Source organism: Psychrobacter sp. JCM 18902, assembly GCF_904846615.1.
Taxonomy (GTDB): domain Bacteria; phylum Pseudomonadota; class Gammaproteobacteria; order Pseudomonadales; family Moraxellaceae; genus Psychrobacter.
Window position 1 is genome coordinate 1,903,158 of the sequence record NZ_CAJHBK010000001.1, and the last position, 115,343, is coordinate 2,018,500.

A 115,343-nucleotide genomic window follows, 5' to 3' on the forward strand; every position below is an offset into this window, starting at 1 on the left:
TCCCCCTGGGGACGCCACTATTTGGCGTCACTTATTAGCAATTTTGCTGCAAAGCATCTGATAAGACTAATAAGCGTACCACCAAAAAGCCCAATCACATAATATTGTGATTGGGCTTTTTTTATGCTTGTTTTTTATATCATGAGGCTCTTGATACCTTAGCACTCAGTTCGTCATCGCCGATTTACTTAATAAATGAAGCATAATTAATTTTATAGATAAGATTCGGTACTAAGTTCGCTCAAGATATTAAGGTATATTTACTAAGTGTCGCTATCCATGGTTTCTATGCCTAACTTGATATTCTGTTTATTTATTGAACTCTTCATTATAAATTTAAGCAAAAAAATCCAGCATTGAATACTGGATTTTTAAATCAAACAATCTATTTTTACAAAAACTACCAAATCTTATCTGATAGCATTAGCCACAACAATGTCATCACAATCATGATACCGAGTACTGTTTGAATCAAGAAGAATGCTTGATGCTGACCAACAACCTTACTTAACGTCACCCCTAACGTGCTGTATTTGATAGGAGGCGTGTCAATATTGCCAGTTCTTGCTTGTTCCTCATAATACCCTTGTAAGATATCTAAAAATTCGCGCCATGCGTTAGAGCCCCAATCATAGGGTTTAAATGGCATGAGTTTTTTCAGCTCAGGCTCTTTGGTCATCCAACGTTCAAGTGTAATGGAGCGTAGAGACCAGTTCGAAAAACGGCGTTCGGTAATTTCTGAAAAATCTAAGATTTTTAATTCTTTATGTCGATCGTCTAATAATAAGCGATTCTTTAGATTGGTTAAATCTTGTTCTGACCCTTCTGCACATTGAAAAAAGTAGCCATTGCCATAGCAAAGAATACCCGTAACATTATCGGCTTGGTTACGCTCAATCGCGACCTCTGAGATGTCGTTAAGCGTGCTGGGGCTTGAAAGACCAGTCGAAGTAATTTGGCTTATATATATAAGCTGGCAGAGATCTGTCGTCACTGGATTTGTCGAATCGTTGATTGTTGACAATCAGCTTCTCCCTATTTTTAGGTAAATGTAGCTAAGACAACCATACTAAATTTAGAAAAAACATAGAAACAAGATCTTTGAAAATATCAAATAGGCTTGGTATATTATTGATTTTATAAATGTTTATATTAATTGTATTAAGTTGGTTACATCATAGGCTAGTTTAGTCATCAAAGCAATATATGTTTATCTTATATCATTAACCAACAAAACTAAACAATAATTCACAATTATTTCTACTGAGAACTTGCACTGTGGTTTTTGGGAAGCAATAGCATAAATAGGTAATATGAGAGGGGAAAGTGATGATAAAAACCGTCACCAATGAGCGATAAGACCACCGGCTCATTAATGAGATTGATACAAACTGGTGTCTATTATGAGTGTTTAATTATTTTTAGTCTGCTCAGAACTGGGCATTCATAATCGCTGCGAGCAAGATAGCATCATCAGGATAGGTGAGCTTGATATTCTGGCGACTGCCAGTCACGAGGCGAATGGGTAGTTCTAAACATTCAAATGCACTGGCTTCATCAGTAATGGTGAGCTCGTGTTCAGCGACATAAGTTAATACTTTTTGCAGCTGACCTAAGCGAAACACTTGCGGCGTTTGTGCTTGCCACATATGACGACGATCGATAGTACATTTAGCGTAAGAATGTGGGCTGCTACTCACTGTCAGGTTAACTACAGGCGTCTCACCTACAAGCTCAGATTGAGCGGTAGACTGGGGATAAGACTCCTTTAAAGTGTCAGCCACCGGTGTCGCTAAGATAGCGCCATAGGGCTCTAGCATCGCCGCTTCGATGACCTCTTCAATATCATGACTGGGGACCGCAGGACGCGCAGCATCATGAATAACAACCAAATCTGAGTCGTCGGCTCCCGCCTCAATAATCGCCTTTACCCCTGCCTGTACGGACTGCCAGCGCTCAGCGCCGCCCATGGCATAATGTATGGGTAGCGCAAAATTAAGCGTCTGTGCTGTACTGTCATCTGCTGCGACGACTAATAAACATCTATCAATATAAGTACTACTAGCAAGCCGTGCCACACTATGCTGTAGCAAGGTTTGCCCTTGCAACATCGTATATTGCTTGGCGATAGAGGCACCAAAACGACTACCGCGACCCGCAGCGACGATCATGGCATGTACATTAGGTGTGATATTCATAAGGCAATATTCATAAAGTAGTATTCATGGTTAGAGCCCATGACAGTATTGCTAGGGATAGACGAGGAATAAGAGAAGTAACGAATTTCAGGTGAATAAGATTTCTATTATAGACAATAGAAGATCATAATTTTAGACAGTTAAGAGCAATTAATAACGGCTATGCGTCGTGGGTGCCGTAGATACTTGTACAAAGGTCTCGTTAGGCTTAATCAAACCCAAGTCTAAACGAGCGTGCTCTTCCACTGCCTCAAGACCAGTTTTTAAGTCATGCACATCAGTACGCAATAAGTTATTTGCTGCCACTTGGTTTTCGTTTAAGCGTTGTTGTTCTTCGATTTGAGTCAGCAATTTATTATGCTCAAAGCGACCATTTTCGCCCAGCCAATACTGATATTGCAATCCCAAAAGGACGGCAACGGCTAGAGCAAGTAGCATAAACTGGCTAAAGTATTTCATAAGATAATAACGCCGAACAACATAGAGACAATAATAAAAATAAAAAACCAGCTAAGCTTGCTAAGCGATATATCACCATATTAATGATGACATATCGCCTAGCTGTAGCAAGAAATCTGGCTTGTTAACCACGTAGACCGATGAACTCTTCACGACCACGATAGCTTGCACGTACTTGTTGCTCGATACGTAGCAGCTGATTGTATTTTGCCACACGGTCTGAACGGCATAGAGAACCAGTTTTAATCTGACCAGCAGCAGTACCAACTGCTAAATCTGCAATGGTGCTGTCTTCAGTTTCACCTGAACGATGTGAGATAATAGTTGCATAGCCATTTTTCTTCGCTAGATAGATCGCATCTAGCGTTTCTGATAAAGTACCGATTTGGTTAAACTTAATCAAAATTGCATTAGCAATATGCTTATCAATACCCTCTTGCAAGATAGCAGGATTGGTCACAAATAAATCATCACCAACCAACTGAACTTTATCACCAATCTGCTCAGTCAAATATTTCCAACCATCCCAATCTGACTCGTCAAGACCGTCTTCGATAGAGATAATAGGATATTGACGCGCCAAGCCGACTAGATAGTCTGAGAATCCTTGGCTATCAAAGGCTTTGTTGCCCTCGCCTGCCAAGATATATTGACCATCTTTATAAAACTCACTAGCCGCACAGTCTAACGCCAAATGAATGTCTTCGCCCGCTTTATAGCCGACTTGCTCAATCGCTTGCATAATAACGGTGATGGCTTCTTCATTGCTACGCAGGTTTGGCGCAAAACCACCTTCATCACCAACCGCAGTATTTAAACCTTGTGATTTCAACACAGATTTCAAGCTGTGGAAAATTTCTGTACCAGCACGCAATGCTTCTGAGAAGCTGGTGAAACCAACCGGCTCAATCATAAATTCTTGGATATCAACCGTGTTATCCGCATGCTCACCACCGTTTAAGATATTCATCATCGGTACAGGCATCGTCAGCGACGTCTGATTGCGCAAGTTTGCAATATATTGATGTAATGGCAAACTTTGTGACTTGGCAGCGGCTTTTGCAGTGGCAAGAGACACCGCTAGCATGGCATTAGCCCCAAGGCTATCTTTGTTTTCTGTGCCATCTAGCGCAATCATTGCATCATCAATGCCTTGCTGTTCGGTGACGTCTTTATCCATCAACGCGCTGCGAATTTGGCTATTGACGTTAGCAACGGCTTTCTTAACGCCTTTACCCATATAGCGACTTTGGTCACCATCACGTAGCTCAAGCGCTTCGCGTGAACCAGTTGATGCACCACTTGGGGCAGCAGCACGGCCGATAGTGCCATCAGCTAAGATTACATCAGCTTCGATGGTTGGGTTACCACGCGAGTCTAAAATCTCACGGGCGCGAATGTCTTTAATTGCGGTGACGTTGGTGGTTTCTTCAGCGTACATAATGTCTGTTAATTCCTTTGGTCATGCCAAGTTTGTGGGATAAATAACGGCAACTAGAATACAAAAAAGATAAAGCAAAATATCGTATAGTGCTATGCTCAAACCAGCTTTGCTTATCTATATAGTCAGCAAGTTTTGAGCAAGATTAAAGGTGGTTTTAATACTTTAATCGTCAGCTATAGTGCTTGGCATCATAGCATAAATTTTGCTAAACTTCCCTTATCTTGCACCGACTAGCGCTGATAAAATCACACTTAGATAAACAAATTACCAATTATGGATTTGTCTCAGCACCTATAATATTAAAAGCCATATCACTCTTATGCTTTTGTTAGACGTTCTGTTTTAGCGTGGGAGCCAGATACTGTGTTATCCAACTCAACCTTTGTTTTAAATTGGGTCAAACGTAAGGCATTCATTAATACAGAAATAGAGCTAAGCGCCATCGCAGCGGCGGCAATCATAGGGTTTAAGAAACCAAAAGCGGCCAGCGGAATACCCAGACAGTTATAAATAAAAGCAAAAAACAGATTTTGCTTGATGTTGCGCACTGTTGCATTAGCGATTTTTTGCGCGGCATCAATATGCATCAGTGACTCACCCATTAGACGTGCAGACGCACTATGCTGGGCGACATCTGTGCCTTCAAACATGGCAAAGCTTGCATCGGCAGTTGCCATCGCTGGCGCATCGTTGACACCATCACCTGCCATTGCAACTTTATGACCAGCCGTTTGCAACAAGGCAATTTGACTGGCCTTATCGCGTGGGCTCATTTTACCATAAGCTTGCTCAATACCCAGCTGCCCTGCCACATGATCGACCACAGACTGCTTATCACCACTCATCAAAATGACATTGATACCTGCATCTTGCAGCGCAGTAATAGCCTTTGGAGTATCTACTTTTAAGTCGTCAGCTAATGCAAAAGCACCCAAAGCTTCATCATTAATACTAACGGCAACGGTACTGGCAATTTGCCATACCTTTGGCATCAGCTTAGGCAGTGTTAAATTAGCAAACTCTGCGGTACCGACTTTTACCACACCCAAACCTTCAATATTGGCTTGTATGCCAGCGCCTTTAATGACACTAATATCAGTCACATTCATCAACGGCAAATTTCGCTCAGTAGCCGCGTTAACCAATGCTGTTGCTAGCGGATGACTGGCATGTGCTTCAACGCTTGCGGCAATTTGTAACACATCATCGACTGCGATCGATTTATCCACCATCACATGGTCTACGATAGTCGGCTTACCAATGGTCAAAGTACCTGTTTTATCGAGCACTACTGTATCGATGTTACCTGCCGCTTCAAGGCTTTGTGCGTCTTTGAACCAGACACCATGACGAGCAGCAACACCCATACCAGCCATGATAGCGGCTGGCGTTGCCAAACCTAAAGCACAAGGACATGCAATGACCAACACCGAGACGGCATGCATCAAGGCAGTATCCATCATGCCAGTCAGCCACCACGTCACTCCAAAGGTGATAAGCGCAATGGCAACGACGACTGGGACGAATACTGCCGTCACTCTATCAGCGAGACGGGCTAAATTAGCTTTTGAGCCTTGGGCATCGCTGAGGGCTTGTACCATATCACCAAGCTTTGTATCACTACCTTTAGCACTGACGCGGTATAACAAGCTGCCATTTTCAACCAACGCCCCTGCCAACAACTTATCTCCCATTTCTTTTTTAAGCGGTACCGACTCACCCGTTAAATGACTCTCGACACACCAGCCAGCACCATCGATAACCACCCCATCGGTTGCAACTCGGCTGCCTTGCTTGGCACGCAAAATATCACCAACTTGCACGTCTTTAAGAGCAACATTATGAAAATCACCATTAGGCTGCTGCTGTTCGACTTCATCGGGCGTTAAGGACAATAATAAATCGATACTATTGAGGCTGTGTTTCTTAGTGCGCTCTTCTAGATACTTACCCGTACGTACAAAAGCAATGACCATGACGCCTGCTTCAAAATACACTGCAGGACTGCCATCCGCACCGTGACCACCAGCATGACCACTTTGCAGCAAACTGTTTAAAGTACCATCGCCATGGGTCAGCCACAGATACGTTGAATACGCCCAAATAGTCACGGTACCGATGACGACTAGCACATCCATATTGGCAAGACCACCTTTAATAGATGCCCAAGCACTTTTGTAAAATGGCAAGGCAAATCCAAACTGTACAATGGTCGCTAATATAAACTGAATCCAAATCGGCGGCATCCACGCCATACCCTGCCCAACGAGCATGCCTGCCATACCAACTAAAAATGGCACCAAACAAACCCATAACCCAATCAAGCGCCATGGGTACTGAGTCGCGGTATCTTCGTCTGTTTTTGCAAACAAACTATCGGCCGCCTGCAAATTGGCAACGAAGCCTGTTTTATTTACCCATTCTGTCACTTGTTCAGGCGTGGTCTGCGTTGGGTCATAATCAACATTCGCAGTCTCGCCAGCGAAGTTTACACTCACCTCGTATACCGACGGCTTTTTGTTGAGCACCTTCTCAATTCGCGAGGCGCAGGCTTGACACGTCATCCCCTCAATTGCTAGCTGCAAGTGTGCACGCTGCGGCGCGAGCGGCGTATTGGATTGAATGTCAGTTTTTACATCGTAGGCGTCATGATTGTCGGTTTGGGTAGTATCATTCATAAATAAAACTCGGTATGGCGTTTATGCGTTATGGCGTTATAAAGTCGTCTGAGCTAGGACAGCAACTCAGTGGATGGAATATCTAAGTCAAACAAATAGCACACTTTTAAATTTAATATTGGTATGGTCACACTGAATAATGAGTACGCTACTATCAATAATTTTTAACCATTAAAAAACCAGCCTTGATAGCCGGTTTTTTAATACAAATGAAGCAGGTTAAGCATTAGCAACAGTGGCATCAAAGCCTGCATCGTCGATAGCAGCAGCAATTGTCTCTACACTGGTTTTGCTATCATCAAAAGTAACCGTCGCTTGATTATCTGCCAGCTCAATACTGATATCGTCTAAGCCATCGATATCGGCAGTGGCGTTATGAACACTGGCCACACAGCCACCGCAAGTCATGCCATCAATTTTGATAATACGTGTTTGGTTTGCCATGAGAGGCTCCTTATTTTTGTAATTGAGTTTTTATAGGTAAATACTTTTATTAAAGAACTGCTTTTATAACTGTTTTTTTAAGACAGCTATCTTTTAAGACCTTATAAAAATAGCGCTTAACCAGCTTAAGCCCTATCACGGTTAACAACAAGGCTCTTTGATTATCACTTTATTAATAGAACCGTAAATAATGGAACTGTAAATAATAGAACCGTGAATTTATGCCTAAGTGACAGACAATAGCGCTTATTTTAGAATAACGTCTAATCATCATGACGTGGGTTTTGCGGTGCATCAAGAGGAAACGGCTGGGTCACATAATCGACCGTACTGATTGCCGCCTTAAATGCATGAATACTAGTGTCTGTATCTTCATAACGTATAATGGCAACATTATTATCAGGATCAAGCTCGATGGCCGTCACTCCTGTGATATTTTTCAGCGCTGTCATCACACTCTTTAATCCTTCATCATCATCGATATTTTCGATACTGACTGTTGCTGTTTGCATCGCCATAATCTCAGCCTCTTATTGTCTGTGAATACATTAATGGGTATCTAACACCTCAAAGCCTTTAACCAAATCATCAATTTGCTTTAGCTGACGCAAAAACGGCTCTAATTGGCTCATACGTAGCGCACACGGACCATCGCATTTTGCAGTCTCTGGACTTGGATGCGCTTCTAAAAATAACCCTGCCAATCCTGTCGCCATCCCTGCTCGTGCCAATGTTGTGATTTGTTCACGGCGTCCACCCGCACTATCGCTACGGCCGCCTGGCTGCTGTAAACTATGCGTCACATCAAAAAATACGGGGATATCCATCTGCTTCATGGTATCAAAACCAAGCATATCAACGACCAAATTATTGTAACCAAAGGCACTGCCACGCTCACAAAGGATCAACTTATTGTTGCCACCTTCAAGGCATTTGTTAACGATATGACGCATCTCATGCGGCGCTAAAAACTGCGCTTTTTTGATATTGATAATCGCATCCGTCTTCGCCATCGCATGTACTAAATCTGTCTGACGTGATAAGAATGCAGGTAGTTGAATGATATCTGCGACTTCAGCGACGGGTGCCGCTTGATAAGGTTCGTGGACATCCGTGATAATAGGCACTTGGAATTTTTCTTTGATTTGCCCCAACCAATCAATACCCTGCTCTAATCCAGGGCCTCGATATGAGTGCAGGCTTGAACGGTTGGCTTTATCAAAACTGGCTTTGAATACATAGCCAATGCCCAAACGCTGACATATTTCGACATATTGCTCTGCAATCTCGAAGGCCAATTCCTTTGATTCTAAAACATTCATACCACCAAATAACACAAATGGTTGGTCGTTACCGATATTAAGAGTATTGCCATTTGGCGTAGTAAGTTTGATATGTGATTGCGCCGTTGATAAATGTTCCATGAAGTCGTTACCCTCTTTATTGTTATTAATATTTCTATCCCATATTGTAACCGATAGACTCAGTAAAAAAAGGGGTTAAGCGTAATTGCTGACCAACCATTAGAAAAATTGTCATTTTTATTGTTTAAAAACAATCTCATTCATAGCCACAGTCATAAAATTAAACGCAAAAAAAGACCAATCCGAAGATCAGTCTTTTTTATACATGTAAGTTTTTATACGTTAACGATTATTTGCTTTCGTTATAGTTCTTGGCCGCTTTTACAAAGCTGTTGAACAGTGGATGACCACCGCGTGGCGAGCTGGTAAATTCAGGATGGAACTGTACGGCGACAAACCAAGGATGATCAGCAATCTCGACCGATTCTACTAGATGCTGCTTGGCAGAATAACCAGATATGGTCATGCCTGCTTGCTCTAATGGTTCGATATAGCGATTGTTCATCTCATAACGATGGCGATGACGTTCAGTGATATTTTTGGCGCCATAGATTTGGCTAAGCTTGCTACCAGCAACCAATTCGGCTTGCTGCGCGCCTAGACGCATGGTGCCGCCAAGGTCCGAGTCATCACTACGAATCTGTAATTCGCCGCGCTCATCTAACCACTCAGTGATGAGACCAATGATAGGCTCTGCCGTTTTGCGATCAAACTCAGAAGAGTTGGCATCGATTTTGAGTACATTACGCGCGTACTCAATCACTGCTAGCTGCATACCAAGGCAAATACCTAAATATGGCACGTTGTTTTCACGAGCATAAGTGATGGCTTTTATCTTACCATTGGTACCACGCTCACCAAAACCACCCGGTACTAGGATGGCATCGGCATTGTGTAGCTGCGCCAATAGGCTGTCATCGTCTTCTAGACGCTCAGCATCAACATAGTCAATTTTGACATCGGCTTTATGAGTGATGCCAGCATGCAGCAGTGCTTCGTTGATCGATTTATAAGCATCAGGTAACTCGACGTATTTACCAACCATCGCTACCGTAAGACTCATTTCAGGATTAAGCTGCGCTTCAACCACTTTGTCCCAATCACTTAAATCTGCTTCTGGTACATCTAAACCAAAACGCTCACAGATCAAATCATCAAGATCCTGCTCATGAAGCGTGCGTGGAATCTGATAAATACTTTGCGCATCTTCACACATAATAACCGCACGCTCTTCCACATTGGTGAACAGCGCTATTTTGCGACGGTTGTCTTGCGAGATGTGGTGATCAGAGCGGCAAATCAATATATCAGGCTGCAAACCGATAGAACGTAGCTCTTTTACTGAATGCTGCGTTGGCTTGGTTTTGGTTTCGCCTGCACTAGCAATATAAGGTACGAGCGTCAAATGCATCAGCATGGCTCTATTGCGACCAAGCTCTACTTGCATTTGGCGGACGGCTTCCATAAATGGTAACGATTCGATGTCACCAACGGTACCGCCAATCTCAATAATGGCGATATCATAACCTTCACCACTGGCTAAGATTTTACTCTTAATTTCATCAGTGATATGTGGAATAACTTGTACTGTACCACCAAGATATTCACCACGGCGCTCTTTATTTAGAACGTTTTGATAGATACGACCACTAGTAAAGTTATTACTCTTACTCATTTTTGAATGGCGTAAGAAGCGCTCATAGTAACCCAAATCTAAATCAGTCTCTGCACCATCTTCGGTGACGAATACTTCGCCATGCTGGAATGGGCTCATCGTACCTGGATCGACGTTGATGTACGGATCCATCTTGGTCATCGTGACGGTCACGCCACGGGCTTCTAAGACCGCTGCAAGAGAGGCTGCGGTGATACCTTTTCCTAGTGAGGACACTACCCCACCGGTCACAAATATAAACTTGGTCATAGTACTCTGTCGGTAATTGGTAAAGAAGGATTTTACTAAAAATACGTCAAAAAATATAGGGCAAAAGCATAAACTCTTTGAAACATTCAATTTTTAGTACTTAGCTATTATAACGCACTACCCACTCAAAAAGGATATAACAAAAAAAACTCACCCCGAAGGATGAGTTTTTATAATCAGATTCTAATGCTTAGATTAGAATTTGTATTCTAGACCAGTACCAACTACCAATACTTCTGCATCGCCTCTTGCGTCAGCCATGATATCATCGTTATAAATATCTTTAATATTAGTGTTATATCTATAGTTAACATTATCAGCTTTATTTAAGCCTGCATAGGCATGAGCAATGATATTGTCTTTATAGAAGTATTTACCACCAACAACGATTTGATCTGAATCAGAGTTGTCAAAACCATTTAAGTTAGTAGTATTGTTGTACTGTGCGTATACAGACGCTGGACGGGCAAAGTTAGTTAACCCCATCTCGCCACTAATAACGAAACCTTTCTCTTTATCAGAAGAACCATTATAGTCAGCTACTTGATATAGCGCGCCTAGCATTACAGGTGCTGCCATAAACTTGGCTAGATCTACAGTAGCAGTACCACGGATGATATCACCATTGATGTTTTGGTCTTTGTCATAAGCCACACCAGCAGTGAAGCCAGTACCTTGGTCAAACATCATTGCAACGCCGAAACCTGCATCATCAGAGTTATCGCCATCTACATCATTAGAGCTGTACATTGCAGACAGTTGTAACGGTAGACCATTGTACTTAGGTGCAGTCCAAATGATTGAGCTTGCAAGACGATTACTGTCAGCCATATTTAATGCTGCAACTGTTTCACTTTCGTTTTCAGTTTGACCTAGGTTATCCCAGTAACCTTGGTTAACAACAACGTTATCAATACGAGCTAGCGTTGATTGGTTTTTACCAGCACGGAACTCACCGAACTGCTTGTTGTTTAAACCAAGGAATGTATCACGGTTAGTAAAAGTAGCGTTATCACCAGTGACACTTGTGCCGTACTCTAACTGATAGATAACATCAGTATTGGCAGTCATGGCTTCAGAGCCCTTAAAACCTAGACGTGAAGCATGAGAATTAATCTCTACTTGATCTTCACCATAATTAACCTTGCTGTTGTCAGCAACAGCACGACCATCAAAATCAACATCGATATAATCAGCAGCTACAAAAGCTTTACCATAGATAGTCGGTGCTGCATTGGCTGCAGATACAGATAAGGCAGCAACTGCTGTAGCTAAAAGTAGTTTTTTCATGGGGTATCTCCACTTTACAATTTTAGTAATAAGCTAGCTATGATTAGCTGGTGCTCATAATGGTATCGTCACAAATCCTCAAAGATATAATGTGTAACTGGCTACCGAGATTAGTCAGAAACAAGTGTGGCGAAGTTCTATTACAGTAAGATGAAAAAAACAATGACTTACATAACTGCGATTAAAAAGTAACTGCCATGTAATCTTAGGTCTTTATCGCTCCGTTGCGTAACATCCGTTACCAAACTCATACTTCGAATACAAGCATAACAACTTTGACATAATTTGCAACATTTTTTTTAGATTTTTAAACCCAGTATTTGTTGAATGCCATATCTACTATAGAATGTAGGTCATTGTAAAAAAATCCCTATCCGCTCAAATAGATAAAGATACTATTGATTAATATAATTACCAAGAACTTGAAACTAGCGTAATGAATACCCTTTCATTAACAAAAATAAAGCCGTACTTGTTCATTAACAAGTACGGCTAATAAAAAATAATAAATGTGGTTTATGACATACTGTCAGTCACAATTGAGATCGGAAAATTGCTACAAGAACAGTAAAAAAGGTATTTTTACTGCTCTTGTTTCCAGACTACAACCTTAGTCAATGGCTATTACAGACTCCTTATTAAGTATAAAAACCAAGAAGAAGCTTAGTCAGTCATGACAGTATTATAATAGAATGTCAAGTATGCCATATTCTAATATTAACCTGCGCAATATTAGCAGCCTGCTTTTAGATCAAGACGTGCCTGATGCAATAATGGCTCAGTATAACCACTCGGCTGCTCACGACCTTTAAACACTAAGTCACAGGCCGCTTTAAAGGCATAAGAGTGGTCAAAGCTATCTGCCATCGTCTGATAGTCGCTATCGCCTGCATTTTGCTCATCAACTACTTTTGCCATACGCTTCATCGTATGCATCACTTGCTGCTCGCTCACGACATCGTGATGCAACCAGTTGGCAATATGTTGACTTGAGATACGTAAAGTCGCACGGTCTTCCATCAGACCCACATCATTGATATCCGGTACTTTAGAACAACCAACGCCTTGGTTGACCCAACGCACAACATATCCTAAGATGCCCTGAGCATTATTGTCTAGCTCTTGCTGTTTCTCTTCATCTGTCCAATTGGTATTTTTTGCTAATGGAATGGTCAAAATGTCGTCTAAGCTGGCACGCTCACGTGATTTTAGGCTGTCTTGTACCTCAGCAACACTCACTTGATGATAGTGCATGCTGTGCAAGGTTGCCCCTGTTGGTGATGGTACCCATGCGGTACTGGCTCCAGACTTAGGATGTGCAGCTTTGGTGTCCATCATCTCTTTCATCTCGTCAGGCTTCGCCCACATGCCTTTACCAATCTGAGCAACACCCTGTAAACCAGTCTCTAAACCAATATCAACGTTCCACTGCTCATAAGCTGGCTGCCATACTTGTGACTTCATCTCACCCTTAGGTACAAATGGACCTGCATTCATGCTGGTATGCATCTCATCACCAGTACGATCTAAGAAACCTGTGTTGATGAAAATGACACGCTCTTTCGCTTGGCGGATGGCTTCTTTCAAGTTGACCGTCATGCGGCGCTCTTCATCCATGATACCGATTTTAATGGTATTACGCTCTAAGCCTAATAAGTCTTCTACTGCGTTGAATAAATCGTTGGCCATTTTTACTTCTTCAGGACCATGCATTTTTGGTTTAACGATATACATTGAACCTTTACGTGAATTCGATAGCGCATTTTTACCTTTAAGGTCATTGAGCGTTAATAGTGGTGTAATCAAGCCATCCATTAAGCCTTCAAATATTTGTTCTTGACCATCACCCAAGTCGACCAATATTGCAGGGTTTTGCATGAGGTGACCGACGTTACGAATCAGCAATAACGAACGACCTGGCAGGATAAGCTTACCACCATCTGGGGTGGTGTATTCACGATCTGGGTTTTGCTGACGTGTGCGGGTTTTGCCACCTTTTTCAAAGGTTTCTATCAAATCACCATTCATGAGACCAAGCCAATTGCGATACACTTCCACTTTTTCTTCTGCATCGACGGCAGCGATTGAGTCTTCACAGTCTTGAATTGCCGTAATAGCTGACTCAAGCAGCACATCTTTGATATGTGCAGGGTCGTCTTTACCGACTGGATGATTGGCATCTATTTGAATCTCTGCATGCAAACCGTTGTTTTTTAATAAAATACCCGTTGGGCTTTCTGCATCACCGACGAAACCAACGAATTTTTCGGCATCTTTTAGCTCAGTACTGCTATCACCTTGGACAATTTTAAGCTTACCATCGACCACTTTAAAGCCGGTCGCATCGTTATATGAACCTGACACCAAGGCAAAGTTTTCATCTAGGAATTGTTTGGCATAAGCAACGACAGCAGCACCGCGAGTTGGGTTGTAGCCACCTTTTGCTTCTTGACCATTTTCGTCACTGATAACGTCAGTACCATATAAAGCATCATACAAGCTGCCCCAACGAGCGTTGGTTGCGTTCAATGCGTAGCGCGCATTACGTACTGGTACGACCAGCTGCGGGCCTGCAATATGAGCAATCTCGTCATCGACATTTTCTGTGCTAACTTTAAAATCATCGCCTTCTGGCAACAGATAGCCAATCTCTTGTAAGAATGCTTTGTAAGCAGGATAATCAATATTGCCGTCTTTGGCAGGATGTTGCAGGTGCCACTGGTCAATCTGCGCTTGAATCTTGTCACGAGTTGCAAGCAATGCTTTATTGCGCGGCGTAAACTCTTTAATGACTTTTTCAAAACCTGACCAATAACTGTCTGAATCAACACCGACTTTCGGCAGCACTTCGTTTTCAATAAAGTCATACAATTGCTGGTCGATGGCAAGAATGCCTTTTTGAATACGATTGGCGTTAGAAGACTGGCTCATGTTGTTATCCTTATCTGTTCGTGAGGGGTGTGAATACGAAGTTGCTACCGCAATGATTACACATTGTCGGTCTTAGGCATCTATTCCAAATTTAGATGAAATACTAAGCAAACCTACTGATATATCATACAAGCTTGTGGTGATTAGCGAATTAACTATTTATGCTATGCTATTAACCTATATTTTGCCGCTTTAGCCATTAGCATGGTCAAAGCATTTATAACGGATGATGGTATCAACCTTGCTTAATGTGCTCAGTGTACGATTTGAGCTCGGTTGCCTTGTGCCCACTGTAAACGGCTTCAACTGCATAACATTGGCAAGCATCATCACTGCGACAACACAATATGGCAACACATCAATAGTAAGACAAAATAGCGCTTAAGCAAAATATCATCCTACTATCAAATAAAGAAATAAACAAGAAAACATCATTCACTAGATAAATACTGGGGTTGTATTATAATGATAATCTATATGAGACAGGCGCTAAGAGGTTTTATTAGTGCTTATCTATCAATACTTGATATCGCATAGACAAACTGTCAGTAATCATTACCTCACGGATTTATGCTTAACTGTTATCTATTTAATATTAGAAAAAGACCTTTTAAACGTTCGATTATGGCAAAAACTATGAATAAAGAAGATATAAGAACCAAGAACAGTAACGACAAAGTTATGAAAGACAGCAATATAGAAGAACCTAGTATAGTAAAAGACGAGATAGATGAGGACGATGTTGATATCACAAAGCTACGCACCCCGATCAAGGTTGACCTATCTGCTGTTTATGATTTTTTGGGGGCTCGCACAACGCAAGCTTGGGTTGATGCGGCGATTGCGAATGTATCGCTGATCATTCAAGATCATGCCAATTGCGAAAAAAAAGCCGCTGGCACTGCCATGAATCTCATATTTCGCTATGAGTTTTCTTATGATTTGCAGCGTAAATTGGCGCAATTGATACGTGAAGAAATGCTTCATTATGAGCAGGTTTTAGGTATTATGAATGACCGTGGTCAGGCGTGGAAATATCTGAGTGCTGGACGTTATGCCAAAGGCATGCTAAAACACAAACGTACTTATGAGCCAGCAGCGATGGTTGATGTGTTGATAATTGGCGCATTTATCGAAGCACGCTCTTGTGAACGTTTTGCCGCCCTTGCTGAGGTCATCGACGACGAACGTTTGGCAAAGTATTATCGCTACTTACTTAAGTCGGAGAGTCGTCACTTTGAGGATTATTTAGCCTTGGCTCAATCACTGTCTGAGGATGATATTGACGAGCGTGTCGCATTTTTCAAAGAAGTAGAAGCAGAACTGATTTCTAGCCCAGATCATGAGCTACGCTTTCATAGCGGCACACCTGCTTAAATACATAATATTAGGTATCATTTTCGATTAGATACTCTCTTATACAATAAAAATTATACAGACAATAAGTGAAGTAACTAACCAAGCTTCATCCTCTGGTCTGCTACTTCACTTATTAGCCTTTTATTTGAACTTTGTTATAGCAGAATGAATGGTTATTTATCATCTTTCATTAATGAGCTGTCGTACTGTTTGCTATCCTTCGCAACATGATGAGGATCGTGATCATCGGTTGCTCTTTCTGCCGCTGCTGGATTGACTTTTTGTAGCGCATCATAAGGTACGATACCATGGTTATCGTTCGCATCTCTTAACTCATGGACTTGGTTGACAGCCTTGTCATCTGGCGTATTCATCATTACTCCTTATTATTATCATCATAATCATTCTATAAAGATAAAAAATTTGTATTCATTCGATTTTTCATAAAAAGCTATTAATCCTTTTCATCAGGATTTAACACTCGTGTTTGGGCATTGTCGATATTTGCATAACGATTCATGTTATTAATACTTTCGCTTTTGGATGTCTCGCTAACCATCGTATGCTCATTCACGCCATCATCAAAGGCGTTACCTTCTTGGTCTCGACGATCAGGCTGACGTGCGGGGTTGTCATTATCATTAACATGCTCTGAGTGGACGACGCCTTCTTTGAAAGTATCCGTTCCTTTATTTTCAGTGATGTTCTTTTCAATGCCACTATCAGTATCACTATGCTCATTAGAAGTAGGACTACTAGAGAAACTATTAGCAGAATCATGACTATTGATTGAGTCATCATTTTCACTGATGCGTGTCTTAGTGAGTGCTGGATCATTGGTTTGCATGGCTATATCCTTATTATTGTTATTCGTGTTTTGGCAATTGCTTAATGTACTTAGAGTTTTGATGGCGGTTTAGCAAATGGTGAGCCTGATTTAATACCCAACTCAACCTAGCTAGCAATTCATACTATTCATTGCCTTCTTGGCTTAGTTCATAGGCATTCAAATCTGCGACATTCTTGCCGCCAGCGGGTAAATTCTCTTCTTTACGAGGGTCAACATATATCTCGTCGGTTTCTTGCGACTCTTGTTGTGGACCATCGATATTAGGTTCATGCTTACGACCTTCATAACTGTCTTGTGCATTGTCTGGGTGTAAAGCGGCTGGATCACGAACTGGTACCGCTTCTTCGTGATTTGGATGAGTATTATTTGGCATTGCAGATCCCTCGCATCAATATGTCATTAATAGATAAAATAAGTTAATCCGAATGTTGATATCACAGCTTATTTATCATTTATCCGTACGCAAATCATCTTCAATAAAAGAGGTTTGCTCGTCTTTACTTAATGCTTCAGGCGCATCGACCTCTTTATTATCTTGAAGGTTTTGCGCAATTTGTTGACTGTCTGCTTGCTCAGCAGCTTTTTTGATATCTGATGTGTCATTATCGGTATTGCTCATAAGGTGTTTCCTATTTTTATAATTCGTTGATTTAGGCAGTCCCTACTCTTTTTCGTAATACGATCAATGATAGTAATACGAGCAATTTTGCATGAATTACTAGAGTGCTAATTGTTTATTAAACCATCAAATCCGTTTAATAATAGCGTGAGGGCTGACCTTGATTATAAGGATGAGATAACGGCCTGCACCAGTGTGCTGCCGTATCAATATGTGAATAAATGTGAGGTTACAAGACAGTTTGTAACTTAGACAAATCGGTTACCAAAAAAAACCAAGCATAGAGAATACTCTACACTTGGTTTTTTGCTTGGTATTTATTGATCGTAAAGACGTCTTTACCGCTTTGAAGATGTCGTTGAAATATTAAGCTAGCTTGATGCATCAACGCCATTAATCACTTTTAATAAATACTCTTGAGCGGTATGCGGCGTTTCACCTGCGGCTGGTTGCAGCTGCTGCCAAGCACCATCACCGCTAAGTATCCACGCTTGGGTATTGTCTTTCAGATAGTTAAGTAAACCGTCTTGATATACTTGTTTAAACAGTTTTTTGTCTTCGATTGGAAACGCCACTTCGACGCGATGGAATAAATTACGATCCATCCAGTCTGCACTACCACAATATAAGCGTTCGTCGCCATTATTATAGAAATAATAAACACGCGTATGCTCTAAAAAACGCCCAATAACAGAGCGTACAGTAATGTTTTCTGACAGACCTTTTACTTGCGGACGCAAACAACACATGGAGCGTAAAATGAGCTCGATTTTGACGCCTGCTTGCGAGGCATCATATAACTTGCTAATCAATCGACGTTCGGTTAAAGCGTTAACCTTAACGATAATATGAGCGCGCTTGCCGGCTTTCGCATGAGCAATTTCATCATCGATAAAGCTTATCAACTTATCATGCAAGGTAAAAGGCGCATGCAGCAGCTTTTTGAGATTGGCAGGCTTACCCATTCCCGTCAGCTCTTGAAATATATTATGTACATCCTCTGAAATATCAGGATCTGCACTAAATAAACCATAATCGGTATAAACTTTGGCATTGGCGGCATGATAGTTACCCGTCCCTAAGTGCACATAGCGGCGGATTCGATCATCCTCACGGCGCACAATGAGCATCAGCTTGGCATGGGTTTTATAGCCGACAATCCCGTAAACAACGACCGCACCCGCTTCTTGCAAATAATTGGCGACGGCAATATTAGAGGCTTCATCGAAACGCGCACGCAGCTCGATGACGGCAGTGACTTCTTTGCCATTACGAGCAGCAGCAGCCAATGCTTTAACGATTTCTGAATTGGTGCCTGAGCGGTACAATGTCTGCTTAATCGCTAACACCTTTGGATCGCTCGCCGCTTGCCAAAGCAGATTGATAATCGGTGAAAATGCATGAAAAGGATGATGCACTAGCACATCGCTTTTACGCATGGCGGCAAACATACTGGTTGCTTTGTCCAGTTTATCCATCTCACGGCGGAACTCTTTTGGCACTACATGGGTAAAGGGCTGATAACGCAGCGCTGGAATATTGAAATCAAACAATAAGCGCGTTAGGTTGACAGGACCATTGACGCGGTACAGCTGATTGTCATGCAGCTCAAACTCATTAAGCAAATAATCACTGATAGGCGTTGGACAATCGGTGGTGACTTCTAGCCGCACTTTATCACCGAAGCGGCGGTTTTCTAGCTCGCCCTCCAGAGCCTTAGCAATATCTTCAACATCATCAGCCAAATCTAAATCGGCATTGCGCGTCAGTCTAAACTGATGGCAGCCCGTCACACTCATCCCAGGGAACAGCTCACCGATATGCTCATGAATAATAGCTGAGAGCATGACGTGGTGTTCTTTGCCACCTGTCAGCTCATCAGGCAGGCGAATCACGCGCGGCAAACTGCGCGGTGCGGGCACAATCGCTAGATTGATATCACGACCAAAGGCATCTTTACCTTCTAAAGTAGCGATGAAGTTTAAGCTCTTATTGACCAAACGCGGAAACGGATGCGCCGGATCGATGCTAATCGGTGTCAACACTGGCGATACTTGCTCAGTGAAATAGCGCTTCATCCATGCCGACTGCTCAGCATTTAGCTCGTCGCGTTTTAGATAACGGATATCCTCAAGCGCCAGTGCTGGTAAAATATCTTCATTGAGAATACGATACTGCTCAGCGATGGCATCGTGCATTACGGTAGATATCTCATTCAGCACTTCACTGGGACGCATGCCATGAACACTGGTCGAGACATCGCCCATATTTAGCTTTTGCATAATACCTGCGACACGAATCTCAAAAAACTCATCGATATTCGATGAGAAAATAATCAAGAAAAACAAGCGCTCAAGTAGTGGATGACGAGGACTTGCCGCCTGCGCTAAGACACGTAAATGAAACTGTAATAAAGACAAGTCGCGATTGATATAACTGCTGGGTGAATAGCTGCCGTCTTCTGAACGCTGCCATGCAACCTCAGTTAAATGGTCATTGTGACTCTCTGTATGGCTTTTATTATCAACTGCTATCACCGTATTATTGCTATCAGTGTCCTGCTTATTATTCACATCCATCACGTCACTACTCCTTTGCGTTATCGATACGCCATCATCTTCAATACCAATTGTCTTTTATAATCGCTTTTTCACTAAGAAATTTATCAGGGTTCTTTCTTCATTCATTACTACTCGAAACTATCACTTAAAACTATCACTTAAAATTATCACTTAAAACTATCGCTTAAAACTATCATTCAAAAACACGGCGCTATTTGTTAAATAGTATTAGGTACAATCCATTAAGCTGATTGTGGTAACACCGCATTGCTCATACGCTTTTTGATAATACGTTGTTTATTGCGTAAACGTCTATCACCCTGATTGTCTTCGTAGTATTTTGGATTGGTCAACATAGCGATAAGTAAGGCTGATTCATCACGGTTCAGCTTGGCCGCAGATTTATCAAAGTAATGCTGAGCTGCTGCTTCGATACCATAAATACCATTGCCAAACTCTGCCACATTGAGATAAGCGGTCAAGATACGCTGCTTATCCCATAATGTTTCAATCATGACAGTGATAATCGCTTCCTCAATTTTACGAACATACGAGCGATGCGAGGTCAAAAATAAGTTTTTTGCTAGCTGCTGGGTAATCGTCGAGCCACCAGCGGACATCTTACCCGTCTCTTCATTTTTCTTACGTGCCGCCTCAATGCCTTTGAAATCAAAACCATTGTGCTGACTAAATGTCGAATCCTCACTCACTATCGCGGCTTGTTTGGCAGATTTTGCGATGGCATCGTATTCAGCCCAAGTTTGGGTGACAGTACCGCCCGTCAAACGATGAGTCAGCATAAACATGCTGTTATTAATCGGCTGCGTTTTCCAAATTAATAGTAGCCCAGCGACTAATACATGAAATGCGACGACCAATAGCATGATTGCCATCAATAATCGTTTGAAAAATTTGCCAAAACTTGCCATGCGCGATATCCAAGTGATTGAAAAGGTAATAAGATAAGATGAGCTGAAGAGCCAGTAATTAAAAACAGCAGGTCATCTTACCTAATCTCACAATCGCTGTCATTACTTACCCCACTTCTTTATCATGCCATAGAGTCTACGTAAAAAAGATCAGGCAGTGTTTATACTGGCAATCGAAGTCCTAAAAACCGAAACTTTGTGACAAGTATTAAGACAAGAGAATAAATATGTACGATGATAATAATATAAAAACCTTACGAGAACGTATGGTTGCCGCAAATCCCAATCTAGGGGATGCTGAAAATAGCGATAAATGGTGGCTACTTGGAACGTCTGGCTGTCATTTGTGCGACATCGCGAAGCAAGTGCTGATTCAATTTCAAGCCGTACAGCCGATTGCCTATCAACAGGTCGATATCGCTCATTTCGATGAACCATTGATGATGGAATTTGCCACCACTATTCCGGTGATTTTGACACCATCAACACGATTAAACTATCCATTTTCAGTCATAGATTTACAGCAACTTTTCATGCAATCATAGCAAGCCGACAATAAAAAACGATGTAGTGAGAACATAATGAAAAATTTGAGCAAAATTACTGAAATTGAAGACCTGCGCCGCGTTGCCGAACGTAAAGTACCGCGTATGTTTTATGATTATGTCGATTCAGGCTCATGGACTGAGACGACTTATCGTAGCAATGAAACCGACTTTGACCGTATCAAGTTACGCCAGCGGGTATTGGTAGATATGGACAATCGCAGTCTGGCAACCCAGATGATTGGTGAAGAAGTAAAAATGCCCGTCGCCATCGCGCCCACTGGCTTTACCGGTATGATGTGGGCGGATGGCGAGATTCATGCAGCGCGGGCAGCAGAAAAATTCGGCGTGCCGTTTTCGCTATCGACCATGAGTATCTGCTCTATCGAAGATATCGCCACCCATACTAGCAAGCCGTTTTGGTTTCAGCTATATGTGATGCGTGACCACGAATACGTTGCCAATTTGATTCAGCGGGCGAAAGATGCCAATTGTTCGGCGTTGATTCTTACCGCGGATTTACAAGTGCTGGGACAGCGCCATAAGGACATCAAAAATGGCTTGTCTGCACCGCCTAGACCCACACTTGCCAATATCGTCAACCTGATGACCAAGCCGCAGTGGTGTATGAATATGCTGGGCACCAAACGTCATAGCTTTGGCAATATCGTCGGTCATGCAAAAGGAGTGGACGACTTATCTTCTCTCACCGCTTGGACGGAAGAGCAATTTGATCCGCGCTTGAGCTGGGATGACGTGGCGCGCATCAAAGATATGTGGGGTGGCAAATTAATTATTAAAGGTATCATGGAACCTGAAGATGCCATTATGGCTGCTCGTAGCGGCGCCGATGCACTGGTCGTCTCAAACCACGGTGGTCGTCAATTAGATGGCGCCCTTTCTTCCATTTCTGCCCTATCCGATATCGTACAAGCGGTGCATGCTGAAAATAGCGATATCGAGGTGTGGTTAGACAGCGGCATTCGCTCGGGTCAGGATGTACTAAAAGCGCGCGCATTGGGTGCAAAAGGCACGATGATTGGTCGCTCCTTTCTGTATGGATTGGGCGCTTATGGCGAAGATGGCGTGCGCCGTGCGCTGGAAATCATTCATAAAGAATGCGATCTATCGATGGCATTCTGTGGTCATACTGATATCAATAAGGTTACCACTGATATATTGGTAAAGGGCACTTATGAGAACCTCAAAGTTGCTAATCGTTAAACATGTCATTAAAACGGTCGTTAAAACGATCCACTATTAAGGGCACTAATCCTTTAAGAGTGCTAATCGTTTAAGAGTACTACTCATCAAATCATAATGTCATGCAGATGTATGACATTATTTGACCATACCCTTTATACTCTATTTACAACATTCTAATGATATCTCACCTTTATGACCATTCAACAATTATTAAAAACAGCCCCTGTCACCACGCTGTTACTAGCCAGCTTTATTGGGTTATTCATCATGCAAGTACTGACAGGCGTCGATGCCAATAATCCATCGACTGAGGCGCTCTTAAAATGGGGTGCCAATGCATTGCCATTTACCATGGGTGATGAGCCGTGGCGCTTGGTCAGCAGTGCCTTTTTACACATCGGCTTAATGCATTTATTGTTTAATGGATTTGCTATGTATTTCTTTGGGCAGATTGCCGAGCCGATGTTTGGCTCAGCCAAGTTTTTGGCATTGTTTTTACTGGCGGCGATCGGGGGCAACTTACTGAATAACTATGTCACGTGGCACAGTATTGTAGAAGGAACTGGTCAATCGGGTCTATCGGCTGGGGCGTCAGGTGGCATCATGGGTATCGGCGCAGCACTATTAATAGCCGCACTGTTTAAAATATCGGTCAATGGTATGGTGCTCAATCTTAAGAGCTTGATATTTATCATGGGCATCAACCTTGTTTATGGTTTTGCCGTACCGGGTATTGATAATGCGGGGCATATTGGCGGCGCGTTGACTGGCTTAGTGATTGCACTGGCATTCGCAATCGCCTACCGTCAGCGTATGACAATAGCCTTACAGAATATGCATAATTCAGCTGCTTATGAAGACCGTTATCGAACGACTTATATCAATTTTCCAGCAAGCAGCGATACTGATTCTTCTGCTAATAACGAGCACTTTAATAATGCTGATTTTGACAATAACAGCAGTTTCCACCCCGACTCTGCTGTAAACTCACACTTAAATACTCATGCTAATCACAGCCACCTTAGTGAACAAGAAACACCGACCAAATCTATCCTTATTTGGCAATTACTACCATGGCTAATGATGCTACTGATTAGCATTGGCTTTATTTGGTGGTGGCAAGATATTCATGATCAAATATTACAAGTATTAAAAACCATTGAGTAAACCTTCATAGTTATTTATCATTGCTAAATAGTTCATGATAACAGCTTACTGGTTAGGTTTTTCTTACTCGCTTCTTGCTATAAGTCACAGCACTTTTAAACCGCTACGGTGTTACCCGCCCTAGATGTACTCAGTTTACTATCTGCGGTCGGTCACCTTGTAGCGATTCTAAAATTCCTTGACTATACACAATTGCCCCCAATTATTTCATCCATTCACGAGACTTTATTATGTTTAAACCTGTAGCGCTACCTCATATTTCTACGCGCGTCATGCTTAGCGCATTAACGGCTACCGCGTTATTTAGTTTCGCCAGTATGTCCAATGCTGCACTTTTTAAGGACAACTTACCTACTGACCAAGACGCTGTATTAAGCGTGGGTGTCAACGTCATAGCCGTCAACTCAGCCTACGATATGGAAGAAAGCCTCGATGTACGTGTGTTGCCGGGCGCGTTTTATGACAACAATAGATTCTATGTGCGCGGCGCTCAAGCGGGTGCTTATATTATTAATGATGGCAAAAATCAGCTGTCGGCTTATGCTCAGCTCGCTGGCAACGATTTCGATCCTGATGATGCTAGAGGCGCATTACAAGGTCTTGATGAGCGTGAAGCATCAGTCGCTGCTGGTCTAACTTATTTGCGCCGCACGCCCGTCGGTGGTTTCCGTGCTCAAATCGCGACTGATGTTTTAGACCGTAGCGGTGGTAATACTGCCCGCTTGACCTATCTTGCTAGAATTACAAAAGACAAGCTAACAGTCTATCCAAGCATTGGTTTTGAATACAACGATGCTGACTATAATGAATACTATTATGGCGTCAGTGAAAAAGAGTCAGCGGAAACAGGCGTCGCCGCTTATAAGTCTAATTCGAGCTTGAATCCTTACGTTAATATTAGTGCCAACTATGATTTCAATGAACGCTGGGCATTGTTTGCCAATCAAAGCTTAAGCTATCTGCCAAATGAGCAATACGATAGCCCAATGGTTGACTCGCGTACTGAGTCAACCTCGACGCTTGGTTTGCTTTATAAATTTTAATCAAGCTTAGAGTTTTGATATAAAAAAGACTTTGCCGCGTAATGTGGCAAGGTCTTTTTAATTTCTCTAAATCTATAAGTCTACTAGAAACTAGCCTTTAAGCTTTTTGATAGAAGCAACATTACAACCTTTATAAAGGATTTCACTCTTAGCGTTTTGTATATTAGCCGATGATTTATGATAGTTATTTAAACGCAATGCGCCCGTCATGATACTAAAGTTGTCTTCATCACCAAACACGGTACCAACATTGTCAGAACGACCTAAGTTAATCGGTAAAAATCTTTTTTTGCCGTTCAGATTGGCTTCTGCAAAGGTCGGTAAATACTCTTTATTAAAGCCATAAGTCACGCTTACTTTCTTGTTGCTTTGGCAAGTATAGTTGACTTGTCTAATTTTAACAGCGGTGTCATAGCTTTCGCTTGGTTCCATTACTTGGTCCGAGTAAGCCATGGTAGAACCAGAACCTAACATTGCCATCAAAATACCAGCTGATGATAGAGCGGTCGTTAACTTTTTCATAAATTACCTCAATGATATAATTAGAATGGTCATAGATAAGAGAATACAAACAGGGACGTTAGCGGCGAACTATTTTTAGTTAGTCTAATCGTTCGCTCTTATTGTGCATGTGTTGATTTACTATGATGATTTAAAAATTATTTTTCGTCATCACTTACCTATGTGCCTATTCTAACCAAAGTTTTAGTTTCACTCGTTATAAATATTAGTTGGCTTGTTGTTTGAGAGTAAGACATTGTTTCGCTCGATGTAGGTACTTCAATTAATAGACAAAAAAAGACCCTGAACATCCGTTTACAAAGGATGACAAGGTCTTTTTTTACTAAATTCGCAGTGGAACAAATATGATACTGCTACCAGAAAGACTAGTGCAAATTGTACTTGTCGTACATTAAGCGAGTCTGACGCCGTAGCAGGTCATTATTTGGTCTACTGCTTACTTAGGATTTACCATATCAGCAGGGATAACCCACTCATCAAACTGCGCTTCAGTTAACAGCTCTAGCTCAACCGCAACTTGCTTCAACGTTTTGTTTTCTTTATACGCAGTTTTAGCGATTTTCGCAGCATTCTCATAACCAACATGACGGTTCAATGCAGTCACTAGCATCAATGAGTTGTGTAAGAAATCATCAATTTTGTCTTTTACTGGCTCAATACCAACGGCACAATTTTCATTGAAGCTGTTACAGCCATCACCCAATAGTTTGATAGATTGCAATAGGTTAAACGCGATCACTGGCTTATACACGTTTAGCTCAAAGTTACCTGATGCGCCAGCCATGCTGATCGTCACATCGTTACCCATGACTTGAGCAACAACCATCGTCAATGCTTCTGACTGAGTTGGGTTTACTTTACCCGGCATGATAGAAGAGCCTGGCTCGTTCTCAGGAATCGTCAATTCGCCCAGACCACAACGAGGACCAGATGCCAACCAGCGTACGTCGTTAGCGATTTTGTTTAAGCTAGCGGCTAGCGTTTTTAGTGCGCCTGACGCAAATACTTCGGCATCACGAGCGGCTAATGCTTCAAATTTATTCGGTGACGTGACAAACGGTAGACCAGTCAATGTTGATAATTGCTCAGCTGATTTTACCGCATAATCAGGATGAGCATTTAAACCCGTACCAACTGCCGTACCACCTAATGGCAATTCATATAGACCTTGTAAAGCGTTATCAATACGCACCAGTGAATGATCCAGTTGGCTTACATAGCCGCTAAATTCTTGACCTAATGTCAAAGGCGTTGCGTCTTGCAAATGCGTACGACCAATTTTAACAATGCTATCAAATTCTTTCGCTTTAGCAGCCAAGGTATCACGTAGTACTTTTACCGCTGGGATAAGCAGGCTGTTGATTTCACGAGCAGCGGCAACACGAATCGCCGTTGGGAAGCTGTCGTTGGTAGATTGAGCATGATTGACATGGTCATTTGGGTGAATCGGCGTGTAGCTGCCGCGCTCAGAACCAGCAATTTCGTTGGCACGGTTGGCCAACACTTCGTTCATGTTCATGTTTGACTGCGTACCAGAACCCGTCTGCCATACAACCAATGGGAACTGATCGATTAGGCCACCATTGATGATTTCGTCAGCTGCTTGTACGATTAGGTCGCGCTTATCGCCTTCAATACGCTCAAGGCTCGCATTAGTAATTGCAGCGGCTTTTTTGACCAGTGCCATTGCTTCAATCATTGGACGCGGCAAAGTCTCGCCACCGATTTTGAAGTTTTCACGGCTACGCTGGGTTTGCGCACCCCAATAAGCGTCAGCTGGGACTTCCACGTTGCCCATGGTATCTTTTTCGGTACGAGTTGCCTGATTCTGTGTCGACATAACTACCCTCTTTGATGGTTTGTTGTATAGCTGCTTCGAAAAAAGTGCAACACACGCTGCACATAAAGGAAAATACGCGGTAAAGTGGCGTTATGATAGCATGACTAGACCGTGTTGAATATTCACAAATAGCCATTGCAGCTCTCTAAAAGCAACAGCCATCATCAATTTAATACATTATGAGATAGTCCATCTATGCATCCTGAGTTAAAACATTCTGAGTTTCAGACATCTACCGTTAGCAATCCGCCGAGACGGCAATTTACCCGCCAGCGTCGTCAATTAACATATGGCGAGCGCAGACAATACGCTCGCATGGCAAGTTTGCATTTAGTTAAGTTGCAACAGCGCTTAGCACCGCGTGCGCGTATTGGTTTGTATTACGATGGCTTTGGCGAGCTACCTACTCAGCCAATTTTAGATTGGTGTCAACGCTTAGGCTATTTGCCTTACTTACCTGTCGTCGGTTCGCTTGGTCATGCCATCAATGGCAACGATGATAAACATTTACGCTTCGTACCCATTTATCATTCGAAGCTACTCAACATACCGACACGTATACATCGGTTAGGCATGAAACAAAACCATCATCGCCGTCTACTTTGGGCGCGAGAATTGGATGTTATTATCTGTCCGCTCGTAGCAGTAGATCTCAACGGCAATCGTATGGGCATGGGTGGCGGCTTTTATGATACGACGCTTGGTAACAGCTATCGATCAGGGGCAAAAAAACCGTTAAAGATAGGCTGGTGTTATGATTTCCAAGTGGTCGAACAATTACAGCGGCAACCGTGGGATGTGCCACTAGATGGCTTAATTACCCCAAGCGGCATAAGGTGGTTTTGATGAAAGATGATAAGCAAGCGATGGATACTAACTCTAGCGCTGATAATGTAGATGAGTATTTGCAAACGTTAGGTAACGAGGACGCTAGAGAGTTGCGTTACTATAGTCAAGAGCAACCTTTTAGCTCTGAGGAGATGACACGGCTAGTCAATGAAGAGCGTCTGAATAAACTGCTGGCGCAAAGCGATGAGTTTTTGAATAGTCTGAATGGTGAGATTAAAGATTTTGAAAATGACAATAAAGACCCATAGAGGATTTGCAAAGACAACAATGAGCTACTTTCGCTCAAAACCACTAAGGGTAGTTTTTGCTATCTTGTGGATCATTTTCGTCGGTCTTATTATCACTTTAGGTTTTAGCACAGACCCCTATTTACTTCACGTTCAGAATATTCCTCTTCCGCATCCCTATCCTATAGAATTAGTCGTTATATTAATAATAGGAATGCTGTTTCATTTAAGCTTACTGGTGACTATGGATGTATATATGGATAGTCGCTGGAAGTTTTTCACTATGCTGGGGACTAGCATTTTATTTTTATTTGGTTCCGGTATGATGGCGATGCATGCACCGCCGTCATTAGGTGGGATGATTTTTTGGACGTTTTTTTCCTCTTTACTATTTTTATTGCTTTGCTTTTGGCAGGTCTGTTTATTTGTTTTAAGGCGATTTTTTCGTATAGAATCAGTTTAATAACAAGGTAATTGATATTTTAAAGCTGGGTTAAAAACCCAGCCTACACCAATCTCTACTTAACTTTGATAGCCTACAACACCATCGCTGCAATCCAACCAAATACCAATAATGGAATGTTGTAATGCAAGAATGTCGGCACTACACTGTCCTTGATATGGTCATGCTGACCGTCGATGTTTAGACCAGAAGTGGGTCCGAGAGTCGAATCTGATGCTGGAGAACCTGCATCGCCCAACGCGCCAGCCGTACCAATAATCGCCACGGTTGCCAATGGAGAAAACCCTAACGAGATACATAGCGGCACATAAATCGCGGCCAAAATAGGAATGGTTGAGAATGACGAACCAATACCCATGGTCACAATTAAACCAATTAACAGCATAATAAATGCAGCTATCGCTTTATTACCTGCGAATAAAGACGCAGCACCATCAACCAATGGTTGAATTTGTTCGGTTGCTTTCATGACTTCGGCAAAGCCTTGCGCGGTAATCATAATAAAGCCAATCATCGCCATCAATTTGATACCGTCATTAAAGACCGTATCGGCTTCACTCCATTTAACGACGCCCGTTGCCATAAAGACGCCAAAGCCAAACATTGAACCAAGCAAAAGTGAGTCGGTATACATCTGCACCACAAATGCCGTCACAATCGCGGCAAGCGCCACCAACGTTTTCATCTTGCTTTGTGTTTGCGCACTAGCTGCGGTTTTGCTTAACGCGTCACCCTCTAATACCTCATCATGCGCAGCTTTATCAAGTGCTAGCTGCTGATACTGGCGCGGTTTACGGTAGCTGATAAATACGGCGACGAGCAAGCCTACGAACATACCCAAAGCTGGAATTGCCATGGCTTTGGTGACTGAGATGTTACTGATATCGACACCTGCTTCACCGACGTTTTTCAGCATGATTTGATTGAGATAAATATCGCCAAAGCCATACGGAATAAACATGTAAGTAGTCACAAGACCAAAAGTCAGTAGACAAGCAATTAAACGTCTATCGATGTGCATGCGATTGAAGGCGAGTAATAATGGCGGTACTAGCAATGGAATAAAGGCAATATGAATAGGGATTAAGTTTTGGCTAAAGCAGCTCATGGTGATTAAGCCTGCAAACAGCATGTATTTAATCATTCCACTCGTACCACCCGCATCAATGCGTTTGATCACCGCCCCTGCCAGTGACTGTGGCAATCCTGAATGCGCAATCGCCACTGCAAAAGCCCCAAGCAGCGCATAGGACAGTGCAATTTGTGCGCCATTTCGGATACCTTCTTGAAAGGCATTCAAAGTATCGGTCATACCCAAACCAGCGATGAGTCCACCTGCCAGCGCACCGATTAATAAGCTGAGTACCACGTGTACACGCGCCAAAGACAGCCCTAGCATGATGACGACTGCCAGCAGTACCGCATTGATGGTCATATATTGCCTCTTATTCTGTCTGATTAAGACCTATTAATATCTCATGGATGATGGATATCACCCTCGCCTCTAAACCGCTTGACGCTAAAACCACCGTTTAAGACGCGCGTCAGTTTACCTTATTTTGCACACAAATCCTACGCACAGAACCCAATAGGTGTTAGCTACGCACTTCTTATCCATGCTCTGTATATATTAAATTTCAGCTAATATTTAAAATTATAAATAACAATATGACTCGCAGTCTTTAGATAGATATAACTATTTTGCGCAGATAAGCGTGTGACTTTGCCCACAAGCCTTGCAATTTTATCGGTGAGCACCATTTATCTAAACATGAACCACGAACTTGACTTTACAAGTCTGGTGAACGAGGAAGAATATATGAGTGAACATAAAATTGCCCAAGACAATATCGACATCGATGTCGACGTTTCATCTACTATTGCTGATGATCAAGAGCGAGACAACGCGCCTGACGATACGACAGGTGATGTAGCTGTAACAGCTGATCGCGTTGAAGATGGTGATAGCAAAAATAGTGATGACAAGGACAACACTATTGAAGACGATGACGCAAAAGACGATAGTATAAAAGGTGACGGTACAGAAAACTATTTACCACTACTGGCATTGCGCGATGTTGTCGTTTATCCGCACATGCAGATTGCCTTGTTCGTCGGTCGTGAGCCATCGGTAAAGGCCGTTGAGTTGGCACAGGCTGAGTATGGCAATAAAGTCTTGGTCGTGGCACAAAAAGACTCACTGACTGAAGACATCGATCAAGATAACTTGTATCAATACGGTACGGTTTGCCGCATCGTCAGTACCATGCCGCATGACAGTGATGAGAACTGCATCAAAGTATTGATCGAAGGTCAATATCGTGCGCACGTTGATACTATAGAAAATCACGACACATTATTGATGGCAAGCTTTGAGCGTGCTGACCTTGATGTCAGTATGGATGAGAGCCAGCAGAAAAACACGATTCAAGCATTAACCACATTGTTTGAAAGCTATGCCGATGCGCGTCTGCGTAATGCTCGCGAACTGACTCGTGTGGCAAAACGTATCGATGACTTGCTTGAGCTGGTTTATTTCATCTCGACCCGTGTGTCGATGGATTTAGATATTAAGCAATCATTCTTAGAAAATGATGACCTTAAAACCCATATCAATACCTTAACCGAATATTTGGTTAAGCAGAGTGCTGAACAAAATATCGAGCAAGATATCCAAGAAGCCGTCCGTCAGCAAATGGAAGACAATCAACGCGAATACTTCTTAAACGAGAAGATGAAAGCCATTAAAAATGAGCTGTCAGATATGAATGACGGTGCGTTCGATGGCGAAGATGATGTGGCTGAGCTAGAGCAGCGTCTAGAATATGCTGACTTGCCAGAAGATGTGCGTAAAAAAGCGGATCAAGAGCTGAAAAAGCTCAAAATGATGCCACCTGCCTCGAGTGAGTCGTCAGTCGTACGCAACTATATTGAATGGATTTTGGATACGCCGTGGAATGCGACGACCAAAGTTTCGATTAATTTAGACAAAGCAAAAACGGTATTGGACGAAGATCATTACGGCTTGCAAGATGTGAAAGATCGCATCTTAGAATACCTCGCCGTACAGTCACGAGTGAAAAAACTCCGTGGTCCGATTCTTTGTTTAGTCGGTCCTCCAGGTGTTGGTAAAACCTCATTAGGCGAGTCGATTGCTCGGGCGACCGGCCGTAAATTTGTACGTATGGCGCTTGGCGGCGTGCGTGATGAAGCGGAAATCCGTGGTCATCGCCGTACTTATATCGGCGCGATGCCGGGTAAAATTGTCCAATCACTGGCTAAAGTCGAAGTTAAAAACCCGCTATTCTTATTAGATGAAATCGATAAAATGGCGCAAGACTTCCGCGGTGATCCAGCATCAGCGTTGCTTGAAGTGTTAGATCCCTCACAGAACGACACGTTTAACGACCATTATTTAGACATGGACTTAGATTTGTCGCAAGTGATGTTTATCTGTACTGCGAACAGTATGGATATTCCGCCTGCCCTGCTTGACCGTATGGAAGTCATTCGTCTACCGGGTTATACCGAAGAAGAAAAGGTCAACATCGCGCAGAAATATCTCGTGCCAAAAGCGATTAAAAACAACGGTCTCAAAGAAGGTGAAATTGAGATTGTTGAGGCGGCATTGCATAGCATCGTGCGTAGCTATACCCGTGAAGCCGGTGTGCGTAACCTTGAGCGTGAAGTCAATAAAATCTGCCGTAAAGTCGTTCGCGGTTCGGTTGAAACCCATGGCGCACGTGCTCCGAAAAAAGCGGAACGTCAGCTAATTGTGGTCGATGATAAAAACATCGATGATTATCTTGGTGTCCATCAGTATGACTACGGTCTGGCTGAAGAAGAGCCTGAGATTGGTCGTATCACTGGTCTTGCATGGACACAGGTCGGTGGTGAGTTATTGACCATCGAAGCGGTGGCGATGAAAGGTAAAGGTGAGCTTAGCTTTACAGGTTCACTCGGCGACGTGATGAAAGAGTCGATTCGCGCTGCCATGAGCGTGGTACGTGCTCGCGGTGATAGCTTAGGCATTGATTACGAGACCTTTAAAACCACTGATGTCCACGTCCATATGCCAGAAGGTGCGACCCCGAAAGATGGCCCATCGGCTGGTGGGGCGCTAACCACAGCGCTGGTTTCTGCCTTAACGGGTATTGCCATTCGCCCAGATATTGCGATGACAGGTGAGATTACACTGCGCGGTAAAATCCTGCGTATCGGTGGTCTAAAAGAGAAGCTATTGGCCGCCCATCGCGGTGGTATCAAGCATGTGTTGATTCCAGCGACTAATGAGCGTGACTTAGCTGATATCCCTGATAACGTCAAAGCCGGTCTGACTATTCAGCCAGTGGCAACGATTGATGAGATATTGAAGGTTGCCTTGGTCAGTATGCCAGTTCCGCTTAAGCCTGCGAAAGTAATGGTCGATAAAACTGCAGGGAAAGCGCTGCATAATTAATCTGAGTAGTTATTAATCCAGTCTTATAAATCAAAAAGCCGCTCATCATAACGATGGGCGGCTTTTTTTGGCCATAATAAAGAAAGCTCTTAATAATACCTTATGCTATATTTTAGACAAATGTTTATTTATTAGGAAAGTACAATGTTAAATCATTTAAGGATACCTCTAATTGTAATAAGCACATTACTACCCCTCGCTTTGTTAGGCTGCCAAAGCAACAGTCTTAATCATTCAGCACAAACTAGGATCGTTATCGACGATAAAAACTGGTCAGCGACCACGCTCGAATCCAGACTGTTTCAAACCACCACAAAATATGAGTGGCAATTAACCCATGTTAGCGATGATAAGGGTCGAATCAAGGCTTTTAACCAAAAGCTGCCTTTGATAATGGAGGTACATCCAAGCCTTTTAACATTTACAGAAGGCTGTCAGCGTCACCAACTTTCTTTTGATATGTGGTTACCATTACCTTACCCTTACGGGCAAATCAATATCAGCGAACCATCTGATAACTGCACCACAGTAAATCATTCAATTATCGAAAATTTGAGTAATAAAAACACAATCAAAACAGGAAATGTCGTAAATAGTGTTTTTATACCCTATTCAGATACAGCTTTCAGATTTGATCCAGTACTAGCAAACTCTGCACAGAGTTCTAACAAGACCTTAAAACAGCTGGCTCTAAAAACCAATAAAGGAAAAACACTGATTTTTTCGGGTACGCCCAAGCCTGAATATCCTGTGGCGGGCATACCGCTTATCAATGAATTATTAGAGCGATACCAATGGCGTCTTATTAGTGCAACTGACGATACCAATAAAACTATTAATAAATTTAATCGTCCAGATGTACCTATTACTGCAAACTACAGACTTGGTTCACATGATTATAGCAATCCTCAGCAAAGTAGTTTTAGCCAAGGTGTTGGGTTTTCTGTCGGATGCAATGGGGCTGGTGGGTCTTATGCTTTATCTACTAATCAAACGTTGCTAATTGGTGGCAACCCTTCAACGATGGTAGGGTGTGGTGATGACATTGATGATATTGAATCAAGTCTTAGCCGCCTAATGCTTTATAGTTCTAGTCAGTTAACACTGATCAATCTTGATACGCAGAGAGTATCTAATCCTTCCGATAATTCTGAATCCAGCTGTCTCCTTACTCAAAAGTTAGAATCAGGCGAAACTTTAGTATGGCAAAACGAAGTAAAGAAAATACCGTAAACAATTTTCAAACCCATACGATACTTACATTTATTAACCGATTGTTGCGCATTTGATGAATAACTATATCTAATCCTTAGCTATACTGATGACGACATTAACGAATGTTTATAGAAATCAAAAGGTATTTATCTATAAACCTTTAAGAGTTAGCTTTTTATCAAAAATAACTAAGTATCAAAAATAATTGGAGATAATAATGAATAAGACAATGCTTGCAAGTGCCCTATTATGTGGTTCAGCGTTAGTAATGACGGGCTGCCAAACGGTCGAAGGTCAAATGCAAACTGGCAATCCACTTAGCCAACCTGCCTTAAAATCTACTATCAATGCAGTCGCTGGTAATAAAAATGAAGTGGGGCAAGTATTCCTACGTCCAGTTGATGGCGGCGTACAAGTCTACGGTAAGCTGATGAATTTGCAGCCGGGCAAGACAGTCTCACTACATATCCATGAAACGGGTAGCTGTGCTGATATGGGTAAAGCGGCAGGTGGTCACTTTAATCCAGACAATAAGCCTCATTCTAATCCTGATGATATGAATGGTCATGCTGGCGACTTGCCTAACCTGACTGCCAATGCAGATGGCGTGGCTACTATTAACTATGTGAATAAAAAAATCTCTGTCGCTGATGCTGGTAAATATAGCGTTAATCGTTTAGCCTTTATCGTGCATAGCGGTGCTGATGACTATACTAGCCAACCAGCTGGTAATGCAGGCGACCGCGTTGCTTGCGGTATCATCGAAAAGAACTAATAGCATCTGAACTTAGCTGTTATTGATATCACATATATGAATAGCACAAAAAAACCTCTTAGAATCTAAGAGGTTTTTTATTGTTTAAAAATTTATAGCTGAAAACAATATTGATGATACAAAAGCTCATATATTAACAATCAATCACCAAGGTAAAAAGTAAAGGAGACTTATTCCTCTACCCACTTGCCATTACGCCAATACACACCCCAACGTGTGGCCTTACCGTTTTTCTCAGAGCCGATATATTGCTCTTTCTTTTTACGTGACCAGCGTAAGATGGTTGGATTACCATCTGGATCTTCATCTGGACCTTCAAACAAATACTGGAATTTATCTTCCATTTTATCTTTGATTTCGCGTAGCTCAGCCAGCTTTGGTGCGCGTGTCTCGCGTACTTTCGGGAATTTAGACGCTGCCAAGAACATCCCAGCTGCCCCTTCACGCAAGATAAAGTAATCATCGTGCTTGGTTGATTTCAGCTCTGGCAGATGAATGGGATCCATACGCGGCGGTGCGGCTTCGCCTGTTTTTAACACTTTACGGGTGTTATCACATTGCTGACAAGCGAAGTAAGGACCAAAACGTCCCGTCTTTAGCTCCATTTGTCCATCGCACTTATTACAGTCAATGGTTGGAGAATCAGAGCCAGGCACTTCGAATTTGCCTTCTTCTAAGACATAACCATCACAATCAGGATTGTTACCACACACATGCAGTTTCAGACCGCCATCGACGATATAACCATTCATTGCCGTGCTACATTTCGGGCAACGCTTTTTCTCCATCAAATCGCGAACTTCTGCCGCTTCATCATCACCTTCTGCCTCATCAAGATTGGCAAAAGCTTCGACGGGCATTAAGTTCTTAGTGCCTTTACAGCGCTCTTTTGGCGGTAAATTATAGCCAGTACACCCTAAGAATACACCCGTTGAGCCAGTACGTAATTGCATTGGACGATCGCAAAGATCGCAATGCACGTCTGGTACGTCAGTTGGATCATTTGGACGCATGCCGTCTTTTTCTTTGGCACGATCTAGGGTCTTTTTGAAGTCGCCATAGAAATTATCAAGGACATCTTTCCAATCTGTATCACCTTCTGCCACATGGTCAAGCTTGTCCTCTAGCGCGGCGGTAAAGGTATAATCCATCAAATCTGGGAAGCTTGCGGTTAGTCTGTCGGTAACGATATCACCCATTTTTTCAGCAAACAGGCGCTTGTTCTCAAGCTTCACATAGCCGCGATCTTGAATGGTCGAGATGATAGACGCATAAGTTGATGGACGACCGATGCCCTTTTTCTCAAGTTCTTTCACCAAACTTGCCTCGGTATAGCGCGGTGGCGGCTTGGTGAAATGCTGACTCGGATCGAGCTTATCTAGTATTAATTTATCGCCTTTTTTCACATCTGGTAATAAGGTATCGTCAGTCTTCGCTGGTGGCATAACCTTGGTATAACCATCAAATACTAACGTACGACCACGTGCTTTTAACTCGACATCATTGGCAGCGACGAATAGATTCACTGACAAGTATTTTGCTGGCAGCATCTGACAAGCGACAAACTGCCGCCAAATCAGCTCGTACAGGCGGATGGCATCACGCTCAACCCCTTTAAGCTGCGTTGACTTCATATTGACGTTAGAGGGACGAATCGCCTCATGCGCCTCTTGTGCGCCTTGTTTGTTGCCGTAGAAATTTGGCTTTTCGGGTACGTATTTTGCGCCATAGCTGTCTTCGATATAGCCACGTACCGCAGCAAGTGCATCACCAGATAAGAAAGTCGAGTCGGTACGCATATAAGTAATATGACCCGATTCGTATAAGCGCTGCGCCAAAATCATGGTCTTTTTAACTGAAAAGCCCAATCGTGTGCTGGCTGCTTGCTGCAATGTCGAGGTGATAAACGGCGCACTCGGACGCGATTGCGTTGGCTTCTCTTCACGCTCTTTGACGATAAAGTCGCTTGAGTTAAGCACTGCTAAGACTTTATCAGTCTGCTCTTTATTGACAAGCTTAAGCGTTTTGCCGCCTTGCTTGGTCGCCTCTAAGCGAATCGCAATTTGCTCAGCGTCCTTTTTGCTACTGGCAACGTGAGTATCGGCATGAATTTGCCAATACTCTTCTGGTATAAAGGCGCGAATTTCATGTTCTCTTTCTACGACCAGACGCATAGCAACGGACTGAACGCGACCTGCAGAGAGACCGCGAGCAACCTTTTGCCACAGCAGCGGCGATACCATAAAGCCAACGACACGGTCTAAAAAGCGACGCGCTTGTTGGGCATTGACACGATCGATATCAAGTTTGGAGGGCTGCTTAAAGGCATTTTGAATGGCTGATTTGGTAATCTCGTTAAAAACCACACGCTCATACTTACTATCAGCGCCGCCGATGACTTCTTTAAGATGCCACGCAATCGCTTCCCCTTCTCTATCCATATCCGTTGCCAGATAGATTTTGTCAGCGTCTTTAGCTAAAGCTTTCAGCTCTTTGATAACCTTAGTTTTATTTGGTAATACTTCATAAACTGCTGCCCAGTCATGTTCTGGATCGACGCCCATGCGCCGTACCAAGGCTTGCTGGGTTTTTTCTTCTTTGCTTAGACTGTCATCTTTTTTGGTCGTTGTTGGTTTTTTTGCACTTTTGCTTGCGCCAACTGGTAGATCACGGACATGACCGATACTTGAGCGTACGATAAAGTCATCGCCAAGGTATTTATTGATTGTTTTTGCCTTGGCAGGTGATTCTACAATCACCAAAGACTTGCCCTTTGGACTGCCTTTGGGATTACCAGCAGCGGGCGCTGGACTTTTTTTGGTTGCGGTTTTTGCCATATGTGACGACACCATTATTATATGAGTAAATTAAAAGTAAGAATAAATACAGCAGCATGGCAATTTATAATTGTGAGTTATAGTAGCGCGGTGAATCATTATAGTAACAGCTGCTTAAAAAAACGTTTATAAAACAAACAATAACCATAAGATAAAGAGTCAGTTATAAAGACGTTACACTGCTAAGCATTACACTGTCAACTGTAAATGACTGAGAGTTTGCCAAAAGTGCTTGCATATTGCTTATAAATGGAGATTAAAAAATGATTTTCTACCTTGTAGCCGTTTTATAGGCGCTTTTGCATCTCTGACGCCCATTGTTCAAGCTGTTTTTTGAGCACCAACAAATCTGCTTCAATCAATTTTTGCTGATAAGCGGAATTGGATGAAGGACGCACATAAGCGATATCTTCCCAATAAATTACGATACTATTTGCCTTAGTCAGTAAACCTTTAACAAACGGCTCAATACTGACTGGCAAGTCTAGCGGTGCTTTATCCAAGCTAAAATTGGTTTTCTTGATAATCGTATTATTAGTGCTGTTATTAGCACGAATCGCACTTGGAATCGTGAGCTTAACATCATCTTTGGTTGTATCGACAAAACTACTATCTGGTCGCCATTGCCCATCAATCACTTGATAGCGCGTGTGCGGCAGCTGCACATCATCTAACACTAAACAGTATTGACCTAACATTCCACGCCCATATTCGTTGTCTTTACCTTTGATCCAATCAGGACAACTCACCAGCTTTGGATTCAATTGTAAACGACGCGCGGTCATGCGCAGCTTATCCAAACGCTGATCGATACCGTTAGGTTTGAGCGCCATCATACTCCCTAATACAAATAGTACAATGATAACGCCAATGAATGTTCCCATGATGGTCCGGCCTTTTGGATAAATGAAAATGCTACTAAAAAATAAAACTGCCACTATTTATACAACACGCTACTATAAAGATAGCGATTACCTAGTTAACTATAAAAAAGCAATCATTGATTGTTTGAACCGTAACTTTTAACCAGTAATTTTCTAACCAGTAGCATCCTGACAAGCGACTGTTTAATAAATGATTATCTGAATACTGGCTACTATATAGATGCTTATAATGAGCACGAACCGTTAAAAATCAAGCATAATGAGTTGATAACCATCAACCACTCGCGTTTTCTAATCTCGATGGCTTGGCTATATGTGCTAATAGATCAAATACTTAACTCGAATAAAAAACAGCATAATAACGAGATACAAAAAGTTGTCAGCATCAAAAAGTGCTATGATAAACCATAATTTTAAACGCGCGCAGGTTTATTATGAATTATCTTCTTAAGCGAAACTCATCGACCGCTTCACTAGCGAGCAAATGTGTCCATAAACTCATGAGTAAAACTGGACTTACCCTCTCGCTAGTAGGCGCTGCCTTATTTACCCTATCAGGCTGTGCAACGACACAAAATCTTACCCCGCAGCAATGTCAGGAAAGCAACTGGCAAGAAGTCGGCTATGCTGATGGCTTACAAGGGCGTTCAGGTGCTTATTTCGGTCATTACGCTGATAGCTGCGCAAAGGTAGGTGGTCCTATGCCCAACCGCATACAATGGGAGCAAGGGCGACAGCAAGGGCTCAAAAGCTACTGCACCGAGCTCAATGCTTATAAACTTGGTCGCGAAGGCTACGACTGGCAGCCCGTTTGTCCGCTCGAAGGCATCGAAAAGCTAGAAGAAGCTTACGCGCAAGGACGTTACTACTATATCCGTCAACGTGATCTCGATTACCTACGTTCGCCTTATCCGTTTGGCTACGGGCCTGGGCGCTTCGGTTACGGCTATCATCCCTTTGGCTATGGCTGGTAAAAAGAAAACCCCAATGAGTACTTAATTTGAGGTTTAAGTACTCATTGAGGCTGGAGAAAAGTTTATTATTTTTTTTTATTATTATATTAGCTACCTTTTTGATGGTTGGCTATCTAGCAAACATCATATGATAATCACGTCTTTTATAGACTCGCCTTATTCATTGACAAAGGCTATCTTTGTAAGTCCTGCTTGACTGGCAGCGGCTAGCACTTGAGCGACCGTGTCATACTTACTGTCTTTGTCAGCACGCAATTGTACAGAAGGGTCTTTACCTCCAGCACTTTGCTGTTGTAACCGTGCCTCTAACTCCTCCATGCTAATCGCATCGCTGTCCCAAAATATCCCTGCGTCTTTATCGATGCTAATTTGAATAGCCTCTGGTGGCGCCTCATTTAACGCAGCACTGGTCTTCGGCAACTCTAGTGGCACTGTCGGATTCAGTACGGTCGCCGTCAATAGAAATATAATCATCAATACCAGCATGATGTCGATAAGCGGAATGAGGTTCATCTCACTCATACTTTGACTGTCATCATCACCCAATTGAAATGCCATAATTACTCTCAATACATTTGGTTATTCGCAATATAGCTCGCTTGGCTATCGCCTAACGGACTGTCCCATCAATGGATAATCGTTAAGGCTGCGACGCGGCTGAACTATGATAATGAGTCACTTGCTGAGCATCTGCTGCGTTTGAGTGCATACCCTTTGCTAACGAATCTTGGGTAACAGTCGATTTTCTGTCTGTTAACGACTGCTGGGTAACGACCATTTCGGCAGAACGTGCTAATAAGTCATGCGCTCTATCGTTGGCGTGATACATCACACGGCGATTGATACGCACTGCAAGGTTATAAAACACCACGGCTGGAATCGCCACGGCGATCCCCAAACCTGTCATGATAAGTGCCTCACCGACTGGCCCTGCCACTTGTCCCAAACCCGCTTGCCCACTCATGCCAATGTTATGTAGCGCATGAAAAATTCCCCATACCGTCCCAAACAAACCGATAAATGGCGCAATTGCGGCTGTCGTCCCAAGAATAGGTAAGCCGCGCTCACTGGCAAAACGGTAACGACCAATATGCTTGAGCAAGACCTGCTCAGTAACCAAACGGCGAGTAGTGGCATCTGCTGCTATCATCTCAGCCTGTTTTACTTGAATCTGCTGACTCAAATCATCTGCAACATTGGCGGCCAATTTGCGGCTTTGTAGCACACGAATAATGCCAGTCACCCAAGAAAGAATAGATAAAGCAAGCAACAAAAAGAACAAAGTTTTTGTCACCATGTCGCTGATTTGCCAGTATTGCATAAAGTCCATGTCAGACTCCTTTGTATTTTATTACCATTGTTCGATTATTTGCGATTGCGCCGATGCTTGGTACTAATAACCATGTATTTATGGCACATTATAAGTAACAGGTAATGTCACATTACCGACGACTGGCACGCCATTTTTAGTAAAAGGTCTGAATTTTCCAGAGCTTACTTGACGCTGCGCCTCTTTATCTACTATTGAATTGCCTGAAGATTGGGCAACGCGAGCACTATCAATACCGCCCTGCTTATTCACTCTTAATATCAATACCACCTTGAATGTATCACCCGAAGATGCTCTACGAGCGGCTCGAGTAGGAAAGCTAAAGTTTGGCGCTGATGCCCAGTCTGCAGCACTAGCAGTAAAGCTCACAGGTTCATTACTTGCAGCGGCTGCTGCTTTTTGCGCGGCATCTTCAGCCGCTTTGTCTTCTGCTGCTTTTCTAGCATTCGCTTCGGTTTGAGCCTCTCGGGCAGCCTTGGCATCGGCTATTTTCTTAGCGTCTTGCACTGCTCTATCATGGGCTTCTTGAGCGGCCTTTTGTGATTCTGCTGCTAGAATTTTACGTCGTTCTTCAGCTTCACGTTGACTATCAGCCATTGAGGTATCGACTTTCGATTCTACTATTGGCTTTTTCGACACCTCTTTTTTAATAATATCAAGCTTCTTTTTTTCTACTTTTACGACAGGTGCTATATCAGCCTTTTTGGCTTTTACCACTGGCTTTTCTGGTGCATTTTGCTTAGCCTTCACTACTGGAGCTACTTTAGGTTTTGACGGTGCCGGTTTTTTAGGTTCAGGTTTTGACTCTGTTTTAGGCGCTGCTTTTTTGGGCGTTACTTCCTGAACTTTTTCTACTTCAGGGACGGCTGTTTTGACAGGTAACGTCACCATCTCTATCTCGATAGGTGGTGTGTCTTTTTTTGGTTCAACTTTTATCTCAGGCGTCTTGATCGCCACCAATGCGACTGCCGTCAGCACGTGCAAGCCCACCACTATAATAATAGCTGCGAGTATCAATTTAAGTGGTGGCGCGTCTAAATCCGTTGAACTCATAACACCCTAATATTCATTAACCGAGGTAGAATGGCGTAGATAATAATGCAAACGATAATTATTATCAATAATAAATTTATAATAATTTTGCTTATTAAGTAAATAATCGGCTAATCATTTAGCGTTATTAATAAGCAAAACCTACTTAATCATTCGACCACCCTTTCTCAAATATCGCTATGCATGCTTATTGTGCCAAGGCAGTCAAACCCCATGTAATAAAGTGACGTAATAAAAACCATTATCATTTGTATTGATAATGAGTCTCAATTAATTTATCATAGCCCCTAATCGACTGCGCATCTTTAAGATTACAAAATCTCAAGATATTAAGGCATGTTGAACATCTCAATAGCTAAGCGTAAAAAAAACCCATAAAAAATCATAACGTCAAAAGTAATACCGTCGAGCATTCTATAGTGTGAAGCATTACATCGATGAAGTTCTTTTTACTTTTATATGACCGATTATTTGATACATCCTTTGTCCAACCAGCTTATATACCGAGTTATTTATGTCTATTATTTTATTGCCTAACCGCTCTACTCCTTTTTTCAAACGCCCTTTACTGACTGCTATGGTGACCGCTCTAGTTGCTACGATCAGTGTGACAGGTTGTAGCTCACCTGAGTCTAACGACTCCGAGCCGGCGGACGCTAAGACTGAAAATCAAACAGCAGATCATGCCTCGAATGTCGCTAATAACGATGCGGTCTCTGTTGAAAAGATCACGGTCGACACGGTAAAAGGTAATGTCGACTTGGCAATGAATCCATCGCCGTTGGTGGTCTATGATATGACGTTGATGCAGGATTTGGCCGCGCTTGATGTTGCTGTCGATGGCATGCCAAGCGGTCTAAAATTAAACAATTTACAGTCTAAGACACAGCCTGAACCAAAAACTGTCGGCACCGTATTTGAGCCAGATCTTGAGGCGTTGAACGCGATGCAGCCGCAAGCTATCTTGGTCGGCTCGCGCATGGCAGAAAAATATGATGCGCTGTCTAGTATTGCGCCAACGCTCGACATGACGATTGATACCGCAAATATCTATGAATCGAGCAAGCAGCGTTTGCATGATTTGGGTGCATTGTTCGGTAAGAGCGCTCAGGCAGCGAAACTGCAAGGCAATATCGACGGGCTCATTGATGAGACTAAAACATTAACCAAAGATAAAGGTAAAGGCTTAGTGGTCATGGTCAATGGCAATAAGCTATCTGCCTACGGCGACAAATCCCGCTACGGTTTTATCCATACCGTACTTGATATTCCAATGGCAGATGACCAAATCGCCGATGCGCGCCACGGCCAGCCAATCTCGTTTGAATACATACAAAAAACCAATCCAGACTGGTTATTCGTCGTCGATCGCAGTGCCGCCATTGGTGAAGATGGTGCTGGTGCCAAAGCCGTATTGGACAATCCACTGGTCGCGCAAACCAACGCATGGAGTAACAATCAAGTGGTCTATCTTAGCCCAGACTCATATCTTGCCTTTGGCGGTTATTATCAATGGATGCAGGATTTGACGACCATTAAAGAGGCTTTTGCTAACGCTAAATAAAGAATGCGTTAAATAAGCAATATGCTACACAAGCAACATGTTAAATAAGCGTCATTCGTTTTTAGGCAACTGTCATCACTGTCAGTTGCCAACCCTAACTTTAAGCCAGTAGCTGATATGCCATTATTTTCCTCTCGTGCGCAGACCAGCGTTAAAGCCCGCCCTACTTTACCAGCCGCATCAACGAGTTGGCAAAAAAGCGCAAGCCGTGGTCTAAGCTCTAAAAATCGCCGTGCTTCTATACCGCCGTGGGTCATCAACACGGGCAGCCTCATTATTATGGGGCTTTTGGTGTTATTAAGCTTATCAATTGGGGTGGCTGATTTTTCGTGGTCAGGTATATTTCACAGCCTTATCAACCATAGTGCCAACTCCGACAGCTCACTGCTACTGGTCAGCCGCCTACCGCGTACCATCGCTATTATCTTGACCGGTGTTTCCATGGCAGTTGCTGGGATGATTATTCAAGTGGTGCTCAAAAACCGCTTCGTTGAGCCATCAATGGTCGGTGCAACTCAAAGCGCCGCACTGGGATTATTGGTGGTTAGCCTGCTATTTCCAGCCAGTGCGCTCATTGTTAAAATGGGTGTGGCTACCATCGCAGCGGTATTTGGTATGATGCTGTTTATGCTACTGATCCACCGCATTCCGCCAACGGATTTTTTGATGATCCCGCTAATTGGTATCGTCTTTGGAGGTATCATTGAGGCAGTGACGACCTTTATCGCCTATCAAACAGAATCGTTACAGATGCTCAGCGTTTGGCAATTTGGTGATTTCTCTGGCGTCTTAGCAGGTCGTTACGAGCTGCTATGGCTGACGGGCGGATTGTGCGTGCTGGCGTATATCATTGCTGACAAGCTGACCATCGTCGGTTTGGGTGACAATATCGCGCTCAATTTAGGCATCAGCAAACGACAAGTGACATGGGTTGGCGTTGGCATGGTGGCGATGATGAGTGCGGTTGTCGTTGTCACCGTTGGCATGATTCCTTTTATTGGTTTGGTCGTGCCTAATATCGTCAGCCGATTGATGGGGGATAAATTGCGCCGTAGCTTACCAGCGGTGGCATTATTGGGCGCTTCGGCAGTGCTATTGTGCGATATTATTGGACGCTCGATTCGCTATCCATTTGAAGTGCCTGTGGCGACGGTTTTTGGGGTGGTCGGTACGGTACTGTTTTTATGGCTATTATTACGTGCGCCTGCTGAACAATAAAATAACTCGCTATAAAGTTTTTTATTCATAATGACTGATTAAACCTCTTTGCCTCTTCTCTTTCTTTTATCGTTGTTTTGTCTGATTAGATAAGCCTAGCACTATAGGATTTACGCATGTTTTCACCGTCTAAGCCTAGCGCCGCAGCCAATAACACTCTAGATGACAGTGCTTCAGAAAATAACGACAAAACTACTTTTGGACAAAGTTGTCTTGCGCGACTCTGGACATTTATAGTCAGTCACCCAAAATCCATAGCCGCTATCATATTGCTGATCTCAACCATCCTATTTTTGACAGTCAATGTCAACGGCCATTGGGACTTTGCGCTACCACTTCGAGGTAAGAAATTACTGGCGTTAATGGTCGTCGGTTATGCGATTGGCGTATCGACCTTATTGTTTCAAACCTTGACCCACAACCCTATCCTGACGCCATCACTGTTGGGTTTTGACTCGCTATACGTTTTATTACAAAGCCTGTTGGTTTTCTTTTTGGGTGCAATAAGTTTTACCAGTATCAATCCTCTTGCCAAATTCACCCTTGAAATTGTTTTAATGTTTGGCGCGTCATTATTATTATTTAAGCTGCTGTTTTCAAAAAGCAGTCAAGATTTGACACGACTAATATTGGTCGGCGTTATCTTTGGGGTATTGTTTCGTAGCTTATCAGCCCTGATTGCCAGATTGATCAATCCTGATGATTTCGTCGTCGTGCAATCTGCCAGTTACGCGCAATTTAATACGGTCAATCCGCAGCTGCTTGGTATCAGCATTGTTATCTGTGCCATTAGCGCACTGTTTATCTGGCGCTGGCGTTATCAATGTGACGTATTGATGCTTGGCAAATCACAAGCCATTAACCTCGGGATCAACTATCAACGCTTAGCATTTGGACTGTTAACCGTCATTGCGGTATTGGTCGCCACGGCAACCTCATTGATCGGTCCAGTGACCTTTTTTGGTCTGTTAGTTTGTGCGCTAACCAATCGTATCGCTCGGCATATGTATCACAGCGAGCGTCTGATATTGGTCAGTTTGGTGGCGATGATTTGCTTGGTACTCGGTCAGACGATATTTGAGCAACTATTGGGCATGGCAGGGGTACTATCGGTCGTCATTGAATTGGCGGGTGGCTTGGTATTCTTAATATTGATTTTTGTGACTCAGCGTCGTTAATACCACGCTTATCTAATAATCACTGACCTAGTCGCCAATCATCTAAAAACCATTGATATAGTAATGAAAAATTAGATCTCTTTTGAAAATAAGAACCACTATGATTAAACTCAATAACATCTCGCACCATATTGGCAAACAGCAAATTCTTCATAACATTACGTTGTCGTTACCAAGCGCACAGGTGATTGCCCTGATTGGTCCCAATGGCGCAGGTAAATCTACCTTGTTTTCAGTCATGGCGCGCTTGCAACCGCTACAGTCGGGACAAGTCAGTTTCGCTGTAGATAATGAGGAACGTGATATTGTTAGCTGTCATGCGCGAACCTTGTCCAAAACTGTGGCGATGCTTGGACAAGACAACCAAGTACAAGGCCGACTGCGCGTACATGAGCTGCTGATGTTTGGGCGCTATCCTTATCACCAAGGGCAACCGACGGCGGACGATCAGCAAAAAGTGCAAGAAATTATCGAACGTTTTGAGCTTGCGCCATTAGCCGAGCGTTTTTTATCGACACTATCAGGTGGTCAGCGTCAGCGGGTATTAATTGCGATGATTGTTTGCCAAGATACGCCGTATTTGTTGCTCGATGAGCCGCTGAATAATTTGGATATGTACCATGCTGGTCGCCTGATGCGTGAGCTGCGCGAATTGAGTCATAGCCAGCAAAAAACCGTGGTCATCGTGCTGCACGATATCAATCAAGCTGCGCAGTTCGCCGATACCGTGGTCACTATGAAAGAGGGTCAGGTAATGGCTGTCGGTCAACCTGCAGAGGTCATCACCCAAGCAACTATGAAGGATCTGTATAACGTCGATGTTAGCGTGCTCAGTCATCAAGGTCGCCCAGTGATTGTCGATGCGGTTTAAGTACAGAGCTTTGCAAACAATAAAAGGAATTGTTGATGCATAAAATCTTATTGAATCATCGATGGATAAATTACAGAAACTTATCCCTATTAATTTTAACCATTAGCTTTTGCCTATGCCTTTATTACGCTGTGAATAAAGAGATAGCAGATACCCTATTTTGGTTAGGCATGACTTTGTATGTGCTAAGATTGGTGGTTATTCCGATGGATTTTACTCAAAATATTGCTGCAGTAGATTATACAAAAAACTTTGACGAAAATAATAGCTGGCATAGAAATGTCATGCTAGGTGAGCTATTTGCCTCCTTGCTCCTTACCGTTGGGATAGCCTACAGTATATTTTTGCAATTAAAGCTTTAGTTAGCGATCTTAATAAATACTATCAAAGATAGCCGTACTCTGTAATATTGACATTACCACTTTTACCTCTGAAGGTTGCATAATCATCATTATGGATATGGTTTAAGTACAGCATATCTTATAGTTGCTCTTTAATGGCTGGTTTCGCGTAATCGCTTCAAAGAGTTGTCTTTAACCGTCAATTTTTGCCTTTGCTTTAACCGACTTTGACGCCCTTTGACCCACAGATAAACACCTGTGCCAGACAATACCGCCACGGCTAACCCCGTCAATGCTAAAAATATTTGATACAACAAATGACCTACGCCATGGCTGATATGACCCATGTGTAGCGTTGCCATCCATTGATCAGCTTTATTACCAAATGAGCTTTGATAGCCAAAATGAACACGCTCGACATTGCCTGTTGCGGCGTCAACCGTGATAGATGACGCACCGCCTTTTTTACCGATATCTTTATTGGTTTTAAAGCGCATTTGCCATTGATTGTCCTCTTCTACCCAACGCACTCCCAATAGCTGCTGGACGTCGACGCCATTTTTTTGCGCGGCGATCTCTGCCTGCCTGCTTAAATAAGCAATACTATGAGCCTTGTCTACCTTATTAGTACTGTTCATATTAGTGCCAATAATAGTCGCCTCATTACTACTAGATTCAGTATTTATCGCAGGCTTATTTTGTTTATCTCCTTTGCCTTCATCTCTACCTTCAAGCCCTACCAGCGCTTGCATTACGGGCTGATATATCGGTTTTAAATTAAAACCAACACTCGACCACGCAATGACAAACAACATGAGCCAGAGCCATAAGCCAAACGCATGATGTAAGTCATAATTGAGCTTAAAAGTATTGGTTTTTCGGCGAATTTTCCAAGTAGGTAGCCAGCGCTTAAAAAATGAAGCGCGGGGTTTGCCAGATGGTTTCCTCAATGCGGCTTGTTGAGGTTTATTGGCGCTAACTGCTCTTGGAAAGGTTAAATAGAATCCGATGAAACAATTAATCGTCCAGATTAAAGACACAATACCCAGTATTAATTTGCCGATATCACCCATCAATAAATCGCGGTGCAACCAAAATACCTTGTACATCGTATTGCGCCATGCCCATTCATCCTTATCACGCGTACCGATAATCTCACCGTTAAAGGGGTTAACATACACTTCTTGAAAAAGGGCTTTAGGCTGAGATTTTGCTTGAGGACCACGCATTCTATCTACCGAAAATATCGCCGCTCTATCAGGTGCTATCGAGGTTGGCATGCTCGAAAATCTCTGTTTTGGATAAGTAGCAATCACCTTGTCATGCAGTACGGCAATCGACAATGGCGGCGTTTGCTGCACCTCAATACTTGCCAGCTTGTGATTAAACACATCATCCAGCTCATCATGAAACGCCAATAGCGTGCCCGTAATACCAGCAATGATCAAAAAGGCGGCCATCGCAAGCCCAGTATAACGATGAATCCATAAACAGCTCTGACGCAACGTAGGGGGAAATGAAGTCATTAGTATTGGTTTTTTATTCATCGTTTCTTTATTCATTGGTTATTTTGATTGGTATTTAAAAAAAGTTGTAATTGCTATCACATGCTTCATCATTTACTGACCATAAAAAAGCCAGCTATCCTATACAGACAGCTGGCCCTTTCATCTATCATCAAGTGACAATAAGATTAGAACTGATACGTCAATGACGCTTTGATATTACGACCTTTCTCAAAATCAGTAGCAACATCATCAATCGGATTTAGACGAGATGAGTGACTCGCATAAGCTTCATCAAAAAGATTATAAACGCCAAGCGTGGCTTTTAATCCATCAACTTGTTTTGGCGAATAGTTCATAAAGATATCATGAACATTATAGCTTGGTTTTTCAATCTCATTTTCAGACGTATTCGGCATCACTGAAGCAACATACGTACTGCGCCAGCCGATATCTGTGGTCTCTGTTGGGGCATAAGCCAGATTGACCATATATTTATCGCCTGATTCTGAGCTGCTTCCAGTCACTGAAGGAATGCTGTAGCCCGTTTTTTCACCTTTGCTGCGTGCGCGTGAATAGCTCAAACCCATACTAAAGTTATTCATTTTATAGTCGGCAGCGAGCTCAACCCCTTTAATTTTAAAATCTTCATCTTTATTGATGACGCCTTGACATTCACCACCTAATTGTCCAGTGACACAGTCTAAGCCAACGCGAGTTCCGCCGGAACGAACAAATTCGATGTAGTTTTCGATATCAGTTTCAAAGTACTTACCGCTTAGTTGTAGTGCATCACCGGCTACCGTTAGATCGCGTAACGTTGTAACGATACCTACTTCAGCGTTAGACCCTTCTTCTGCTTTTAAGTCATTATTAACGTAAGTTTTGTCACCATTTGAATTAAAAATGGTTTGGCTTAAGTCAGGACCATTAAATAACTGCGTGTAGCTGGCAAATACTTGCGTCAATGGTGCAATCTCATAGCTTGCGGCAAGTGCACCAACGACATTATCATAGGTTTTGCCACCAGAGATAAACTCAGGAGATTTGTAGCGGTCATAACGCACACCAGGTGTTAAAGTGAGCTTACCATTTTTCCATTGGTCTTCTAGATATACTGATGTATTGGTTGCCTCGTCTGACCCTGCTTTGACGAAGTCGCGCTCCATCTCCGATTCTTTTTTGTAGTGCTCAATCCCAGAGATAAGCTTGTGTGTGCCAACATTCGTAGCAATGTCACTGGTGTTTTGGATTTTTGCGCCTGTGGTTTGAACTTCAGCGTTAAAATCAAAACCCGGATCATTGATATAATCAGAATCGCGCAAAATGCGGGTTTTGGTTTGATACACGTTGGTATCTACATCAATCAGTGGGTTGCTAGGATTAAAGCTATAATCAATACCATAAGTATCGCGCTTCACCTGTTGCGGAATTGGAGGCTCAGAGCGGCTAGGGAAGTCTGGACGGAATGGGAAAATACCTTTCTTTTCAGTTTGGCTGAAATTTGCGCCAATATGATGGTCATTCGCAATATAAGCACCCGCCTTTAATAAGATGCTTTCAGTTTTACTGTCTTCAAACAGCTCACGACCGTTACCATCTTCGCCAGAATCGCTATCGCGCTTGCCATAGTAAGCCAGTAAGTCAACATTGTCCGTTGGTGCGGCATATACAGTCGTTGACGTTAGTAGCTCGTCATTATTACTAGCATAGCCTGCGTGAACTTTAGCCCCTATTCTTTGACCCGGTTTCAGCAAATCCACTGCATCAACGGTTTTAAAGGCCACCGCCCCGCCAATGGCATCATTTCCTAGCGTCACTGAGTTATTACCGACTGAGACATCAGCTTGCTTAAGCAAGTCAGGGTCAATAGTAATGTCACCCATATGATAAAAAAGTTTGCCTTCTTGACGCGCCCCATCGATAGTGACTTTTAGGTTGCTGTCTTCAAGACCACGAATACGAATACGCTGATTGACCGCTGAGGTACCACCTACCGTAACCCCAGGAACGACATTCAAAAAATCGCTTAAATGGCTGGCTTGCTGCGCTGGCGTATAGTCTTCTATATAAACAGAATCGGTTTGCACTTTATCACGTACTGAGCTATTGGCTGTCACCGTAATGGTCTGCAACGTGGTGCTTGGCATGTCTTCTGCAGGTGCTGCACTGACTGCTTGTGACCATAATACCGCTGCCACGCCCATGGACAATACCGTCATTTGACTAGATAGTTTTGATAACTTTACTTCACGCATAACACACTCACCTTATTGACTATCACAAATTAGAATTTTTAAGAGCTATTTACTGTTGAGCACAGCTTGTGGCAGTTGCACCGCTTATTGTTGAAAACCATTTTTTAGACGATTGGAGTCTTGACAAAGCCAAAGTCTTTCATACGAATAACAATGTTAATGATAATTATTAGCATTTTAATAGTGAGAGGCATAATAACGAAGTACTAACAATTTGGCAATAATTAATGCGAGAAATTTAATATTAAAAAATAGCGCTAAATCTGGCTGACTTATTCCGTTTTGTTGCTTACTGTTTTTAGACGAGTAGAAATAGCGAGCAAACCAAATCTGCTGCGCTATGTTCGTCTAATAGACTGTTATTATTTAAGAAATAAAGCCATCAACATGAAAAAAAACGTTGCAATAGCCAACCCTTTCACTATACCCTTATATAGTTGACCAATTAGTCAGGTTTAAACCTACGACTATTAGTCATATTGATAAATAATAGCTAGCTGCTGATATTTATTAGCACAAGGATAAGTGCGACTCTTTGTGAGACAACTAAGCAATATGAAGATAAACGGTGTGTCGATATCCATCTCTAAATTCATCACAGTGCTTAGCTCTCTCCACAGAGCTTGGACTAAAAGTCACTTTAGGAGGAAGCCAAGATGAGCGAACACATTCAAGGGAACCCCGATTTACTATACGGATTGCATGACCGCCCTACCCCTACAAAAGCCTTTTTGGGCGCAGTACAACACGTACTTGCCAGCTTTGTCGGTATCATCACCCCCTCATTAATCATAGGCGGCGTCTTGGGTTTGGGGGAACATATCCCTTATCTCATCAGCATGTCATTGATGGTATCAGGGGTCGCTACCTTTATTCAGACGCATAAAGTTGGACCAGTAGGTTCAGGTCTAATGGCGTTACAAGGAACCAGTTTTGGCTTCTTGGCAGCGGTATTGGCGGCAGGTTTTGTGGTAAAAAACAAAGGCGGGAGTCCGGAGGAGATTCTCTCTGTTATCTTTGGCGTCTCCTTTCTTGGTGCCTTCGTTGAGATTTTCTTAAGCCAATTCATCACCAAACTCAAATCTCTGATGAGCCCTATCGTGACGGGTTGTGTGATTGTGACCATCGGTCTGTCATTAACCAAGGTTGGTCTGACGGATTTGGCAGGCGGCGTGGGCGCTGAAGATTTCGGGAGTATACAGAATCTGCTGCTCGGTGGCGGGGTCTTGGTCAGTGTGGTGTTGATTAGTATTGTTAATAATAAAGTCATTCGCTCCAGTGCTATTTTTATAGGGTTGATGCTTGGTCTGATCGCAGCCATTCTTATGGGACGTATTGATTTCTCTTTGGTCTCTGATGCCCCTATCTTTACGCTACCTGTGCCATTCAAGTTTGGCTTTGGGTTTGATTGGCAGGCTTTTATTCCTATCGCCTTTATGTATGTCATTACCAGTATTGAAACCTCTGGTGATTTGACGGCGACTTCGATGATATCGGGCGAACCCATCAAAGGACCTCTATACGAGAAACGTATTAAAGGTGGCGTATTGGGAGACGGTGTCAACTCATTAATTGCGGCGGTGTTTAACACGTTCCCTGTAACGACTTTTAGCCAAAACAACGGCGTTATTCAGATGACTGGTATTGCCAGTCGCTATGTGGGCTTCTATGTCGGGGCTATCTTGTTCACTATGGGACTATTCCCTATTTTGGGTGCTATCTTTACCCAATTGCCAAAACCAGTCGTTGGCGGTGTGACGTTATTGATGTTTGCAACGGTAGCGACTGCTGGTATTCGCATCCTATCAACGGTCAACTTTACCCATCGTAATATCTTAATCATTGCCACTTCGCTAGGTCTGTCCATGGGCGTGGCTTTTGTTCCTGATGTATTCGCACAAGCGCCTCAGCTTTTCCGTAATATCTTTGGGTCAGCAGTTACTATGTCAGGTATTGTTGCCATTACTCTTGATATGATTTTGCCCAAAAACTACGGTGTCGAATTTGATACGGTAGAACAGCATCTGGATGACGGTCTAAAGCCTCTTAGACAAAAGGCTTCTTAAACGTACGTTAGGATAGTCAAATTCTTTACCAGTCAGCATTGCTGTTCTGGTTCTGCACATTGACTCTTTTAGCGCGCCTTAATACGAAAACATTCAGAATGCTTTCGTATTAATGGCATGTTATAGACGTAAAATAATGATAAATAAGCATTACTCAAGACCACAGCCACGCAAAATAAACGGCACTAAAAAGTCTGCCGCCCGCGCTTCATCCTGCTGATCGTACTCACTCTTTTCCATCAAACCGACAATTTCTGTCTCAAATTCTGCATATCGCTGCGTCGTTGCCCAAATCAAAATCAATAGCTGTAAAGGGTCAGCGATGCCAATTTTGCCTTGCTCATGCCAAGTTTTCATCACTTGTGCCTTGTCTAGCGCCCACTCTTTCATGGTCGCCGACATAAATTCATGCAGATGAGGAGCACCACCGATGACTTCCAGCGCAAACAATTTATGGCGATTGGGATGAGCAAACGCTTGATGCAATTTGGTACGGACAAACTTTTCGATGACCGTTTTAGGGTCACTATCGACACTCATAGCGACCAAGCCATCGTTCCACTCTTGAATAATAGAATGCAGCACGGCTTGGTACAGATTTTTTTTATTCTTAAAGTAGTAATGCACGTTGGCTTTTGGCAGCTCGGCTCTATCGGCAATACCTTGCATCGTCGCACCGCGGAAACCTTGCAGCACGAACTCCTCTTCTGCCGCCGCCAAAATGACGGTTTGATTGTGGGCGCGGATATCTTGCTGATTGCGCTGTACAGGCGCGTCAGACGCGGCTTGTGGTTCTATATCGTTATGTTGAGCCATGATTAATGTTACCTGTCATTATTGTGATGAATAAAGAGCCATATCCCAGCCAATAACTGGATTTATATGCTAATTTTTATGAAATATCACCAGTCTAAATAAAATATTTACACAAAGTAGTTGACCAAATGGTCAGGTTTAAGCAGAATAGCTCATAGTAAACCAATTATTATTCGATAAATACTACTTTAGCATGAGATGTTATCGAGAAATGTTACTCCACCGCTTTTGTCAGAAAAGAAAAGGATGTCATCGTGAAATTATCTTTACAGCAGTTTAATGAGCTCTCAACAACTGAAGCAGTTTCACATCTATTGACCTGCTGTACCAGCACTTATTGGGCGCAGGCTTTAGAAAAAAAACGTCCTTTCGCTGATATATCTACATTACTTGCTCATAGTGATGATGCTTGGCAACAAGCACAGACAGCAGAAGCCCAGTTACTAGAGGCTTTTGATGGTCATCCACAAATCGGCAACGTCGACTCGTTAAAAGAAAAATACCGCAACACGCAAGACAGTGCTGCCCATGAGCAGTCGGGTGCCAATGATGCCAATGACGATGTGATTAAAGCTTTGGCTCAAGGCAATCAAGATTACCTTGATAAATTTGGCTTTATCTTTATCGTATTTGCCACTGGTAAGAGCGCACAGCAAATGCTCGATTTATTGTTAGCACGCTTGCCCAATGATCGCACTGCTGAGCTGGTCAATGCGGCGGCTGAGCAAAATAAAATCACCCGCTTACGTTTACAGAAACTGCTGAGTGACGCTTAACGCATTCAGCCCATCTGACTCATTTATATAAAAGGAATTATTATGTCAGGTACTCTCTCATCACACATTTTAGATACCCATTTGGGCAAACCAGCCGCTGGTATTGCCGTGACGCTAGATCGCGTAAGCGCAACTGGTGAGGCATCTCTATTAGCCAATGGCGTCACCAACGCGGATGGACGCGTGGCACCAGATAGCTGGTCTTTTGACCCAACGATTGATATTGCTGAATATCACTTAGATGTTGGTCGTTATACCTTAACCTTTGATACGCAGTCTTATTTCGATGCACAAAATCTCACGGCTTTTTATCCACAAGTAGTCATCGATTTTATGATAAGTGATAACGGTCACTATCATGTACCGCTACTGCTTAGCGCACATGGCTACAGCACGTATCGTGGCTCTTAGTTTTTGACATCACTATATAAAATCACATCATAAAAGAACGTCGCCATAGCAAAATGCGTCGAAAGATTGAAAAAAGCTGAACAAAAGAAAATTGTAAAAAGGACATTTGCAACATGGGCGCTTATTATCTCGATTGGTTTAACTTATTTTTTCGCTGGTTTCACGTCATCGCTGGCGTGGCATGGATTGGTGCGTCTTTTTACTTTGTTTGGCTAGATCTTAGTTTACGTAAACCACCACAGTGGAAGGCTGACAAAGGCATTTCAGGCGACTTATGGGCGGTACATGGTGGCGGCTTTTATGAAATTGCCAAATACAAGCTTGAGCCCGAAGAGATGCCAAAAACCCTGCACTGGTTTAAATGGGAAGCTTATACCACTTGGCTGACGGGTATGGCGATGCTCTCTATCGTCTATTATGCCAATGCGACTGCCTATTTGATTGATCCAAGCAAAGTCGATTTTGGTAGTAGTATCGGTGCCATCTCGACCAGTTTGTTATTTTTATTCGGCAGCTATTTCATTTATGAAGTGATTGTCCGCAGCCATTTGGGCAAAAACTCCTTCATTTTTAGCACCATTATTTTCATCCTATTAATCATCGCCTGCTGGGGTTCTTACCAGCTATTTAGTGACCGTGCTTCGTTTATCCACATCGGTGCTATCTTAGGTACGGTAATGGCAGGTAATGTGTTCTTTGGCATCATGCCTGCTCAACGAGCGCTGGTAGAATGTGTGAGGCGTGGCGAAAAACCAGGCAAAGAAGTAGCGGACTTGGCACTACAAGCAAAAAATCGCTCGCTGATGAACAACTATTTTACCTTACCGCTGATCTTTACCATGATTAGCAATCATTATCCGATGATGTACTCTCATGCTCACGGCTGGTTGGTATTGGTATTTGTGGGTATCATCACGGCTATTGTACGTCACTATTTTAACCAAAAGCATTTAGACAATCATAAGCCGCGTTATTTGGTCATCCCTGCTGTCTTAACCGTATTATTAATTATTTGGATGCGCCCAGAACCAATTGAGCCATTACCTGTTGTCACTGCTGCAGCCGCTGCTGAAACGGCGACACCAAATAGTGTGCCACCAACAACTACTGATAGCGCAGTCGACGGTTCTAGTATAAGCAATGATGCTGTCTCAAATGCAAATATCACTACCGATGTCGTGCCAGTCGCTGCTTCTGCTGATGACGCCATTATGGATGTCGTGCACACGCGCTGTAGCACGTGCCATGCCGCCCAGCCTACTCAGCAAGGATTTGCTGCGCCGCCAGCTGGCATCATCTTGCAAACACCGACCGACATGAAAACTCATAAAGCAAAAATCGTCACTGCTGTACAAACAGGCTATATGCCACTGGGTAATCTCACAAAATTGACGGATGAAGAACGTCAGCAAATGGTGGCTTACGCATCGGGATTATAGATAAAGGTCGCAGATAAATATTATATAGATCCAAAGTTACGCCTTATTTTGCTTTAGTTGACTTAAGTTGCTTTAAAATATTTAGGATATATTGACAATGAGTAAAAAAATAATCAGCGATTTCAATCAAGACGCCTACCCTCGCGACTTAAAAGGCTATGCTGATAAGCCGCCAAAAGCCAACTGGCCAGGCGGCGCTAAAATCGCTGTACAGTTCGTCCTCAATATCGAAGAAGGCGCAGAAAATAGCGTGATTCATGGTGACGGTCAATCAGAGCGGTTTTTATCTGATGTCTTGGGGACACCAGAATTTAACAATCGTCATCAGTCGATTGAGTCGGCATTTGAGTATGGTAGCCGTGTGGGTGTTTGGCGAGTATTGGATACTTTTAAAGAATACGGTTTGCCTATTACGACCTTCACTTGCGCTGCTGCTGCCGAAAAAACGCCACATATTATCGAGCGAGTATTAGAAGATGGGCACGAAATCGCCAGTCACGGTCTACGCTGGATTACTTATCAAAATATGTACCGCGAGACCGAGCGCGAGCATGTGCGCCGTGCCACTGAAATATTCGAGCGCATGATCGGTGGTCAGCCGCTTGGTTGGTACACGGGACGAGATAGCCCGAATACTCGTGAGTTGGTCGCCGAACAAGGTGGCTATATTTATGACTCAGACTCTTACGCGGATGAGCTCCCTTACTGGCTCAATGTCAAAGTAGAAGACGGTAACAAAATCGCTCGTAAGCCGCATTTGGTCATTCCCTATACCTTAGAAACCAATGACATGCGTTTTGCCTCAAGCCCAGGCTTTACCAACGCCGAGCCTTTTTATCAATATTTAAAAGACAGCTTCGATACCTTATACGAGGAAGGCGCGCACACACCCAAGATGCTGACCATCGGTTTGCATTGCCGCATCATTGGTCGCGCCGGTCGCATCATCGCCCTCAAAAAGTTTTTGCAATATATCACCAGCAAGCCCGATGTGTGGGTATGCCGCCGTGATGACATTGCCAAACACTGGTATAAAAACCATCCAGCCACTGCCGATAACACTGCGAACTGGATGTAACCATACGTTTAGACACAAATTTATTGCGGCACAACACCATCAAGGAACATTAAAAAATGTCAACAAAAAGCACTTATTACGCACCAACTGGCGGACTACCTCCGCAAACACAGCTACTATCTGATCGCGCTATCTTCACCGAAGCTTATGCCATTATTCCCAAACGTGTACTGACCGACATTGTTATCAGCTATCTGCCGTTTTGGACAGGTATGCGCATGTGGGTGCTTGCACGCCCACTTTCAGGTTTCTCTGAGACTTTTTCACAGTATATCGTCGAAGTTGAGCCTAATGGCGGCTCAGAAAAGCCTGAGCTAGATGCAAACGCTGAAGGTGTTATATTCATCGTTGAAGGTGAAATGGACATGACTATCGAAGGCGTGTCGCATCATCTTGAAGCGGGCGGTTATGCATTCTTACCACCTGGCTGCAAATGGACGATAAAAAACAATAGCGACAAGCACGTTAAATTCCATTGGATTCGCAAAGCTTATCAACACTGTGAAGGTATTGAAGTGCCTGAAGCCTTTGTAACCAGCGATCACGATGTTGAAGCGATTGAGATGCCGGGTACTGATGGCGTATGGGCAACCACCAGATTTACCGAGCAGTCTGATATGCGTCACGACATGCATGTGAATATCGTGACTTTCCAACCAGGTGGCGTGATTCCATTTGATGAAACGCATGTGATGGAACATGGTTTGTATGTCCTAGAAGGTAAAGCGGTCTATCACTTAAATGGTGAATGGGTAGAAGTTGAAGCGGGTGACTTTATGTGGCTACGCGCATTCTGCCCACAATCTTGTTACGCTGGCGGACCTGGTCCATTTAGATACTTACTATATAAAGACGTGAATCGTCATATGCCGTTTATTCGCCCAGCACGATAAGCCCTGCGCAATAACAATAATAATCAGCACAACAAAGCATTCAGAACGATGAGCAATATAGCGGCATAATCGTTCATTCGAATATGTCATTTATTCCCAGATGTTGATTTAATTCGCGTACGGGCTTATGGCAAAGTGGCTCATAGCAATTATAAACAGTGATCACCAAAAGTAAGGCAAAGTCATGAGTACTCTTATGAAGACTACGATCGTTGCAAGACCTTTAACCAAAGCTGAGTTTGCGCCCTACGGCACCGTAATCGAACCCTATGACAAGGAAGCACAGACGCCTGAAAATAGCTACCATATCAATAAAGGCTATGCCTGTCGCCATCACGCCATCGCTAAAGCCAAACTTGACGGCGGCGATGTCGGCATGAGTATCTTCCGCGCCAAAAAGCGTGAATTTCCTATTGCCTTATCGGTCATGGAATATCATCCGTTTGGCACGCAAGCGTTCTTTTCGATGAATGGTCAGGATTATATCGTCATCGTTGCGTCTGCTGGTGCGCCGCCACAGTCTGCAGATGATTTGACCGTGTTTTATGTCCAATCTCATCAAGGTGTGCAATACGATGCCAATGTCTGGCATCATCCGTTACTTGCCCTCGGTCGCGACTCTGATTTTTTGGTGATAGATCGTATCAATGGCGAAGGCAAAAACTGTTATGAGCTGGATATAGAGGATTGGCAGGTGCAAATTGAACTTGCCAGTGAGCACTCTTCCGTTTAATTAGGGTCTGTAAACGAGCTGTTAGCCATTTATAAAGATAAAGCCAGTTAATAAAAATTAGCTGGCTTTATCTTTATAAATGTAGGATCCATCCTATATAAATAATCATCTTCCAAAACACAGTGCCTATTTAACAGCAGTAGCAAAACAGCTACATAGGCTACTTGCCTTTTATGTACTATCGTACTAGAATACTGAAACGAAGTAAGCTTCCCTTTTCTTTTCCATTAAGATGAATGTTATGAGCACAGACCCTTATCACAGCTTATTAAGCCATTTAGCCAGTTGTCATGACAGCACGGCTATCGACCTGCTATTCAGTGCGCTATTAACGGAAAAAGAGCAGCAGGAAATCGCCAATCGTATCCGCATTTTTGACTTGCTTGAGCGCGGTGTCACCCAGCGCGAGATATCCGAGCAGCTAGGTGTCGGTATCGCTACCGTCTCGCGCGGCGCCAAAGCCATGCAAGTTCATGATGTGAGTGCCTTACTAATGACTCATAGACATGACTCATAGAAAACATTCATAAAAGACACAGCTGAAAAGGCCGCTTAATTAATCAGAAACTAGAGTTTTAATTTCTCTTACTTTTTATTTGATCAACCATTGAACCAATTTGGATATTGTTATGACCTTTCCTAATTCAAAACCTGAGCAACCTGCTGCTATTGATATTCCTAGTAAACCACAGCGCATTAAACTCACTCAGGATATTGATTTCTTTGCGTTGTTCAAACGTATTGAGCGCGCTTTTGAGACCTGCTATTTGCTCGAATCATTGGGCGAAGATGGACATATGGCGCGTCATCATGCGATTGGTTTTGATCCAGTGATGACCATTACCGCTATCGATCGTACAACCCTCGCGATTACTGATAATAAAACCGCTGAAACCAGTCATTATCAAACGGATAATCCTTACGAGCTACTGCGCAAAATTACGCCACAGCACGTCATTGCTCGCGACCAAAGCGGTGGTCTTGTCGGTTATTTGGGTTACGACAGTGTCAATTTCTTTGAACACAGTCTCAATGCTAAAGCGAGCGATGACTTTGAACCGTTTAAATTTGGCGTATATTTGGATGGTCTAACGCTCGATAAGATGACCGGTGAGATTTTCTACTTTTATTATCCAACTGCGCAGCAAGAAAATCGCATCGAGCAAATCAAAGCGCTACTTGATGAGCAAATTCCAAGCTATGAGCCGCCTACAGTTGAATTTTTGGGTGACGGCATGAGCCAAGAAGAGCACGCTAAAGCCGTCATGCAAGTCAAAGAAGACATCATCTCAGGGCGTATCTTTCAGTGTGAGGTTGGCTTTAAATCCAAATACCGTATTGCCGGCGATAAAATGCCCATTTATGAAAAATTGCGGTCGGTCAATCCGTCGCCGCACATGTATTTTATGAAATTTACCCAGCAGTGCATCATTGGTGCCTCGCCTGAACTGCTATTTCGCTTGCGCCAAGGTGAGATGGAAACCTATCCATTGGCAGGTACTGCCAAGCGCGGCGTCGATGTCATCGAAGACCGACAGCTTGCCCGTGCATTGCTCAACGATGCCAAAGAGATTGCCGAGCACAATATGCTAGTCGATTTGCACCGCAACGATATCGGCCGTGTGGCACAATTTGGTACGGTAAAAGTACGTAGCCTCATGGATATCAAACGCTTCTCTCATGTGCAACATATCTCTTCTGAGATCGTCGGAATCTTGCATCCTAATGAAGATATGTTTAGCGCCCTTGCCAGCAACTTCCCCGCCGGTACTTTGTCAGGTGCGCCAAAAGTTGAAGCGATTAAAGTCATCAATGAGCTAGAACCAGATGGTCGCGGTGCTTATGGTGGTGCGCTTGGATCGTTTAATTTTAATGGTGATTGTATTTTTGCCATTCCTATTCGCAGCCTATTCATCAACGGCGAATCCGCTTATGCGCAGACCTGTGGTGGTAATGTTTATGACTCCAATCCTGCTGATGAATATCTAGAAATTCAGCGTAAATTGTCTGCCATGAAAGTAGTATTAGACAGTTTTATGAACCCGTAAATTGTGTATATTTTGCCAAAGAGTGGATAACCCATGAATGTTTTAATTATAGATAACTACGACTCCTTTACCTTTAATCTTTACCAATATATCGGAGAGATTTTGCAGACGATGGACGGCGATAAAGCCGCGAACGTCATTGTTAAACGTAATAATGAGATAACGTTAGCAGATGTACAGGCAATGAATCTTGACCGCATTATCATTTCACCCGGCCCTGGCGCTCCTGACGACCCTGCCTACTTCGGTATTTGTGCCGAAGTAATTGAAGTCATGGGTAAGACGACGCCGCTATTGGGTGTCTGCTTAGGTGTGCAAGGGATTGCGCATGTGTTCGGCGGCGATGTGGTACGGGCGAGCGTGCCAATGCATGGCAAGGTATCCTCCATTCGCCATGATGGCGCGGGTGTCTATCAAGGCTTGCCACAAGAGATTGAAATCATGCGCTACCACTCATTGATGGTAAAAGCAGACACCTTACCAGATTGCTTGGCTGTCACAGCTGTCGTTGCTAATGACGCTCATGCTGAGTTCAGCCTAACCGAATCTGCGCTAGCAGGTGAGGAGATTATGGGGTTACAGCATAAAGACTATCCCATTCAAGGTGTGCAGTTTCACCCAGAGTCATTTGCGACGGAAGGTGCCAAACGCTTGCTGACGAATTTTTTACTACAAGTGTAAATCTTGATGCTTAAGTTTGGGGGATATGACACCAAAGGGTGATAAGCCAAAGACATAAGCCACAAACAAGCGTACCTCTAACTCAAATAAATTGAATTTTATGTCTAACTGACTTGTGTTCGAACTTAATTAACGCTTTAATGATAGATTGAAAAAATAAACAAAAGACAGCCCTTACTCGGGTTGTCTTTTGTTATTTCAGCACAGTAATGAGTGATGAGCGACGAGTCAAAAAAACACCCTTAACTAAAAAACTGACATAGCTTATTATTTGGATTTTCTAGAAAATAAAATAGAGAGTGATATGGCAAATACCGAGGGCGTAATGTCAGCACGGCAGTCATGGATAGGCACCATTCAAATTATCACAGCCGCTGTCTGCTGGGGTACGTTGGGGATATTCTCGACCTACCTCAATCAAATCGGCTTTAGTGGCTGGCAGATTACGATCTTACGTATCGTGACCGCGGCTTTTCTTATTCTTGTCATGCTACCAAAATTATGGCCGCATCTTATCAAGCTTCGTCAAAAGCAGTGGCTTGGACTGGCATTGCAGTCTTTGATTGGCGTACTTGGTATGTCGGTATGCTACTTTTTTGCTGTGATCTATGTCGGTGCTGGGCCTGCGGTTGCCTTGCTTTATACTGCACCTGTGTTTAGTTTATTGTTTTCGGCATTCTTGCTTGATGAATCTATCACTCGCCAGTCGGCATTACTGGCGCTCATGGCGGTATTTGGTGTTGGATTGACGATGCTGGGTGAGCAAGCGCAAGTCAACTGGGGCATCCTATTAGGACTGCTAGCAGGCGTCTGTTACTCCTTATACGGGGTACTGGGCAAGCGCGCGATGCACGATGCACACCCTGCACCTTTGGTGTTTTTTACCTCTATTATCATCAGTGCTGGTGTACTGCTATTATTACCTGAAACCTATCAAACCTATGGGCGGTTATTGAGCTTACCCTTACATACTTGGGGCTATGCCTTGGGGTTGTCTTTGATTGGAACCGTCGTGCCCTTTGCGCTTTATATGAAAGCATTAGAGAAACTACCTGCCACTCGTGCATCAGTATTTACGATTTTTGAGCCATTGACTGCCATTGCCCTTGCCATACTATTACTGCATCAATCCTTATCTTGGATTCAATATGTGGGCGTGGTATTAATCTTACTGGCAGCTTTATTTAATGCCATATTAAACGGCACTGCCACTCGCGTACCACGCTGGCTAAAAAGGCGGCAAAGAATTTAGTCTGTACTCTTTAAGGAGTTTGAACAGCCTTGGTACCATTGCTATTAAACGAAAAAAAGCCCCAACTATATCGATATAGTCGGGGCTTTATTCTGCTTGACACTTTGCTTAAGAGATAAGTATTTATGCCATAGATAGTTGCTAAATAACTTGGACTGTCTTGATGATATTACTGTTCAATACGCTGCAAAAAGGCCTGCGTACGTGGATGAGTAGACACTTCGAACATCTGCTTAGCGCTACCTTCTTCGACCACATGACCATCCTCAATTAACACCACATGATCTGCCACATCACGAGCAAATTTAATCTCATGAGTCACAACGACCATCGTCCAGCCTTCAGATGCCAGTTGCTTCATCGTGCCCAGTACATCTTGTACCAATTCAGGATCGAGCGCAGAGGTCGGCTCATCGAATAATAATAGCGAAGGCTCGATAGCGAGCGCACGAGCAATGCCGATACGCTGCTGCTGACCACCAGATAGCTGGAACGGATACAGATCTGCCTTATCCGATAAGCCTACTTTATCAAGTAATGCCAGTGCCTGTTCGCGGGCTTGCGCCTTAGTTTGCCCTTGCACTACCGTCGGCCCAAGCATTAAATTCTCAATCGCGGTCTTGTGTGGAAACAAGTTATAAGACTGAAATACCATGCCTGATTTACGCTGCAGCGCCAGCAATGTTTTTTTCTTAGGCTTGGTAGCGAAATCAACCGTTAAGCTACCATCATCAAAAGCAATGATGCCTTGATCAGGAATTTCCAGCGCATTCAAGCAGCGTAAAAAAGTGGTTTTACCAGACCCTGACGGTCCTAATATCACCACTACCTTGCCTTTTTCGATGGTCAAGTCGATGCCTTTAAGCACTTTATTGCCACCAAAAGCTTTGTGAATATTAGTGACTTGAATCATAAAGCTTCCTGTTGTACTGATATCTGTTTGCTAATAACACACGCTTATCGACGCGGCATTACCATCCTATACTGTCCAAATTATCAAGGGTTTATTTCGCCACGTAGCGATCAAGTCTGGTTTCAAGCTTACCTTGAATAAAGGTTAAGAACAGACAAATACCCCAATAAATAATCGCCGCTTCGGTGTAGACCAACATAAATTCATAGTTACGTGCCGTGATGATTTGCGCCTGTTTAAATAGCTCGGTTACCAATACCAATGACGCCAAAGACGTGTCTTTTACTAGGCTGATAAAGGTATTGGATAACGGGGGTACTGACACCCGAAGTGCTTGCGGCAAAATCACATGACGAAAGGTTTGTAGATACGTCAAGCCTACCGTCGAGCCTGCTTCCCACTGTCCTTTTGGAATGGACAAAATAGAGGCACGCACCGTTTCTGACGCATAGGCGCCAATATTGAGTGAAAAGGCAATAATCGCTGAGGGAAAAGGATCAAGCTTTACCCCGATACTTGGCAAACCGTAGAAAATAATGAATAGCTGAACCAGCATCGGTGTCCCGCGAATGGCGGACACATAAATACGCGCAAGTCTGTATATAATTTCATGGAACCAGCCAGCACGCGGTACGATACGAATCAGCGCTACTGTCAGCGCAATAGCCATACCAATCGCAAATGAGATCAACGCCAGCGGTATCGAATAATAAATACCGCCTTTAAGCATTGGCCAAAATGAATTGATGACAATTTGCGCCCGCGCAGGATCCATGAATGGTAGTAGTGCCAGTAACTCAGCTAGCATTGACGTGATAGACGCTAGCATTATTTTTGTTGACTTATATCAGCACCAAAGAACTCTTCGCTAAGCTTGGTCAGCGTCCCATCGGCTGCTAATGCGGCCATTGCTTCATTGAGTTTTGCCACCACAGCGTCATCCCCTTTGATGAGTACTAGACCTGAACCAGTCTGCTCACTAGCAGGCGCTGTCAGTTTGATCTCAAGTGCTGCATCTGGGAATTTTTTGAGATAATCCAATACTGCCAGATTATCATTCATCGTGAAGTCAGCACGGTCTTGCTTAACCAGTTGAATCGCTTGCGCCATACCATCGACAGGGACGATTTCTGCGCCGTAGCGTTCTGCAAGCTCACCATAGTTGCTGCTCAGTGATTGCGCAGTACGCAGACCTTTTAAACCTTCCCACGAGCTATAACGATTGTCATCAGTCGGTGCTAGTACAACCGCGCCCGACCAGCTATAAGGCATGGCTTTGTCATACTTAGCCAAACGCTCAGGCGTGGTCAAGCTTACTTGATTGGCCACCATGTCGAAGCGTTTTGAGTCAAGACCTGCCAGCATAGCATCCCACTGGGTCTCTTTAAATTCAACGTCTACGCCTAGTTTATCCGCAACCGCACGTGTCACTTCGACATCATAGCCAGTTAGCTTGCCACTCTCATCATGATAGGTAAATGGCGGATAAGTACCCTCTGTACCGACGTTGATGGTGCCACCATTATTGATACGTTGCAGCAAATCAGAGCCACCCGTCGCGGCACTGTCTGTCGCATTGGTTTCTGCTTCATTGGTAGTAGACTGACCACAAGCGGCAAGTAGCATAGTACTGGCGGCAAGTGCTAAAAGAGTACGACGTTTCATAAGACGTCCTTATAAGAGTGAATGAATAATGCAAAAAGGTATCGTGCCAATAAAACCATAGCAACAAATAAGGATAAGACCAGCACAGGCAAATACTATAATAAAGTATTTGCGCCGCATTATTTAGCTTTGGCTGCTCGATTTGAGGATGCTCAGCATATTTTTCAATACTGTTTCTATATTATCTTTGAATTTTTGGACATTTTTTAGGCAGATCTTAACGTTATTATTGCCAATTAAATAGCCATTTATTCATATACTAGCGCACTTCAGAAAGAATAAACGTACAAAAACAGTGAGCATGCGTAAGACTACTATAATTCACCGGAGAATTGATAGCGATCGCCTGCATGCCACATCTTCACAAAGGTCAATACTCGACCTGCTGAATACGTCTGACGACGCAATACCAATGTCGGCGATTGCGGTGCGATTTGCAGTAGCGCGGCTATCTCATCTGGTGCCGCCAGTGCACGAATGGTATAGCGACCGCGCTCTAGTGGACTTTTGGCAATGAGATAATCACTGGTGTTGACCACACTAAAATCCTGCTCAATAAATTCTGGCACCTTTTGCGCATCCACCCAGCGCTCTTCAAACTGTATGGGCTGACCATCCGCAAAGTGAATGATTTTTACCTCGTATAAAACAGCAACGTCGCTGCTACTATCTGCGCCAGTACTGTCATCCATTACGGTTGTGTTAGAAGACACAGCTACTTCATCAATATCAAATTTACGCCGTAATTCATCATCCAACATCGCAGCCGTAAGTATGCGTTTACTCACCACTTGCGCCTGATAATCGCGGTTGGCAGATTTTAAATCCTGCGCGATATTACGCACTTCTACAAAAGTGTGATTGAACTGCTGCTGGGCGACAAACGTCCCCGACCCTTGCCGGCGCTCTAGCACTCGCTCTTCGCTCAGCTCTTTTAGCGCGCGATTGACCGTCATACGCGATACGCTAAACTCTTTTGCCAACGCCATTTCTGTAGAAATTGCCTTGCCCGCTTGCCATTTGCCCGAGTGTATATTGTCTAATATGGCGTTTTTAATCCGCTGATATGCCGGAATCGTCTTTGTCATGTCCGTGTTTAACCGTTAATTTCACCAATAATAATAGCGCCATAATATCACGAGATAACGTCATGAACCTTGGCAAAACACCCTAACTTCTGTCTATCTACCAAAACCCTCACAAAAATAATTGAGTCATTTATAAAAAATTGCTTGCATGAAAAAAGTATCTTTGATAATTTGTATATACAACTTTACGACAGTGCTAAAAAATCTGCGTCATCTAATCGATATTTCGCTGAATTTATAGACTGACGGTAAAACACTTACTTTGATTACTTTATCGTCTTAACAGATATCACAAGGATATGATAATGACTACTGACCATGGAACCAATAAAGAGACTAAGCTGACTCGTCGTGATGAGAGCCGCGAAATCGCTGCGCCCACGGGCAGCGCCCTACATTGCAAAAGCTGGCTGACCGAAGCACCTTATCGCATGCTGCAAAACAATTTGCATCCTGATGTGGCCGAAAACCCTAAAAGCTTAGTCGTCTATGGTGGTATCGGACGCGCAGCCCGCAATTGGGAAAGCTATGATCAAATCTTAGCGTCATTAAAAGAATTGGAAGACGATGAGACGTTGCTCGTGCAATCAGGCAAGCCAGTTGGCGTGTTTCAAACGCACGAAAATGCCCCGCGTGTATTGATTGCAAACTCTAACCTTGTACCACGCTGGGCCACGTGGGAGCACTTTAACGAGCTCGATCGCAAAGACTTGATGATGTATGGTCAAATGACGGCTGGTAGCTGGATTTATATCGGTACGCAAGGCATCGTGCAAGGGACATATGAGACCTTTGTGGAAGCAGGTCGTCAGCATTATGATGGCAGCTGGACAGGTCGTTGGATTTTGACCGCTGGTCTTGGTGGCATGGGCGGCGCGCAGCCACTAGCCGCGACCTTTGCAGGTGCGACTTCATTAAACATCGAGTGTCAGCAATCTAGTATCGATTTTCGCTTGCGTACTGGTTATGTCGACAAGCAAGCCGATGACTTAGACCATGCTTATGAGCTCATCAAACAGCATACCGACGCGGGTGAAGCGGTCTCTATTGCCCTACTTGGTAATGCAGCAGATATCTTGCCAGAGATGGTCAAGCGCGCCAATGCTGGCGGTATGAAGCCTGATCTAGTGACCGATCAAACCTCAGCACATGATTTGATCAATGGTTACTTGCCAGTTGGCTGGACAGTAGAAGCATGGAAAGCTGCGCAAGAAGATTCAGAGCAACATGCAGCATTAACCAAAGCCGCCGCTCAGTCTTGTGCCGTACACGTACAGGCGATGCTAGACTTGCAGGCAATGGACATCCCAACGACCGATTATGGCAATAACATTCGTCAGGTGGCTTTTGATGAAGGCGTTAAAGATGCCTTTAATTTCCCAGGTTTTGTCCCCGCGTATATTCGTCCGCTGTTCTGCCAAGGCAAAGGCCCCTTCCGCTGGGTGGCGCTGTCAGGTGATCCAGAAGATATCTATAAGACCGATCAAAAAATCAAAGAGCTGTTCCCTGAAAACACCCATATCCATCGCTGGCTCGATATGGCAAAAGAGCGTATTCAATTCCAAGGTTTGCCTGCCCGTATCTGCTGGTTAGGATTAGGTGAGCGTGACAAAGCAGGGCTCGCATTCAATGAAATGGTCAAAAACGGCGAGCTAAAAGGCCCTATTGTCATTGGTCGTGACCACTTGGACACAGGCTCTGTTGCCAGTCCAAACCGTGAAACTGAAAGCATGAAAGATGGCTCAGATGCGGTATCTGATTGGGCATTATTGAATGGTATGCTCAACGTCGCAGGCGGCGCAACTTGGGTATCGCTGCATCATGGCGGCGGCGTTGGCATGGGCTACTCGCAGCACTCAGGTATGGTCATCGTCGCAGACGGTACTGATGCTGCAGCCAAACGCTTGGCACGAGTCCTAGTCAACGATTGTGGCTCAGGGGTTATGCGTCATGCGGATGCAGGCTATGAGCTGGCGATCAAAACAGCGAAAGATTATGGTCTAAATTTGCCGATGATTAAGTAGCATACCCTTTATCCTTATAAGTGATTATTTGACATAAGGATATCATCGACATTTTATCAAGGAGGATAATGTGATTGAGCAAAATACGACACTAAATCTCAAGGATGCAGCAGCGAAACCAACTGAATCACTACTGTCTAAACCTGTAGCGTTACTGCAACTGATAGTCTTTAGTGCTATCGGTTTGGTCATGTTTTTTGTGCCATTTACCATTGGTGAGAAAAGCACGATTTTGTTCGATCATGGGGCAACTTATCTGGTCAATCAGCAGCATACATTGTCTGTGACGTTATTGTTTTTACTGATGATCTTTGGGGTAAGCAAGCCATTTATAGACGGCTCATGGCGTAAAAACATTACCCACATGATTATGACTGCTTTTAAAATCATTGGTCTGATACTGGCAGTGATGTATGTTGCTGACGTAGCGCCTGCCTTTATGATGGAAAAGGACATGCTGCCGTTTTTGTTTGAAAAACTGGCATTACCAGTCGGTATGATTGTACCGCTTGGGGCATTAATTTTAGCATTTTTGGTGGGTTTTGGTTTGCTCGAGATGGTCGGTGTGCTCATGCAGCCGATCATGAAACCTATCTGGAAAACCCCAGGTTCATCAGCGATTGATGCGGTCGCATCCTTTGTTGGTAGCTACTCTATCGGGCTGCTCATTACTAATCGTGTCTACTTGCAAAAGCAATATTCAGCGCGCGAAGCCATTATCATTGCGACTGGCTTTTCGACCGTATCAGCGGCATTTATGGTCATTGTTGCCAAAACGCTTGGTCTGATGGAGTTCTGGAATGTGTTCTTTTGGTCTACGCTAGTGATTACTTTTATTGTCACTGCGATTACCGCTCGTATTCCGCCCATCAGTCTGTTTGATGATAGCGTCGAACGTCCAACGATAGATCATAAAGGCAGCACTCGTTTGGCAGCAGCATTTGCTTTGGGTTTATCCACATCTCGCCAAGCTACTGACCTCAAGCAAATTTTATGGTCTAACTTTCGCGATGGTCTAACGATGGCTGCCGCTATTGTGCCTTCTATCATCGCTGTCGGCTTAACAGGATTACTATTAGCAAAATATACGCCTGTTTTCGATGCGTTAGGTTTGCTGCTTTATCCATTTACTTGGCTGGGTGGCCTACCAGAGCCGCTCGTCGCGGCTAAAGGGATGTCAGCAGGATTGGCTGAGATGTTCTTGCCAGCATTACTACTAAGTGATGCAGATATATTGACACGTTATGTCGCAGGGGTAATCTCCATCAGTAGTGTGCTGTTCTTCTCAGCCATGATTCCTTGTGTGCTGGCGACCGAGATTCCTGTCTCCGTTGGCAAAATGGTCGTCATTTGGTTTGAGCGCGTGGTACTCAGTATTTTATTGGCTGCGGCATTCGGACATCTAGCCATGTACTTCAACTGGATTGGCTAAAAAAACAAATTTAATAACAAGTATTATGTTAACTAAAAACATTTAAAAAACGTCATTTCAACCAAGGCATGAATCAAAAATAATATAACCCATGTGTCTTACAATACTAGGATCATCTTATGAACGATATCAAACAATTAACGCTACACCCTCGCCAGCTTAGCTTTAAGATGCTACGTGATATCTATGAGCAACCTGTCATATTGACATTACCTGAGAGTGCTTATAAAGCTATCGATGCCTCACACGAAGATGTGCGTACGATTATTGCCAGAGACAAAAGCGCTTATGGAATCAATACTGGTTTTGGCCTGTTAGCAAAGACCCGTATCAGTGATGATCAGCTTGAGCTACTTCAACGTAACCTGATTGTTTCTCACTCAGTAGGCACTGGTGAAGCGTTACCAGACGGCGTAGTGCGACTGATTATGGTGATGAAAGTGGCCAGCCTAGCACAAGGTGTATCAGGCGTACGCCGCGAGGTAGTGGACAGCTTACTTGCCTTAATCAATAATCAAATCACGCCAAACATTCCGGCTAAAGGCTCAGTTGGTGCTTCTGGTGATTTAGCGCCTTTATCACACATGACGCTTGCAATGATGGGTGAAGGCGATGTGTTTGTTGACGGTAAAAAAGTGCCCGCAGCAGACGCGCTAGCCCAGCATGGACTTGAGCCCATCACCCTAGCAGCCAAAGAAGGCCTCGCGCTTATCAACGGTACGCAGGTATCAACTGCGCTAGCATTACGTGGTTATTTCTTAGCGCGTGATTTGCTTGAAACCGCGACTATCGTTGGCTCACTATCGATTGATGCGGCAAAAGGCTCGGACTCACCATTTGATGCCCGTATTCATGATGTGCGTGGTCATCACGGTCAGATCGAAATCGCCAAAGCACACCGTCAATTGATCAAAGGCAGTGCCATTCGCGCCTCACATGACGGCGAGCAGGATGACCGAGTGCAAGACCCTTACTGCCTACGCTGCCAGCCGCAAGTCATGGGTGCCTGTCTTGATATCATCAACCAAGCAGGTAAAACGCTATTGATTGAATCTAATGCCGTAACCGATAATCCGCTAATTTTCAATAACGAAGATGGCCCAGTCGCTATTTCAGGTGGTAACTTCCATGCTGAGCCAGTCGCTTTTGCCGCTGATATTCTGGCCTTGGCAATCGCCGAGATTGGCTCTATGTCTGAGCGCCGTGTCGCTTTGCTAATCGATGCGACGCTATCAGGTGGTCTGCCGCCGTTCTTGGTCGACAATGCTGGGGTGAACTCAGGCTTTATGATTGCTCATGTGACCGCAGCCGCACTGGCATCGGAGAACAAATCTATCGCTCATCCGGGTAGCGTTGACAGTATCCCAACCTCAGCCAACCAAGAAGATCATGTGTCAATGGCGACCTATTGCGCACGCCGCCTATACGAGATGGTACAGAATACTGCCACCATTATCGGTATTGAGCTATTGGCTGCCGGTCAAGGGATTGATTTTCATCGCGGATTAGAGACTTCAGAGCCTTTAACAGTGGCACACCAGAAACTGCGTGAGAAGGTGACTTTCTATGACAAAGATCGCTACCTAGCGCCTGATATTGAAGCGGCCAAGCAGTTGGTATTAGACGGTACGCTTGCTGAGCACTGGCAGTCATTACGTAGCGACTGGTATGAGCCTAAATAAGCGTTAGATAATTGAAAGGAATGAGCAATGGCCATAACGATAATTAGCACAACCGTGAGTCATACAGCGGCTGACATGACACTATGGACAGGCCGTGCAGAGCCATTTGAGACGGCGCGTGCCCGCTACTGGTATCAGCTCGCAAAGCCTTACGAGGATCAAAATATTGGGCTAATTGGCTTTGCATGTGATCAAGGGGTTAGGCGCAATCAAGGCCGCGTGGGTGCACGAGCTGCCCCGCCGCTGATTCGCCGAGCGTTTGCGACACTGCCGGTCATTGCGCCATTGCAAACACGCTATGATAATCAACTGGCGACATTGTTGGGTGATGCAGGCGATATCTATTGTCACGACGATGATGACTTTGCCGCGCACACTCTTGAGCAAGCTCAGCTCGAATATGCGGATAAGGTGAGCGCTATCGTCAAACAAGGCGGCTTGCCCATTGGTCTTGGTGGTGGTCATGCCATCGCCTATGGTAGTTTTTTGGGACTATGGCAGGCATTAGAAAATACAAGTGATACCAGTACCGATACCAATATTATTACCAATATTAGTACCACACCGACCATCGGCATCATTAATTTTGATGCGCATCTTGATATTCGTCAGTCGGATGTGGCGACCTCTGGTACACCGTTTCGTCAAATTGCCAAGCATCTTACTGAGCAAAGTCAGCCATTTAACTATTGCTGTATTGGTGTTAGCCGGTTTTCTAACACTGCAGCACTCTTTGATCGTGCTGAGCAATTAGGTGTGCATATCATCAGTGATGAAGATTGCACCAATAAGAAATGGAAAAAAATTGCTGCTCAAATAGCAAGTTTCATCGATAGCGTTGATATTGTTTATTTAACCATTGATATGGATTGCTTGCCATCGAGCGTGGTGCCGGGTGTGAGCGCACCTGCAGCCTTTGGTATTGAGCTGGGTTTCGTTGAACGCGCGGTCAAACTTATTTTATCTTCTGGTAAAGTAAAAATGGCCGACATTGCCGAGATTAATCCCACCTTTGATATTGATGCACGTAGCTGTAAAGTTGCGGCAAGACTATTAGCGACTATTATAGAGCAGCATTTACTGACTCTACAAATAAAGACTTATGAATAAAACTTTAAAGATGAATTTTATATATTCACATGACTATCAGTATTAAGCAGGAGCTTATTATGAACAACTCTAGCGCACAGATACTCGACAAATCTATTAATACTACAGATGATAAAGACATCCTGACATCGTTTGACCACATCATTATCAATGCCAATCTTGCAACGTTTTCCGCCCATTATGGTTTTAATGGTAGCGACCATGTGCCTTACGGGCAACTGGAAGATGCTGCCATCGGTATTATTGATGACAAAATTGCGTGGATTGGCTCTAATAAACAAATAACTGATCACCTGTCTCATTACTCAGCAGGGCAAATAAAAAATGCTCATGGCGGCTGGATAACTCCTGGACTTATCGACTGTCACACTCACATCGTTTATGGTGGCAATCGCAGTAACGAGTTTGAGGCACGTTTGACTGGCGCTAGTTATCAAGACATTGCGGCACAAGGTGGCGGTATCGTCTCAACCGTCACTGCTACCCGCGCTGCCAGTATCGAATCGCTATTTGCACAAAGTGAGAAACGCTTAATAGCACTTATGAAAGAAGGCGTCACCAGTATCGAAATCAAATCGGGCTACGGCTTAGATTTAGACACGGAACGCAAAATGCTCACGGTTGCTCGCCAGCTTGGTGACAAGCACAATATCCATGTGAGCACCACTTATCTAGCAGCGCATGCCCTACCACCTGAATACAAATCTCACATACAGGACCGCTCGGATGACTATATCGAGCAAGTGTGCGAGTGGCTACCAATCTTGCATTCAGAGGGCTTGGTCGATGCGGTCGACGGCTTTTGTGAAAATATTGCCTTTAGCACTGAGCAAATCAGACGCGTTTTTGAGGTGGCACGCTCATTAAACCTACCAGTCAAACTGCACTCTGAGCAATTATCTGACATAGGTGGCAGTGCCTTGGTTGCCGAATATAAAGGGCTATCAAGCGACCATTTAGAGCATTTATCAGAAGACGACATCAAAAAAATGGCGGCCAGTGATACCGTTGCAGTTCTATTGCCCGGTGCATTTTATACCCTGCGGGATACCAAGTTGCCACCCATTGAGGCATTACGCAGACACCAAGTACCTATGGCAGTTTCAACTGATTGTAATCCAGGTACATCACCGCTGACATCGCTACTGTTAGCAATGAATATGGGCTGTACGCTATTTTACTTAACGACTGAAGAGGTACTGGCAGGCTCAACCGTTTATGCAGCACAAGCGCTGGGGCTATCTAATAAAGGTAAAATAGAAGTTGGCTGTGATGCAGATTTAGTCCTATGGGATATCGCCCGCCCTGCGGATTTGGCTTATCAGATGGGACTAAACCCTATTAACGGCATTATGGTTCAAGGCAAGTGGCGTGAGACGGTATAGCGAACTTATCTAAATACTCACATTAAAAAAGCCCCAGTCATTGAATGGTTGGGGCTTTGTTAATAATAAATGCACGGCTTTGCTATCTCATTTTCAAAAAACTGAGTAGCAAGAAAAACGACTATTAGCGATACCTATCATATCTATCTATCTATCTATCTATCTAACTTACTTACTTACTTAGCTATTTCTTAAACTTATTGTTAAATACACTGCCAGTATTGGCATCAACATTTAGCCAAATGATACTATTACCTTTGAGGATATCAGCTTCATAATAGGACGCATGATCACTATAATCTCGGTCGTTTTTAAACTCAATCTCGATAACACGGCCGCCCGATTGTTTTTCAGCAATTTTCATTGCCTGTTTAACATCAATCTTCGCTTGTTTAAGTGCCTTATAATCTACCAGATCATCACTGTCTAATCGTTCCACATCCGTACTGATCACTCTACCATTCATGGCGTCAATTTTGATTTCATAGTTTCGGCTACTGGTTACAAATTCCATCTCATACACACCGCCTTGCGCTTTATCATCATCGTGATCAAAGCTGGCACTCATCAATAGACCAGATGACTTTTTCGCCGCAATATTTATTGCTTGTTGTAAGCTTATTCTACTGGCTTTGGCGGCTTGAACCTCACTTGCTAGCGGTTGCTGCGTAGATGCATAGATTGTCGTAGTTAACATAGCCGCACCCACTACTACTGCAGTACGAGTACCCAAAGTCGTTAGCGAAAATGGCTTGAAAATCTTGCTCATAACGGTCTCCACAAAATTAATCTTATTGAGTGTTCTAAAATTATTATCTTTTAAAAAACACACATTATCAATAGGTCAATCGTATCACTTCATAAAAACCACTTTGACTATTCACGGTAGGGTTAATCCATAAAAAACGCGCCTATCGTTAAAACAGACGCGTTATTCGTTAATAGGTGGCTATGATAAAAGTGCTTAGTTTAAAATACCGTAAGCAACCAATGCATCAGCAACTCGTTTAAAGCCAACGATATTTGCACCAGCCATATAGTTGATATAGCCATTATCCGTTTGACCATACTGTTCTGAGGCATCAGCTGCACAGTCATGGATATTTCTCATGATATTTTTGAGGCGCAAGTCGATTTGCTCAAAGCTCTTATACTGACGGACTGAGTTTTGTGACATCTCAAGTGCAGAGACTGCTACACCGCCCGCGTTGGCGGCTTTACCTGGGGCATAATGCACGCGGTGCAAACGAATATAGTCGATGGCTTCAGCAGTCAATGGCATGTTGGCACCTTCGACAACGTATGTAATGCCATTTTCAACCATGAGCTTGGCATCTTCTTCATTGACTTCGTTTTGCGTTGCTGATGGAATTGCGATATCGCCTTTGAATTGCCACGGCTTTTGCTTCGCAAACCACTCTCCACCATAAACATCGACGTACTCAGCCAACGGTTTGCTTTTTGCTTTTTGCGCCTTGAGCCAATCAATTTTTTCTTGATTCAGACCCGCTTCATCATACAAAGTCCCTTGTGAGTCTGACACAGTGACGACGATGCCACCCAGCATATGGGCTTTTTCAGCAGCATGTAATGAGACGTTACCAGCACCTGAAACCAATACTCTCTTACCTTTGATATCGTCATTTTGCGCCGTAAGCATGTTTTCTAAGAAATACACCGCACCATAACCTGTCGCCTCAGTACGCATCAAACTGCCACCGAAGCCAACGCCTTTACCAGTCAAAACCCCGCCGTATTCGTGCGTTAAATTCTTATACATAGCAAACATATAGCTGACTTCACGCCCACCCACGCCAATGTCACCAGCGGGCACATCGATGTCTTTATTCACATAGTGATGTAGCTCACGCATAAAGGCATAGCAAAAACGGCGGATTTCACTGTCTGTTTTGCCTTTGGGATCAAAATCAGAGCCACCTTTACCACCGCCCATTGGCAATCCAGTCAAAGCGTTTTTGAATATTTGCTCAAAGCCTAAAAACTTCAAAACAGATTGGTTGACAGTCGGATGAAATCTCACGCCACCTTTATAAGGACCTAGGGCATTGCTGAACTGGACACGCCAGCCGCGGTTAACCTGAACTTCACCTTGGTCATTTTCCCAGTTAATACGAAAAGCAATAACGCGGTCAGGCTCAACGAGGCGCTCAAATATTTTAAAAGTATCATATTCTGGGTGGGCGTCGTATAACGGCGCAATCGTAATTGCAACTTCTTTTACCGCTTGAACGAATTCAGGTTGATGGGCGTAACGCGCTTCGACTTTTTCGATGGCCTGACTGATACTCATATCTTTTCCTTAGGGTAAAAATGGTGAACGTGCTTACTTACACCGATGTCACATCGTATGACAACAAACGAGAGGATTGTAGACACTGGTGTAAAACTGAAATTGCCTCGACACGCTGGCTTGTGTAGAGACAAGTGGGATTAAAAAAGCTGACTGAATTTATGCCTAGATGCCATATTCAGAGACAAGAACATTTTTTATCTCATAATATATATCATTTTTGAGGCGTATAAGTCTAGTAAATATCACCATCATGAAAAGTTATAAGCGATTTTTATTGGCACAGTCTAGCGTGCGCCTTTGCATAGCACCTTGAGATGCCGACTGACGAGCTTACAGATCTCATTGATTGTGCTAAAAATAGTCCTGTATTACTAAAAAATCTTTGTTTTTCTAATCTGTAAATAAATCAAATATTAATGGAAATTTGTGTATTGATAACCGTTAAGTAAAGACGAAAGGTCGATAATCAGCACCAAACGGTATAAAAAAACCAAAAACTTGGCTTTTTGCTTGAGCTGATGTATATCAATATTAACAGCAAGGGTTTATAATAGCTGACTTAGTCAACATTTATTCTCCACCATTACTAACTGTTATTTTATCAATTGAATAACCCGTCATAGAGAAAGCGATATGCGTACAGATTCATTCCAGCAAATTTTGGAAGACCTAAACAGCTCATCAGCCGATGTTGAAGCATCTGCCCTTATTTCTAACGATGGTCTGATGATTGCCTCAGCACTACCAACGGGCGTTGATGAAGACCGTGTTGGCGCTATGTCAGCGGCTTTATTGTCATTGGGTGACCGCGCAGGTCGTGAGTTGGCACGTGGTAGTATCGATCGTATTATGATTCAAGGTGAAAAAGGCTACGTGATTATGACCTCATCTGGAGATGAAGCGGTACTTACTATTATGGCAAAACCGAATGCAAAACTTGGTTTGATATTCTTAGATATCAAGCGTGCCTCAGAAGCCCTTGCAAAACTTATCTAACTGGTAAATTTGGATTTTTGTCGATAACACATTTTTTATTATTTAACGTCATATAGCACATAGCACGACTGATAAATATGACTTTAAATCAAAATGAAGTGACTGTCTCATAAAAAATATTTAAGATGGCACACATTATTTGTATGGAATAATGGCCTGATAAATATTGGGACGACGACTGAGCTGAAAGGCAACCTGATGTTATCGACAACTACCATACCAGATTGGCTTTTTAATCATTATAAATATAACGATAAATAAAGGAGATTACGATGGGTTCTCCAATCCCTGATGCACATAAGCCTGATATGCCCTCTGAGCAGATTACTCTGACTTATTATGATGGTACATCGCGGACTGTCTATGATACTGGTATTGAACGCCCTTATCCTGATGGCAAACTGATTGTATCGCGTACCGATTTGGATGGTGTGCTGACTCACGTCAACGATGCTTTTGTCGAAATCAGTGGCTACAGCGTTGATGAGCTTATTGGTCAGCCACAATCTATTTTGCGCCACCCTGATATGCCAAAAGCCGCTTATAAAGATTTGTGGGATACCGCCGCGGCTGGGCAAAAATGGCATGGCTACGTTAAGAATTTATGCAAAGATGGTAGTCACTATTGGGTCTATGCGACCGTTGTGCCAAACATTCGTCGCGGCGAAACAGTGGGTTATACCTCGGTACGCCGTAAGCCATCACGTAGCAAAATCGAAGCGGCGATGGCTCAGTATGCCCAAATGAATCAAAATGAGGAAGGCTAAATCATGACGACACACAATATGTTAATCGCCCCTGATTTTTCTCCTGAGCGTTTTGCAGGCTGGCACATGTTTAATATTTTGATTCAAAAACGTGCCAACCTAAATATGCATCTGAACATACCTACCTCACATGCTGAACAAGAGCAAATCATTGAGGCAGGTGACATTCAAGTTATCTATGCCAACCCATTTGATGCAGCTACTTTGATCCGTGAACAAGGCTATCGCGCTGTTGCACGCCCTATCGGCAAATCGGATGAGATGGTCATTGCTGCTGCGGCAAACAGTGATATCAAGCGCTTAGAAGACATTAAAGCGGGTGCGACCGTAGCAATGGCAGACAACCGTGATGTTAAGCTGATTGGCTTACGCTTGCTAGAAGCTGTGGATATAGAAGAGTCTGATCTTAACTGGGATATCACTGAGACTTATCAGGCAGCCGCCCGTAAAGTCATCAAAGGTGATGCTCAAGCGGCTTTCTTCTTGGCAGAGATTTTTCATAGCTTTTCACGCTTGACCAAAACTCAGCTGTCAGTGCTAATCGAAAGTGATTTGGCAGATATTAGCCATGTATTATTGATTAAAGATGGCTTTCCTGATACAGAAATATTCATGAATGCGATCCTGAACTTGCATAATGATGACGATGGTAGAGAAGCATTGGCTGAACTTGGCATGCCTCAAGGGTTTGAAGCCATGGACGAAGAAGATGCTGAATTTATGATAGATTTGATGCAAACTTTACTTGATTAATTATTACTTATTAATTATTAATTGGCACGTTGCACCGTTTCGCTTAGTGAAGTCATAGGCTATTGTCGCTCAATAGTGGCTATATCATTTTGACCATACGATATTAGCCACAAGCTGTTAGCCATACAATAGACACTATGACTTAAAGGACACTATTATGTCTGATTTAGACCTTATCAAAGAAAATGAGATGGAAGCGCGCCGAGTATTTCGTTTATATTCGCGTAAAGTGTTTTTGGCACCCAATAACCGTCATTTTCATGAACAACGTATCAATGCCGCATTACTTTTAACCGAAAAAGAGCCGCTGCAAGGTGCCGTCGCAGACTTTTTTTATGGCTGTTGGTATGACATTCCTTACGATGTAAATAACCTGTTTACGCGTATTAAAGATCGCTTGTACCCTCATGTCCAGCAAGGGTTTCGCGATTGTATTAGTAAGAAGCGATATATTCAACGCAATAGTATGCTGGCGACTCGCTGGAGTGTCCTGATATCGCCGTCTCTCAATGAGCAAAAACAGCGATTGCTTATCAGTAGCGATGACGCCAAAGAAATATCCAAAGACATCACCGCTGAGCTCATGCAAGCGCGTGAAGATAAGAATTGGGGCACGATTGAGCAGATCGAAAACGAATTCTTTGCTCACTGTATCGCTCGCAATGATCGACTTGCCTTCTCGTTAGTATGGTTTCGCTTGGGTAAAAGCGACTGGCAGTTCGATGAGCGCTGGAACAACTGTCAACAGCATCTTGATCAGACCATCAAGACCTAATTTATCGCCGATTTAACCCTTTCATCACAATGGTAGCCGCTATGTCCTCTTACTTAAATGCTGATAAAACGTATCTAACCCTCACTCCAGCCGGTATTTTTGAGGCATTTTCACAAAGTGAGCCCACTGATGAACAGCTGTCATTACAAGACTTAATGTCCTATGGGGAGACGTTGCTCGCCGCTGATTGGCTTGAGCGTTATTCTGACGAATGGCTACAGAGCTTTATAGAACACGGCTGGATTGAAAAGCTGTCTTTGTTGTTACCCGCACCCAATCTGCCATTGGACCAGTTTTTACCTTATGTGGTTGCCAGCTTATCCGGTAAACGCCGTGCCGCTATTGGCTCTGATGAAGGGTTTTGCCTAGCACGAATCGGTTACAGCCAAGAAGAAGCGGACATGCTAAGTGTTGCAGCTGCTGACTTTTCAGGTTTCATGATTCGCCAAAAACAACGCGGCTGGGCGGTCGAAAGCCAAGCCATCTCGTTTTTTCAACAAGTTGACTTATTGATTCCTGAGACCAGCTTTGTGTTCTTATGGATTGATGGTTCAGGTTACGCCCTCATCATCGATGGCGAGCCTTTAACTAATAGCCGCGCCTTTGTTGAGATGGTATGGGCATTGAAAACGTCGGGCTTAAGATTTCTTAGCTAATTCAACCAAACTACTTGATATACCATTAAATATCAATATGACACGCTGCTGACCAGTGCGCTTATATCAAACTAAGCGCACTTCTTTCAATCTCTCACATCTGCTTTACTTTCAATATCTTTTTTTCTTTCATCTTCTGCTGTAGCCGATTTAATACGATTTGTATACAAGGATAAGGTATTACAAATTGCACTTATCTTTTACGCATTATTAAGATGTGATATTCAAATAAACTATGAAATAAAAAAAAGACGCTATTTACAGCGTCTTTTTTGTTTGTTGCTATAGTCAAGGAATTTTAGAATCGCTACAAGGCGACCGACCGCAGATAGTATACTGAGTACATCTAGAGCGGGTAACACCGTAGCGGTTTAAAAATGCTCTGACTATATAACTAAACTTATATATTGCGCACCACAATTGATTGTATACGTGAATACATAATTAAGGATATGCCGTTAGATATCAACTCGACGGCTAACAGTATGCCAAGAATATACGTCGCTGACTGTGGATAACTGGTAAATATCATGATAGCCAATATAATCGAGAGCAGCCCTGAGAGTAATATTGGAACAAAAGCCACTGTTCGACGTAGACCGAAAGCAACAACAACTCTGACTATACCTGTTGCCATAAATAAAATAGCAATGACCATGGTCAAGGTTAATATGCCTTGCAACGGATCTTGTAATAATTCAATACCAATCAATACACCAAGTACACCGCCGATGGCAGCCAGCACTTTTCCAGTGGTACTAGGTGCTCGGAACAAGGCAATAAACTGTAAAACACCCACTAAAAGGAAGATAAAACCTGCTAACTGCTCAGCGGCCAAAGTGGCGCTAAGAGGATTAAAAAATGCAAAGATACCGCCAAGAATACTAATGATGCCAATGACTAACCATAATGTACGATTCATAAGACGACCTTATTTTACATTTAATAGAAAATAAATTATATCGCAAACCTTACCTTGTGTTGTATAACGGTAGTAATATCTTCGAGTAGTCCTGTTAATATCAGAGTGTGGGCATTGATTTGTGGTCACAAGCCTGCTAACTGATTGTTCCACTGTTGCCGCGTCATGTTATACAGTACATGCTCAGCCAGCCGATGGTTAGGGTCAAGGGCTGGATGGTAGAAGTTGGCGCGGGTATCCATCATGCCAATACGCTCCATAATCAATTGCGAGCGCTTATTGATAACCGCTGTGAATGACACAACCTCATCGAGCGACAGCTCAGTAAAAGCGAAATTCAGCGCCGCACGTGCTGCCTCTGTAGCATAGCCCTGTCCCCAATAATCTTTATGTAGTCGCCATGCAATCTCGACAGCAGGGGCAAAAGACATATCTGCGTGGGTATCATTCAAGCCAACAAAACCGATAAAATCATCATATGTTTTGGTGCTATTTTTTAAACATACTGCCCAAAGTCCCCATCCTTGATTAGCGATAAGCTGCTGGCATTTACTAGCGATGATGTCACTTACTTTAGGCGTTAATAACTTGGGAAAATACTTCATTACCTCAGGATCAGCATTTATTTCAGCAAAAACAGCAAAGTCACTTGCTTGCCATTGCCTGAGATAAAGACGTTCTGTTTCTATCACATTTATCATTTTTATCACTTATGGATTGACACTATTAATACTATTTAGCCAGCCAGCCTTTTTGCTTGGCATGAGCAAGTTGCTCAGGAGTATCGATATCATAGCTCAGTTGATTATTAACAACGGTACTTATCTGACTGGGCGGCAAACCTCTAATTAAATAACGCAGCCCTTTATCGCCTACCAGCAATGCTTGCCACTCTCTGAGTAAATCACAATCAATCGTTAAAGGTAGTCCGATAATATTTTGCTTCAATGCAGTGGCAGCAGACGTTTCATTTAAATTCATATTATTTAAATGAAACGTCTGCTGCCAGCTACCATAAGCACTTGCCACTACAGACCGCTTATCTGCTAGCAGTTTTACTAAGTGCTGCTCATCGAGTAAAACTTGATCAACACCCATAATGACGACGCGCTCGATTAATGAGCTTGTCAACTGCGTGACTGCCTCAATAGCCAAATCCAAACTATACGCCATACCTATTTCAGGCGTAGGATTTACGACCATTTGAATCATAGAGTACTGAAAAGCCAATTCATTCATCGCACTGGCTATTAATGGCTGATTATCAGGAATGACTATAATAATTGCTTGTGGTTTTGTAAAAAGTGCGAGTTTGGTCATGAAGCAAATTAAGGGTTCGCCATCTTTACACAGTAACTGTTTTGCTTGACCTAAACGCAGGCTCAGTCCACTGGCTAATATAATCACTGCATGATTTGAAAGATTTAAAGGATTTGTTGGCTTTAGATGAATAGGCATTGAAAGATATGAGTCGCTGCTCATGATAAATTTATCGCGGCACGAGCACTTGTAGCAGTCGTCTCTATAGAATCAATATGCGTAGAAAATAGCGTTGTAAAGTTAGTGTTTGACAGATGAGTGTCTGAGTTTTCTGCTGATAGGTTTTGATTATGGACGACAGCATTGACTTGCGCCATGATACCCAGTGCTAAGGCTTCAGGACCATCTCCGCCCAGCTTATAACCAATCGGATAATGCAGTTTTTTGATACCTAGATTTAAACTGGCAGGATTTGTAAACCTTGTACTAATTTCTTCGATTAAGCGCTCGGTACGGTAGCGTGGTCCTAGTTGTCCAAGATATTTATAGTGATTAGCATGCTCTAATAATACGCCAAGGCGAGCACGGTCTTGGCTGAGACTATGCGACATTAAAGCAATAGCGGCATTTTTACTGAGTTTTAGTAAAGTGTCACTATCATCTAACGCCAGTACCATCACGCTATCTGCCTGAGGAAAACGCCGCTGCGTGGCATATTGCGCTCGACTGTCTACCACTGTCACATGCCAATCTTGCAGCTTTGCCATCGTAACTAGCGGCATCACATCATTGCCAGCACCACAAATCAGCAAACGTATCTGTGGTTGTAGGCGCTGAATCAGCCATTCTGTGGCTAAATCGTCATTGTCATTGACATCTTTTACAATGACGTACTCAGCATTTTTATGGAGCAGTTTATATTCGGATAAACTTTCAACTGCATGGATAACTGTGCTTGAAGCATTAGATATCACTTTATCTGAATTATTAGCGTCGATAACGGTGAGTTTTCCTGACTTGATATAATTATCTAGGTTAAGACGCAAACCAATTTGAAGTTGAGAGTTTGGATTATTTTGGTTATTAAAATGGATTGTAGAGCGGATTAAAGTTGCTACCGTTACCGGCTGCTGAGACTGACGAACCTGACTGATGACATTTAACAAAGACATTGCTGTCACTAGCCTTTCAAACAACACATGTACGCGCCCATTACAGCCTAATCCAAAATTTAACTCGTCCAGATCAATATCTTGTTCATCGTATTTATGATCTGTGCCCTTATTATCACTGCCTCTATTAAAATCAAAACCCTCTTCTAATACGCTTGCTGGCACATTACCATTTTCAGCATATTCGATATCGTCACCCGTTTGGTAAACTTGCACGTTTGCACCATTACGAGTGAGCCAGAAAGCACGTTTGATAATATGTGGCTCCAAGCAGCCGCCGCTAATCATCCCGACCGAACGACCATCTTCACAGATGAGCATCATCGCGCCTGCGCGGCGATAGGCTGACCCTTCGGTACGCACGACGGTTGCTAATACCGCGTCAACATTTTGTTGCTGAGCCTCGCGTGCCAGCTTAAGAATATCAGCAATTTGATTCATAATGTCTCTTATATACTATCTATCATTGATGTCTATATACGGTCTATATCCATCATGACCAACTTATAAACCAGTTTATAAAACCCGCTAACGACTACAATTAGCGAGTTTATATTGTCCATCTATTTGACTAAAAACCTACTCTGGTAGTTCATAAAGTAATTTGTCGAGGGTAATAGGAAAATTATAAACTCGTACACCCACGGCGTTGTACACGGCATTAGCAATAGCAGCGGCAGCACCAGCAATCGCCGTTTCCCCAATACCTTTTATATGCATTGGATTGGTGTAAGGATCGTCCTCTTCTACCAAGATAACATCAAGCTGAGGAACATCCGCATTGACTGGGACATGGTATTCTGCAAGATTATGATTACATAGCCGACCGTCACGCTTATCGTGAATAACCTGCTCCATCAATGCAGAACCAATACCAAATATCATACCGCCGTAGCACTGTGAGGTCGCGGTTTTGTGATTGAGGATACGCCCTGCTGCAAAGGCACCAGTCATACGTTTAACGCGTATTTCACCAGTCACTCGGTGTACAGCGACCTCGGCAAAATTGGCACCAAATGACGCTTGGCGATGACTTTTTGCATTTTTACCCGGTGCAATTTGACCTTTGGCACTGACTTTTTGGTCATCATATTGAGCGACGATATCGGCTAATGAATGAGTCTGGAAATTACTAAAGTCATATTCTTTCGATTCAGTTAGTGAGATTCCAGTTATTTCAGCTAACTTATCTTTTAAATCAGCCATTTTATCTACGATGTTATCGCTCAAACCTGCTACTTTTTCTTTTCCTGCTTCTATAACGGTTTCTACCACTGTTTCTACCACTGTTTCTACAAAATTAGCATCATGCTCACCTATCTGCTTAATTTGACCGTTATCCAGCTGAATGGTGTCAGGGTATAGACCGACTTTTTCTGCGATCATCTCACGTAGCTGCTGACAAGCAAGGTAAATACTACTGCCTGAACTGGCAGCGCCCATGCTCCCCCCTGAACCAACCGCAGGTGGCAAGCTGGTATCACCAAGTTTCATTTCAATATGATCTATTGGTAGCCCTAATAAATCCGCAGCGACCTGAGTAAATACGGTATAAGAACCTGTACCGATATCGGTCATGTCCGTCTCAATCACGGCTTTGACGCCCAGCGCTTTTGAGTTATCTATTTGCAGGGTCGCCCGTGCTTCTGATGGCGCTAAGCTGTTGCCGCGAGCTGCCGCTGCCATACCCATACCCATCCACCAATCACCTTCTAAGCGACTGGCAGGCTTAGCATTGCGTTGATTCCAGCCAAACTGTTCAGCTGCTTGATCGATACAAGCGATGAGCTTACGCGTGGAAAACGGGATACCTTTACTAGGATCTTGCTCAGGCTCATTACGACGGCGCAGCTCGACAGGGTCTAGGTTGAGTTGCTCTGCCAATTCATCCATCGCACACTCAAGGGCAATCTGCCCCACTGCTTCACCGGGGGCACGCATTGAGCCTGACAATACTTGGTTCATATCTACTTGCTGATAATTAACTCGGCGATTGTCACCGCGATACAGATAATGCGTAGAGAGCGCTGCTGGCTCAAAAAAGGCTTCTCCTGGCAAATTACTAGAAACCGTCTCATGAATCATGGTGTCGATAATACCATCTTCACTACAGCCAATAGCAATGCGTTGACGCGTGTTTGAGCGTCTAATCGTTGCCTCCATTACTTGCGGGCGCGTCATGGTAATTAACACGGGACGACCCAATTCTTTTGCGGCGAGTGCGGCGGCTATCGATTCTGGAGAAATCCCAAGCTTGCTACCAAACCCCCCACCGACATAACGAGCGATTAATTGCACATTATCTGCATCCAAATCCAATGCATCAACGATTTGCTTTTTGCACGAGGACAGCATCTGATTAGAGGAGTACATAATCAGCTTCTCACCTTCCCAGTGAGCAAGCGTTGCATGAGGCTCCATCGCTGCGCTGTTTTGACTTGGCGTATGATAAAAGCGATCAAGGGTTACTGCAGCATTTGCGAGGCTTTGTTCTGGATTACCCTTTTCTGAATTTTTATCCGAACCTTTTTTTTCATTAACATCATGAGCATTTGGCAGCTCTGTCGTAAAGTTCAATGCCGCCTGCTCAGTCTCATCCTCATAAGTCACTTTGAGCGCTTTTGCACCTTCGGTCGCCGCCTCAAACGTCTCGGCAATGACAACCGCTATCGGCTGACCATGATAAAAAATCTCACTGACGCCTTGCTTAGGGGCTTTTTTTGCACCGCCCTGTTGGGCATTGCGTAAAAAATGCTCAGGATCGGTCACCACTTTAATAATGTCAGGAATACCCTCTAAAGAGCGGCTATCAATTTTCTTGACCCGTCCTTTGGCAATCGTTGCGCTCACCAAGACACCATAGGCTTGATTGTCTAAATGAATCTCTGCCGTATAAGGTGCTTGACCGCTGACTTTCAATGACCCTTCAACACGGTTGATGGGCTTACCCACCAACTTGCTCGCTGTTTTATCAAAAAGTGATTCGACAGGCGCATTCATTATCATTTTTTTGGTCGGTTCTGACGAAAATACTGAGTCCAATAATGACATGATTATGCTCCCTTGCCCGCTAATGCGCGTTGAATAACTTGTTTGAGTAGACGACGAGTCAGCGGTATTTTAAAATCGTTTTGACCACTACCTTTAGCCTCTTTCAGTAATAAGTCCGCTGCTTGTTTAATGATATTTTCGTTGCCATCAGTACCCATTAACAACGCCTCAACGGATTCGTTACGCCATGGTTCAGTACCAATACCGCCGAATGCTAGGCGCACTGTGTCCAAACGCCCATTATCAGTCACGTCTATGATCGCTGCACAAGACACTAAGGCAAAAGCATAGGACGCGCGATCACGCACTTTGTCATAAGTGTGCATGCCTTTGATGGGCGCTGGCAACACAACATGAGTGATAAGCTCACCAGACTCTAAAACATTTTCGATATGTGGCGTGTCTTTTGGCAAACAATAAAAGTCTTTGATGGCAATTGTACGCATTGAACCATCCGTTTTTAACGTCTCAACAGTGGCATCTAATAAGCGCATCGCGACGGCCATATCAGATGGATGTTGAGCAATACAGGACTCGCTAGTACCCAAAATTGCCAACGTACGATTTTCACCATTTATCGCTGGACAACCGGAACCTGGCTTGCGTTTATTGCAGGCGCTGTCTGTCTGATAAAAATAATAACAACGCGTACGTTGCAATAGATTACCGCCCGTCGTCGCTCTATTGCGCAATTGTCCCGTCGCACCTGCCAAAATCGCCCGTGATAACACTGGGTAATTGGCAATGACCTCAGGATGCGCCGCCAAGTCGCTATTGGTCACTAGCGTACCGATGCGTAGACCACCATCTGTAGTCTTCTCAATTTGAGCTAATGCTAAGCGAGTGATATCTACCAGCTTAACTGGCGTTTCAATCTCTAACTTCATCAAATCTAAAAGGTTGGTACCCCCTGCGATAAATGAGGCGTCTTTTACACTAGCAGATTGGGCTGCCTGCTCTGGCGCGGTAGCACGGCTATACTCGAAACGTTTCATGAGCGACCTCCTGACGTATTACTTATAGTGTTATGGTTCGTCGTTTGGCTTCCTAATTGCGCTTCACTAGGTGGTGGCGACCAAATACCCGTCACCTCTGATTTTTGTACTGCGTCAGTTTTAGATAAATCATTCATTTCATTTTCTAAAACTTGTGAAATGGCCTTAATAATATTGGGATAAGCAGAACAGCGGCAAATATTGCCACTCATACGCTCAGCGATTTCTTGTACCAGCAATCCATCAGGGTTTTGCAAATCTGTAGTGACATGACTGGGCCAGTTTTGTTTAATTTCATCGATCAGCGCTGTTGCTGAACAAATTTGCCCAGGGGTACAGTAACCACATTGAAACGCATCATTATCTTTAAAGGCTTGTTGCAACGCTGACAAGGATTCGGGCATGCCAATACCTTCGATCGTGGTAATGTCATCACCATCGTGCATAACTGCCAAGGTCAAACAGGCATTGACCCGACGCCCATTGATAAGTATGGTACAAGCGCCGCATTGACCATGGTCACAGCCTTTTTTAGGCCCCGTAATTTTGAGGTGCTGGCGACAGACATCGAGTAAGGTCGTGCGTGAATCAAGATTGTCGAGCTGATAATCTTGCTTATTAATGGTTAAGTTCAAGGTAGACATGCTGGCTTCTCGCTGGCAGATAATCAAAAAAAATAGGGTTGAACGCTTCTTAAAAGTCGCGCCAATCGATTTATTATGACTTATTAGAAATGTCGATTTGTTTTCACTTTGTAGTTATTACAGTGTAGTTTTTAATCTATGAAAACTTTACTCCTAACTATTTTATCTCGCTTATTCACTATCAATTTTATAAATGAAACTCAAAAACTCATTTTATTAGCAAAAAAATAGCGCTATAAACATGCCGTTTATAACGCTATTTGCGATTAATATAGTCAGTTAAAAATACCAGTCGGGCATTATGCTTTAGTAATTATTCTCGCTTCACTCAATCGAGATTTTGGCAAATCGGCATTAAAATCGTCTTCACTACGATAACCAAGTGAGATAACGGCAACGGCTGTGTAGCCTTTGCTACGTAGCTCAAACTCTTCATCGAGTGCCTTTAGATCAGCACCTTCCATCGGTACGGCATCAATGCCTAAAGTAGCAGCACCCAGCAATAATGCGCCCATATTTAGGTACACTTGCTCGACCAGCCAATGTGGCTCGTCTTTTTGCTCATAACGACGAATGTCCAAAAACATTTTGCGGACTTGATTCATTTGCTCTTTGAATTTTGGTTCTGCGAAGCGACCATCAGCATCTTCTTTATCCAATACTTCATGCAAAAATTCATCATCAGCATAGATACGACTACAAAAAATGATGACGTGGGAGGCATCTTTCACCTTTGCCGTGTTGAAATCAAACATCCCTTGTGTACCTTTTGCGATACGTGACTTGCCAGCCTCATCATCAGCGATTACAAAATGCCAAGGCTGAATATTAGTACTTGATGGGCTAAGTCGTAGGATATCCTTTAAACTTTGAAAGTCTGCTGCTGATATTTTTTTATTGGCGTCAAACTCTTTGGTGCTGTAACGCCAGTTCATGGCTTCAGTGATATTTTTCATTTATGACTCCAAGATTTTTAGTACCGCCACTTTAAGCAAAAACCCGTTTGATGACCGTTACAGATTGGTTAAGTAGTCACTTATTTTGTTATTAAGTTGCTGATAATTCAGTGCATCGCTGAGTTATTTGAGCCGCCATTTGAACAGTTATTTAAGCAGATACTTATTAGACAGAGACTCATTAAACAGTAACTTAGACGATATTGTAATTGTTCCCTCATTCTCTTAGCATTAGTTAATTAGTATTGATAATTAGCATTGATTTATAAGGCAGTCGACCACAGACAGCTTATATAAAAAATAAATACTGAATTGGGCAGATAGATATGGAACATTCAAAGCAATTATCCTCAGAGCAGCCACTACGCATAGATATCGTCTCAGACGTTGTTTGTCCTTGGTGCGTCATTGGTTACCGCCAGCTGGCAGAAGCCCTCAAGCAAACCAACACCGAACACGAGATTCACTGGCATCCGTTTGAGCTTAATCCAAATATGCCAAGCGCAGGACAAAATATGCGTGAACATATTATGGAGAAATATGGGTCGAGCAAGCAAGAATCTGATGCTAGCCGTGCTCGATTAATGGAAGCAGGTAATGAGGTTGGCTTTACGTTTAACTTTAACGATGACACACGTATGCACAACACGTTCAACTTGCATCAATTGCTGCACTGGGCAGATCAGCAAGGTCGCATGCATGAATTAAAGCAGGCGTTATTCGTCGCTCATTTTACCAATGGTCGCAATATTTCTGACAATGCGGTACTTGCTGATATCGCAGCAGAGATTGGACTAGATCGTGACGAGGCACTAGCCGTATTAGCAGACCAAAGGTTCGCTAAAGGGGTGCGCGCAGAAGAGCAACATTGGCAACAACAAGGCATTGAAAGCGTGCCAGCGGTAATTTTTAATAAGCGTCATCTGGTTAGTGGTGCACAAGGTGTGGAAAATTTCAAAAATATCTTGCAGCAGTTGGCTGACATGCCAGACTAGTTTTCCTGACGAGGTTTTTTGGCAAGGTTTCTTTAGCTGTTTAAAAAAGGATCTATTATGTTCTCTGATAAGTCTCTCCCTATTATCGTGTTTGATGTCAATGAGACGCTACTCGACATTACCATTCTTGAACCATTATTTGCTCGCCTATTTGGCAATAAAATACTACTAAGAGAATGGTTTGCGCAATTGGTGCTATATTCGCAAACCATGACGTTATCAGGACTTTATACGCCTTTTGGCGAGCTTGGCGTCAGTGCCTTACAGATGACCGCTGATATTCATAACGTCAGGCTGATAGATAGCGATGTCGACGAATTACAAGAGCGTATGAGCAAAATGCCTGCTCACCCTGATGTAGTACCAGCATTAACCAAGCTGCGTGAGGCAGAGTTTCGACTGGTAACGTTGACCAACTCAGCAAATAGCGCTTCCCCGACCCCGCTTGAAAAAGCCGGCATCAGCCATTTTTTCGAACAGCATTTTAGTGTTGAGCAGGTTGCAAAGTTCAAGCCTGCGCCTGAGACTTATCAAATGGTCGCTCACGCATTGTCTGTTGAGTTGTCAGATTTATGCCTTGTCGCTTGTCATCTTTGGGATACGATAGGCGCTCAAGCGGCTGGCTGCCAAGGGGCGTTTCTCACGCGACCGCACAATGCTTTACTATCAGCGCCAAACCTTCCAGTACCTGACTTTATGGCAGCAGATCTAACCACGCTTGCCGAACAAATAATTTTTTCCACTAAAAAATAATTGCCAATGCCAGAAAAATGCCGCCCTATATAAGGACGGCATTTTCGGTTTAGCATACTGCTATTTTATAAGGCTAAATCTATAATCACTATTATTAATAATGATTTTTAAAAATGAATAACCGTACGGATACTCTCGCCTTTATGCATCAAATCAAACGCTTCGTTGATATTTTCTAATGGCATGGTATGGGTAATGAAATCTTGTAGTGGAATCTCACCAGCCAAATAACGCTCAACATAACCTGGTAATTCACTGCGACCTTTTACGCCGCCAAATGCTGAACCGCGCCAGACACGACCAGTCACTAACTGGAATGGGCGAGTAGAGATTTCTTGTCCAGCACCAGCGACACCAATGATGACCGACTCGCCCCACCCTTTATGGCAGCACTCAAGCGCTGAACGCATAACATCGACGTTACCGATACACTCAAATGAATAATCGACACCGCCATCGGTCAATTCAACGATGACGTCTTGAATTGGCTTGTCGTAGTCTTTTGGGTTGATGCAATCGGTTGCGCCAAGCTTTTTAGCCAGCTCAAATTTGCTCTCGTTAATATCAATAGCAATGATACGACTGGCTTTTGCCATTGCCGCACCGATGACCGCTGATAGACCAATGCCGCCTAGACCAAAGATAGCGACAGTCGCACCCTCTTCTACCTTGGCCGTATTCATCACTGCACCCATACCAGTCGTGACGCCGCAACCTAATAAGCATACTTCTTCTAGTGGTGCTTCTTTGTTCACTTTCGCTAAAGAAATCTCAGGCAACACGGTATATTCAGAGAAGGTTGAGCAGCCCATATAATGATAAATAGGCTCACCATCTTTATAAAAACGCGTGGTGCCGTCTGGCATTAAGCCTTTACCTTGGGTCTCGCGTACCGCTGAGCACAAGTTGGTTTTGCCTGAGGTACACATTTTACAGACGCCACATTCTGCTGTGTATAAAGGAATGACATGATCGCCAACTTGCACACTGGTGACACCTTCGCCGATTTGCTCAACGATACCGCCACCTTCATGACCCAAAATCGCTGGGAACACGCCTTCTGGGTCTTCACCAGATAAAGTAAAAGCGTCAGTGTGACAGACGCCGCTTGCCACGATTTTTACCAATACTTCGCCTTTACGGGGCAGCATCACATCCACTTCTTCGATAGATAGTGGCTCATTTGGACCCCAAGCAATGCCGGCTTTTGATTTAATAAATTTATCTGACATCGTTATCTCTCTTTTTAATTCATTTTATGGGTTATTAAGCGCAGACCTCTATTCAGCTTATCTTGCTTGTTGAATGGAGGCAAGCGGCAGTTGTAGCAGTCTGTAAAGCTTTATACTGACTATTATAGTTTTTTCTATAGCGATAACAATGTGCTATATTTGCAAATATCTTTTACACAGTGGTAATAATCATGCGCTGGGATGGTATTAGCGAATTTGTTTATGTAGCAGATTACGAAAGCTTTACGCGCGCGGCAAAAGAATTGGGTATCTCAACCGCACAAGTCAGTCGACAGATAAGCGCTTTAGAGAAGCGACTGAATATTAAACTGCTGTATCGCACGACGCGTAAGGTATCGCTGACTGAAGAAGGTCGCATATTTTATCAGCATTGCCGCGGTGTGCTCGATGGATTGGATGCGGCTGAGCAAGCAGTGAGCAATTTACAATCAAAGCCGCAAGGTAGGATTAAACTGACTGCCCCTGTCACTTATGGCGAGCAGCAATTATTGCCACTGGTCAATGATTTCATGGTGCAATATCGCGATATCGAAGTGACGGCGTTTTTGAGCAATCAAAAAATCGACCTCATTGATGGCGGCTATGATTTAGCGATTCGTATCGGCAAATTAAGTGATTCGACGATGATGGCAAAAAAGCTTAGCCGTCGTACCAATTTCGTCTGTGCTGCACCCGCTTATCTTAAAAAGTACGGCACGCCGCACACGTTGTCTGACTTGCACAAACATAACTGCTTACTTGGCACGCGTGATTATTGGCACTTTATAGAAAGTGATAAAGACACAAATAATGATGTGGATAAAGAAACAAATCTACGCGTCTCTGGCAGCGTGCAATACAACAGCGGTCATAGCTTAGTGGATGCGGCGTTAAAAGGGTTGGGTATCGTGCAGCTACCTGATTATTATGTGCAAAAATACCTAGTATCAGGCGAGCTGGTCAGCGTATTGGATAACTATAGAGAACCTGAGGAAAGTATCTGGGCGATTTATCCACACAACCGTCATTTATCGCCAAAGATTAGACTGCTCGTCGATTATCTAGCAGAGCATTTGGTTTAGCTATGCGTTTTGGTTTAGGCATTCTTTAAGGTGTGTTGTAATGCGAGGCTTTACTATGCGCGGTTTATTACGCACAATGCTATGAAGCGTAATGTTATGGCTCACAATGAATATTCGATGTTGCCAGCCATCATGTGCTGAATAAACAATGACAATAAAAGGACTTTTCATGCTTAAGACTCTCTCTATCGCTGCCCTAGCATTGGCCGTATCCTCCTGCGCCAGTGTTGAAAATATTTTAAACGCGCCGGACAAAGCACCATCAATGCCAGCAACGATGACTGCTATCAATGCCGAAAAAGGCTTGGTTACGCTGCAAAGCAATCATTCTGTGCAAGATACTGCTGATAAGCTGGTCTCAGTTATCGAAAGTAAAGGCATGAAAGTATTTGCGCGCGTCGATCATCAAAAAAATGCACAAGGTGTCGATTTAACCTTACGACCAACCCAAGTCATTATGTTTGGTAATCCAAAAGCGGGTACGCCATTGATGAATTGCGAGCAAAGCGTCGCTATCGACTTACCACAAAAAATCCTCATCAGTGAAGATGCTGATAAAAAAGTTTGGTTGTCGTACAACAATCCTGAATATCTCAAAGACCGCCATAATATAAAAGGTTGCGATACCCAATTGGCGAATATTGCAAAAGCCCTTGATGGTGTTAGTAAAGCAGCAGTTGCAAAGTAATACCAAACCCAAAAAATACGATTAGCGGCGTCAAACTCGCTTAGTCTACTAGATGTAGTACTTGCACTCGTTTTCCTTGCTACTCTAATTTTTTGAGAGGGTATAAGCGTTGGGTGAAAATCTAAAGATATAAAAAGGTGGGATGCAAAAGCATAACCCACCTTTTCTATGCCTTTAAAAGATTAACGTATTAGTAATCCTCAGACTGTGCGATTTGCTCATGCAACTCTACTTTTAACTTCTTCGCACATTCGATAATCTTTTTTCGACCAGCAGGAATAGCCCCATATTCAATCGCCGTTTCGCGCATTTGCACCGTCACATCATAGTGCGGATAACTGGCATGACGGTGGAATAAACGCGAATCTACTTCAATCAGCGCAGCAAAGTCATGCAACTCTTGCAGGGTATCTGCCAGCATATGGCACCACTTATAGCCTTTAAATTCTATCTGCATAAAATCTACATATATCGCCATAGAGTCGCCTCCTTTATTGTTATTAGCTATTTTATCATGTGCTAAATAAGGCTTTCACAAAACAGCCATTAGAACAATTCACGTGCATCTTTCTTCAGCTGTTTCAGGATAGTTTGGTATTCGCTATCATTGGTTTCAAGCGAGCTTAGACGTCCATAACGCAGTTGACGATAGTCCTGCCTCATCTCCATTATTTTTGCTTGCACGATTTCTGAATCACCGCTATCTGTTAGCTTGCTCACTTTACTGCTCTTATTATTACTTTTAGCATTGGTATCAGCGTTAATATCAGTATTTAAATCATTTTCTCGGTCATCAACCGATATTGCCAAGCGCTCAAGCCAAGCCAACTGACCTTCACTTTCATCACGAGCAAGTGATTTATCCACTTTGCCAATACGTTTTGATAGCTGTGCAAGCGGCTGGTCTGCTGGATGCCAGCGCTTGCGGCGGCGTTGCCAAATGACAAAGACCAAAATAGCCATGACGGTAATAGCACTAACTGCCAACCAAATAATTTGTTGCATCACTGAGCGGATATTAAACCATTTGAGTAGCGAGTCAGCTTGTTTGTCCTGATCGTAACCAACGACATCTTTTTGCCAATAATAGCTGGCTTGGTCGGACAGGCGGCGTAAGGTTTGTAGCATTTGATATTGCTGATAGCTGATTTGTGCGCTAGCGCCATCGCCGAACATTGCCGCTCCTTGTGCCTGCGTCAGCGCATCCATCCCTTGCTCGACACGCTCAGGCGCGACAAAAGCAGTCGGATCGACACGTACCCAGCCTTGACCCTCAAGCCAAACCTCCGTCCAAGCGTGTGCATCCTTTTGCCGCACCTCCCATACATTACCACCGCGGCTCAGCTCACCACCTTGATAGCCGGCGACGACGCGCGCGGGTATGCCAGCGGCGCGCAGCATAAAGGTAAAACTGGAAGAATAATGCTCACAAAACCCCGCTTTGGTCTCAAATAAAAACTCGTCAATACGGTTATTATTCAGCCGTGGCGGTGATAACGTATAACGAAATTCTGTTTGATTAATCCAGCGTTCAATAGCCGCCATATAGCGTACAGGATCTGAGCCTGACTGGGCAAATAACTGCTGGGCTAGTACTTTTGATTTAGGGTTGCCATCAGCTGGCAAGGCAAGATTCAGACGACGCGACTCATCCGAAAGAACAGGGTCAATACGCATCGGTGCAAATTGCAATACTTTATAGCGTAACTGCTGAGTGACGGGCTGATCTTTTAATAAGGTAAAGTTTGAAGTAATACTGACATCTTGGCGCTGGGCAAAAGGATAATCAAGTCCAAATAGCCAGTTTTGCTGCGTCGGCTCTAGGATAATCTCATAGCTGGTAGGCGTAGTTTTTACTGAGTCGGGGACAGTTGCAAAGGCATTCTCAATCCAAGATGGCATTTGCGGGGCAGGTCGCCATTGTCGTTGCTGAGAGCTAGGACGCCATGTAATACCGTCAAAGTCGCTAAACACCAAACCGCGCCAATATAACTGCTGTTGCGGCGGGCGATTATCTGCAAACTCTACCCGAAATGCCAGCTCAGTCGATTGTCCCAAATTGGCAAAATCACCGGGCGACATACTGTCGGATACGCCAGTGGTTGCTTGCTGACCTGATAGCTGTACTGACCATAGTGGTGGCAAGCGCGGGAAGAACAAAAATAATACCACTAATAACGGCAACGCCCCGATACCCAGCACACCCAAAGTACGCAAGCGACCATCACCGCGAGTGTTGCCGTCATCATTAAGCGCAATAAATGCCAATAAAATGATAACTGCACCAACAATCACTTCTAAAGTCGTAACAAGACCTTGATCCATCAAAAACAGCGCAGCAAGAACAAACAGTGATAAATTTAGGACCACATAAGCATCACGCCGTTTATACATCTCCCACAATTTGCTAATGAGACAGAGCACTAAAAACGCCACGCCCATATCCAGTCCAAACGCGGTATTGTAAGTCAGCCATAGACCTGCCAGCCCCAATAAAAAGCCGAGCATTTGCATGCCTTGATAGACACGTTTTAAATGCGCTATTTTTTTGAACTTAGCTTTTATAGACGGTAGCTGTGCGGCGATGCTGACCACCGCAAAACCTATCAACCAAAACGGCAGATGCGCCGCATGAGGTAAAATAACGGTAATTTGAGCAATTAGTACCCAATAATAAGCAGGCAAGGCGAATAGCTTACGAGTCCATTTTGCAGCGCTATCCTGTAGAGCACGATCAGTGACGTTTTGACCCAGTGCCAACTGCTCAAAGCTTGTGGGACTTGTTTCAGGAAAACCTATAAATGTGTTTTCAGCGTCATTTGTAGGGAATCGTTCAGAATTGTTCATAGCGTTTTCGCCAACCTTAGCAAGCACGCTTGTGCAAAACTGTCACCTTCACCCATTGGTGCAGTAGAATGGGTATCATTGGGTAAGCGCATATGAAATGTCACGCCCAGCTCACCTAATTTCATCGCCCCATACGCCAGTTGTGCGAGTTTTTGCTCATGATGTGCTGCTGGCATATCCGCATAATCTAACGTTTGCTCATGACCGACTGGATCAGCAAAGTGCTTGGTCAGCATGCCTTGACCACGTGCTACATGTCCCCACGACACCCGTGCCAGCGACTCGCCTTCAACGTAGTTATCTAGCCGCTCAAAATCATCTTGACCTTGCCGATATTGCCCACCTGTTGGCAAATCTTCCTGACTGGCAACGGCATATTGCGTCTGCCAATCAAACACTTCAGGTTTTGGATAGACCCAAGCAGTACGGGCAAAATAAACATAGGACCACGCCCGCATAATGCCTAAAGGGTAAACCGTTTTTATTTTTAAGCGTGGTAATTCAATCTGACCACGATTCTGCGTCGGTACTGGCAAGCGAATAATTTGCTCGCCTTGCAGTCGTGTCACCAGTATTGAGTGTTTATTATCAGCACCATGTTTGATTTTTTTATGGGCTTTTTTATTATTAGGCTTGCCGTCAGTCTGCTCAAAGCTAAATAACAACTGTCGTCTTGGTTGACGGCTCTCACTGCGCAACTGTAAAGTCACCCAAACAGGCGCGCCCGCTTCTGCCATAGTCACTTCAAGCAAACGTACTTGCAGACCTGAAATGTGCGCAAAGGTTACATGAAAGCTGATAAGCCAAACGCTGACCAAATAAAAACATAAACCTAACACCAAATTATTGCCATAGTTAATGCCAGCGATAAAGGTGATGATTAATAACACTGCATATAGCATCCCTTCACGGCTAAAAAAGATATAGACGTTACGCAAATTGAGGGTGGCACTATCACTTTTGGGCGCACGCGAGGCAAACCAACGGCTTAATGCGGAAGTGGCTGGTACGGTTAAGGCTTTTGGCAAAAAGCGCATGACTACCCTATCCTTACCATAAAATTGATACTCTCATTCATAATTGGTAATAGCTTTAAAACAAATACGCTATGAAACAACAAACAACTAAAAAATAAGTGCTCAGATAACAGTGATTGAAATAACAACTATTTAAATAACAACTATTTAAATAACAACTATTTAAATAACCATCATTTAACTGATAACAGCCACTTCTGCCAATATACGTTGTGCGATGGTCTGTGTCGCCTGCCCACCAGTCACATGCGCTGGGACAAAACGCTGACCGAGACGATGATCTGTGACCGCGGCAAACACCGCTTGGATATCCTCAGGTGTCACTTCCATATGCCCCGATACATACGCATAAGCCTGCGCGGCACGCTGTAGCGACAATACTCCACGCGGTGATAAGCCATGATACTCGGAGCTTGCTCGTGTCTTTGCGACCAATCGCTGCAGATAATCCAAGACCACATCCGCAACATAAACGTGTTTAACACCTTGCTGTGCTAATAAGACCGCCTCGGTATCAAGCACCGCATCTAAATTTTTTAGTAGCTCGCGGCGGTCCTGACCTTTTAATAGCTCACGCTCTGCGGTAGGCGACGGATAACCAAGCGACAAGCATAATAAGAATCTATCTAACTGCGATTCAGGAAGTGGATAGACACCTGCTTGCTGCAAAGGATTTTGGGTTGCAATGACAAAAAACGGCTGCGGCAAAGGATAGGTTTGCCCATCTTGGGTGACTTGCCGTTCTTCCATCGCTTCTAGTAACGCGCTTTGCGTCTTAGGGCTAGAGCGATTAATCTCATCAGCGAGTAGCAGCTGAGTAAAAATAGGACCTGCTCGAAACTCAAATTGCTGTTTCTTTTGATCATAAATGCTCATCCCCAAAATATCTGCTGGCAGCATATCATTGGTGAACTGTACACGGCTAAAGCTCAAGCCTAATAATTGCGCCAAGCCTTGCGCCAACGTCGTCTTGCCCATACCCGGCAAATCTTGCAGTAACAGATGTCCACCTGCCAAAATACCACTCAGCGCAAGCTTAACCACTTGCGGCTTATCTAACACAATATGATTTAACTGCGCCATAAGTTGGGCAATTTTTTGCTGATTGTGACGACAGTCGGCAGCGCTAAAGGTCGACTTATGAATCACCTCTACTGCTGATTGATGTGGTGTTGTAATGGCTCTATCGATAGCTGCGTGGGTCATAGTCAATTATTGGCTCATTTCTTATGGAATTAGTGTTTCTGGGGCGTGTTCTTATTTTGAAAGTGGTGATAAAAATGAGATAAATGGCAGCCAAACAAGGAAAATAGTGCTGATAATATTAACCAATTGTTTGGCGTGGTTTAGCAAAATTCAACCATCTTTAGCCCATTTAGTCGCTTTCGTTTAGCTTGAGGACACGCCATAGATTGTCTATTGCTTTGAGTCATCTTCAGTTATCGGCGCGGCGGCACGAAGCGTTGACAGATAAGCGATGACATCTGCGCGTTCTTGCGCATCGGGCATCGGGTTTGATAGCATTTTTGAGTCTAGCATGGCTTTTTCTGCATCCGCAATATAAGGGTCGAGCGTTTGCGCATCCCATACCCAACCTGATGTTTTTAGCCCGTCACTATAGGTGTAATCTTCCAGCTCAGCGGCGGGCGCACCGTATATATTCATCAGCTGCGGACCTTTTTTGTTGAGCCCCGCATTCAGCTGATGACATTGACCACAAGCGTCTTGGTAAATGATCGCGCCGTTATCAGCATCACCTTCCGTATAGAGCGGCAATGTCACAGCAGCACGATGATCCGGTGGCGTACTTTCTCCGCAAGCGCTGAGCAATAAAACAGCAGCAAATATACTGCTTATTTGATATTTATTAATGATGGGCATTTTCGGCAATCTTTGGTTAAGGAATGTCAGCTATAGATGAACAATATAGATAATAAGGTAGGGTCAAACACATGCAAAGTGGAACCCTCTTCACATCTAAACAGCTGCTTGTAAAAACATAACGTTATTTATTGGGGCATATCGAGCCAATAAACAACGCTTATAGGACAGTTTGAGTAAGGCTTTTGTAATGTATGACGATAAAAAATTTATGAGCTATTAAGCCGTGTCGAGTATTCCATAAATAGGCACTTTTGATAGTTGCATATCAAACGGATCCTAAATGACGTTAGGTCGCAACCTTTATCGTACTGCTGGGTTCTTCTAGATAATAGCCTTGTAAATAGCGCGCGCCCACGCTCCAAGCAACGGACATGGTCGCCGCATCTTCAATATAAGGCATCAATACGTCCACATTGACTTCATTAGTACGCATAATAAGTGATTTGACAGTTTCTAAATTGTCTGCTGAGTCAATGCCATCCACATAGCTGCGTGCTAAACGCACCATATCTGGCTGCACAAAACTGACAATCTCTATGGATTTGGCAGAAGAACCGAAGTTATTGATGCCCATCTGACAGCTGACTTGACTAAGGGCGGCAAACTGTGTTTTTGCCACTGTAAGATGGTCTGAGACGTCTTTTTCGTTGAACTGCAAGGTGAGCACACCAGCTGCACCGCCCACCGCTTTTATAAGCTGACTGGCAACACTAGGCAGTTTTTTGTCTATCAATGAGGCACTAGTCAATTGCACTAGCAATCTGGCTTCAGGATGTGTTTTACGTACCTCATTGACCTTTTTACAGGCATTGATGAGCACCCAACGATCTATTTTTTCGAGCAATTTATGCGTCTTGGCGACTGCCATAAATTGATCAGGCGTCAATATCGTATTGTCCGCATCCGCCAATGGCAACCGCAGATATACTTCAAAAAAGTCGCTTCGGTCATTGTTAATATCATATATTGGCTGGAAAGATAACTCAAAACGGCTATTGGCAATGGCATCAACTAAAGATTCGGCAAGCGCATGATCATCACTATTGGCATGCTCGCTTGGATCATATAAATGATAGGTGCCGCCATGATTAGAGGTCTCTATCATAATCTGATTGATGGCATCCATTGCTCGTTCAAGCACGATACTTGGCTCTGCTGTATTGGTTTCGATTTTGACAATCCCAATACTGACAGTCGTACTGGTCGTACGCTTGTCTACTTCAATGAGCATATCACTGATACGTGAACCAATATGCTTAGCCAGTGTTTCAAGCTCTGTGGTGCTCTTGTCCTCGACCAGTATGGTAAAGGCGGTATCACTAAAACGACTCACATGCCCGTCTGATATCAGCTCATCTAATGCATAGGCGACTTGCTTGACGGTCGCATCTACCCCTTGCAAACCTAAACTGCTTCTTATTTTACCGACATTATCGAGCTGAATATACAAAAGCCCAGCCGTCATTATACCTTGACGTGCTTGCTGGTACACGATTGCCATTTGTTCTTCAAAGCCGCGGCGGTTGTTGATTCCTGTCAGGCTGTCTTTGCATTCAGCGGCTGCCAAACGCTTGGCGACTTCCGCACTATTATTATGGTTTTGTTGGATAATAACCTGCGTCACTGGCTCGCCATCTAAGGTCGCGGCTGCCAATTGTAGCTTTGCCTCAAAAGTACTGCCATCCATCCGCTTACTTTCAAAATTGAACTCGACTTCTTGGCGGCTGCCTTTATCAAATTGACGTAAAAACTGTTTGAAACCCTTAACGTTATCACCGCCTGCAATCAGGTCAACAACAGGCACGCCTATGGCATCATTAATCGACTCAAAACCAAAAAGCTGAAGATAAGGGTCATTGGCAAAAATATGGATACCCTGATCAATATAAGCGACCGCACTTTTAGAGTTTTTAATCAATACGTTGGCGCGTTGCTCTGCTTCAGAGAGAACATGGCGCAACGTTCTAAGCTCACGGCGACTGCGTAAATTATCATGCTGTAGACAGATAGACATCACTACTGCCATCTCTTGATCTACTTTGAGCGATTTGACCATCGTGCCGCTAATAATATCAGGTAGCCCCTCATCGTTATTGGCGGACGCTGCCATCTCTTCATTGAATAGGCAGATCATAGGCAAATCAATACTTTGCTCTTGAACGACGCCCACCACATCGGTGAAACTCATATCATAAGCATTGCCAAACACCAAGACATCCCACGGTTGTCGAAGTGACTTTAACAGCTCCTCTTTATCGTCCAAAAACCCTAAATTGATGGTGTCATAATAGCAACCTAGTAAGTGCACAAGGCGCTCAGCGTAGAGCTGATCGTCATCAATGACTAAGAGGTTTAAGATGGACTGAGTACGCATAAGAAGCCTTTTGGATCTTGTGATCTTATTTTTATGTTTGATACCCTACACCTTTTCCAAGCATTAACCCAGCAAGGAAAATACTATCAGGGATAGGCTTAGCGGTTTTTAGTAGATTGGCATCGTCTTTCGAATCAAGGCGACATCTTGGCGAAGCAAAAACATCGTATAAACGAACATAACTGTATCAATCATTATAGACAATAACTTGACTGATTGCAGACTAACTTATCATCATTATTCAGTACATTTATTCACTGCTATCATCGAATAAAAAATTCAATAAAGTAACCTTTAAGCCAGCATTTATTGACATTACTATTTGACAACTTTTCCATAGACGCTCAAACAAACTATAGCTGCACCACCTCATACTGGCTGAATTCATCCGTAATCAGCAACCTCTGCCCCAAACGTAAAGGGGTTTGTTTGCTATTAATACGCATAATGACTCTATCATCGGTCTGAAAGTAAGAAGTCGGTACAATCAAAGTACCAGTGGTTTGTAGTCGCTCATCTCTACCAAGGATAAATGCTGGCACAAAATGGCGACTACGCGTTTCTCTACCTTCTAAACGCAAGCCACAAGCCACTAGCTGATGTCCGAGTACTTGCCACTCGATCTCTGGGTTTTTGCTATCAAAATCAAGCCAGCGCGCCACGCCCATTGACCAATCAGGCGACGTGATTGTATCAGATCGACAGACTAAAAAAAGGCTCATCATATGTAATGCTGGCGGTGCAGTCGTCGCAGATGCATTCTCATCAGCTACTATATTAAGGCTATTTTCATGAACACTTTCTTCATGAAAGTGGTCTTTATTATTAAGGCTATTTTCATGAACACTTTCTTCATGAAAGTGGTCTTTATTTAAAGTATCTACTGTTGGTGATAATCGTAGGGTACGAAATAATGACAAATCATCATTACGATCAAAGGTTTCACTGGCTAATACGTGGCTGCTGTCTTGTTTTTTATTCACGGTATCATAACGAGGACGCTGCTCATCTGGTAACTCTTTTATAGCGATTAAACTGGTAAAGCTATGCGAATGGCTCACCCGATAATGAATATTATTAAAACCTGTAATCAAAACAGCGTCTTCTTTCGCACTATGTTTAGTCGCTAGGGTAAGCGGCGGCTGTAAATAGCGGTAATTGAGCGTCATCGCTATTTTATTAAGCAAGTGACTCTCAACGCCATCACCCCCTTCCTTAACTAAAGCCTGTTTGCGTCGTTTAAGATACTCAACCAGCGGGGCAATTTCTATAAATAAACAGTGATAGCGATCGTCGTATGGGTTAATTGTAGAGCTGGCCGTCAGGTAAGTTGGTGGATTGTCACTTTGTAAATCAACGAACACGCGGGTCTCGGTGGTTGGCTCAATCGTCGCAACGATATGCTTAGCCCATTCAGGTAACAAACGTTGGACGAGCAGAATATTGGGACGACGCATGGCACGTACATTTAATAGACTGTATAGACAAATTTGGCAATACAGCTGATGAACCGTCTTGGCACGCTGGGTGCCTGCCGTAACACTCATATTAATCTCAGCCGCATGGTACTGATAAGCAAGGTAATACAGCTGATTGATTTTGTGCCATAAGTAAGATGAGGGTTTTTGATAGCACAGTGCTTCTTCGCCCAATAGCTTCTGGTACATTAGCAGCGTCTGGTAAATAGCAATGGCGAGTGTCGTTGATGAGGACTTATCGCCATTAAAATAGCGCTGCCAGCCATTACTTGCAGCGTATTTTCGCTGATTATTGAGTAATGAGGTTTTATGACGTATCACTCTGTCATAGACCATAATCATTGAATAATATAGCGACTTTATTTGAGCCACATAACCCATTTGAATGTCGCTAAGCACACCTGTCTCATAAATATAAGACTGTCGCAAAGTGGCAATTAACTGATCTGAGGCGTCTATCACCGTCGCCATAAGGGTAAGACGTTGCGACTCATCTATATTGGCCACACGTAGTACCGTAAGTATTTTTGCTAATTGTTCAGCTTGCTGTGCTTGCGTTTGCGAAGGTAACGCTGCCAACAATTTTAGCAAATAACCTTCTTGGCCATTAGCGGATCGCTTAGAAACTAGTGGCAATGCCTCTGTAGAAGATAGGTGCTCTTGAAACGTCGATAAAGTTATCATCAGTATTCCTAGTAACCTTGAGTAACTTGGCAGGAGGCAAATATTCAACCATGCCGTATGCAACAACACAAGATAAAAGATACAAATCAGCAGCAACCATCAAAATCGACAGCACCCATTTTTAGTAACGATTACGTTCTATAGCATCATCTAACCGCATGCCCAGCTTCTAAAAACCACGCTTTGTTCACTAATTTTTCAATATACCATAGTGCCTATATTAACGATCATTGTAAATATCAATCGGTACTTTGAAAGGTTTATTTGGTAGCTCTCTGACCAGCTTGGGTACCAAGTAACCAGGGAGTGCTGCCAACAATGACCAATACAGATCAATTGCGAAGCGCTCATCATTATCGAAATGTGCGGCACCAGCCACTTTGTCTAATACATGTAGATAATAAGGCAGTACCCCACAGGAAAACAAACGCTGACTTAATTGTGTTTGAACAGCAACGCTATCATTGATGCCTTTTAATAGCACCGCTTGATTCAATAAAGTGATGCCAGCCGCTCGAGCACGTTGCAGATGTTCTGCTGTTAAGGCATCGATTTCATTGGCATGATTACAGTGGATGACCATCACAATATGACAGCGACTTTGAGACAGTCTGGTCAATAACGCATCATCCAAACGCGATGGTATGACCAGTGGCAAGCGCGTATGTAAGCGAATAGTGGTCAATTGCGGGAGTGACTCTAAAGTATCTAGCCAAGCAAACAGGCGTCTATTTGTCACATTCAGTGGATCACCGCCACTCAAAATCACCTCATTAATCTCAGGGTGTGCGGTAATGTAATCAATGATATTTTCTTTGGCATCAGCCGTCGGCATATTGGCACTATAATCAAAATGCTGACGGAAACAGTAACGACAATGAATGGCACAAGCACCTGTCACGGTCAATAATACTCTGGATTGGTACTTATGCAGCATACCTTTGACTGGGTTTTGCGTATTCTCGCTCAAAGGATCCGCCACATAGCCCGTTACCTTGATTTGCTCGCGTTGATCAGGCAATACTTGTCTCAGTAAAGGATCATTGCTATCGCCGATACTCATTTTTGCCACAAATCCACGTGGTACGCGCAGCTCAAAATGCTTAGGTACATAAACCTCTGCCCGCAATGATTCTAGCTTTAGGATGCTTAACAGCTCATCGATAGACGTAATGGCCTCGGATAATTGCGTTTGCCAGTTTTTTTGTGTGATTAAATGGTTTATCATGACAACCTAATACCTGTGCCCAAAAGTCGCTATTATACGCGCTTAGTGCGTAGCCTATCAAAGCATACGACCTATCCTTTAAACACTTAGCGTAATAAGCGATTTTAACGCAGCAAGCTATTCATTCCCTTATCTACCACCCTATTTATAACCCCTAGGAGTTTCTTGTGGCAAGTTTTTCTACTAATGAATTTAAAGCTGGTCTAAAAGTCATGCTCGATGGCAACCCTTGTGCCATTCTTGAAAACGAGTTTGTCAAACCAGGTAAAGGTCAAGCCTTTAACCGTGTTAAATTGCGCAACCTTCGTAGTGGTAAAGTATTGGAACAAACCTTTAAGTCAGGCGATAGCTTAGAAGCTGCTGATGTCATGGACACTGAAATGAACTATCTATATAACGATGGTGAGTTTTGGCATTTCATGCACCCTGAAAGTTTTGAGCAGATTCAAGCGGACAAAACAGCGATGGGCGATTCAATAAAGTGGCTAAAAGAAAACAGCAATGCACTATGTACCATCACTTTATTCAACGGTACTCCTCTTTCAGTAACACCGCCTAACTTTGTTGAGTTGCAAATCACTGAAACAGATCCTGGTGTGCGTGGTGATACTTCAGGTGGTGGCGGCAAACCTGCCAAGTTAGAGACAGGTGCTGTCGTCCGTGTGCCGTTGTTTGTACAACAAGAAGAAGTCGTGCGTGTTGATACTCGCACAGGTGACTATCAAACTCGCGTTAGCCAATAGCATGTAAAAGTCATAGCGCTCGACATAATAGGACTTATATAATAGAACTTAACAGTTAGCCTCTAGCTGTTATTCCACAAAAAAAGCTGAACTACTGATAAAGCGGTTCAGCTTTTTTTATTTATGAATATTTTTTTAATTTTGTCTCTGTAGTTGATTTGATTAAAAAGTACTCCAAAGCAACCGAATAAAAATTCATATGGAGTATGTCAAACAAGGTTAACGCTGTGGTTTTTTATAGTGGATGAACTGTCGCTATTGATGACAGCGATGATAAATAACCTTCTATACATTTTTACCAAACCACTACTCTGCTGATGAGTGTTTCTGTATCAGCCAATATTGTACCAATGCATTCAACTGCTCTTGTTTAAAAGGCTTGGTACAATAATCTTGCATCCCAACTTTTAAATACTTTTCGCGCTCACCGTCCATTGCATTGGCGGTCAACGCAATAATAGGTGGTAATGATTGAGGATCATAAAGTTCATGCAATTTAATAGTGGCCTGTACACCATCTAAAATAGGCATGTGATGGTCCATTAAAATAACATCATAACGCTCAGGTGAGAGCGCAAAAATTTCAATAGCCTGCTGCCCATCAGTGACATGCGTGACCGTATGACCACTATTATTCAGGGCTTTTTTAGCGATAATGGCATTGACGGTATCGTCTTCAACCAACAATATATGACCAGCACGCTCATGGGTCGGCTCAATCATCGTAAAGTCATTTGACTCTTGCCACATCTCATACTGGTTTTCATCAATAGTCGGTAGCGGTAATAAAACACTGAACGTAGTGCCCACACCCACTTCGCTATCCACATCGATATAACCACCCATCAAATCAACCAAAGACTTACAAACCGAGAGTCCTAGACCTGTACCACCATAAAGACGGTGGGTGAATTTGTTTGCTTGGTCATAAGCATCAAATATCGCATCCAATGACTCAGCTTTGATGCCGACGCCTGTATCGGTGACTTCAATGCATAGGGTCATGACTTCATGATAGATGGTATTACTGATAGCTTCTTGAGCCGTTATTTTGCTGAGATCACTTGCTGAAATACCTTGAGCGCGATATTGGTCAGCGCTTTCATCGTCAAAACCATCACAATGACAATTGGGTACATGTTTGACATCAATAGTGACTCGTCCACCCTCACGAGTAAATTTAATCGCATTATTAACAAGGTTTGCTAAAATTTGTTTGAGGCGTACCGGATCGCCTTGCACATAGGGCGATAACGACTCGGTATAATGGTAGTCTAAAATGAGTCCTCGCTGACGTGCTTTGACAGCAAAGAGGCTGACCACCTCATTACATAATGCGGATAAGTTAACAGGAATAGAATCAATGGTCATTTTCCCAGATTCTACTTTCGATAAATCTAAAATCCCGTTAATGATCGCCATCAAATGCTCATTGGAAACTTTGATATTGTCCACGTATTCTTGTTGCTCACTGCTAAGTTTGGTCTCACCGAGCATCTCTACCATACCAATAATGCCATTCATCGGTGTACGGATTTCATGACTCATATTGGCCAAAAAGTCTGATTTCATCTCATTGGCATGTTTGGCATCACGCTGCTTATCCTGTAGCTGCAAGGCATCAGCCGCCATCATCGCAAATTGAGCCAACACCTTTGCTTTTTGCTCATCAAAGTCATGATTGGGCTTCATATCCATCACACACAGCGAGCCCAAACGATAGCTTTTATTGTCCTCATGCAAGATAATTGGCGCACCAGCATAAAACTGTAGGTACGGCGATTCTGTTACTAGGGGATTGTGGCTAAAACGACTGTCTTTGGTCAAGTCTGGTACTACAAAGACGTCGTTAGAAAGCACGGTATAATTGCAAATAGCCACTTCACGCGTCGTTCGGCAAACACCGCCCAGTCCTTGGACAGATTTTAGATACTGTGTTTCTTCGTCCATGAAAGTGATGGTCACAACTGGTACATCAAAAAATAGCTTCGCCAGATCAATTAGACGCTTAAATGCAGGCTCATCATTGTCGTTGAGCACCTGATACTTCCTAAGCTTATTGATGCGCTCTACTTCATCTGCCGCTACTGGGTAGCTGTGTTTAGGTGCGTTCAATATAGACAAGATAGACTCCATTAAATAAGATCAGACGCTCGGCTTGATGCCCGCCTGTTTTATTAATAACTGTAATGCTTCACTCACCATAATCATCGCAACCACCGATGTGACCACTACTGCTGAGCCGTACCCACCACACTGCAAACCGCCTGTCTGACAACTCTTATCTACACGCGGTGGCTCTGTAGAGTAGACACATTTGATCCCGAACTTTTCTTTTAGTGTACTATTAATGCCTTTTTCGTGGCGCAGCTTATTGCGTAATTTGGCAAGTAAAGGATCTTGGTAACTGTCACGCAAGTCGCTCACCCTAATCTGACTAGGGTCTATCTTGCCACCTGCGCCGCCTGCACAAACCAGTTTTAATTTATTAAAACGACAATGTAGCGCGATGGCAAGCTTGGCATTCATATCATCTGCGCAGTCCAAAATAACCATAGGTCTGCCTTGAGCAACAGCGGTTTTTGCTTCATCGCGACTTGGCAATAAAGTGGCGACATTTTCTACAGTTAAAAAATCATCGATCAAGTTTAGTGTTACTTTGGGATTAATTTCACGAATACGGGTGGCCATCGCTGCAATTTTACTCTCACCAAAGGTGCTGTCTAGTGCAGGCAACTGCCGATTGACATTGGACGCAACCAAAACGTCCAAATCGATCAACGTAATAGTGCCCACTGCCGTTCTTGCCAAAGCCTCAGCTGCCCAAGAACCAACACCTCCAACGCCAATAACGTATACGTGCGCATCGGCAAAAGTAGTGACAGCTGTCGTACCATAAAGAGTGCGCGTACCTTGAAAACGGCGCTCATATTGCACATTGTCTTCGCTAAGCTCTTCTGTCTTTGTAACGTCTTCGGTGCCAATGGACTCTGTCATTATTTGCTCAAATGGTTGTATTTCACTCATAACAGATTAAATGCTCTTTTAAATTATTTTGGTGGCGCTTATATTACGTCAATTTCTTTATTCACGGCTATCTCATTCACTATCATATCAATGGCTAGCCATACAATAAACCGTCAGTGACTAAAATATGTGGCACTATTACAACGGATAATCCCATTTTGTTTGCAAAGCACTGCAACTGTTGTGCCACAATTGCTTAGCAAGACTGGCGGGTGGTACATTGAGCAACTCACTCAAGCTTAGCAATACCCATGGCAAGTTGGCAGGTACATTTCTATTATGTACGGCTGTACTCCTCCGTGCACTGTCTGAGTTTTGAGTTGGCACTGATGAATCATGGTCAGATATTTGGCACATGATAGGCGTCATATCAGGGCAATCCGTTTCTATCACCAAACATTCAACACCATAGCTATCAACCGCTGCTTGAATGGCGCGGCGCAGTTTCTTGGCATTGGGATTAGTGATTTGACCGGTAACCCCAAGCTTAAATCCCAACTTAACAAATGCTTTGGCTTCTTGCGTCCCACCACTAAAACTATGCGCGATACCGCCAAGTTTGTGCGCATCGTAGTCATGCGCTTTTAGTATGGCCAATGCTTCTGCATGTGCTTTACGAATATGCAGCATCACTGGCAGCTGGTGAGTCACCGCCATGTCCAATTGTGCCTTAAAAAATCGTACTTGTTTGGCAAATATGTCAGGCGCTTTCATCGCCTCAGTAAAGGTGTCTAAACCAATCTCGCCGATTGCTAATGGGCGTTTATCAGCAATCCTTTTTGCCATAGCGATTAAATGATCGTCAGTATGCTGTTTGATATAAAAAGGATGCAAACCGACCGCAACATGGCTACTAAAATTTGACACTTTTTGTCTATCGACATTGGCTGTCGTAGGTAATGACAGCGTATTTAACAGGCGCTCAGTCTTATACATCCGCTCAAAATGCTGATTTAGATAACCCACTAATACTAGATGGCGCACTCCCTGATTGTGAGCCTGCTGCGTCAGTATTTCTCTATCATCATCAAATATAGGGGCATCAAAATGAGTATGCGTGTCAATGAGAGGATAAATAGTAGGTAAGGGCTGTTTGATCATCTTAGGTGAAGCGATAGGGGTCATTGTTAGACTCCAAAATTAATAGTTTTCAGCGAGGCGTTCCGTGATTTGTCATTCAATAGACATTATTTGTCATTTTGTAGCAATAACCACGTCAATGAACACTTTAGAATGGCAACTTTATTTAAAATGATTTCGACAGTTAAAAAATGCCAATCAACAAAAGAGCTTTTGATAAGTAAAGAGACCTTCAACACGCCCTATTAGTATTATCATGATTGGCTTTTGCATTGTGCCCATCTGAGTGCTCATCTGATACATTGTGCTCATCTAACGCTCTGGTATCAGCCTGTCGACTGCTACGCCGAGGAATCACCAATAAGGCGGTGGCAGCGACTGCTAATAAAAACCACTTTTTAGCATTTCTATGATGTGTCATTGCTTCCACCCCTACCTTTATATCATTATCTACTATATTTATCAGCAAGTGTTCATACTTACTACTCAATTACTCATTAGTATACTGCGATATAAAAACTGCTATGTTTATCTGTGTTATGAATACGCAAGCTAATGTACGGCGTAGTTTGTTGATTACACCGTGTCTCTATATGCTATAAGAATAGAAGGCGAGCGCTTTACTAACCTATCATTAATAAAGCGCTTTTTTGAGTTCTTAACGGTTTAAAGGGTAAGTTGTCATACCATTATTAGGACTGTCTACTTTGGTAAAACCTTGAGACTGAGACTTTGGTGTCTGATCGCGCTTAGGAACAAGGGGATTGAGCGGTATCAACTCATAATCTGCGCTAACATCGCCATTCCAACCTTCCGTACCGCTCAATGGCAGCTGTTTAATGGTGCCGTTTTTATCAATGACCAACTGCAGGACGCGCATTTGGTTAAATTTGCGCTCGGTGACACTGGCGACTGCCCTACCATCACGTAAAATGGTTGGCTGTAAAAATATGATTAAATTACTTTTTTGCGTCGTGTCATTGTCAGAGCGGAATAGTCGACCAATGACTGGTACATTACCCAAGCCAGGGACTTTTTGTTGGCGCGTGGTGCTGTTTTCACGCATCAAGCCACCAAGAGCAATGGTCTGCTGATCATCAGCCAGAATCGTCGTATTGATGAGGCTTTTATTGGTGATCAAACCACTGGCGTTACCCGTACTGCCCGGCACCACCGACGAAACTTCTTGCGAGACTTCCAAGCGTACGGTGCCATTGTCGCCAATATGAGGAATGACATTTAGGTTGATACCAATATCCTGACGATCAATGGTTTGAAAGGGGTTGCTAGAATCGTTGCCGCTGGTGGTAAAGGAGCCTGTCACAAAAGGCACGTTTTGACCCACTAAAATACTGGCTTTTTCGTTGTCCAATGTCAAAATTGATGGCATAGAAAGCAGATTGGCACTGGTAGAAGAATCAAGCGCTTGCAAGATAGCCCCATAAAACTGGGTGTTTCCCTGACTGTCTTTGCTGCTATCACCAATACCAATCAAAGCACCAGCTATCGAGCCTGCTGCTGCACTGATACTGGCGGCACCGCCACCCAACGCCGCGGCAGCAAGTGCTGTAGCACTCGCGCCTACGTTATTGAAGTTTACGACTCCGTAGCCGCTATTGGCATTGCCAAGCGCCCATTGCACACCAAGCTGGGTCGCATCATCACCTGACACTTCTACAATAGCCGCTTGAATCAATACTTGCGCGCGGCGACTGTCCAACTGATTGACCGCATCTTCAATCTCAAACATTAGCTCAGGTGCTGCATTGACAATAACGGCATTTTGGGTTTCATCAGCGATAATACTAAAAGGTCGCCCGCCAACACCTGTACCAGTACTACTCGAATTGGCACCAGAGGTCGCTGAGGTCGACGCGTTGTTAGTCGTGTTAGTGCTAGACTCATTAGTCAAAGTAGCACCCGTGCTACTGGAATCGTTCAATGATGCCGACTCTAACGAGGACGTTGCTCCAGCGCTATTAATAGATTGATTGGCGAGCAATCCGCGTAGCATATCTGCAATATGACCTGCACTGGCGTATTTTAATCGAAAGACGCGCAGACCACTCAAACGCCTTGTAGGCGTGGTGTCCAATTGATTGACCATCTCTTTGACTTTAGCAATCATCTCCGGACTGCCTTTCACCAACAATCTATCACTAGAGGTGTCAGCGATGACTTTAAGCTGGTTATTACCGCCTTGTGCTTGCCCGCTACCAGCGCTTGCAACCAAGGCGCTAATCAATTCCATCATACGCTCAGCATCGACGTGACGTAGTGGTATCACTTGCAAACTGTCATTGACGTTGCTATCTAAATCGCGGATAAGCGACGTCAGCTGGTTAAGACTATCTGCACGATCGGACAATACCAAGGCATTGACACCAGGCACGGCAGCGGCATGAGCTGATTGAGGCATAAGCGGACGGATGACACCCAGCACTTCTGCAGCTTGGGTATTGGTTAAATAAATAACACGAGTAGCTAATGCCTCACCAACACTGTCACCACGTAAATCAACAGCCACGCCAGATTGTTTGGCGACATTATCTGGCACCAATTTGATGGTCGTTCCCGAGTCAATCGCTGCAATACCGTTGACTTGCATCACACTCAAAAACAGCTGATAGATTTCGTCACGGGACAAGGCTTTGTTGGAAATCACCGTCACATTGCCATTAATACGCGGATCAAGGACAAAGTTTTGGTCAGTGATGGTTGCCACCTCATTAATAAAGGCTTTGATATCGGCATCTTGTAAGTTGACTTTCCAGCTCTCAGCACTCGCAAGACCCGTACTGGCAGCCCATAATGGTACGGCTAGGCAAAGAGGACGACACAGGCGCATCAGGCGCTGCAAAACATGGTACAGAGGCGTGACTGAAAAATTATGAAAACTTACCATATTGATGATTACCTACAGTGATGTCGCTTAGTATGTACTGGATTTATTGTGTGCTAAGGTGCTCAATGATTGCTTTGCTCACTTAATATTCTGCCCATAATGGCATTATTTAAGTGGCACTATCTAAATACTTGTTTACTTAAAACTTGTTTATTCAAAATAAGAGTTCTCACCCATTTATTGTGCTTAAAACTGCTGACGAATGGTAATGACTTGATCGCCGCGTTGTACCTCTATTTGCGCCTCACCTGATTGCTGTACCTGTTGCAGCACACTAGCATCTTGGGCAGGATTGCTACCCACGCTTTGACCATTAACCGTTAGCACTTTATCACCTGGCTCAAGCCCTAGTCGATTACGCAGCTTTGCTGGCATTGCAGGCGTTACTTGATAGCTTTCCCCTGCTGCCATAACCCCCATCCTACTCAAATAACTGGCGGGGTTTTCTTGCAATTCTGTGACCGCCTCATCAATAGCAGACTGGGGGCTACTGTCACTGCCTGTCGCAGCGGACTCCTCCTCAGTATTTTGTGTAGGCTGAGGGGCGTTTGGCAACATGCTGTTCTCTGGCAAGCGCTGATTACTGACGGCACCTGCGATCATGTCACTTTGGTCTAACGGCATCGCGGCTGGCATGCTAATGACGGTTTGCTTGTCGCTAGCATCAGCGATGACAACCGAGTTCCAATCGACAGCGACAAGGGTATAGCCACTGTCTTTTAGCGCATCACCGATTCGATAGTTTTTCACTTCACCATTGACATCCAGTAGTGCCGAGGACATGCTCTCTGGCATTGCTAACAGAACGCCTTTTAGATTGACATTGGGCGATGGCTGCACTGCTGCTGCAATAGGATCAGGGTCTGCAAAAATAGCAAATAATCCACTATAGTCCTTGCCAGATGCCGATGTATTTTGCAAAGGTGCTGGTGGCAACATCGGTGCCAATGGTGCGGCGAGCAACAACCATAGTAATCGAGCCGCTGTCCAGCATAACCAAGCAACAGCCAATAACAATACCCAACCTGAGAATCGATTAAGGGTGTTAAGCACAGGTTTTAAAGTTGTAGAAACATTCATCATCTAGCGTGTCCCCAGCCCATTTAGCAGCGGCTGACGCACACTGACGACTGGGGTATCTTGGGGTGCTTGCCCTTTATACTCAGGCATACTTTCTAA

101 protein-coding genes and 1 tRNA gene (2 of these 102 cut by a window edge) are annotated in these 115,343 nt (G+C 43.5%); 44 read left to right on the top strand and 58 right to left on the bottom strand.

The annotated features are described in order from the left end of the window. Positions 1-17: transfer RNA gene (locus tag JMY05_RS07760), tRNA-Glu, on the top strand (it extends 59 nt beyond the left edge of the window). A gap of 383 nt (positions 18-400) precedes the next feature. On the opposite strand, the gene JMY05_RS07765 is transcribed toward JMY05_RS07760, so the two are convergent. The 11 genes from JMY05_RS07765 to JMY05_RS07815 form a co-directional block, all read right to left on the bottom strand. Next, positions 401-1,024, bottom strand: a complete 624-nt coding sequence (locus JMY05_RS07765) for a BLUF domain-containing protein (protein WP_045444510.1) — start codon at positions 1,022-1,024, stop codon at positions 401-403. 406 nt (positions 1,025-1,430) lie between these two features. Next, on the bottom strand, positions 1,431-2,198 hold the full coding sequence (gene ispD / locus JMY05_RS07770; RefSeq protein WP_201614730.1) for a 2-C-methyl-D-erythritol 4-phosphate cytidylyltransferase: 768 nt from the start codon (positions 2,196-2,198) through the stop codon (positions 1,431-1,433). 150 nt (positions 2,199-2,348) lie between these two features. Then, on the bottom strand, positions 2,349-2,657 hold the full coding sequence (locus JMY05_RS07775; protein ID WP_055125147.1) for an FtsB family cell division protein: 309 nt from the start codon (positions 2,655-2,657) through the stop codon (positions 2,349-2,351). Between the two features lie 124 nt (positions 2,658-2,781). Beyond that, positions 2,782-4,098, bottom strand: a complete 1,317-nt coding sequence (gene eno, locus JMY05_RS07780; protein ID WP_045444505.1) for a phosphopyruvate hydratase — start codon at positions 4,096-4,098, stop codon at positions 2,782-2,784. 320 nt (positions 4,099-4,418) lie between these two features. Beyond that, on the bottom strand, positions 4,419-6,779 hold the full coding sequence (locus JMY05_RS07785; RefSeq protein WP_201614732.1) for a heavy metal translocating P-type ATPase: 2,361 nt from the start codon (positions 6,777-6,779) through the stop codon (positions 4,419-4,421). A gap of 219 nt (positions 6,780-6,998) precedes the next feature. Continuing rightward, positions 6,999-7,223 carry a heavy-metal-associated domain-containing protein gene (locus JMY05_RS07790; RefSeq protein WP_011280902.1) on the bottom strand — a complete coding sequence of 75 codons (225 nt, stop codon included), beginning with the start codon at positions 7,221-7,223 and terminating at the stop codon, positions 6,999-7,001. Positions 7,224-7,486: 263 nt separating this feature from the next. Further along, entirely contained in the window at positions 7,487-7,741 is a 255-nt protein-coding gene (locus JMY05_RS07795; RefSeq protein ID WP_045444500.1) for a heavy-metal-associated domain-containing protein, read from the bottom strand. A 30-nt stretch (positions 7,742-7,771) separates the two neighbouring features. Further along, positions 7,772-8,647, bottom strand: coding sequence for a 3-deoxy-8-phosphooctulonate synthase (gene kdsA / locus JMY05_RS07800; RefSeq protein ID WP_045444497.1), 876 nt, complete (start codon positions 8,645-8,647; stop codon positions 7,772-7,774). A gap of 229 nt (positions 8,648-8,876) precedes the next feature. Beyond that, positions 8,877-10,511, bottom strand: coding sequence for a CTP synthase (locus tag JMY05_RS07805; RefSeq protein WP_045444494.1), 1,635 nt, complete (start codon positions 10,509-10,511; stop codon positions 8,877-8,879). 195 nt (positions 10,512-10,706) lie between these two features. After that, entirely contained in the window at positions 10,707-11,801 is a 1,095-nt protein-coding gene (locus tag JMY05_RS07810; protein WP_201614734.1) for a porin, read from the bottom strand. 732 nt (positions 11,802-12,533) lie between these two features. Then, positions 12,534-14,732, bottom strand: a complete 2,199-nt coding sequence (locus JMY05_RS07815; protein WP_201614736.1) for a malate synthase G — start codon at positions 14,730-14,732, stop codon at positions 12,534-12,536. Positions 14,733-15,413: 681 nt separating this feature from the next. Here JMY05_RS07815 and JMY05_RS07820 point away from each other — a divergent pair. Continuing rightward, on the top strand, positions 15,414-16,109 hold the full coding sequence (locus JMY05_RS07820) for a tRNA-(ms[2]io[6]A)-hydroxylase (protein ID WP_413786583.1): 696 nt from the start codon (positions 15,414-15,416) through the stop codon (positions 16,107-16,109). A gap of 155 nt (positions 16,110-16,264) precedes the next feature. On the opposite strand, the gene JMY05_RS07825 is transcribed toward JMY05_RS07820, so the two are convergent. The 6 genes from JMY05_RS07825 to mtgA form a co-directional block, all read right to left on the bottom strand. Next, the gene (locus JMY05_RS07825) at positions 16,265-16,468 is read right to left on the bottom strand and encodes a hypothetical protein (protein ID WP_201614738.1); all 204 of its coding nucleotides are present in this window, start codon (positions 16,466-16,468) and stop codon (positions 16,265-16,267) included. 77 nt (positions 16,469-16,545) lie between these two features. Continuing rightward, on the bottom strand, positions 16,546-16,938 hold the full coding sequence (locus tag JMY05_RS07830) for a hypothetical protein (RefSeq protein WP_045444489.1): 393 nt from the start codon (positions 16,936-16,938) through the stop codon (positions 16,546-16,548). A 124-nt stretch (positions 16,939-17,062) separates the two neighbouring features. Beyond that, a complete protein-coding gene (locus tag JMY05_RS07835) occupies positions 17,063-17,314 on the bottom strand; it encodes a hypothetical protein (RefSeq protein WP_045444486.1) in 252 nt (83 codons plus the stop codon). A 75-nt stretch (positions 17,315-17,389) separates the two neighbouring features. Next, positions 17,390-17,560, bottom strand: a complete 171-nt coding sequence (locus tag JMY05_RS07840; RefSeq protein ID WP_198329364.1) for a hypothetical protein — start codon at positions 17,558-17,560, stop codon at positions 17,390-17,392. A 371-nt stretch (positions 17,561-17,931) separates the two neighbouring features. Further along, a complete protein-coding gene (gene ppk1, locus JMY05_RS07845; RefSeq protein ID WP_045444484.1) occupies positions 17,932-20,139 on the bottom strand; it encodes a polyphosphate kinase 1 in 2,208 nt (735 codons plus the stop codon). Between the two features lie 224 nt (positions 20,140-20,363). Then, on the bottom strand, positions 20,364-21,050 hold the full coding sequence (mtgA, locus tag JMY05_RS07850; RefSeq protein WP_045453173.1) for a monofunctional biosynthetic peptidoglycan transglycosylase: 687 nt from the start codon (positions 21,048-21,050) through the stop codon (positions 20,364-20,366). A 227-nt stretch (positions 21,051-21,277) separates the two neighbouring features. Here mtgA and JMY05_RS07855 point away from each other — a divergent pair, with 227 nt between their 5' ends. The 4 genes from JMY05_RS07855 (at position 21,278) to JMY05_RS07870 (ending at position 25,011) form a co-directional block, all read left to right on the top strand. Then, the gene (locus JMY05_RS07855; RefSeq protein WP_045444481.1) at positions 21,278-21,595 is read left to right on the top strand and encodes a glutaredoxin family protein; all 318 of its coding nucleotides are present in this window, start codon (positions 21,278-21,280) and stop codon (positions 21,593-21,595) included. A gap of 36 nt (positions 21,596-21,631) precedes the next feature. Next, positions 21,632-22,819, top strand: coding sequence for an alpha-hydroxy acid oxidase (locus JMY05_RS07860; protein ID WP_045444478.1), 1,188 nt, complete (start codon positions 21,632-21,634; stop codon positions 22,817-22,819). Positions 22,820-22,993: 174 nt separating this feature from the next. After that, entirely contained in the window at positions 22,994-23,968 is a 975-nt protein-coding gene (locus tag JMY05_RS07865; RefSeq protein WP_045444475.1) for a rhomboid family intramembrane serine protease, read from the top strand. A 230-nt stretch (positions 23,969-24,198) separates the two neighbouring features. Then, complete coding sequence (locus JMY05_RS07870; RefSeq protein ID WP_045444472.1) at positions 24,199-25,011, top strand: MipA/OmpV family protein; 813 nt, start codon at positions 24,199-24,201, stop codon at positions 25,009-25,011. A 90-nt stretch (positions 25,012-25,101) separates the two neighbouring features. On the opposite strand, the gene JMY05_RS07875 is transcribed toward JMY05_RS07870, so the two are convergent. Beyond that, the gene (locus JMY05_RS07875) at positions 25,102-25,533 is read right to left on the bottom strand and encodes a hypothetical protein (RefSeq protein WP_045444469.1); all 432 of its coding nucleotides are present in this window, start codon (positions 25,531-25,533) and stop codon (positions 25,102-25,104) included. A gap of 436 nt (positions 25,534-25,969) precedes the next feature. After that, a complete protein-coding gene (gene fumC / locus JMY05_RS07880) occupies positions 25,970-27,373 on the bottom strand; it encodes a class II fumarate hydratase (protein WP_045444466.1) in 1,404 nt (467 codons plus the stop codon). A gap of 195 nt (positions 27,374-27,568) precedes the next feature. Between fumC and JMY05_RS07885 the strand changes: the two genes are divergently transcribed. Genes JMY05_RS07885 through JMY05_RS07895 form a run of 3 tightly spaced genes read left to right on the top strand, consistent with a single transcriptional unit; the run spans position 27,569 to position 28,912 of the window. Then, a complete protein-coding gene (locus JMY05_RS07885) occupies positions 27,569-28,219 on the top strand; it encodes a 5-formyltetrahydrofolate cyclo-ligase (protein ID WP_201614740.1) in 651 nt (216 codons plus the stop codon). Next, positions 28,219-28,470, top strand: coding sequence for a hypothetical protein (locus JMY05_RS07890; RefSeq protein WP_045444464.1), 252 nt, complete (start codon positions 28,219-28,221; stop codon positions 28,468-28,470). Before JMY05_RS07885 ends, JMY05_RS07890 begins: the two co-directional genes overlap by 1 nt. Then, positions 28,451-28,912: a hypothetical protein gene (locus JMY05_RS07895; RefSeq protein ID WP_201614742.1), complete on the top strand. Its 462-nt coding sequence runs from the start codon at positions 28,451-28,453 to the stop codon at positions 28,910-28,912. The genes JMY05_RS07890 and JMY05_RS07895 overlap by 20 nt, the downstream gene beginning before the upstream one ends. Positions 28,913-28,985: 73 nt before the next feature. Here the strand turns inward: JMY05_RS07895 and JMY05_RS07900 are convergent, their stop codons facing one another. Further along, a complete protein-coding gene (locus tag JMY05_RS07900; protein WP_201614744.1) occupies positions 28,986-30,347 on the bottom strand; it encodes a Na+/H+ antiporter family protein in 1,362 nt (453 codons plus the stop codon). A 591-nt stretch (positions 30,348-30,938) separates the two neighbouring features. On the opposite strand from JMY05_RS07900, the gene lon reads away from it, so the two are divergent. The 3 genes from lon (at position 30,939) to JMY05_RS07915 (ending at position 35,361) form a co-directional block, all read left to right on the top strand. Further along, on the top strand, positions 30,939-33,371 hold the full coding sequence (gene lon, locus JMY05_RS07905; RefSeq protein ID WP_201615376.1) for an endopeptidase La: 2,433 nt from the start codon (positions 30,939-30,941) through the stop codon (positions 33,369-33,371). A gap of 144 nt (positions 33,372-33,515) precedes the next feature. Continuing rightward, the gene (locus JMY05_RS07910; RefSeq protein ID WP_201614746.1) at positions 33,516-34,604 is read left to right on the top strand and encodes a hypothetical protein; all 1,089 of its coding nucleotides are present in this window, start codon (positions 33,516-33,518) and stop codon (positions 34,602-34,604) included. A gap of 199 nt (positions 34,605-34,803) precedes the next feature. Then, on the top strand, positions 34,804-35,361 hold the full coding sequence (locus JMY05_RS07915) for a superoxide dismutase family protein (protein ID WP_045444459.1): 558 nt from the start codon (positions 34,804-34,806) through the stop codon (positions 35,359-35,361). A 170-nt stretch (positions 35,362-35,531) separates the two neighbouring features. On the opposite strand, the gene topA is transcribed toward JMY05_RS07915, so the two are convergent. Next, complete coding sequence (gene topA / locus JMY05_RS07920) at positions 35,532-38,198, bottom strand: type I DNA topoisomerase (RefSeq protein ID WP_201614748.1); 2,667 nt, start codon at positions 38,196-38,198, stop codon at positions 35,532-35,534. A 287-nt stretch (positions 38,199-38,485) separates the two neighbouring features. After that, positions 38,486-39,082: a hypothetical protein gene (locus tag JMY05_RS07925; RefSeq protein ID WP_045444457.1), complete on the bottom strand. Its 597-nt coding sequence runs from the start codon at positions 39,080-39,082 to the stop codon at positions 38,486-38,488. A gap of 500 nt (positions 39,083-39,582) precedes the next feature. On the opposite strand from JMY05_RS07925, the gene JMY05_RS07930 reads away from it, so the two are divergent. Next, positions 39,583-40,056: a DUF2799 domain-containing protein gene (locus JMY05_RS07930; protein ID WP_109589456.1), complete on the top strand. Its 474-nt coding sequence runs from the start codon at positions 39,583-39,585 to the stop codon at positions 40,054-40,056. Between the two features lie 156 nt (positions 40,057-40,212). Here JMY05_RS07930 and JMY05_RS07935 read toward each other — a convergent pair whose 3' ends face one another. From JMY05_RS07935 to JMY05_RS07945, 3 genes are all read right to left on the bottom strand, one after another. Continuing rightward, positions 40,213-40,614, bottom strand: a complete 402-nt coding sequence (locus JMY05_RS07935; RefSeq protein WP_045444454.1) for an ExbD/TolR family protein — start codon at positions 40,612-40,614, stop codon at positions 40,213-40,215. Between the two features lie 82 nt (positions 40,615-40,696). Next, positions 40,697-41,386, bottom strand: coding sequence for a MotA/TolQ/ExbB proton channel family protein (locus JMY05_RS07940; RefSeq protein WP_045444451.1), 690 nt, complete (start codon positions 41,384-41,386; stop codon positions 40,697-40,699). A gap of 78 nt (positions 41,387-41,464) precedes the next feature. Then, positions 41,465-42,439, bottom strand: a complete 975-nt coding sequence (locus tag JMY05_RS07945) for an energy transducer TonB (RefSeq protein ID WP_045444448.1) — start codon at positions 42,437-42,439, stop codon at positions 41,465-41,467. A 514-nt stretch (positions 42,440-42,953) separates the two neighbouring features. On the opposite strand from JMY05_RS07945, the gene JMY05_RS07950 reads away from it, so the two are divergent. The 5 genes from JMY05_RS07950 (at position 42,954) to JMY05_RS07970 (ending at position 47,632) form a co-directional block, all read left to right on the top strand. After that, entirely contained in the window at positions 42,954-44,003 is a 1,050-nt protein-coding gene (locus tag JMY05_RS07950; RefSeq protein ID WP_201614750.1) for a siderophore ABC transporter substrate-binding protein, read from the top strand. Between the two features lie 117 nt (positions 44,004-44,120). Further along, positions 44,121-45,221 (top strand): ABC transporter permease, encoded by a 1,101-nt coding sequence (locus tag JMY05_RS07955; RefSeq protein ID WP_095849340.1) that lies wholly within the window; start codon positions 44,121-44,123, stop codon positions 45,219-45,221. 116 nt (positions 45,222-45,337) lie between these two features. Then, positions 45,338-46,399 carry an iron chelate uptake ABC transporter family permease subunit gene (locus JMY05_RS07960; RefSeq protein ID WP_201614752.1) on the top strand — a complete coding sequence of 354 codons (1,062 nt, stop codon included), beginning with the start codon at positions 45,338-45,340 and terminating at the stop codon, positions 46,397-46,399. 100 nt (positions 46,400-46,499) lie between these two features. Continuing rightward, positions 46,500-47,270 (top strand): ABC transporter ATP-binding protein, encoded by a 771-nt coding sequence (locus tag JMY05_RS07965; RefSeq protein ID WP_045444447.1) that lies wholly within the window; start codon positions 46,500-46,502, stop codon positions 47,268-47,270. Between the two features lie 35 nt (positions 47,271-47,305). Continuing rightward, on the top strand, positions 47,306-47,632 hold the full coding sequence (locus JMY05_RS07970) for a hypothetical protein (RefSeq protein WP_045444446.1): 327 nt from the start codon (positions 47,306-47,308) through the stop codon (positions 47,630-47,632). A gap of 131 nt (positions 47,633-47,763) precedes the next feature. On the opposite strand, the gene JMY05_RS07975 is transcribed toward JMY05_RS07970, so the two are convergent. After that, entirely contained in the window at positions 47,764-49,137 is a 1,374-nt protein-coding gene (locus tag JMY05_RS07975; protein ID WP_201614754.1) for a PepSY-associated TM helix domain-containing protein, read from the bottom strand. Between the two features lie 167 nt (positions 49,138-49,304). Next, positions 49,305-51,374, bottom strand: coding sequence for a TonB-dependent receptor domain-containing protein (locus JMY05_RS07980; protein ID WP_201614765.1), 2,070 nt, complete (start codon positions 51,372-51,374; stop codon positions 49,305-49,307). 656 nt (positions 51,375-52,030) lie between these two features. Between JMY05_RS07980 and JMY05_RS07985 the strand changes: the two genes are divergently transcribed. Further along, positions 52,031-53,440, top strand: coding sequence for a uracil-xanthine permease family protein (locus JMY05_RS07985; RefSeq protein ID WP_198329387.1), 1,410 nt, complete (start codon positions 52,031-52,033; stop codon positions 53,438-53,440). A gap of 150 nt (positions 53,441-53,590) precedes the next feature. Here JMY05_RS07985 and JMY05_RS07990 read toward each other — a convergent pair whose 3' ends face one another. Next, positions 53,591-54,256: a TetR/AcrR family transcriptional regulator gene (locus JMY05_RS07990; protein WP_045444445.1), complete on the bottom strand. Its 666-nt coding sequence runs from the start codon at positions 54,254-54,256 to the stop codon at positions 53,591-53,593. Between the two features lie 254 nt (positions 54,257-54,510). On the opposite strand from JMY05_RS07990, the gene uraD reads away from it, so the two are divergent. The 10 genes from uraD (at position 54,511) to JMY05_RS08040 (ending at position 63,567) form a co-directional block, all read left to right on the top strand. Further along, entirely contained in the window at positions 54,511-55,032 is a 522-nt protein-coding gene (uraD, locus tag JMY05_RS07995) for a 2-oxo-4-hydroxy-4-carboxy-5-ureidoimidazoline decarboxylase (protein WP_201614767.1), read from the top strand. A 42-nt stretch (positions 55,033-55,074) separates the two neighbouring features. Next, positions 55,075-55,443: a hydroxyisourate hydrolase gene (gene uraH / locus JMY05_RS08000; RefSeq protein WP_045444443.1), complete on the top strand. Its 369-nt coding sequence runs from the start codon at positions 55,075-55,077 to the stop codon at positions 55,441-55,443. Positions 55,444-55,556: 113 nt separating this feature from the next. Further along, complete coding sequence (locus tag JMY05_RS08005) at positions 55,557-56,882, top strand: urate hydroxylase PuuD (protein WP_045444435.1); 1,326 nt, start codon at positions 55,557-55,559, stop codon at positions 56,880-56,882. A gap of 97 nt (positions 56,883-56,979) precedes the next feature. Continuing rightward, positions 56,980-57,960, top strand: a complete 981-nt coding sequence (puuE, locus tag JMY05_RS08010) for an allantoinase PuuE (RefSeq protein WP_045444431.1) — start codon at positions 56,980-56,982, stop codon at positions 57,958-57,960. Between the two features lie 56 nt (positions 57,961-58,016). Then, the gene (locus JMY05_RS08015) at positions 58,017-58,853 is read left to right on the top strand and encodes a bifunctional allantoicase/(S)-ureidoglycine aminohydrolase (RefSeq protein WP_045444428.1); all 837 of its coding nucleotides are present in this window, start codon (positions 58,017-58,019) and stop codon (positions 58,851-58,853) included. A 184-nt stretch (positions 58,854-59,037) separates the two neighbouring features. Next, a complete protein-coding gene (locus tag JMY05_RS08020; RefSeq protein WP_227678139.1) occupies positions 59,038-59,586 on the top strand; it encodes an ureidoglycolate lyase in 549 nt (182 codons plus the stop codon). A 241-nt stretch (positions 59,587-59,827) separates the two neighbouring features. Beyond that, entirely contained in the window at positions 59,828-60,103 is a 276-nt protein-coding gene (locus JMY05_RS08025) for a Trp family transcriptional regulator (protein WP_045444425.1), read from the top strand. Between the two features lie 112 nt (positions 60,104-60,215). Beyond that, a complete protein-coding gene (locus tag JMY05_RS08030; protein ID WP_045444422.1) occupies positions 60,216-61,634 on the top strand; it encodes an anthranilate synthase component I family protein in 1,419 nt (472 codons plus the stop codon). A gap of 33 nt (positions 61,635-61,667) precedes the next feature. Further along, positions 61,668-62,315 (top strand): anthranilate synthase component II, encoded by a 648-nt coding sequence (locus JMY05_RS08035; RefSeq protein ID WP_045444419.1) that lies wholly within the window; start codon positions 61,668-61,670, stop codon positions 62,313-62,315. Positions 62,316-62,619: 304 nt separating this feature from the next. After that, entirely contained in the window at positions 62,620-63,567 is a 948-nt protein-coding gene (locus JMY05_RS08040; protein ID WP_201614769.1) for a DMT family transporter, read from the top strand. 169 nt (positions 63,568-63,736) lie between these two features. Here the strand turns inward: JMY05_RS08040 and JMY05_RS08045 are convergent, their stop codons facing one another. The 4 genes from JMY05_RS08045 to JMY05_RS08060 form a co-directional block, all read right to left on the bottom strand. Beyond that, positions 63,737-64,480, bottom strand: coding sequence for an amino acid ABC transporter ATP-binding protein (locus JMY05_RS08045; protein WP_045444416.1), 744 nt, complete (start codon positions 64,478-64,480; stop codon positions 63,737-63,739). Between the two features lie 91 nt (positions 64,481-64,571). Further along, a complete protein-coding gene (locus JMY05_RS08050; RefSeq protein ID WP_201502793.1) occupies positions 64,572-65,255 on the bottom strand; it encodes an amino acid ABC transporter permease in 684 nt (227 codons plus the stop codon). A 53-nt stretch (positions 65,256-65,308) separates the two neighbouring features. Next, positions 65,309-66,145, bottom strand: a complete 837-nt coding sequence (locus JMY05_RS08055) for an amino acid ABC transporter substrate-binding protein (RefSeq protein WP_045444411.1) — start codon at positions 66,143-66,145, stop codon at positions 65,309-65,311. Between the two features lie 314 nt (positions 66,146-66,459). Further along, positions 66,460-67,233, bottom strand: coding sequence for a UTRA domain-containing protein (locus JMY05_RS08060; RefSeq protein ID WP_201614771.1), 774 nt, complete (start codon positions 67,231-67,233; stop codon positions 66,460-66,462). Between the two features lie 305 nt (positions 67,234-67,538). Between JMY05_RS08060 and hutU the strand changes: the two genes are divergently transcribed. The 5 genes from hutU to hutI all read left to right on the top strand — a co-directional run bounded on the left by hutU (position 67,539) and on the right by hutI (position 74,866). After that, the gene (gene hutU, locus JMY05_RS08065) at positions 67,539-69,257 is read left to right on the top strand and encodes a urocanate hydratase (protein WP_201614773.1); all 1,719 of its coding nucleotides are present in this window, start codon (positions 67,539-67,541) and stop codon (positions 69,255-69,257) included. A gap of 70 nt (positions 69,258-69,327) precedes the next feature. Further along, positions 69,328-70,689: a YjiH family protein gene (locus tag JMY05_RS08070; RefSeq protein ID WP_201614775.1), complete on the top strand. Its 1,362-nt coding sequence runs from the start codon at positions 69,328-69,330 to the stop codon at positions 70,687-70,689. 119 nt (positions 70,690-70,808) lie between these two features. After that, complete coding sequence (hutH, locus tag JMY05_RS08075) at positions 70,809-72,371, top strand: histidine ammonia-lyase (protein ID WP_201614777.1); 1,563 nt, start codon at positions 70,809-70,811, stop codon at positions 72,369-72,371. A gap of 27 nt (positions 72,372-72,398) precedes the next feature. After that, a complete protein-coding gene (gene hutG / locus JMY05_RS08080; protein WP_045444405.1) occupies positions 72,399-73,481 on the top strand; it encodes a formimidoylglutamase in 1,083 nt (360 codons plus the stop codon). 59 nt (positions 73,482-73,540) lie between these two features. Continuing rightward, positions 73,541-74,866 (top strand): imidazolonepropionase, encoded by a 1,326-nt coding sequence (hutI, locus tag JMY05_RS08085; RefSeq protein ID WP_201614779.1) that lies wholly within the window; start codon positions 73,541-73,543, stop codon positions 74,864-74,866. Between the two features lie 184 nt (positions 74,867-75,050). Here hutI and JMY05_RS08090 read toward each other — a convergent pair whose 3' ends face one another. Continuing rightward, complete coding sequence (locus tag JMY05_RS08090; protein ID WP_045444402.1) at positions 75,051-75,635, bottom strand: PepSY domain-containing protein; 585 nt, start codon at positions 75,633-75,635, stop codon at positions 75,051-75,053. Between the two features lie 195 nt (positions 75,636-75,830). Then, on the bottom strand, positions 75,831-77,177 hold the full coding sequence (gdhA, locus tag JMY05_RS08095) for an NADP-specific glutamate dehydrogenase (protein ID WP_055124628.1): 1,347 nt from the start codon (positions 77,175-77,177) through the stop codon (positions 75,831-75,833). Positions 77,178-77,813: 636 nt separating this feature from the next. Here gdhA and JMY05_RS08100 point away from each other — a divergent pair. From JMY05_RS08100 to JMY05_RS08120, 5 genes are all read left to right on the top strand, one after another. After that, positions 77,814-78,176: a roadblock/LC7 domain-containing protein gene (locus JMY05_RS08100; protein WP_010201036.1), complete on the top strand. Its 363-nt coding sequence runs from the start codon at positions 77,814-77,816 to the stop codon at positions 78,174-78,176. A 272-nt stretch (positions 78,177-78,448) separates the two neighbouring features. Further along, the gene (locus JMY05_RS08105) at positions 78,449-78,943 is read left to right on the top strand and encodes a PAS domain-containing protein (protein ID WP_201614781.1); all 495 of its coding nucleotides are present in this window, start codon (positions 78,449-78,451) and stop codon (positions 78,941-78,943) included. Positions 78,944-78,946: 3 nt separating this feature from the next. Continuing rightward, positions 78,947-79,696 carry a PhnD/SsuA/transferrin family substrate-binding protein gene (locus JMY05_RS08110; RefSeq protein ID WP_045444391.1) on the top strand — a complete coding sequence of 250 codons (750 nt, stop codon included), beginning with the start codon at positions 78,947-78,949 and terminating at the stop codon, positions 79,694-79,696. Between the two features lie 157 nt (positions 79,697-79,853). Continuing rightward, a complete protein-coding gene (locus JMY05_RS08115; protein WP_201560386.1) occupies positions 79,854-80,471 on the top strand; it encodes a hypothetical protein in 618 nt (205 codons plus the stop codon). A 41-nt stretch (positions 80,472-80,512) separates the two neighbouring features. After that, positions 80,513-81,127, top strand: coding sequence for a hypothetical protein (locus JMY05_RS08120; protein WP_045444387.1), 615 nt, complete (start codon positions 80,513-80,515; stop codon positions 81,125-81,127). A gap of 400 nt (positions 81,128-81,527) precedes the next feature. On the opposite strand, the gene JMY05_RS08125 is transcribed toward JMY05_RS08120, so the two are convergent. From JMY05_RS08125 to nfsB, 8 genes are all read right to left on the bottom strand, one after another. Continuing rightward, positions 81,528-82,049: an HdeD family acid-resistance protein gene (locus tag JMY05_RS08125; protein WP_045444383.1), complete on the bottom strand. Its 522-nt coding sequence runs from the start codon at positions 82,047-82,049 to the stop codon at positions 81,528-81,530. A 125-nt stretch (positions 82,050-82,174) separates the two neighbouring features. After that, a complete protein-coding gene (locus JMY05_RS08130) occupies positions 82,175-82,750 on the bottom strand; it encodes a GNAT family N-acetyltransferase (protein ID WP_201614783.1) in 576 nt (191 codons plus the stop codon). 31 nt (positions 82,751-82,781) lie between these two features. Then, positions 82,782-83,531 (bottom strand): NTP transferase domain-containing protein, encoded by a 750-nt coding sequence (locus JMY05_RS08135; protein ID WP_045444378.1) that lies wholly within the window; start codon positions 83,529-83,531, stop codon positions 82,782-82,784. Continuing rightward, entirely contained in the window at positions 83,528-84,922 is a 1,395-nt protein-coding gene (locus tag JMY05_RS08140; RefSeq protein ID WP_201614785.1) for an XdhC family protein, read from the bottom strand. The genes JMY05_RS08135 and JMY05_RS08140 overlap by 4 nt, the downstream gene beginning before the upstream one ends. A gap of 138 nt (positions 84,923-85,060) precedes the next feature. Beyond that, positions 85,061-87,532: a xanthine dehydrogenase family protein molybdopterin-binding subunit gene (locus JMY05_RS08145; RefSeq protein WP_201614787.1), complete on the bottom strand. Its 2,472-nt coding sequence runs from the start codon at positions 87,530-87,532 to the stop codon at positions 85,061-85,063. Between the two features lie 2 nt (positions 87,533-87,534). After that, on the bottom strand, positions 87,535-88,527 hold the full coding sequence (locus tag JMY05_RS08150) for an FAD binding domain-containing protein (protein ID WP_045444373.1): 993 nt from the start codon (positions 88,525-88,527) through the stop codon (positions 87,535-87,537). Then, the gene (locus JMY05_RS08155) at positions 88,524-89,171 is read right to left on the bottom strand and encodes a 2Fe-2S iron-sulfur cluster-binding protein (RefSeq protein WP_045444371.1); all 648 of its coding nucleotides are present in this window, start codon (positions 89,169-89,171) and stop codon (positions 88,524-88,526) included. The genes JMY05_RS08150 and JMY05_RS08155 overlap by 4 nt, the downstream gene beginning before the upstream one ends. Before the next feature lie 299 nt (positions 89,172-89,470). Then, positions 89,471-90,127, bottom strand: a complete 657-nt coding sequence (gene nfsB / locus JMY05_RS08160; protein ID WP_045444369.1) for an oxygen-insensitive NAD(P)H nitroreductase — start codon at positions 90,125-90,127, stop codon at positions 89,471-89,473. Positions 90,128-90,453: 326 nt separating this feature from the next. Between nfsB and JMY05_RS08165 the strand changes: the two genes are divergently transcribed. Both JMY05_RS08165 and JMY05_RS08170 read left to right on the top strand, forming a co-directional pair. After that, positions 90,454-91,122 (top strand): DsbA family protein, encoded by a 669-nt coding sequence (locus JMY05_RS08165; RefSeq protein WP_201614789.1) that lies wholly within the window; start codon positions 90,454-90,456, stop codon positions 91,120-91,122. A gap of 57 nt (positions 91,123-91,179) precedes the next feature. Next, positions 91,180-91,875, top strand: a complete 696-nt coding sequence (locus JMY05_RS08170) for a haloacid dehalogenase type II (RefSeq protein WP_045444367.1) — start codon at positions 91,180-91,182, stop codon at positions 91,873-91,875. A gap of 107 nt (positions 91,876-91,982) precedes the next feature. Here JMY05_RS08170 and JMY05_RS08175 read toward each other — a convergent pair whose 3' ends face one another. Beyond that, positions 91,983-93,107 (bottom strand): S-(hydroxymethyl)glutathione dehydrogenase/class III alcohol dehydrogenase, encoded by a 1,125-nt coding sequence (locus tag JMY05_RS08175; protein ID WP_045444364.1) that lies wholly within the window; start codon positions 93,105-93,107, stop codon positions 91,983-91,985. Between the two features lie 191 nt (positions 93,108-93,298). On the opposite strand from JMY05_RS08175, the gene JMY05_RS08180 reads away from it, so the two are divergent. Together JMY05_RS08180 and JMY05_RS08185 are read left to right on the top strand one after the other, a co-directional pair. Beyond that, a complete protein-coding gene (locus tag JMY05_RS08180) occupies positions 93,299-94,189 on the top strand; it encodes a LysR family transcriptional regulator (RefSeq protein ID WP_201614791.1) in 891 nt (296 codons plus the stop codon). Between the two features lie 169 nt (positions 94,190-94,358). Further along, positions 94,359-94,877, top strand: coding sequence for a DUF302 domain-containing protein (locus JMY05_RS08185; protein ID WP_045444357.1), 519 nt, complete (start codon positions 94,359-94,361; stop codon positions 94,875-94,877). A 190-nt stretch (positions 94,878-95,067) separates the two neighbouring features. Here the strand turns inward: JMY05_RS08185 and JMY05_RS08190 are convergent, their stop codons facing one another. From JMY05_RS08190 to epmB, 8 genes are all read right to left on the bottom strand, one after another. After that, positions 95,068-95,355 (bottom strand): DUF4031 domain-containing protein, encoded by a 288-nt coding sequence (locus JMY05_RS08190; RefSeq protein WP_045444354.1) that lies wholly within the window; start codon positions 95,353-95,355, stop codon positions 95,068-95,070. A 68-nt stretch (positions 95,356-95,423) separates the two neighbouring features. Then, positions 95,424-97,724, bottom strand: a complete 2,301-nt coding sequence (locus JMY05_RS08195; protein ID WP_201614793.1) for a transglutaminaseTgpA domain-containing protein — start codon at positions 97,722-97,724, stop codon at positions 95,424-95,426. Continuing rightward, positions 97,721-98,761 carry a DUF58 domain-containing protein gene (locus tag JMY05_RS08200; protein WP_045444351.1) on the bottom strand — a complete coding sequence of 347 codons (1,041 nt, stop codon included), beginning with the start codon at positions 98,759-98,761 and terminating at the stop codon, positions 97,721-97,723. The genes JMY05_RS08195 and JMY05_RS08200 overlap by 4 nt, the downstream gene beginning before the upstream one ends. A 177-nt stretch (positions 98,762-98,938) precedes the next feature. Beyond that, the gene (locus JMY05_RS08205) at positions 98,939-99,967 is read right to left on the bottom strand and encodes an AAA family ATPase (protein WP_265089055.1); all 1,029 of its coding nucleotides are present in this window, start codon (positions 99,965-99,967) and stop codon (positions 98,939-98,941) included. Positions 99,968-100,177: 210 nt separating this feature from the next. Continuing rightward, positions 100,178-100,642: a c-type cytochrome gene (locus tag JMY05_RS08210; RefSeq protein ID WP_045444348.1), complete on the bottom strand. Its 465-nt coding sequence runs from the start codon at positions 100,640-100,642 to the stop codon at positions 100,178-100,180. A gap of 289 nt (positions 100,643-100,931) precedes the next feature. Beyond that, the gene (locus tag JMY05_RS08215; RefSeq protein ID WP_045444344.1) at positions 100,932-103,019 is read right to left on the bottom strand and encodes an EAL domain-containing protein; all 2,088 of its coding nucleotides are present in this window, start codon (positions 103,017-103,019) and stop codon (positions 100,932-100,934) included. Between the two features lie 353 nt (positions 103,020-103,372). Further along, positions 103,373-105,181: a hypothetical protein gene (locus JMY05_RS08220; protein ID WP_045444341.1), complete on the bottom strand. Its 1,809-nt coding sequence runs from the start codon at positions 105,179-105,181 to the stop codon at positions 103,373-103,375. Between the two features lie 220 nt (positions 105,182-105,401). Then, a complete protein-coding gene (epmB, locus tag JMY05_RS08225) occupies positions 105,402-106,409 on the bottom strand; it encodes an EF-P beta-lysylation protein EpmB (RefSeq protein WP_201614795.1) in 1,008 nt (335 codons plus the stop codon). Positions 106,410-106,576: 167 nt separating this feature from the next. Between epmB and efp the strand changes: the two genes are divergently transcribed. Continuing rightward, the gene (gene efp, locus JMY05_RS08230; RefSeq protein ID WP_045444336.1) at positions 106,577-107,152 is read left to right on the top strand and encodes an elongation factor P; all 576 of its coding nucleotides are present in this window, start codon (positions 106,577-106,579) and stop codon (positions 107,150-107,152) included. 306 nt (positions 107,153-107,458) lie between these two features. Here the strand turns inward: efp and JMY05_RS08235 are convergent, their stop codons facing one another. The 7 genes from JMY05_RS08235 to gspN form a co-directional block, all read right to left on the bottom strand. After that, positions 107,459-109,276 carry a GAF domain-containing hybrid sensor histidine kinase/response regulator gene (locus JMY05_RS08235; protein ID WP_227678140.1) on the bottom strand — a complete coding sequence of 606 codons (1,818 nt, stop codon included), beginning with the start codon at positions 109,274-109,276 and terminating at the stop codon, positions 107,459-107,461. Between the two features lie 21 nt (positions 109,277-109,297). Continuing rightward, positions 109,298-110,149 (bottom strand): ThiF family adenylyltransferase, encoded by an 852-nt coding sequence (locus tag JMY05_RS08240; RefSeq protein ID WP_227678226.1) that lies wholly within the window; start codon positions 110,147-110,149, stop codon positions 109,298-109,300. Between the two features lie 168 nt (positions 110,150-110,317). After that, complete coding sequence (locus JMY05_RS08245) at positions 110,318-111,304, bottom strand: TatD family hydrolase (protein WP_227678141.1); 987 nt, start codon at positions 111,302-111,304, stop codon at positions 110,318-110,320. A gap of 187 nt (positions 111,305-111,491) precedes the next feature. Beyond that, complete coding sequence (locus JMY05_RS08250; RefSeq protein ID WP_201614799.1) at positions 111,492-111,680, bottom strand: hypothetical protein; 189 nt, start codon at positions 111,678-111,680, stop codon at positions 111,492-111,494. A 237-nt stretch (positions 111,681-111,917) separates the two neighbouring features. After that, on the bottom strand, positions 111,918-114,164 hold the full coding sequence (gene gspD / locus JMY05_RS08255; RefSeq protein ID WP_045444323.1) for a type II secretion system secretin GspD: 2,247 nt from the start codon (positions 114,162-114,164) through the stop codon (positions 111,918-111,920). A 186-nt stretch (positions 114,165-114,350) separates the two neighbouring features. Continuing rightward, entirely contained in the window at positions 114,351-115,247 is an 897-nt protein-coding gene (locus JMY05_RS08260; RefSeq protein ID WP_201614801.1) for a type II secretion system protein N, read from the bottom strand. Further along, positions 115,248-115,343, bottom strand: partial view of a type II secretion system protein N gene (gspN, locus tag JMY05_RS08265; protein WP_201614802.1) — the 3' portion only. 732 nt of this gene lie beyond the right edge of the window; 96 of the gene's 828 nt are visible here — the last part of the coding sequence; its start codon lies off the right edge, out of view; the stop codon is at positions 115,248-115,250.

Excerpts from the sequence above, each read along its gene's own strand:
- ispD (WP_201614730.1), bottom strand. The coding sequence starts at position 2,198 with ATGAATATCACACCTAATGTACATGCCATGATCGTCGCTGCGGGTCGC.
- JMY05_RS07775 (WP_055125147.1), bottom strand. The coding sequence starts at position 2,657 with ATGAAATACTTTAGCCAGTTTATGCTACTTGCTCTAGCCGTTGCCGTC.
- eno (WP_045444505.1), bottom strand. The coding sequence starts at position 4,098 with ATGTACGCTGAAGAAACCACCAACGTCACCGCAATTAAAGACATTCGC.
- JMY05_RS07785 (WP_201614732.1), bottom strand. The coding sequence starts at position 6,779 with ATGAATGATACTACCCAAACCGACAATCATGACGCCTACGATGTAAAA.
- JMY05_RS07790 (WP_011280902.1), bottom strand. The coding sequence starts at position 7,223 with ATGGCAAACCAAACACGTATTATCAAAATTGATGGCATGACTTGCGGT.
- JMY05_RS07795 (WP_045444500.1), bottom strand. The coding sequence starts at position 7,741 with ATGGCGATGCAAACAGCAACAGTCAGTATCGAAAATATCGATGATGAT.
- kdsA (WP_045444497.1), bottom strand. The coding sequence starts at position 8,647 with ATGGAACATTTATCAACGGCGCAATCACATATCAAACTTACTACGCCA.
- JMY05_RS07805 (WP_045444494.1), bottom strand. The coding sequence starts at position 10,511 with ATGACCAAGTTTATATTTGTGACCGGTGGGGTAGTGTCCTCACTAGGA.
- JMY05_RS07810 (WP_201614734.1), bottom strand. The coding sequence starts at position 11,801 with ATGAAAAAACTACTTTTAGCTACAGCAGTTGCTGCCTTATCTGTATCT.
- JMY05_RS07815 (WP_201614736.1), bottom strand. The coding sequence starts at position 14,732 with ATGAGCCAGTCTTCTAACGCCAATCGTATTCAAAAAGGCATTCTTGCC.
- JMY05_RS07820 (WP_413786583.1), top strand. The coding sequence starts at position 15,414 with ATGAAAGACAGCAATATAGAAGAACCTAGTATAGTAAAAGACGAGATA.
- JMY05_RS07825 (WP_201614738.1), bottom strand. The coding sequence starts at position 16,468 with ATGATGAATACGCCAGATGACAAGGCTGTCAACCAAGTCCATGAGTTA.
- JMY05_RS07830 (WP_045444489.1), bottom strand. The coding sequence starts at position 16,938 with ATGCAAACCAATGATCCAGCACTCACTAAGACACGCATCAGTGAAAAT.
- JMY05_RS07835 (WP_045444486.1), bottom strand. The coding sequence starts at position 17,314 with ATGCCAAATAATACTCATCCAAATCACGAAGAAGCGGTACCAGTTCGT.
- JMY05_RS07840 (WP_198329364.1), bottom strand. The coding sequence starts at position 17,560 with ATGAGCAATACCGATAATGACACATCAGATATCAAAAAAGCTGCTGAG.
- ppk1 (WP_045444484.1), bottom strand. The coding sequence starts at position 20,139 with ATGGATGTGAATAATAAGCAGGACACTGATAGCAATAATACGGTGATA.
- mtgA (WP_045453173.1), bottom strand. The coding sequence starts at position 21,050 with ATGGCAAGTTTTGGCAAATTTTTCAAACGATTATTGATGGCAATCATG.
- JMY05_RS07855 (WP_045444481.1), top strand. The coding sequence starts at position 21,278 with ATGTACGATGATAATAATATAAAAACCTTACGAGAACGTATGGTTGCC.
- JMY05_RS07860 (WP_045444478.1), top strand. The coding sequence starts at position 21,632 with ATGAAAAATTTGAGCAAAATTACTGAAATTGAAGACCTGCGCCGCGTT.
- JMY05_RS07865 (WP_045444475.1), top strand. The coding sequence starts at position 22,994 with ATGACCATTCAACAATTATTAAAAACAGCCCCTGTCACCACGCTGTTA.
- JMY05_RS07870 (WP_045444472.1), top strand. The coding sequence starts at position 24,199 with ATGTTTAAACCTGTAGCGCTACCTCATATTTCTACGCGCGTCATGCTT.
- JMY05_RS07875 (WP_045444469.1), bottom strand. The coding sequence starts at position 25,533 with ATGAAAAAGTTAACGACCGCTCTATCATCAGCTGGTATTTTGATGGCA.
- fumC (WP_045444466.1), bottom strand. The coding sequence starts at position 27,373 with ATGTCGACACAGAATCAGGCAACTCGTACCGAAAAAGATACCATGGGC.
- JMY05_RS07885 (WP_201614740.1), top strand. The coding sequence starts at position 27,569 with ATGCATCCTGAGTTAAAACATTCTGAGTTTCAGACATCTACCGTTAGC.
- JMY05_RS07890 (WP_045444464.1), top strand. The coding sequence starts at position 28,219 with ATGAAAGATGATAAGCAAGCGATGGATACTAACTCTAGCGCTGATAAT.
- JMY05_RS07895 (WP_201614742.1), top strand. The coding sequence starts at position 28,451 with ATGACAATAAAGACCCATAGAGGATTTGCAAAGACAACAATGAGCTAC.
- JMY05_RS07900 (WP_201614744.1), bottom strand. The coding sequence starts at position 30,347 with ATGACCATCAATGCGGTACTGCTGGCAGTCGTCATCATGCTAGGGCTG.
- JMY05_RS07910 (WP_201614746.1), top strand. The coding sequence starts at position 33,516 with ATGTTAAATCATTTAAGGATACCTCTAATTGTAATAAGCACATTACTA.
- JMY05_RS07915 (WP_045444459.1), top strand. The coding sequence starts at position 34,804 with ATGAATAAGACAATGCTTGCAAGTGCCCTATTATGTGGTTCAGCGTTA.
- topA (WP_201614748.1), bottom strand. The coding sequence starts at position 38,198 with ATGGCAAAAACCGCAACCAAAAAAAGTCCAGCGCCCGCTGCTGGTAAT.
- JMY05_RS07925 (WP_045444457.1), bottom strand. The coding sequence starts at position 39,082 with ATGGGAACATTCATTGGCGTTATCATTGTACTATTTGTATTAGGGAGT.
- JMY05_RS07930 (WP_109589456.1), top strand. The coding sequence starts at position 39,583 with ATGAGTAAAACTGGACTTACCCTCTCGCTAGTAGGCGCTGCCTTATTT.
- JMY05_RS07935 (WP_045444454.1), bottom strand. The coding sequence starts at position 40,614 with ATGGCATTTCAATTGGGTGATGATGACAGTCAAAGTATGAGTGAGATG.
- JMY05_RS07940 (WP_045444451.1), bottom strand. The coding sequence starts at position 41,386 with ATGGACTTTATGCAATACTGGCAAATCAGCGACATGGTGACAAAAACT.
- JMY05_RS07945 (WP_045444448.1), bottom strand. The coding sequence starts at position 42,439 with ATGAGTTCAACGGATTTAGACGCGCCACCACTTAAATTGATACTCGCA.
- JMY05_RS07950 (WP_201614750.1), top strand. The coding sequence starts at position 42,954 with ATGTCTATTATTTTATTGCCTAACCGCTCTACTCCTTTTTTCAAACGC.
- JMY05_RS07955 (WP_095849340.1), top strand. The coding sequence starts at position 44,121 with ATGCCATTATTTTCCTCTCGTGCGCAGACCAGCGTTAAAGCCCGCCCT.
- JMY05_RS07960 (WP_201614752.1), top strand. The coding sequence starts at position 45,338 with ATGTTTTCACCGTCTAAGCCTAGCGCCGCAGCCAATAACACTCTAGAT.
- JMY05_RS07965 (WP_045444447.1), top strand. The coding sequence starts at position 46,500 with ATGATTAAACTCAATAACATCTCGCACCATATTGGCAAACAGCAAATT.
- JMY05_RS07970 (WP_045444446.1), top strand. The coding sequence starts at position 47,306 with ATGCATAAAATCTTATTGAATCATCGATGGATAAATTACAGAAACTTA.
- JMY05_RS07975 (WP_201614754.1), bottom strand. The coding sequence starts at position 49,137 with ATGACTTCATTTCCCCCTACGTTGCGTCAGAGCTGTTTATGGATTCAT.
- JMY05_RS07980 (WP_201614765.1), bottom strand. The coding sequence starts at position 51,374 with ATGCGTGAAGTAAAGTTATCAAAACTATCTAGTCAAATGACGGTATTG.
- JMY05_RS07985 (WP_198329387.1), top strand. The coding sequence starts at position 52,031 with ATGAGCGAACACATTCAAGGGAACCCCGATTTACTATACGGATTGCAT.
- JMY05_RS07990 (WP_045444445.1), bottom strand. The coding sequence starts at position 54,256 with ATGGCTCAACATAACGATATAGAACCACAAGCCGCGTCTGACGCGCCT.
- uraH (WP_045444443.1), top strand. The coding sequence starts at position 55,075 with ATGTCAGGTACTCTCTCATCACACATTTTAGATACCCATTTGGGCAAA.
- JMY05_RS08005 (WP_045444435.1), top strand. The coding sequence starts at position 55,557 with ATGGGCGCTTATTATCTCGATTGGTTTAACTTATTTTTTCGCTGGTTT.
- puuE (WP_045444431.1), top strand. The coding sequence starts at position 56,980 with ATGAGTAAAAAAATAATCAGCGATTTCAATCAAGACGCCTACCCTCGC.
- JMY05_RS08015 (WP_045444428.1), top strand. The coding sequence starts at position 58,017 with ATGTCAACAAAAAGCACTTATTACGCACCAACTGGCGGACTACCTCCG.
- JMY05_RS08020 (WP_227678139.1), top strand. The coding sequence starts at position 59,038 with ATGAGTACTCTTATGAAGACTACGATCGTTGCAAGACCTTTAACCAAA.
- JMY05_RS08025 (WP_045444425.1), top strand. The coding sequence starts at position 59,828 with ATGAGCACAGACCCTTATCACAGCTTATTAAGCCATTTAGCCAGTTGT.
- JMY05_RS08030 (WP_045444422.1), top strand. The coding sequence starts at position 60,216 with ATGACCTTTCCTAATTCAAAACCTGAGCAACCTGCTGCTATTGATATT.
- JMY05_RS08035 (WP_045444419.1), top strand. The coding sequence starts at position 61,668 with ATGAATGTTTTAATTATAGATAACTACGACTCCTTTACCTTTAATCTT.
- JMY05_RS08040 (WP_201614769.1), top strand. The coding sequence starts at position 62,620 with ATGGCAAATACCGAGGGCGTAATGTCAGCACGGCAGTCATGGATAGGC.
- JMY05_RS08045 (WP_045444416.1), bottom strand. The coding sequence starts at position 64,480 with ATGATTCAAGTCACTAATATTCACAAAGCTTTTGGTGGCAATAAAGTG.
- JMY05_RS08050 (WP_201502793.1), bottom strand. The coding sequence starts at position 65,255 with ATGGATCCTGCGCGGGCGCAAATTGTCATCAATTCATTTTGGCCAATG.
- JMY05_RS08055 (WP_045444411.1), bottom strand. The coding sequence starts at position 66,145 with ATGAAACGTCGTACTCTTTTAGCACTTGCCGCCAGTACTATGCTACTT.
- JMY05_RS08060 (WP_201614771.1), bottom strand. The coding sequence starts at position 67,233 with ATGACAAAGACGATTCCGGCATATCAGCGGATTAAAAACGCCATATTA.
- hutU (WP_201614773.1), top strand. The coding sequence starts at position 67,539 with ATGACTACTGACCATGGAACCAATAAAGAGACTAAGCTGACTCGTCGT.
- hutH (WP_201614777.1), top strand. The coding sequence starts at position 70,809 with ATGAACGATATCAAACAATTAACGCTACACCCTCGCCAGCTTAGCTTT.
- hutG (WP_045444405.1), top strand. The coding sequence starts at position 72,399 with ATGGCCATAACGATAATTAGCACAACCGTGAGTCATACAGCGGCTGAC.
- hutI (WP_201614779.1), top strand. The coding sequence starts at position 73,541 with ATGAACAACTCTAGCGCACAGATACTCGACAAATCTATTAATACTACA.
- JMY05_RS08090 (WP_045444402.1), bottom strand. The coding sequence starts at position 75,635 with ATGAGCAAGATTTTCAAGCCATTTTCGCTAACGACTTTGGGTACTCGT.
- gdhA (WP_055124628.1), bottom strand. The coding sequence starts at position 77,177 with ATGAGTATCAGTCAGGCCATCGAAAAAGTCGAAGCGCGTTACGCCCAT.
- JMY05_RS08100 (WP_010201036.1), top strand. The coding sequence starts at position 77,814 with ATGCGTACAGATTCATTCCAGCAAATTTTGGAAGACCTAAACAGCTCA.
- JMY05_RS08105 (WP_201614781.1), top strand. The coding sequence starts at position 78,449 with ATGGGTTCTCCAATCCCTGATGCACATAAGCCTGATATGCCCTCTGAG.
- JMY05_RS08110 (WP_045444391.1), top strand. The coding sequence starts at position 78,947 with ATGACGACACACAATATGTTAATCGCCCCTGATTTTTCTCCTGAGCGT.
- JMY05_RS08115 (WP_201560386.1), top strand. The coding sequence starts at position 79,854 with ATGTCTGATTTAGACCTTATCAAAGAAAATGAGATGGAAGCGCGCCGA.
- JMY05_RS08120 (WP_045444387.1), top strand. The coding sequence starts at position 80,513 with ATGTCCTCTTACTTAAATGCTGATAAAACGTATCTAACCCTCACTCCA.
- JMY05_RS08125 (WP_045444383.1), bottom strand. The coding sequence starts at position 82,049 with ATGAATCGTACATTATGGTTAGTCATTGGCATCATTAGTATTCTTGGC.
- JMY05_RS08130 (WP_201614783.1), bottom strand. The coding sequence starts at position 82,750 with ATGATAAATGTGATAGAAACAGAACGTCTTTATCTCAGGCAATGGCAA.
- JMY05_RS08135 (WP_045444378.1), bottom strand. The coding sequence starts at position 83,531 with ATGAGCAGCGACTCATATCTTTCAATGCCTATTCATCTAAAGCCAACA.
- JMY05_RS08140 (WP_201614785.1), bottom strand. The coding sequence starts at position 84,922 with ATGAATCAAATTGCTGATATTCTTAAGCTGGCACGCGAGGCTCAGCAA.
- JMY05_RS08145 (WP_201614787.1), bottom strand. The coding sequence starts at position 87,532 with ATGTCATTATTGGACTCAGTATTTTCGTCAGAACCGACCAAAAAAATG.
- JMY05_RS08150 (WP_045444373.1), bottom strand. The coding sequence starts at position 88,527 with ATGAAACGTTTCGAGTATAGCCGTGCTACCGCGCCAGAGCAGGCAGCC.
- JMY05_RS08155 (WP_045444371.1), bottom strand. The coding sequence starts at position 89,171 with ATGTCTACCTTGAACTTAACCATTAATAAGCAAGATTATCAGCTCGAC.
- nfsB (WP_045444369.1), bottom strand. The coding sequence starts at position 90,127 with ATGAAAAATATCACTGAAGCCATGAACTGGCGTTACAGCACCAAAGAG.
- JMY05_RS08165 (WP_201614789.1), top strand. The coding sequence starts at position 90,454 with ATGGAACATTCAAAGCAATTATCCTCAGAGCAGCCACTACGCATAGAT.
- JMY05_RS08170 (WP_045444367.1), top strand. The coding sequence starts at position 91,180 with ATGTTCTCTGATAAGTCTCTCCCTATTATCGTGTTTGATGTCAATGAG.
- JMY05_RS08175 (WP_045444364.1), bottom strand. The coding sequence starts at position 93,107 with ATGTCAGATAAATTTATTAAATCAAAAGCCGGCATTGCTTGGGGTCCA.
- JMY05_RS08180 (WP_201614791.1), top strand. The coding sequence starts at position 93,299 with ATGCGCTGGGATGGTATTAGCGAATTTGTTTATGTAGCAGATTACGAA.
- JMY05_RS08185 (WP_045444357.1), top strand. The coding sequence starts at position 94,359 with ATGCTTAAGACTCTCTCTATCGCTGCCCTAGCATTGGCCGTATCCTCC.
- JMY05_RS08190 (WP_045444354.1), bottom strand. The coding sequence starts at position 95,355 with ATGGCGATATATGTAGATTTTATGCAGATAGAATTTAAAGGCTATAAG.
- JMY05_RS08195 (WP_201614793.1), bottom strand. The coding sequence starts at position 97,724 with ATGAACAATTCTGAACGATTCCCTACAAATGACGCTGAAAACACATTT.
- JMY05_RS08200 (WP_045444351.1), bottom strand. The coding sequence starts at position 98,761 with ATGCGCTTTTTGCCAAAAGCCTTAACCGTACCAGCCACTTCCGCATTA.
- JMY05_RS08205 (WP_265089055.1), bottom strand. The coding sequence starts at position 99,967 with ATGACCCACGCAGCTATCGATAGAGCCATTACAACACCACATCAATCA.
- JMY05_RS08210 (WP_045444348.1), bottom strand. The coding sequence starts at position 100,642 with ATGCCCATCATTAATAAATATCAAATAAGCAGTATATTTGCTGCTGTT.
- JMY05_RS08215 (WP_045444344.1), bottom strand. The coding sequence starts at position 103,019 with ATGCGTACTCAGTCCATCTTAAACCTCTTAGTCATTGATGACGATCAG.
- JMY05_RS08220 (WP_045444341.1), bottom strand. The coding sequence starts at position 105,181 with ATGATAACTTTATCGACGTTTCAAGAGCACCTATCTTCTACAGAGGCA.
- epmB (WP_201614795.1), bottom strand. The coding sequence starts at position 106,409 with ATGATAAACCATTTAATCACACAAAAAAACTGGCAAACGCAATTATCC.
- JMY05_RS08240 (WP_227678226.1), bottom strand. The coding sequence starts at position 110,149 with ATGACAGAGTCCATTGGCACCGAAGACGTTACAAAGACAGAAGAGCTT.
- JMY05_RS08245 (WP_227678141.1), bottom strand. The coding sequence starts at position 111,304 with ATGACCCCTATCGCTTCACCTAAGATGATCAAACAGCCCTTACCTACT.
- JMY05_RS08250 (WP_201614799.1), bottom strand. The coding sequence starts at position 111,680 with ATGACACATCATAGAAATGCTAAAAAGTGGTTTTTATTAGCAGTCGCT.
- gspD (WP_045444323.1), bottom strand. The coding sequence starts at position 114,164 with ATGGTAAGTTTTCATAATTTTTCAGTCACGCCTCTGTACCATGTTTTG.
- JMY05_RS08260 (WP_201614801.1), bottom strand. The coding sequence starts at position 115,247 with ATGATGAATGTTTCTACAACTTTAAAACCTGTGCTTAACACCCTTAAT.